The following is a 115343-nucleotide window of genomic DNA, read 5'->3' as shown; positions in this document are numbered from 1 at the left end:
CGTCAGCTGCTCACCAAATAGATAATGACGACCATCACTCAGGCGCGCCTCAAGCATATCTAAGGTGTCAAATACTTGCTGATAAGCTTCTTCATAAGCCCCTTGTGTCGTCGCAAATCCTGCTTTGTATACGCCGTTGTTTAAATTCTCATAGATAACTAAGTTTAGGGCTTCGATATCATCAGCAAGCTCTTTTGGAAACAAGTCAACGTAATTTGGCACGAGTTCTGTAAAAGCGGTATTTAGCATACGTAAGATATCAGCAGACTCATTATTAACGATAGTATTGGTTTTTTTGTCCCAAAGCACAGGTACAGTCGCGCGTCCGGTAAATTGAGGGTCTGCTTTGGTATAAAGTTGATGAGCAAATTGGGCATGATTAATAGGATCACTGTCAGCACCGTCAAAGCCACCAAACTGCCAGCCTTGATTGCCAAGCTGCGGATTGACCACGGTAATATCGATTATATCTTGCAGACCTTTTAACTGACGTGCCATCAAGGTACGTGAGGCCCAAGGGCAAATCAGCGCTACGTATAGATGATAGCGGTCTTTTTCTGCTTTAAAGCCCCCAGTACCCGTTGGTCCTGCTTGTCCATCAGCAGTAATCCAATGACGGAACGATGAGGTTTGACGAATAAAACGCCCTTGTTCGTCTTCTGCTTGTACCGGTTGCCAGTCTTCAGTCCAATTGCCATTGATTAACATAATACTTACTCCTAGTCAGATGATTGCTTTTAAAAAGCATGACCCTACTTTACCATCAACATAAAAAAAGAGTAAGATAGGTGATATTGATTAATTAACAACATATCGTTGATAATGGCTTTATTGTTCAATTTCGATAGTTAAAGAAAAACAGGGCAAAATATGGATAGAATCGATGCGATGCGTGCCTTTGTAGCGGTGGTGACCGAAGGCAGCTTCACTAATGCGGCAAATACTCTGCAACTGTCACCTCAATTGGTGAGCAAATATGTCTCTAAGTTGGAGGAGCAGCTAAATAATCGTCTGCTGAATCGTACCACCCGTAAAGTAAGCCTCACCGAAGCTGGTAGTCATTACTTTGGTCATGCGCAGCAGATTTTATTGAGTATGGATGATATGGAGTCGCAACTAAGTGGTTTGCAGCAAAACCCTAAAGGTGTGTTGCGCATAAGTGCGCCAGTATCTTTTGCTTTAAAACATATGGCTAAATTAGTCACTGACTTTCAGATCCGTTATCCATTGGTCACAGTCGATCTACAATTGACTGATCGTAAAGTCGATATTGTTGAAGAAGGGTTTGATATTGCACTGCGTATAGGTCAACTGAAAAGCTCATCACTTATTGCGAAGGAAGTGGCACCTATTCGTGTGGTTCTGTGTGCGTCGCCTGAATATTTGAAAAAGCATGACACACTCGATAAGCCTGAAGATTTAGAGAATCATCGCTATTTACATTATAGCTATATGAACATGGACGCGAAGGAAGAGGTCTACCAATTATTAAAGGCGAAGATTCTCAAGCAAGGTAGTGAGTTTCTTAGTAATAACGGTGATGTGTTGGTAGAAGGAGCTATTGAAGGTGCAGGATTGGTATTACAGCCGACATTTATTGTCAGTGAAGCAGTTAGCAGTGGCAAGCTGGTGATAGTATTGCCTGAACTTGAACCTAAACGCTTAGGTTTATATGCCGTCTACGCCCATAGAAAGCTACTACCGCACAAAGTCAGGTGTTTTATCGATTTTATGGAAGGCTATTATGGAGCGCCGCCTTATTGGGATGAGTCTATAGCCAAAAGCCAGTCGCTCAGTAATACGTGAGGCACTGGATAACTAGCTTCTCCTAAGATAGATGCGGCTTGCTATTTTTTATGCTCCTACACTTTACAGCGGTTGAGATATTGCTGTTAGTATCCGCTTGTAACTATCCCCTAAACTAACACAGCGATTATTTTATTGGGACGTTATGAATCCACGTATTTTTTAAGTCCAGCGCAAGCACATATCACTTGGATTCTAAAGGGCGTTGATGGTATTGAAAAAGACTATGAGCATTTTTCGCCACCATTTTTGTTAGCCTTGGACGAGGTGTATAACAAAATTCGCAATCTAAATTACCGCTACATGCCTGCTGGTACACTGTTTCCTGAAGAGGTGCAGCAGTACGATCCCTACATCATTCGTGAAGCATTAAGCAATGCCATTGGTCATCAAGACTATCGCCTAGGCGGACGTATCACGGTGGTTGAAAAAGAAGACTCAACACTGATTTTCCAAAACAGTGGTGAGTTTATTCCCAAGACCATCGAGAATGTCTTACTACAAGATGCGCCTGAAGCGAGCTATCGCAATCCGTTTTTGGTTAATGCCATGGTTAGTCTAAATATGATGGACACCATTGGTAGTGGCATCAAAAAAATGTATCAGATTCAGTACAAGCGATTTTTTCCTTTACCAGATTATGACTTAACCCATGAAAGAGTACGCGTAAAATTCACAGGTAAAGTGCTTGATCAAGAGTATGCCAAGCAGCTAGCGACAGTCGATAATCTCGCATTAAACGATATCATAGCGCTTGATAAAGTACAAAAAGGACAAGCGATCACTGAAGACGAAGCAGACGCACTACGCAAAAAGTCACTGATTGAAGGGCGTAAAAATAGCTATATCATAGCCGCTGATGTTGCGAGGCATACAGAGCAACAGGCAGAGTATATGCAGATGCGTGGTTTGGATGACATGCATTATCAAAGCTTGATTATAGAGTACCTCAAAACGTTTGAACGAGGGAGACTAGCTGATTTTGATAAAATGCTGGCTAATAAGTTGCCGCAAGTACTAAATGATAAACAGCGTAAAAACAAGGTACGTAATCTATTACAAAAAATGCGCCGTGATGGCCTTGTGACTTCTAAAGATCAAACTTGGTATCTTGCAGATAGCTAAATGCAGCTAAACCTAGCTAGATGCAGCTAAACCTAGCTAGCTGGGCTATTTTAAAATTAGCCTAAGAGCTGTCTGAGTCTATCGTTTCACCAATCTTCTGCTTACTTATGAATATTAATTATCTATAATCATTCCACTTGGCGAAGCTTAGGCAGTCTCCTAGTAAGTAGCATAAATATAAAAAATTGCTGATCTCTAGAGAGAGGCTTAAGACCTTGTTATATAAGGGATGTAGGGTTTAAATAGTCTTTTTTTAATTAAAAATAATCATAATTTTAATCATTAAATAGCTTCAAAAATTAATCTATATTTCTAAAAGCATCAAAAGAATACATTGATCATGTAATATTGCATGAGCTACATCATACTGCCGAGCATGATCGTAATGAAGGTTTTTAGAAAAGTTTCAAATTATATTATCACAGAGCCTAACAAAAGCACTTTTCTATAAATGTCCAAAAATATACTTGAAATAATACCTTAATCATTTGATACTACTTTCTTATTTAGTGACTATAAGGAAAGTACGATGGGTGACCCATATGCCGGTGAGTATGTAGATGATGAGGATCGTAAAGAGTTGAGTGATGAAGAGCAACAAAAAGAAAATGATGAGATTCAAGAGCTGGGTAAGCAAGGCCTGACACGTGACGACCTCCCATAAGGTAGGCCGCCTATTACATTCAGCTAATCATGATCTAAAAAATAATAAATTTTCAAATAGTTATTTAAAACCTCACTTATAAGTGAGGTTTTTTATGTTTGTAAACTACTAAGCATTGCGAAAGTATAGTTATTTCACCAGTAATCGTTATCCAAATTAGTATTTAAAAATATTAAGATCTACTGCTTTGTATTTATGAGTGTATGCTCATATTAGATATTTATTGCTAGAATGTTACTTATAAGCTATATTTGCGTGCCTAATTTAGATCAACTAATGCTTTGTATTCGAATAATTAAATTTAGTTTTGCTACGGCTGAGTTAACCATATTACCAGAGGTAAATGAAATCATTAGTTTGCTTACTAATCTAAGATGTGACGCTAGAGCGTTGTTGAAGTAAATACGGATAGTTGTTTTGTACGTAAAATAATTGATTATTAAAATAACCATGGATGCTTAAATAATGCTGACCATCATTACGCTTGTGAGTTACCTTGCTGTATTTGTCATAATTCCAATAATGTTTTTGTATTCTCTATTTAGACCTCAAAAGCTATACATACGTACTAAAAAAAATGCAAATGGTAAATACTCACGTATGAAGTTCTATCTAGGAATGGTTTTTGCTTGGATACTTCTCTTATTTATAGGGACATGGGCTGGTAATGTAAATTATTCTCCTAAGAACTACGATACCAGTTTAGATGATGAAATTGATCCTATAACGGCTATCGAAGTCGATGATGAAGAATTAACATCATCATTACCTGATAATGAGCAAGAACAGATTGAAGAGCCTGTATATGAACTGAGTGATTATGTAGACATTAATGAAGTTGAGGCTCTCGATTTTATGAATGGTATTTGGACTGTACAGGTTGCTGATAGCTTGTCTGATGAAGAAAAGGTAGCGCGTATGGCTCATACTTACTTTGGAGAACAAGAATATGAAGAGGATGGCTTCAAACAACGGGATTTAGCTAATTCTTTACTATCTCAAATCAACATTGAGATTGATAAGTACAAGAAAAGATATCAGAATGGTTATCGGGTGAAAGTTCCTATCAGATATATTGATTTCTCAGAAATTGCTTTTAATGATGATTACAATGAGTCAAGAGATATATTTATACAAGCAGGTACTTTTGGGCTTCGCCAATATGACTTTGAAAAAGGTTTTTTCCCTCTTGTGGTATGTTTAAAGTCTGGGGAAAGTCAGGGCTTTTTTATGAATTGGGAAGAAGAGCAGAAGCTAGCACGGAGTGGTGGTTATCCATCGTGGTCTGATATGGCTCCAAAAGAAGTTACTCAGCAGGTTTATGATCCTGGCTATGGAGAAGGTAGTAAGGTTTATATGAATGTAGAGTGTGGCTTATCTGTAGATGATGAAGCTCAAGCAAGGAAAATAGAAGAAGCTATAGTGGGCGAAAGGTTAGCATCTAAAGGATTCGTGTACTATAATTTACCTATAAAAATGGGTGAGAGTGATGTTTTATTTGAACCAGTACTTGCAGATATTACCTATTTTGACAAGGATACTAACGAGATTCTTGCTACTAAACAGTTTACTTGGTAGAAAAGATTATTAGCAATGAAAAAAGCCACTTTGAGTGGCTTTTTTCATTTCGACCTAGTGAGCTCTAGCAGCTATCTTATCATTCAACCATTCTGCAATTTCACCCTCAACCCATGCTACACGACCTTTTGACAGCTTTACTTGAATAGGGAAAGTAGGATCGTAGCGTTTAGATTTCTTGTCTAGCATATCGTAAATGGTAGTACTGCTAAGTCCTGTATGGTACGTTACTTCTTTTAATGGCAACATTCGTGGTAAGCATAATGCACTGAGATTAGCGGTGTTGTTTTGGTCATTAATATTCAAGTTTTCCATGATTGCTCCTTATGAGTGAACGAGAGCGTTTTCTCTCATACAGTTACAGAGTCCTATATTTTTTTACGGCATCCCATTCCGTCCAACGGTTTGGCTTCATTGAAGCAATAAAAGAAGGAGCTGATTAATCAGCTCCTTCTTATGCCGTATACCTCACTTGATTGCTTTAGCTTACTACCGTTACACTTTGCCGCAGCCCTTGCTCGATGCTAGTCACGTTATGAGTGGCTAACCCGTTCTGATAACTCCCCTGTTGGCTATTGCTTACGTCATCTGTCTGCATGGGATAAAATTCTTCAGCCAAATCAAGTAAGCCATCGTTATCAATTTCAAAGGATGAATTGACGTAACCCTGTTTTGCAGCCTGTTCTAGCGCTGCTTGATCAAATCCGTGTTCGCTAAGCTCCGTATCTATTGCCTGTGCATCTTGCACCGCTTGTTTTATTGTCACATCATCACGTAGCGTTAAATCAACAAAGTAAATCGGTGTCCGATAGCTTTGCGTGGTGCTTTTACCCCTTAAGGTGAGTTGCAACGGCAAGCACGACAGCTTATTGCCTGACACAGCAGCAAAGTAGCTCAGTCGTGCGGCTAATGTACGAATACTATTAAAGCCTGTGGTGCGAAAGATAAACGTACCTAACTCGTCGTCTTCACTGAGATTAACGTACAAGCGACCATATGGTTTACAAGCACCGCCTTGCGCTAATGGGCAACGATCAGGTGATGGGCAAGGCAATGTTTCTACGCCATTGTTTGTACGGCGTTGGCACTGCTCGCCGTCACCCACGCATAGCGGGCGTCCAGTTTGACGATCAAACAAGGTATATTCTGCTCGCAAATTAAGCTCAGGATCGTTAAACAGCATACGCACGGGTATTTGTCTCAGCTTACCGGCATTATTTGCGCGCAGCTTTTCATCGAGTGGATGATTGATCCAACCGTCCTTATTTTGAACTTGGCTGGTAATGGTGAATTGATCGTCTTTGGCAGGTAAACGCTTACCATCCTTTTGGATGACACGTCCGATGCTGATACGACCTAAAACAGGCGGGGTTATGGTTAGACCTTTAATCATGATGATATTCCTTATAGTTTTAATAAAATGTGTTTAGCCATAAAAAAAGCCCACCGATTATGGTGGGCAGTTATGCACTTGTTTGGTTAAGTGTAGTAGGTTTCGGCTTAGTCGTTTAAGATAACGAAGCGGCGACTACCGTGTTTGGTTCTACTAAATTTCGCTAATAGCTCAGGATGCGCTTTGATAACGGCCTTGCTATCAAGACCGATACTATCTTTCGAGCGTTTCCAAGAGATTGCGCCTTTTTCAAACACAGCGACTTCATTATCGGCAATCAGTGTTTGCAGCTGGTGCTTAACCTGATCATGGCGCTGCTCTAACTCCTGCATATAGTCACGATAACTCAGCAGTTGCTCAAATAACTTATTGGCACCATCGTCATCTCGTAGATCAACCTTGCTTGAGGGCTTAGGCGTTGGATAAAGCAGCTTTAATGCTCGAGCTGCGGATTCTGAATGATCAGGCGTTGGCGGCGTGTCTGTCTCTACGTACTGCCAGAATAATCGCTCATGCTCCATGATGGACTCAATCAAGCGCTCATCACGCTCAACCTTATAAATCTTAGCCTCGTGTCCACAAAGTAGCACACAGATATGCGCCGCAGTTTTACCAGTGACCGCCAGCTGGTGTTGCACTTGGCAAGTAACATACAAGGGCACACCATGCTTCCACAGCTTAGCGCCATGTTCTCCTGCGGTTTTACACTCTAATATCTGTACTTCATCACTGCCAGTAATGGCATAGTCTAAGTTTGCTAGCATGAATGGCTGCTCAGGATGTTGCAAGATAGCGTTCACGCGCCTTACCTTATTGCCTGTATGTTCTTGATAGTATTTAGCGACCATCGGCTCTAAGGTATTGCCCCAATAGAGGGGTGAATAACCCTCAATACTTTCATCGATATCTGAGCTCATGCGTCCGGTCTTAATCATCCATAGCTCAAGCATAGATAGATACGGATGAATACCACAGGCAGCCGCAGCATCAGAGCTGCCAATACCTTGCTTGCGAAATTGTAGCCAGTCCTCACGGCTTAAATCCTTAGTATTAATTAAACGCTTGGCAGTCATTGATGTGTTCAGTTGGGTAGGTTTATCAGCGGTAACGCTTTGCTTGGCTTTCACTACTGCTGGTTTGAGTCTAATGGTTGCACGCTTCGCTTGTCTTGGCTGAGTCGTGCTGTTTAGTGCAATCATGTTCATAACGAACTCCTTTGATAAATGGTTTATTGGTATTAATGAAATAAGCGGCATAAAAAACCACGCTCGAAGGCGTGGTTGATTGTATTGTCAGGTTTTAAATGTGGCTAGTTAAGCCAGCATCAGTAGCGATTCTTCTAAACCCTTTTGTTTAAGCTTAGCGCCAGAGCCAAACCAAGCACCGTCTAATCGATGGTCTCTCGACATTGCTCTGCGTTCGTGATCGACGTATTCAGTGATACTACATAGCAAGCCATAAGCGGTATCTTTAGCAGCATCAAGATCGGCTCCACGACCTTGACCGTTAAACATGTTCATCACCTGATTCATCGCCTTGGCATTGGGCACGGCGTCTTTCTCTTTCTTAGCACTATTAAACAGAATGATGTCATTGTCCTGATCATTGAACACACGGCTAAGATAATTGGCGGCTTCTGCTTGGGTAACCCGGCGCTCAGATAATTGCTTCATCTCATAGCTGTGCTCATCCCACTGTTTGACTGACACGCCTAGTTGCTGCTTGACCTTTTCGGCATCAAACGAGGTGCTATGCGGTACTTTCACTATGCCTCCTGAACCATTCGCTAAGCTAATAGCCAGCGTGTTATTACAGACCACACGGATGGATGTGAACTGTGCTGTGGTCGCTAGTGTGCCATCACAAGCGGTTGCAAGCAGTAAGTAGCCATTACTAACATCTTTACCCTTAAGCGTTGCTGACTGCCCTGTACGAGCCAATGCCCATAGCTTACGACCTCCTTTAAGTACGCCAGCCGTTTCTAGCTCAAAGTCAGATTGCTCGGTAAGATCACGATAGAATTCTAGAATCTCACGCGGCTGTACTTCTTGATAGCGTTGGCTGACCACCGATAGCGGCTCGAAGTTATCGGAGCGGTATAAAACTTTTTGCTCAGCAAAGGGCAAAATCAGATTGTGACCTTTGTCATTGTTTGCCATATAACTGACGTCTGAGGATTCTATACGCCAGTCCATACCCGCTTGCTTTGCCCAGATCTCGATAGGCTGCTTGGGAGCAAGCTCATTACCCAAGCCATGCCAAGGGGTTTCGCCAACGTATGCCATTGATTCGATTAAATGTGCCATGGTAATTGTCCTTTTAGATTTGAATTATGGGTTATATAGACAGGTTAAATGCTGAAAGTTCTTGAGCAGGTATTGCAGGTATAACTAGGCTTTGCTGCCAAAACGAGTAAGGGTGGCTGCTGTAGCTTGTCTTTAGCCAAGCTGATTGCAGAAGCAAGCGCCGTGCCTACCACCACACCAATTGCTGAATTGATTTTGTAATACCTACAGATGCTTACACCAAGACCTGATAGGGCAGATTGTGAGCACAGTTGCTCGAAGATATTAAAGGGGCTGTCAGTATCCGTATTGCTTTTTACGTTCGCTGAATGACAGTGTGGGCAGATCGGTCTCATAAATTGCTCCTTTTTCGATTGCGCATAAAAAAGGCCTGCGATTAAGCAGACCTTTGATTAGGATAGATTGGGGTTAATAGACAGGTAGCTAGGCTTCCTGTCTTATCTCATAGGGATAGTATATATCTAAAAATATTTTGTTATTTGGGCAAGGCTCTGTTTTTTACTTTTCTTTAAATTCACCATGTCCAAACGTTTGCATTTTAGGCAGCCATACTTTGAGTTTTTGATCGTATTTGTCAGACTTTGTCAAATACCCTGCCACAGTAAAAGCGTTCTCAACCTCCTGAGGGTTATCACGGCGTATTCTGCCAATACCTAGCTTTCCATCTATTCCAAATTTACGCTTGGTCTCAGCGTCGTGAGAACTATGATAAGTACCGACGCCATCTGTTACCTCTTGCCACTTCTCACCTATTGTTTTAGCTTTATGCCAGTCAGAATATGTTTGTGAATTATCATAAGTTAAAATCAGGTGGCAATGAAAGCCACCATTTTTATAACCTTGCTCTAATGCCCATGCATAACCAGTTAGGTGCTCAAAACAAGAACTTCTCTTACTAATGAGTTTTCTGAGTTTTTTCATATGATTATAAAAATCGAAAATACTCAAGTTTTGGCGTTGGTCTTTTAAATATTTCAGTTCAATAAAGATAACCAATACTCTCGATCTGTTTTCAATCAGATTTTTAAAGTAAAGACCTAAGCTTTCTTTATTCTGCTTTTCTTGATAAATCCAATCATAACGCTCTCTCCTAATCTGATCTTCATAGCTCAAAAGCTCTGTAATGAGCTTTTGTGTCATCTCATAATCCCAAATAACATCACAAGGATGTACAGCACCAATAAAAATAATAGCACTATCCATAAGCGCATTAATAGACTGAGAGTAATTTACATAACCTTGTGAGTAATACATGGACATGAACGGACGATATAGTTTGTTCAATTGATCTTGAAAACGTTTACCTCTAAGATTTTTGAATAATACATTTTTAACGAGTTTATCGACATCACTGGTAAGTCTAGATTGATCAGTAAAGGGGTATAACATTGTAGTACTCCTATGAAGTTAGTGGTTCATAGGGTTTTAGTAAATTGTATTATTATAATGCCAGTAGCTAAGAGAGTAGCTCTTAGCTAAACAATGACCAGTTAAAAGATACTGATATATATTGATATTGTAATACCAACCTAATACAACTTGCTTAATACTTTGTTATTTAAAGGCTATCTTGAAACCTTATATAATTTGTTAGAGGAAAACCCTTATTTCTCTAAAAATATTATCGAGGATAGTTACCTGAGAAATAGCATCATACATTTAAGCTTCTAATATAGTGAAAATCCTTCAGTTTATAAGGTTCGAATGGCCGTTAACGCTATAAAAATATTATAAAGATAACGGGTAAATATTACTTTTTTATTATATAATTTCTATTAAAATTCTAGAACCATAATACTAAAATATCACTCGTGATATTACCATTTAACAACATAAAGAGCCTTGTATGTCATTACAATTTAATAATGAAAACTCTCAAGTGAGATATAACAATAAAAGTTATTTTGATAAACACATTAGGTCTTTAACAGAAAGACAAGTTAAATGGATACAAACATATCTAGCTTCTAAAGTGAATGTTAGCTTTTTAAGCAATGGATCAAGTGACCGTCATGAAGAATTAGTAAACCAACTATCTAGACATGAAAATTTTAAAGACTACGTGTCTGATGCTTATTCGGAAATGACTTATAAGCTTGTGCCTGAACAGAATTTTGAATGGCTTATCGACAATTTAAGAGGCCAGATTTTCATTTTGAATATCTTATATAAAGAAAAGAGTTATATTTATTTTGACATAAATAATAATAATTTAATAGAGGATGTTTACAGGTTTTTTGATAGAAAAGATAATACTAATAATTTGGAGTCTAAAATATTTTTACTAAGTGATATACAGAAAAGATGGTATTTTATTATTAAGAGTGAAAGCTATTCTAAATGGCTAGCTGAAACCGATATATTACATATAGAATGGACTAAAGAGTATTTAAAAAAGGCTAGTATTTATAATAACTCAGTAAGAAATGATAAATGTCCAAAGGAAACGAGGAGCCATATTTTGGCTTCTTTGGATCTTATAGATCATCCAGTATCTGAGATTATGAATGATAATTATATTAATTACAGATCAAGCGATCGTAAAGAAATAATTATTGATAAAATGAAACGAGCTTGGAGCCAGCAAAAATACCGAAGCGCTGGTAAAACAAAAAAAGCGTATCACTTACCACTGACAAAAAAAACCAAAGCTAAATTAGAGAAAATGGCGCAAGTACAAGGGCTGTCAGAGACAGCCATGCTTGATATATTAATTAATCGCTTTTATGACCTAGATTACGTCGATGTTGATGGCAAGGAGTTATACTAACGCTTATTAATATATCCTTGTAGCTCATCTGCTGTGATTCCTTGATCTAACAATGCTTTAATCAGATCCTGCTTATCAGCGTTTTGTAATAAGTTAGGCTGCTTACTTTTCAGGGACTGTTCAATTTGCAGCCGCGCTGTCTGAAAGTCTACGACCTCGCCTGTACCTCTGAGCAGGTCTAAAAAGTCTGCCCAAACTTGCATAATCTTACGACGCTCTTCTAAGTGCTGCGCGTGGTTATAAACTGCGCGAATACTGCTTTTTTTATCATGCGCCATCTGCTTTTCGATTGCATCACCCATGTAACCAAGCTCGTTTAAGTTAGTTGAGGCGATGTGGCGGAAGCCATGCCCAGTTTGTTTACCCGCATATCCAATTATGTCTAGCGCATTATTAATGAACTCTGCGCTATAAGGCTGGTGCATGCCTGTATTGTAGAACACGTATTCATATTGACCCGTAATTGTTTTCATCTCCTCTAGTACTGCTAGCATTTGATCAGATAAGGGAACGACGTGCTTACGCGCGATTTTTAGGTTATCAATATCGACCCGCCATAGGCGGTTGGGAAAGTCGATGTGTTCCCACTTCATCATACGCAGCTCGATAGTGCGACAGAAAGAGTAGGCTAGAAACTTCATGGCTAGGCGTGTCTGATCGTGACCATGATAGCTCTCAATATCTTGCAGGAGTTTGGGTAGCTCTTTAAGGTCAACGTGCTTCATGTGCTGGCTTTTGGCTTTAGGATAAAGCTCTTTGAGGCCCTCCGTATGAATCGTATCGATTAAGCGCTCTCTCTTAGCTCTCCTAAGAATATTAGTAATAAGGTCAATCGTACGTCTAGTTACTTCTCTTGGGGGTGAGCCTTCATCGGTTGTCCTATTCTCTATCTGATCTGCCATGAATTTACAGTCTTCAAAGGTCACATCCCTCAAAGCTATACCATTAAAGCTAGGTATGACGTCTTTGTGCATACGGTTGTAGTCTTGCTGGTAGGTGCGAGGCTTTACGTTGCGCTCACGCTCCTCTAGCCATTCAAGCGCATAATCATTGAACATTTTAGCTTGCTCATTTGCAAGCTTATCTTGACGTTTTTTATTCTTGGGATTGATCCCACTAGTTACTAAAGCTTTGATATCAGAGTTCGCTATTCTTGCTTCTGCTAAGCTTATCTGTGGGTATGCACCTAAAGTAGTTTTCTGCTGCTTACCATCAAAACGATATGCGCTTATCCAAGTCTTCGTTCCTGAGCTACGTACTAATAGCTGTAGCCCTTGCTGATCGCTATATTTATCTGGACGGGCAGGGGTACAATTATCAGTTGGTTTGAGCTTACGAATTTTGGCATCACTTAACATGTTGGTCTATTCCTATACCTACGAGCTATATGCTTAAAGCGTTAAGAGGGTTATGTTGGTCTACAGCATATAAATCTAGATCGAATGTTGGTCTAATTACGGCGTATATGAATAATAGACCAACGAATAGACCAACTCAAGCGACGGGATAGGTGTGTCACGTTGGGTTGAATTGGGAAAATAGCAGGCATAAAAAAAACGCTAGACGCGTTATTTATAAAGGGTTTGATTGGTATATGGGTCGAATTAGGGAAAGGTGGGAAAACTAATATTTTATAAGATTGGCGGTGAAGGAGGGATTCGAACCCTCGATACGCTATTAACGCATACACACTTTCCAGGCGTGCGGTTTCAGCCACTCACCCACTTCACCGTTTTGACATAGCGGACAGTTTTGATTGATTAAAATAAAAAATAATCAGTTGTCCGTATATTTGAGACCGCCTAGTATAGCGGATAGCATTTAAAATGTCACGGCTTACGCCTTATCTTTCTTTATTCACAGACGCCTGCTACGATAGCGTATACGTAATGATAAGCATAGATGGTTGAAAGTTGAATGATAAGTGTCGGCAGGATCAAATACAGTGTCAAAAACAGCATCATAATGACTGTGATGATGGTAGTAAGCATAACCTCGGCGCATGCTGATGACTTTACCCAGTGTAGCCAGTCCTTTTATGGCAGTATCTATCCTGAATTTACCAATCCTAAGCTCAGTAACAAGACACAAGCGCTATGTATGGATGGTTTTGCCGTGATGTATTCGGGAGTATCACGTACGCCGCTGTGGTCGGCAGAGTATTTAGATCGCAAGCGTTTACAGCAAGCCAAAGAGATTGATCGTGAAGACAGTTTTCATGAAGAAAGCCGACTACCCACATCCGCACGTGCCTCATTGTCTGACTATTCAGGCTCAGGCTATGATCGCGGGCACTTAGCGCCCAATGCTGATATGGCGAATCGCAGTCAACAGTATGATAGTTTTAGCTTGGCTAATATTGCTCCGCAATCGCCACGTAATAATCGCTATATTTGGCGTAACATCGAGTCAGCCACTCGTTACTTAACCCAGCAATATGGAGAGGTTTATACCATTACAGGGGTCGCATTTACCGGCAAAAAAACCAAGCAACTGGCTGACCGAGTGCTTGTTCCCAGTCATTTCTTTAAAGCAGTTTATATTCCTGCGATTAATCAAGCAGGGGTCTATTACGCACCAAATGATGAATCAGAGCGTATAGAAATTATCAGTGTCGATGAATTGGCGACCGAAATTGGCATCGATGTATTACCCGTACTGGATGCCAAGACTAAAGCGCAAGCGTTCGAGCTACCATTAAAGGCTGGCGAGAGTTCAGATTTGCCTGATGCGACTGTTGAAGAACCTACTTGGATGCTTTTTGTCTGGGCGATTCTTGACTGGCTAATCACCCAATTGCAGGCGTAATGCTTCTACTATTAGCCTATTTAGTCGCTTTTATGCGGATTGAGGACACATTCTAGTGTCTGTATGTGACAGAAAGTACGAACTATTGAAAAATCACGTAAGATGCTGTTAATAGAAAGGAGACTCAAATGATTGACCCATTTGCCAATAATCATCAAAGTATGCAAATTGGTGAGCTCGTAATCGAAAACCAGCAAGATAAAATTATTATATATGGCGACATTGATTTGACCTTTGATGCCACTGGGCATCAGCAAGCACAACAGTTACATGACTTAACAAGTAAAATTTTACAAGCTTTTGAAAACAACACTGAATACAATAATAATGATGACAAGTCAAAAGAAAAAGATGACCAGCTGGATAAAAATATCGACAATCCCTTCTTGTAACTGTTTGATATAGTTCTGATTTTATAGAAATAATAAACTATAAAAAAATTACTAGGCAAAAGCTTAAAATTGCTTATAATGGGTCAAGACATCGCTTATGTCGTTTAGGATTTTAACGAACAGCTTATTTATTGTTGCGCTAACCCACTACTAACTAGTAGGAAATCGCACAGCTGGGAATGAAGTTTTAGCGAAGGATAAGCCTAGGAGAGTAGAAACATAACGTTTCGAATAATCATTGTATGAAGGGAGTCAGTCTATGAAATTATTTACAAAAACCACTTTAGCAGTTGCAGGTATCAGTTTAGCAAGCATGGCATTTGCCGCTGATCCTTTAGCCAATACCACTTGGCAGACCTATGATGAAGGTAAGCCAAAAGGCACAGTAAAAATCACTGAATCAAATGGTGTTTTGACAGGTACGCTGATTTCTACTAATTCAGCCAAAGGTAAGAAACACGTTGGCACGACTATCATCAAAGATCTTAAAGCTGATGGTGGTGGTAAATATAGTGGTGGTACGATTACTGATCCTGAGAAAGGTAAAGATTATCGTATGACTGCACAACTAAGTGGTAGTACATTGAAGCTAAAAGGTTATATCGGTCCATTCTCACGCAGTCAAGAGTGGAAAAAGAAATAAGCTAGGGTGAATCAAACTAGGTTATTACTTGCTTTATAAAAAGTTAACTTATAAATAGAAAACCCATTTATAAAGCACAAAAAAATCCCGCATTACCGAAAGGTAGTGCGGGATTTCTTTGTACTGCAGTATTTTTCTAGATGCTCACCGATTATCTTACGAATTCTGGGTAAGCTTCCATACCGCATTCGGCGATATCACCACCTTCATATTCATCTTCTTCAGAGATACGTAGACCCATCACCACTTTAATGATTGACCAAACGATTAGACTGGCAACAAATACCCATATAAAGATGGTCGCTGCGCCTGCAATTTGACCTACGAACGATGCTGCTGGATTGGTAATAGGAACAATTAGTAGACCGAAGAGACCAATTACACCATGTACCGAGATAGCACCTACTGGGTCATCGATTTTTATTTTATCTAAAGCGAGAATGGATAAAACAACGATAACACCTGCTATCAGACCAAACAGTGTGGCCTGCAGTGCAGAAGGAGTAGAAGGTTCTGCGGTAATCGCAACCAAACCTGCTAGCGCACCATTTAGGAGCATGGTTAAATCAGCCTTACCAAAGATAAGACGCGCTACTAACAATGCACCAATAGCACCGCCTGCTGCTGCGGCATTGGTATTCAAAAATACCATCGCGACAGAGTTGGCACTGGCGATATCACCGAGCTTGAGGACAGAACCACCGTTAAAGCCGAACCAACCCATCCACAATATGAGAGTACCAAGTGCTGCTAATGGCAGATTGGCACCAGGAATGGCACGTATTTCACCATTAGGACCATATTTACCTTTACGAGCTCCTAACAATAATACCCCTGCTAATGCAGCCGCAGCACCTGCCATATGGACGATACCGGAACCAGCAAAATCAGAAAAGCCTAAGTCACCTAAGTTAAATAAGCCAAAGACGTCTTTGCCACCCCAAGTCCAGCTGCCTTCAACAGGATAGATAACACCAGTCATGACTACCGCGAAGAGGAGAAAAGCCCACAGCTTCATACGCTCAGCGACAGCGCCTGAGACGATTGACATACAGGTTGCGACGAATACCACTTGGAAGAAAAAGTCAGAAGCTGCAGAATAAACAGAATCACCACCAAAGCCATTTTCAGCTGAGGCTGCTAAAGCATCTGCTACCAAAGCCTCACCGCCTGCAATACCGCTTAAGAATAGATTGCCATCATACATAATGGCATAGCCGCAGATCATGTACATGGTACAAGCGGTGGCAAATAGTGCGATATTTTTTGTTAGGATTTCGACGGTGTTTTTTGAGCGTACCAGCCCTGCTTCTAACATGGTGAAGCCCGCTGCCATCCACATGACCAGCGCCCCACACATTAAAAAGTAAAACGTATCAAGTGCGTACTGGAGCTCAAAGATTTGATTTTGCATGTTAATTCCCCCTTGAATATATGCAATATAGATATCGGTATGTCCTATAAATCTGTGTTTATAGGTAAGTCTACGCGTTAGATAGCGTCAGGACCTGTCTCGCCCGTACGAATACGAATGACTTGCTCAAGAGCCGTCACAAATATTTTACCGTCACCGATTTTTCCAGTGCTAGCGATGCGAGTGATGGCTTCGATAGCAGGTTCAACCATCTCATCGATAACGGCCACTTCAACTTTTACTTTAGGTAAAAAGTCCACCACGTATTCTGCGCCGCGATAGAGCTCCGTGTGACCTTTTTGGCGACCGAAACCTTTGACTTCAGTGACGGTAACACCTTTGACACCGATGTCAGAAAGCGCTTCACGTACATCATCGAGCTTAAACGGTTTTAAGATCGCAGTGATTAGCTTCATAAAAAATTCCTTATATGTGTGATGTCGCAGGTTGATATAGACATTGTGCTTCATCGTATGACTGCCATTCTTAACGTAAGTCATTCAAGAACTGTGCCAAACCTAATCAAGGGGGTAGCTAGGATTGAGCCAATTGGTTCAAAAATGCTTATGGTATTGACAAAAAATACGGCTTATAGGGGCACGATAATCGTCATTGTTGTCCATACAAGCAGAGTAGATCAACCTTTAACGTTGGAGTATCGAAAACTTTATTATAACCAACTTTTAAAGCGCTTGGGGAGGCTATCACTTTATTTCATGTGATGATTTGATAAAAGTGTATAGCAAATGAGTACTGAGTAAAAGTAGACAGGAGGGGCAGAGCACAATACTCTGCCCGCAAATTAAACGTTGGCGTTATACTTTAGGGAAGAGTAGGTATGGGGTTTTGGTACTGCCTAGTAGTTTTTTGGTGTCGCTGCCTTTGAGAAATTCATGCAAACGAGACTGACCAAAAGCGCCTGTTATCAGCAGACCAATATTGTGCTCATTTTGATAGTAGGTTAAGGCTGCTGTCACATCGCGGCAGTCTAGCAATGCCTTTTTGGATTTTATGCCAGCTTGCTTGAGACGGGCATAAGCTTCACGTAGTGCGTCGCAGTTTTCCGAGTTGTCTTTACCGACCATAACAATATGAATGGTTAGGGCGCGAACAAGCGGCGTTTTGCATAGCCAATTAAGCAGTTTATGAGAAGTTGCACAGTTGTCAAAAGCAAATAAAGCAGTTGTAGGGGTCAAAAATGGTGCATGAGTCACCAAAATGGGGCAGTGGCTTAGGCGAATAAGCTGACTCAACGTCGCTTTGCAGGTCACATGATGACCAATAACAATCAATTGTGCCTTATTGTCGACATAATCGATACTTTGATTAAGATGTTCATGACGATGCAGCGTATACGTCTTTAATTTTTGGCGCTGCTGCTCGCAATAAGTTGTGGCTTGATGGAGTAACAGTTTGCCTTGCGCTTTTAGTTCACAATTACTCAAATGTTCTTTGGTAGTAAATTGATCTAATAAAGCACTTTCGTCATCGATATTGAGGCAACCAGAATAATTGACCACTGCTTTTTGTTGCAAGCTTGGTACTGAATGCAACAGACCGATAGGGGCTTGTAAACGAGGTGCTGCCCACATGCTCGCCTCTAGCACGGCTTGTACGTGATCAGGGCAGTCTAAGCAGGCAATTACGCTATCTGGCTTTAAATTACTCATAAGGCCACCACATCATCTAATGATTAAAAACACCGTCAAGCGGGCCAACTCATCTGCGATGACCCTAAAGCTTGAACTGGTATACCAATATAATGGTTTGTCTACAAACCAACCAACCATGAATTAACGTCTGTTCGATAACGCAGGCATAGTGCTTGGTCATCTAACCATTTAATCCAACAAGCCAATGTCTCGGCGATCATGGATAGAGAAACGGTCAATCAACGTACGGCTTGCACTGTTGAGTCCTACCACTTTGACATCAATCCCTTCACGTTGCAAGCGCATGACAAGCTTGTCCAAGGTATCTACGGCACTGACGTCCCAAAAATGCGCTTGGCTGACATCGATATGAATGCTATCCAAGGCTTCTTTGGTATCAAAACTATGCAAGAACTGCGTCGTTGAGGCAAAGAACACTTGGCCCTGGACGTAGTAGTAACGAGTGTTACTACTGTCGTCATACTCGCTAAATATCGTTAAGAATTGCCCGATTTTATTAGCAAACGCTAGCGCAGATAGCAGCACACCAACACCTACGCCATATGCTAGATTATGCGTAAAGATAGTGGTCAAAACGGTCGCTAGCATGACAATGTTAAATGACATCGGATGGGTCTTGAACTCGCGAATAGATTGCCAATTAAAAGTACCAATAGAGACCATAATCATCACAGCCACTAGTGCTGCCATCGGTATTAGACTGACCCATTCACTCAAAAACACCACCATAATGAGCAGTACCACACCTGCCATCAAGGTAGACAGACGCGTACGTCCGCCTGATTTGACGTTGATCATTGACTGACCAATCATCGCACAACCTGCCATACCACCAAAGAATCCTGATACCACGTTGGCAATACCTTGACCACGACACTCGCGGTTTTTATCGCTCGGCGTATCAGTTAATTCATCCACAATCGTCGCTGTCATCATAGATTCTAACAAACCAACGATGGCCAGCGCGATAGAATAAGGCGCAATAATTAAGAGCGTCGTTAAATTTAATGGAATATCTGGCAGCAAAAATACGGGTAGAGAATCAGGCAAGTCACCCATGCTACCGACGTTACGAATATCGAGATTCATATACATCGCTACCGCGGTCAAGCCAACGATACAAATCAGCGGTGAAGGAATCACTCGACCAATTTTAGGAATAAGCGGAAACAGATAAATAATCGCCAAGCCCGCGGCAGTCATGATATAAACGGTCATCCCGACCTTCTCAGTCATAGGATTAAGCTCAGGTAATTGAGCCATAAATATTAAAATCGCTAGCGCATTGACAAAGCCAATGACCACCGAGCGCGAGACAAAACGCATCAGATTGCCAAGCTTAAGAATACCCATGACGACCTGAATCGCCCCGCACAGTAAGGTAGCAGCCAGCAAGTACTGCAAGCCATGATCAGCCACCAAGTCTACCATCACTAGCGCCATTGCCCCCGTCGCTGCCGAAATCATACCCGGTCGACCACCGACGAAACTAATCACGACGGCGATGCAAAATGATGCATACAAACCAACTTTTGGATCGACGCCCGCGATAATAGAAAAAGCAATGGCTTCTGGAATCAAGGCCAGTGCAACCACCACCCCTGATAAAACGTCACCGCGAACATTGGAAAACCAGTCGTCACGTAAGCTATCAAAAAAAGATGTCATAAGTAAACTGCATAGAGTTAAAGGCAAAAAAAGTAATCATTACTCAGTGTTAAAATGATCGCGTTATTACAGGTCGTTATAATCAGTGCTACTAAACGTACTTTTATTATGCTGTTGCTTCATTACCAATCGATAATTAGCTAGCAGCACGCCCATCAATTTATTGATTGGTATCGCTAATACGCTCACCAATAGTCAATATGATGACAGTGCCTAAAATATAAGGCCTAAAATATAGTGTTTAAAATACAGTGTCTAAAATAAAGTATAAGAACCGCCATGACGTACCGCGGTAGAAGGAGATAAATAATCTATCAGACAAAAGCGCATAAGTAGATCGAAGCCAGTGTCTGCCATCTCATTACCTCAATAGGAATCGTTGCGGAAGCAGCGTGACAATAGCGCGGTAAATGTGACAACATGCTAAACTAAAATGCTTAGGTGAAATATCTAGCCCAAATATCTGTTTAGGCCGATATTATAGCATTAGCTACTCAATATAAAAACAGCCGCATAATAGCACAAAGTCATAAAAAACCAGTACCGAAATCTGAACGATACCGTTATCATGCTCTTCATCTTAACAGTATCATTCAGACGGTCTAAACCACGTATATGCTTGATGCCATTTTGTTCGTCCAATAGAAGGAAGAGATATGACCACCCTCACCGCAACAGAAACCTTACTTCATAAGGGCAGTGGTCTACAAGTCGTGGTCGGTTTGGGACAGTCAGGGCTTTCAGTAGCGAACTATCTTACCAAGCAAGGCTACCATGTGGCTGTCACTGACAGTCAGCCGACGCCTGCCTTAGCAGATCAACTACCAGCAGCCGTTGATATTCGCCAATTTGGAGCGATAGATGCAGAATTATTGCAACAAGCGGCACGGATCATTATCAGCCCAGGTATTTCTCTAGATACCGACGCGGTTGCCGCCGCCCGTCGCGCCAACATTCCTGTGGTCAGTGATATTCAGCTGTTCTGCGAAGCCTGCACCGTACCGATCGTTGCTATTACTGGCTCCAATGCCAAAAGCACGGTGACGACTTTGGTCGGACAGATGGCGGCGGATGCCGGTGTCAATGTGGGCGTCGGTGGTAATATCGGCGTGCCAGCACTTAATCTACTTGCCAATCCCGATATGCAATTGGCGGTGCTTGAGCTGTCAAGCTTCCAGTTAGAGACCGTGACCAATTTAGGTGCGCAAGTGGCAACTGTTCTTAATATGTCACCCGATCATTTAGATCGCCATGGTGATATGCTGGGCTATCATCAAGCCAAGCATCGTATCTTTCAAGGTGCCAAATCGGTGGTGATCAATCGTGAAGATGCGCTGACTCGACCGTTGGTAGCGGATAATTTGCCACGTCTGAGCACGGGTATCCATGCTCCTGATAAAGGCCACTATGGTCTCATCACTGATCCAGAAGGACAGATTTATCTTGCACGTGGGACCGATCGGTTGCTATCAGCGGACAAACTACAAATTAAAGGGCGTCACAATTTGCTCAATGCGCAAGCGGCTTTGGCACTAGGTGAGCTTGCTGGCTTACCACTAGATAGCATGCTGAACACCCTGCAACAGTTCACAGGTCTCGAGCATCGCTGCCAATACGTCGCCACTGCGGCAGGCCTTGATTATTTCAACGATTCAAAAGGCACCAATATTGGCTCGACCATGGCGGCTATCGAAGGATTAGGCGCGGTCTATGCACCAAAAGACGGTAAGCTGTTGTTAATCTTAGGCGGACAGGGTAAAGGTCAACAGTTCGGTGAATTGACGCCTTTTATCAATAAATATGTCAGCCAAGTACTATTTATTGGTGAAGACGCTAAGCAGATTGAGCAGCATCTACGTGCAACGAAATTAAGTGATGAAGTGGCGCTGCATCAATGCCAAACGTTAGAAAGTGCATTTGCCACCATTCAACAAGTCACTATAAGCAGCTTGTCACAAGTGCAAGCCGTGTTATTATCGCCAGCCTGTGCCAGCTTTGATCAATTTAGTGGTTATGCGGCTCGTGGTGAGCATTTTAGCCAGCTGGTCAGTCAGCTTGCGACAGATATTTAAATAGCATTAGCTAAATATTGGGCAACTGCACAGCAATACAAACACAGCAGTGTGTAGCCAATCGCATTTTGTTGATAAATGATTGTTTTGCTTATAGATTACTGCTACTGTCAATAATCAATCAGGCAGTTTGCTGACTTTATTATTATAACAGTGATAATGGATACAATAATCCTAGGATAGCTGCCAAATCAGGCGTTATTCTTCTAGTATTGACGGGCTATTATGGTCCGTGTGGTACGATCTACTTTATATTTTTTATACGGTGGCGTTGCATAAACGCCGTGTTTTTTCGTTTGTTAGTGTATATAAAATTATGGCGCTCTCTTCTCTTTTTCGTTCGTCTCCCCAATCGCAGCAAGCCTCTGGCTCAGATGGCATTCTCTCTATGCCGTCAGCGCGTGCAATTTTATTAGCGAGTGTCGGCTGTATGCTGGTGCTCAGTCTACTGATGGTCGCTTCTGCTTCTATTCCCTTCGCGCTCAGTCGCGGCATGACGGAGCTGTATTTTTTTAGAAACCAGCTACTCTATATGGGAATTGGACTAATCGCTGCCGCTTTTCCTTATTACTTAGTATCCTTACGAACCTTATATAAGACAGAGACTCAGTTTCTCCTGTTAGCCATTACGGGGGGCTTGTTGGTTTTAACTTTGTTTGGCACGCCAATTAATGGCTCTAAGCGCTGGTTAAATCTAGGGTTTTTGAACTTTCAGGTCGCAGAATTGGCCAAACTGGTCATGATTGTATTCGTGTCTGATTTTGTCGTGCGTCGATCTTTTGAGGTTCGTAATGGCTGGGATGGCTTTTTACGGATATTTTTAGTGGTCGGCATGATCACGCTATTATTATTATTACAGCCAGATTTTGGCTCTTTGGTGGTCATTGTTGGCACCGTCTTCGCGATATTTTATATCGCTGGCGCACCTTACAAGCAGTTCTTGGCATTGGGCGGCTTGGTGGCTGGATTGGCAGTACTGGCAGTGACCTTGGTGCAATATCGCTTGGTACGTGTGATGTCGTTTTTGGATCCTTTTGACGATGTGCAAGACACCGATTATCAGCTGGCACGCAGTTTGATTGCCTTTGGTCGTGGTCAGTTCACCGGCGTCGGTTATGGTGAAAGCGTACAAAAACTGTCACATTTACCTGAAGCGCATACGGATTTTTTATTAGCCATTACGGGTGAAGAGCTGGGTTTTGTGGGGGTCGCAGTGGTATTACTGCTCGAGGCGCTCATCATTGGCAGTGCCATGCGTATCAGTTATAACGCGCTCAAGCGTCGCCAGATGCGTATGAGCTATACCGCTTTTGGTATCGGTGTGGTCTTTATCGCGCAAACGATTATCAATGCGGCGATGAATATGGGTGCCATTCCGACCAAAGGTTTGACCATGCCATTCTTTAGTTACGGTGGCTCATCCATGCTCATCAGCTTAGTGATGGTTGCCTTGCTGTTAAAGATTTATAAAGAAAGCCCTGAGATTGAAAAAAGCCAGTGCCGTTATTATTAGCAGGTTTGGTGGCTAATAGCTTTGATACTTAGGAAGTTTGAATATTATCAGCTTTGGTACTTAAACTTTTTGATAATTAGAGTTCTTAATAATTAGTAAGCCTAAAAATCTTTGATATATAGGTGTTAATCTGTAGAAAAGCGTCGCCAGCAGCGGCGCTTTTTGTTTTTTAATAATTGGGCAGATTTAGTGCGCTTTTGCCTTGTAGCGGAGTGTTATCCCATTGTGCAATTGATTGCGCTAACATACGGGTTGGCGTATCTCTATCGACCGCTGGTTGCTGTAATAGCTGCAAAGCGTCAGCGATAAGCTTACTTGGATCGCGAGTATCAATAGGTTGGGCAAGGTTCTGCTTGGAGAGCTTTTGCCCGTCAGAATTGCATATCAAGGGCAGATGATACCAGTGATCGATAGCTGGTAGGTTAGCTGCCTGCATGATACTAATCTGAGCAGTGGTCATGGGTAAAATGTCCAAACCACGCATAATATGAGTGACTTGTTGTAGCCCATCATCGAGGCTGGCGGCTAAGATATAATTGATCATGCCGTCTTGGCGTCGAACCACCATATCCCCTAAGGTTTGTTGTGGATTATCCCATTGCAATCCTTGAATACCATCGCTAAACCCGATTCTATGGTCTGGCAGTTGTATGCGCAGCTTGTGTTGTTGACGATCGAGATTGGCATTGAGGCAGCAGCGCGGATAGCGTTGTCTATTGGGCAGCAGTTGCTTAATATCTGTAGCATTCAAACCTGCTGGTAGAGGCTCTAAATCTTGAGTCGTCGAGGATGCTTGTGCTTGCTGAGACCAATAGCGCTCTAAGTCCTTACGTGAGCACTGACAGCCATAAGTCAGTGGCAGCAGGGCTGACGACAAGTAGTCGTTGTAGATATCAATGCGCTCAGACTGATAAATGACATCGCCGTCCCACTGTAGCCCGAGCACTTCTAAATCTATAAGAATCTGCTCAGTGAATTGTCTGTCACAGCGTTCCGTGTCGGTATCTTCGATACGCAGCAGCCATTTGCCACCGAGCGACTTGATATGGCAAAAGCTGGCAAGCGCAGTGGTCAAGGAGCCAAGATGCAGCTCACCTGTGGGTGAAGGCGCAAAGCGACCGATAGGAGGTGATGATGGCTGCTGATGGAGAATAGGAGTATGGGCAGTTTGCAAAATAGGGGTTATCAAAGTAATGACTATCAATGTAGGAGGATATAGCTAGAATAAAGAAGAACGGAGCAAAAAGATATTTATTAAATATGCTTGTTTTGTTAGTAAATTAAGAAAGCTATTTGTAGAACGAGATCTATAAAACGTAAAGAGCGACCAATAAATGGTCGCTCTTTATTGTAAAGCCTGTCAGCACGCATTTACATGCACTGGCATAAGGGTGCGTTTAGGTATGACCTTGGTTTTGACGCTCTTTGATCTCAGATAACGTCTTGCAGTCGATACATTGAGTGGCTGTTGGACGTGCTTCAAGACGACGCAAGCCAATCTCTACCCCGCAAGTTTCACAAAATCCATAATCATCATTGTCAATTTCTGCCATAGATTTATCGATTTTGCGAATGAGCTTACGCTCACGGTCACGCGTACGCAACGTCAGGGCAAACTCTTCTTCTTGAGTGGCGCGGTCATTAATATCCGGCATGGCGCTAGACTCATCTTGGATATAAGTCTTGGTGCGATCTGCTTCGCCAATCAGTTGCTGCTTCCAATCCAACAAAATAGCCTTAAAATGCTCTAACTGCGCATCAGACATATACTCTTCGTCTTTGGCAGGCACATAAGGAGTAAACTTAACATCACTCGGATTCGTGGTCACGGTGCTCATATGGGTATCCTACTTTTTCAAATTAATTCAATAAAACGACATATCAAAAGACAAGACGTTATAAGTTTAACAAACGCGATAAGTTGTCCCTTTATAAAACGTTTTACCACTTGGTAACACAAGTAACACAGCTGAACTCATCGTACGGTTATATTGATATGTTTATATCAATGGTCAGGTATATTGTTATGCATATTTTTATTTAAATGGCTGGGCCTAAATAATGCGACAAATGACTGACTGTGAAAACTTAGCTTGTGGTCAATGTAGCCATCCTAGCTATTATAATTTTGCTTGCGATTAGACGCGTTACCATCCTAACGCGGTTTGGTTTTATCAGTATCGTTATTCACTTATCATAAAGCAAAGTTTGATTTTGCCAACCATATGGACGAAATTTTTTGTATTAAATCAAACATATGGACAAAGACAATCACAGTGTTATTGACGCCGATAAAACTGGGCATCAAGTATCCAACCTTTTAACCCAGCTTGCAACCTCTCCATTGTTGGCTAATTGCAACCAGCGATAACCGGGGCGCGCATTTTCATCGTAAGCAAAGTCATCCCTATAAGGCTTAAACTGATAGCAAGTCGAGGGCGTGCTATAAACGCTGACCCCTTGACGGTGGCGCACTTGTGCTTGATGGGTATGACCGCTAATGATTACTTTTAATTGCTCAAACGGGGCCATATGCTGCCAGAAAGCCTCGGTATTCTTTGCCATATGAGTATCGATCCAGTCAGACTCTATCGGTATAACGTGGTGATGCAAGGCAATGAGCGCAGGTTTACTGCATTCTTGCAACTGCACACATAACCAGTCAATATCGGTTGTTGTCACTTCTCCTGCCACCTGCCCAGAAATAGAGGAATCCAGTAATAGCAGCTGCCAATATTCCGTTTCAATAACGTGTCGACTTAGCAAACGCGTATCCATCGGCTGGGCGACGAGCTCCCGCTCAAAAAAAGGTAAATCGCTACCAATCTCATCAGTGACATCATGATTGCCAGCAATACAGGCAAAAGGAATATCAGTCGCTTGTAACACCTCAAAAATATGGTCGTAGATAGCTGGCTTTACTTTATTTACCAAGTCGCCCGTCACCACGATCAGGTCACAGCGGATGTCTTCATTTAATGCTTGTTCGATGACTTTTTCAAAGCTATGCTGACAGACAGATATATCGGAATTATTGTCAATGTCGTCATTAGCTGGGGCAGAGGTGGGCGTTGATAAGTGCAAATCAGTGATCTGCAACACGTTTAGCTGTTCATCTGGCGTGCTGATGTTATTGGCAGGATAGCTTAGCATTGGGTCAGTCCCTTATCGAATCAAAACAAGTATTGCTATTAAAACGAATATGGATAAATCGATCACTTTTAGTTACGGGGTCTTATGGCGCATTTCTCCCATCCTTGATGGAAGATGTTGCCGCTTATAGCCCTACACTTACAAAACGAGCGATATGCAGCATTCTACTAACTATTACATTGATAGCATTAGGGAAAGTTTATATCATAAAGTGAATGAAAGCTCTAGCAATATTGATGAAATAAAGTTGGATAAAAGCCTAATGATCAGCTAAGGCATATAAAAAGCCTCTACGTAACAATAAAGATGGCATAACTAACGGCGCATCGTCCAAAATTTTGCCGTTAGCACCTTTGATAAAATCAGCGCTGCAAAAAATAAAATAGCCAATACCAGTACGATAGATAGTCCAGTCTGAATATCCAGCCAAATACTGCCCCAAACACCTAAGGTGACCCCAAGCTGAGCGATAAGCAGCGCAATAATCACCATTTGTTTTGGCGAGGCTGACCATAGACGTGCTGTTAAAGCCGGTAGCACCAGCAAGCCACTGATTAATAAGCTACCCACTGCTTGTAGAGCAATGGCACAAAACCCTGCCAATAATCCCATAAAAAACAGCCGTTGCCGTGTTGGGTTGACGCCTTGAATCCGTGCTAACGCTTCGTGAGTGGCAAGCTTAATTTGTGCGGGCCAAATATACGTGAGCAATACCAGTCCTACCAGCACACTACCGCCTATCAATGGCAAGTCTGCCCAATCAAGCTCGAGCAAATTACCAAACAAAAACCCCAGCACGTTGGCTTGCTGATCGGTCAGCTGGGTCAGCGCTAACAGCCCTAAACATAGCAGCGACACTGCAACCACCGCCAGTACGGAATCGACGGGCAAACGCTCATCATCTATGAGCACGAGTCCTAGTACCACTATCACGCTAACCAATGCAATGCCAATCCCCATCGGTAATTGCCACCACACTGCCAATGCGACGCCCAGCAATGTGCCATGTGCCAATGCATCGGCAAAAAATGCCATGCGTCGCCACAATACCAAACACCCTAGGGGCGCTGATAGCAATGCTAAAATACTGCCAGCAATCCAAGCAGGCGCAATAATGGCTAACCAAGCACTCATATCATGTATCCAATAAACGGTTTATAAAATAAAGGTCGTAAAGCAGCTTTTTGCTTTAGTCGTTTGGTTATGATGATTACAACTCGCTTGGCGCGTGATGTTCACAGGCATGCGGCTGATGCACATAAGGCTGCTCATAATGATGACCAAACAGCTTTTGAAACTCACTACTAATGGCAAGCTCGCTTGGTTGTCCCTCGCAGCAAATATGCTTATTCAGACAAATGACCCGTCGGCTGCCTTTCATCACCCAATGCAAATCGTGTGACACTACCAGCATGGCACAGCGTAAGAAGTCTGGTAGTTCATCAATAAACTGATAAAGCCAAACCTCGGTATCAGGATCAAGTCCTTGCATCGGCTCATCTAGAATCAATAAATTAGGCTTATCTAACAAGGCACGAGCCAATAAAACTCGCTGCGTTTCACCACCGGACAAGTGCAGCATTTGCCGTGATAGCAGGTGCGTCAACGATAAATTATCAAAGATAAACTGGCGTTGCTCAGCCGTTAAGCGTTTCTTATCTGCTTGCGCCAATAAGTCGCAGACTCGTAATGGCAATATTGGCGGTACCGCAAAGCGCTGCGGCACATAGCCAAGCTGTAACTTATGATGGGGCGTCATTTGCCCTTTAGTTGGCTCAATCAACCCTAAAATAAGCTTAACCAACGTCGATTTACCAGCGCCATTTGGCCCAATGAGACTGACTGTCTCGTTAACGGCAATATCGATATTAATATGTGATAACAAGCGTTGCGAACCAATGTCATAGCTGATATCGCTTAAGCTCAGCAGCTGGCTAGCTTGGTTGGTCTTATTATCCAGACTGATAGACGCAGACGATTGCTCTGATGGTGAAATGGGCAGGCTCATAGGCTAGTGACTAATATATTGGTAAATGATAAATGGCTGAGTACTTAATGCTAAATACTGAATAATAAGTACCTAGATCAGTACTTAATAAAGAAAAAATACAGCAAGCTTTATTGGCATGCTTGGCAACGTCCACTGAGCTCAATGACACTACGAGCGACGATAAAACCCACATCTTGCTCCGCAAAGCTCATCATTTCTTGTACCGGTAAGCTGCTACATTCTTGCACCCGCTGGCATTGATCGCAAATTAAAAATGCGGCGGTATGCTGGGCGCGTGGGTGACAGCAGGGTACATAAGCATTGATAGAGGTTAGTTGATGTATCAAGCCTTCGCCCAACAAAAACTCCAAACTGCGATAAACCGTTGGTGGCGCGACATTCTTTGGCGTCTGCTGATTGGTCGGCGCAGAATCCTGTGCATCCGGTTCTGACAAGCGCATTTGCTGCAATTGTGTGATCAAGTCGTAGGCACCAACGGGCTTATTAGCGGCCAATACTAACTGATATATCTGCTGCCGCAATGGCGTGAAGCGTACACCACTTATGCGGCATTGTTCTTTTGCCGCCGTCAAGCGCTCGGTTACATCATGCGCGGTAAAATGTTGCACATCGTGCAAATGTTCGCATGTCGATGAAGTAGTGAACATAGGACAAACTCCTAAAAAATATGACGCCTTTTTATGATGGCGTTTTTTATTGTTATAGTATAACATAATGAAATGAAAAACAGGTATGCTGCCTCAACTTAATATTAAAGAGCCTATTATGAATTCATTTTTCAGCCATTCTTTACGCTCGATCATTGTACTACAGCGACTGCTCATTACTGGGATAGTCGCGTTAAGCTGTCTGACGTTGAGCGCCCAAGCCGCCACCGTTAGCGTGAGTAATTATCCATTGTTCTTGTTGAGTCAAGCCGTGACGGAAGGTGCGCCGCCTGCCAAGCAATTATTGCAAGCAGGGGAGGTGGGGCATCACGGCAGTATTAGTCCGGGCGATATAAAAGCCATTCAAGACAGCAAGTTTGTGGTATGGTTTGGCGAGCCATTAGAAAACAATTTGGCCGCCAGTCTCAATAGCGCGCCCAATGCCATTGCCTTATTTAAGTTTGATGCCTTTAACCGTCATCCACTGCGCGATGTCAAAGGCGAAGCTATCGCTGGCACGCTAGATCCGCATATTTGGCTCGATCCTGAAAATGCCAAAGCTATCACCCGTGCGCTTGCCGTGATTCATAGCCATGCAAATCCACAATATAAAGCTCTCTATCAAGCCAATGCACAAAAATTTGCCAAGCGACTGGATAAAGGAGTGCTGGCTATAAAGCAGAGTACAGCGACAAAAGCATTGCCTTATTGGGCGTATCACGATGCCTATCAGTATATGGAGGACAGCTTAAAGCTACAGCTCGTTGGCAGTCTAAGCACCGATCACCATTTAGCGCCAAAAGCCAGTCAGTTGCGCTGGCTAAATGAGAAGCGTCCTGCCAAGCAAATGTGTTTGGTTAGTCCAAGTGCGCCAGCTAAAGGGTTGCTCGCTAAGCTACAACCTGTGAAGAGTACCGTGCAAGCTGAAGACATGAGCACCAGTAAAGACTTCGTTAGTGGCTGGCAGAGTATGGCGCAGCAAATCCGCCAATGTATCGCATAGCCATTTTTAGTTACTCACTCACTTTTGTTAAGAGTAAAGGCATGCCCTAGCATAAAACGTTATTTAAAAGGGTCTTAGCGCTCGATAGCATTATCAAATTGTCGAGCGTAAAGAGCTTTGTTTTATAAGATATTAGCTAGGCTTTACTAAGTTTTTAGAGGGAGCGTTAGCGCTAAACAATCAAATGCTTGATAAGACGCATATTTTACTTGCTAATCGCGCGCGCGCTCCCTATAATAAGTGGCGTTTTATTTTGGTTAAAAGGCAACGTCTGTATAGTGACTTTTCATGGATAAAATGGTCATGAATAAACTGGTCACGGATAAAATCGTGGCAAATATGCGACATTATCCCAATACTATAGGATAGCTGCTGATGACCAAGCCTGCCAAACGCACGCAAAAAGATGAGATTGGCATCTACCTGAAACGCCAAGCATGGATTTTATTTATCCTGATTATTATTGGCTGGGTAGTAGATGTGACTTGGCTAGACAGTGGGCTGATAGTAGCAAAAAGTACCTCGATCGGTGCGCTACTTAGTTTCGCCACACAAGCCGTCTTTGCAAATTTTATCTTTTGGCATACTGGATATCGCGCGCGCCGACACATTGTCAGCCAGCTATATCGAGGTCAGATGGTCAAATGGCTACTGACAGTGTTTGGTTTCGCACTAATTTTTATTACCGTACAACCCCTATCAGCGCCTGCGTTGTTCATCGGTTTTATGGTAATGCAAATTAGTCACAGTTGGATGTTGTGGCACATACGCTAGCACTCTTTACGATCAGTATTGAAGTGAGTAAGTATCTATTAGCGTTAGATAAGTCATCCTGCCGTCCAACTTCTCTATGGCTAGCTTCACAAAGCCAAAAGAATGACAAATAACTGATTTGACGTTAAGGTATGGACTTATAAGTTACTGCTATAAGTCGTTGAAATTAGCGTAAAAAGTAAAAATAGTCTTATAGATAAGATATAGTTTGGTTAATTGCCATCACTTATAATTTTATTTTTACAATTTCACGAATGATGCAAACCCATGCCACTAAAGGTCAATAGCCGCTAACTTGTTCATACAGCGGATAAAAAAGTCATAATAGACTTTACACGAATACAACGCTGCATTAATATAGGCAGCTAACTGCTTTGTTTTTGGACGCTATATTAAGCGTTTGCCTAAAAAGGCAGGTATGAGCAGACACCTATTCGATATAAACATTAAAGGGCTATTAATGAATAATCATAAGCCCTTTTTTGATAGCTAAAATTTATACTAAGCTAGGTATATAGCACTAGTAAATAGAACTATGGGTTGGATGTTGTTGGTTACATGAGCGCCTTGGTTGGTTTTATCTCCTTACGTGAGACACGTGGGAAAAAGACCCACCAATCGCCTCATCAGATGACAACCGTATTTTTGGTAGTTGATTAAATCGTTGATTAATAAGAAGCTTACATTATGGCATCCGAGCAACAAACATCATCAGAATATATCTCTCACCACTTAACGAATTGGACGTACGGCTATTTGCCGGGCGAAGGCTGGAAAGTTGCCTATACTGCTGAAGAAGCAGGGCTTATGGGCTTTAAAGCTATCCATCTTGATTCTATGCTTTGGTCAGTTGGCCTGGGTATCTTATTTTGCACCATCTTTTGGATGGTTGCCAAAAAAGTCACTTCAGGCGTACCAAGCAAAACTCAGGCAGCAGTTGAGTTGATCGTTGAGTTTGTTGATAACAACGTTCGTGATTCGTATAGTGGTACCTCAAAACTGATTGCGCCACTGGCGTTGACTATTTTTGTGTGGATCTTCTTGATGAACTTGATGGATTTATTGCCTATCGACTTTATTCCAAGTCTTGCGGGGCAAGTTGGCGCCATGATGGGTCATGATCCACATCACGTATTCTTCAAGATTGTGCCAACGACTGATCCTAACATCACGCTTGGCATGTCATTTTCTGTCTTTGCGCTGATTATCTTTTATAGCATTAAAGAAAAAGGGTTGGGTGGTTTTGTCGGTGAGTTAACGCTCCATCCGTTTAGTGCCAAAAACCCAATCATGCAAGCCATTTTGATTCCCATTAACTTTATTCTAGAAGCAGTTACCTTGATTGCAAAGCCTGTATCACTTGGCTTGCGTCTATTCGGTAACATGTATGCTGGGGAATTGATTTTCATACTGATTGCCCTGATGCCGTTTTGGATTCAATGGGCGTTATCAGTACCGTGGGCGATCTTCCACATCTTAATTATTACACTTCAAGCGTTCGTATTTATGATGCTAACGATAGTTTACATGTCGCTTGCATCATCAACTGAACATTAATTAGACATTCAATAGGTAAATGAGGATACATCAATGGATCCAGTATTAGGTGGTTACACAGTTATAGCAGTAGCGCTACTTATCGGTCTTGGCGCACTTGGCACAGGTATTGGTTTTGCTATTCTAGGCGGCAAATTCTTAGAAGGTGTTGCGCGTCAGCCAGAACTTGGCTCACAATTGCAAACTCGTATGTTCATCGTAGCAGGTCTTCTTGATGCTATTCCGATGATCGGTGTTGGTATTGCTATGCTATTGTTATTCGCTAACCCTCTAGCAGGTTAATCAGAAAGCTCAGTTGTAAATGTTTGGTAGTCAAAGTTTGTATCTTAACCATAGCCAAAGTTTGGCTATCAAATATGATCAATGAAACTGATTTTTCATTAACAAAGAGGTGATCACGTGAATATCAATTCTACCCTCATCGGTCAAGCCATTGCTTTTGCAATCTTTGTGATGTTCTGCATGAAATTCGTGTGGCCACCACTTATCGGTGCCATCAATGAGCGTCAGCGTAAAATTGCTGAAGGCTTGAATGCCGCAGAAAAAGCAAAAGCAGATCTGGCGACCGCGGAGCAAGATGTCCAGCAGGAGCTTAATCTTGCAAAGACCAAAGCTGCTGCTCTAATCGAGCAAGCGAACAAGAGCGCCAACCAGCTTGTCGAAGATGCCAAAACGCAAGCCCAAGCGGAAGGCGAGCGCATTCGTCAACAAGCGCAAGCATCTATCGACCAAGAAATCAATCAAGCGCGTGAATCATTGCGTGCCCAAGTTGCTGAACTGGCTGTGCTTGGTGCAGAAAAGATTTTGCAAGACAAAGTCGATGTGCAAAAACATGCCAGTATGTTAGACCAACTGGCGGCGAAGCTGTAATTGTGAGGATATAATGGCTGACTTATCAACCTTAGCACGACCGTACGCTAAAGCCGCGTTTGACTATGCCAATGAAAACGGGGTAGTAAATGAGTGGGAAAACTTCTTATTTATTGCCAGTAACATTGTCAATGACAAGTCGTTCAGTACTTGGCTAGACAATCCAGCTGTTTCTGCTGAGCATAAGTCAGCTGCTTTGATCGATCTTTATGATACACAAGTAGCTAGCGCTGATGATTCTGCTTTTAAGCAGTTATTAGGTGAGGCCCAAGGGGCTCGTCCAGACAACAACGCCAGCTATCCAAAAGTATCAGTGGCACTTAGTAACTTCGTTAATCAGTTATCAGAACAAGAGCGTCTGGCGCTGCTTCCTGAAGTTTATGCGCATTATCGCCGTCATAAGGCAACCAGCTTAAAGCAGCTTGATGCCTACGTGACCTCCGCCTATCCATTGACCGATGCACAGCGTGATATGCTCCAAACACGTCTTGCTGCTTCGCTAAATGCTAGTGTGGTGATTCATGAGTCGGTTGATCCTAGTCTTTTGGCTGGCGCTACGATCAAAGTCGGTGACAAAATCATTGATGATTCGATGCGCGGCAAGTTACAACAGTTAAAAACACAGCTAACTGCCTAATGCCATTCATCAACGTAGCCATATAAAAACTGCGTGATAGTAAGAGCATTTAAGTCAGTGGGCGGGTTATCATAAATTAAAGGAAACAAGGCAATGCAACAATTGAATCCAGCGGAAATCAGTAACCTGATTAAGCAGCGTATTCAAGACCTTGATGCGGGTGCAACTGCAAAGAATGAAGGCACGATTGTCAAAGTATCTGACGGTATCGTGCAGATTCATGGTCTTGAAGATGCCATGTACGGCGAAATGATTGAGTTTGAAGGTGAAATCTATGGGATGGCGCTTAACTTAGAGCGTGATTCTGTTGGTGCGGTAGTACTGGGCGACTTCCTAAAACTACAAGAAGGCCAAAAAGCCTATTGTACTGGTCGCATTCTTGAAGTACCCGTAGGTCCTGAGCTGCTAGGCCGTGTTGTTGATGCTTTGGGTAATCCTATTGATGGCAAAGGTCCTATCGATGCCAAAATGACTGACAAAGTCGAAAAAATCGCCCCAGGCGTGATCGACCGTCAGTCAGTAGATCAACCAGTAATGACCGGTTATAAAGCCGTTGATACCATGATTCCAATCGGTCGTGGTCAGCGTGAGCTTATCATTGGTGACCGTCAGACGGGTAAAACCGCGATGGCTATCGATGCGATCATTGCGCAAAAGTCATCTGGTATCAAGTGTGTATACGTGGCAATCGGTCAGAAACGTTCGACCATCGCAAACGTCGTACGTAAGCTTGAGCAAACTGGTGCCCTTGAATACACTACAGTAGTAGTTGCTTCAGCATCAGAGCCAGCAGCACTACAGTATATCGCACCGTATTCAGGTTGTACGATGGGCGAATACTTCCGTGACCGCGGCGAAGATGCCCTGATTGTCTTTGATGACTTATCAAAACAAGCAGTTGCTTATCGTCAGATTTCACTATTGCTACGTCGTCCGCCAGGTCGTGAAGCGTATCCTGGTGATGTATTCTATTTACATTCACGTTTACTTGAGCGTGCATCACGTGTAAACGCTGCGTACGTAGAAAAATTCACCAATGGTGAAGTAGTGGGTAAGACAGGTTCTTTAACCGCATTGCCTATTATTGAAACCCAAGCTGGTGACGTATCTGCATTCGTACCGACTAACGTGATTTCAATCACTGATGGTCAGATTTTCTTAGAGTCTAGCCTATTCAACTCAGGTATCCGTCCAGCAGTCAACGCTGGTATCTCGGTATCTCGTGTTGGTGGTGCTGCTCAGACTAAGATTATTAAGAAGCTGTCTGGTGGTATCCGTACCGCACTAGCCCAGTATCGTGAACTAGCAGCATTTGCTCAGTTTGCCTCAGATCTTGATGACGCGACTCGTGAACAGCTTGATCATGGTGAGCGTGTGACTGAACTGATGAAGCAAAAACAGTATCAGCCAATGTCTATCTCTGAGCAAGCAGCGGTTATCTATGCGTCGAACGAAGGTTTCTTATCAGACGTTCCAGTTGAAAAAATTGGTGCTTTCGAAGAATCTTACTTACGTTACATGCATGATGAGCAAAGTGAATTGATGCGTGAGATTGATGATACTGCGAACTATAATGATGATATCGCAGGTCGTTTAAAGTCAGCTTTAGAGACCTTTAAACAAAATCACAGTTATTAATTTAACGGGTTAAGCCGAACTGGTTATGGCTGTCGTTGACAGTTTATAAAGTGACGCGTTGTCTGATAAGCTTTTTGCTGAGACAGGCGCGTCATTACGTTAACCATCATCGGTATTAGATCGCGTGTTGCCACAAGATTTAAAATATTATTTGATCAGTTCAATGTCTTATATTAAAAAATTGTTGCAGGCGCCAATGCTTTTTAACCCTCTTATATTGGAATCATTATGGCAAGCTTAAAAGAGATACGTGCCAAAGTCACCAGTATTAAAAGCACCCAAAAAATTACTCGCGCTATGCAAATGGTAGCAGCAAGTAAGATGCGCCGTGCCCAAGAGCGCATGGAAGTGGGTCGCCCGTATGCTGATAGTATGCGCCGGGTTATTTCACATTTGGTGCATGCCTCATCAGACTACAAACATCCTTATATGGTATCGCGTCCGGTCAACAAGGTCGGCTATATTGTCGTTACCTCTGATCGTGGTCTCGCAGGTGGTTTGAATATTAACCTATTCAAAGCGCTAACCAAAAGCATTCAAGATTATCAAGATCAGTCTGTTCAAGCTGAGTTTGCAGTCATCGGTGCCAAAGGCGTCAGTTTCTTCAAAAATTTCGGCGGAAAAGTCACCTCAGCCGTGACCGACTATGGCGACAAACCAACGTTTGAGCAATTAAATGCACCCGTTCAGGCCATGCTTGAGGATTATAGTAACGGTAATATAGACCGTATCTATGTGGTATATAACAAATTCGTTAATGCCATGACTCAAAAGCCAACCGTCAATCAATTAGTACCTCTACCAGAGGGCTCATTTGGTGACGAAGAGAGCGGTATACAGACAGAACTTAGCTGGGATTATATCTACGAGCCTGACATCAAGACTTTGATTGATGAATTGCTTGGCCGTTATATTGAGTCGATTGTTTATCAAGCGGTAATGGAAAACATTGCCTCTGAGCAGTCGTCACGTATGGTTGCGATGAAAGCGGCAACAGATAATGCTGGTGACCTAATTAACGATTTACAGTTGGTTTATAACAAGCTGCGTCAAGCGGCGATTACCCGAGAAATCTCGGAAATCGTTGGCGGTGCTGCTGCTGTTTCATAATTGACTACACCTATATATAGAAGTTCAAGGAGAACGCAATGAGTAGCGGTCGTATTGTACAGATTATTGGCGCGGTTCTTGACGTTGAGTTCAACCGTAGTGAAGTTCCTCAGATTTATGATGCTTTGCAAGTAGATGGTACCGAAACCACCCTAGAAGTACAGCAACAATTAGGTGATGGCATCGTACGTACTATTGCCATGGGTTCAACTGAAGGCCTAAAGCGTAACCTACCAGTTACCAACACTGGTGCACCTATTTCTGTGCCTGTCGGTATTGGTACACTAGGTCGCATCATGGATGTTCTTGGTCGTCCTATCGATGAAGAAGGTCCTGTAGAAGCTGACGAAAAATGGTCTATCCACCGTGAAGCGCCAAGCTATGCGGATCAGTCAAATAGTACTGAATTGTTAGAAACAGGCATCAAAGTTATCGATCTACTTTGCCCGTTCGCTAAAGGTGGTAAAGTTGGTCTATTCGGTGGTGCTGGTGTTGGTAAAACCGTCAACATGATGGAATTGATCAACAACATCGCGCTTAAGCATGAAGGCTTGTCAGTATTTGCTGGTGTCGGCGAACGTACTCGTGAAGGTAATGATTTCTATCACGAAATGCAAGAAGCTGGCGTTGTAAACACTGAAGACTTTAGTAAATCTAAAGTAGCCATGGTATATGGTCAGATGAATGAGCCACCGGGTAACCGTTTACGTGTTGCGCTGTCTGGTTTGACTATGGCTGAGTACTTCCGTGATACAAAAGATCCTGCTACTGGCAAAGGTCGTGACGTATTGCTGTTCGTTGATAACATCTATCGTTATACACTAGCTGGTACTGAAGTATCAGCACTGCTTGGCCGTATGCCATCAGCGGTTGGTTATCAGCCAACACTAGCTGAAGAGATGGGTATGCTACAAGAGCGTATTACATCAACTCAGTCAGGTTCAATCACGTCAGTTCAGGCCGTATATGTCCCTGCGGATGATTTGACGGATCCATCACCTGCTACGACGTTTGCTCACTTGGATGCAACTGTTGTACTAAGCCGTGATATTGCATCACAAGGTATCTATCCTGCGGTTGATCCATTAGATTCAACCTCACGTCAGCTAGATCCACAAGTGATCGGTGAAGAACATTACAACGTTGCTCGCGGTGTTCAAGAAATTCTACAGCGCTATAAAGAGCTTAAAGATATCATCGCAATTTTGGGTATGGATGAGTTGTCAGAAGAAGATAAACTAGTCGTTTATCGCGCTCGTAAGATTCAGCGCTTCTTGTCACAGCCATTCCACGTTGCTGAAATCTTTACTGGTGCACCTGGTAAATATGTACCACTACGCGATACCATTGCTAGCTTTAAAGCAATCATCGCTGGTGAATACGATGACTTACCAGAGCAGGCCTTCTATATGGCTGGTGGCATCGATGAAGTGGTTGCCAAAGCAGAAAAAATGAAATCTTCTGCAGCGTAAGTTGCTCAAGCATTGGCTAACGAGTAGATAGGCTATAATACGTTTATCTGCTCATCAGTAACGCATCGCAGTTTTTACTGTTTTTTGATCGCGTTTTGATAGTAAGGAGTTAAGTATGGCAACGTTACAATGTCGCGTCGTAAGTGCCCGTGAAGAGTTGTATTCAGGCGAAATTAGCATGTTAATAGCGACTGGTACCGAAGGCGAGATTGGTGTATTGCCAGGTCACACACCGCTTATTACTTTGTTAAAACCGGGTGCGATGCGAGTGCAAACACCAAACGGTGAAGAAGAAGTGATTTACGTATCAGGTGGTGTACTAGAAGTACAACCAAAAATGGTCACGGTATTGGCTGATACAGCGATGCGCGCCCATAATCTTGACGAAAGCAAAATTGTTGAAGCACGTAAAAAAGCAGAGCAAATGCTGGTCAATCAATCAGATACGGTACAAACCAACGCCGCCTTGGCATCATTGGCAGAGTCCGTAGGACAGCTACAAGCTATCCGTAAGTACAAAAACCGTGCTTAGTCTTATTATTTGTAGTGTTAAACTTTACGTTTAATCCAGTCTTATATCTCAAAAAACAGTCCATCATGGGCTGTTTTTTTTGCTCATTATTTGGTGTGAATTTAGGTCGTGGTACGATGTATCAAGCTATTCGCTATGAAATATTAAACTATTCACTATAATGCGGGATTTCTGTGTTAGGTTTGAACAAATACACGATATAGTCCGCCCTTTTAATTAATAGATAGCCAATATTAATAATTTTATGCAAAAGTCACTAGCGGCAATCCATATATCTCGCTATATTAGCTGTTGGACAACAATTACCAAGAATATCAAAAACGTACTAGAGCTACTTTATCTAAGGGTTTGATGGTTCATACCTATTGGCCTCTTAACTGCTTGATAGAGACTGTGTTAGGTTTTTTGGCAGTACAAATCATATAATCTTGGACGCAAACTAAAGTTTTAATAGTCGTAGTTTATAGGTTTTGTTAACGACTATAAGCTATAGTATAGGAAGCTGTATGTTTAATAGTATACTGTCCTACCAAGTTTGTAACAGCTATACGAACATCAATTGTGCCACTCGGTGGCGCTATTAATTTACCGCTCTTACTTTTACTGCTTTTAAATTAGATGTATTAGAGGATATAACAATGACAACAACTGAAGAAGACAACACCCCCCGAATTTTGATTGTTGAGGATGATGAGCGTCTGGCCATGTTGACCCAAGATTACTTGGTGAAAAACGGTTTAGAAGTGGCAATTGAGACTGATGGCAATCGTGCCATTCGCCGCATTGTCAACGAACAACCAGATTTGGTCGTGCTTGATGTCATGCTTCCTGGTAGCGATGGGCTTACAGTCTGCCGTGAGGTACGTCCGCACTATCAGAACCCTATCTTGATGTTGACTGCGCGTACTGAAGATATGGATCAGGTATTGGGTCTTGAGATGGGTGCCGATGATTATGTCGCCAAACCTGCTCAGCCGCGTGTACTGCTTGCCCGTATTCGTGCTTTATTGCGTCGCTCGGAAAATGCACCATCAGAAGATGTGCCACAACGCTTAGAATTTGGCGAATTGGTCATCGATAATGGTGGTCGTTCAGTGAATTTAGGCGATGAGTTGGTCGATTTTACCAGTGCTGAATATGATCTTTTGTGGTTGCTGGCTTCTAATGCTGGTCGTATTCTCTCTCGTGAAGATATTTTTGAGCGTCTACGCGGTATTGAGTATGATGGCCAAGATCGCTCGATTGACGTACGTATTTCGCGTATTCGTCCAAAAATCGGTGATGATCCAGAAAATCCGAAACGTATCAAAACCGTACGTAGTAAAGGTTATTTATTTGTCAAAGAAGGCAATTAATTCATTAACTGAATTAGCCAGTCTTGCTTATGCAAAGATTGATTGTTAATGTAAGTTAGATAAAAAAACCAGCAATGATGCTGGTTTTTTTGTGGCGAAATCTTAATTTTTGAACTTAAATGTGGTGTTATGTGGTTTAATTAAGCCATTATTATAGATGCTGACTAAATAGATGTGATGCGCATAGGTAATCAGATTACTGGCACATAAAATCAAAACATAGCGGTCAGGGTTTATCTCTATTCAACGATGTTCGATATCATTAATATTGCGTCATTTATATGATAAATGTTATCAGTCGTTATTATTTACTAAGTTGGTCACGGCACGTATGTCATTAGTCTCTTCTTTAAAACATAGTATTTTTGTCCGTATTTATGCTGGACTACTCATTGTCTGTTTGTGTGTGGCATTATTTGCTCAACTATTGATGGATACCATTAATAAAGAGCGCGTACAATCCTACCGTGAAAGCATGGCAACAGGTGCTTTTCATTTGGTCAGCGAAGGAATTGCACACCAAGACAATGAGATGCAGCGTGAGTACTGGTTGTCTGATGCCAGTAGTTTGTTTGGCGCGACTTTTAGTGTTGTGCCGATTGAAAAAGTCGATTTTAATGCCAGCGAATTGCGACGTTTTGAGAACGGCAATACCGTTGTGCGTTATGTGAGTCAGCCCGTCTACGCAGACGTTTATTATCGTCTACCAGATAGTAAAAGCGTGTTGACCGCTAGAGTTACTCAAGTCACTGAGCAGCAAGTACGTGCTATTGCCGTGTTCCTACTGGATGATTTGTCCTATCATATAACGCTGTCGGATAAGCGTGCTCGCTTGGCTGAATTGGAAGAAAAGTTCTCTTTTCCTTTGGCATTTAAAGCCGTCAATACGCTTGAGTTGGACACGGATCAGATGGCGCGTCTGCGCCGCGATGAAGTGGTCATTTTATTGCAAGACACCAATAGCAGTAAAAGTAACTCATCTATCAAAATTATTGTGCCATCTGAAATCAACGATATGGCGATTCTGATTGGGCCGGTTCCTTTGTTCAATTGGTTCCCGCTCAATCTGATTATCAGTATGATTCTAATTAGTATGTTTTTGATCAGTCTGGGTGTCTATGCGCTTATTTTTCCGCTCGAGCGTAAATTACAATTGATCCAAGTCGGTGTTAATGAGGTGAGTCAAGGTAACCTTGATATCCAAGTGCAAGTCATTGGGCAAGACGAAATTGCGCGTCTGTCAGCGACGTTTAATGCCATGACCTCGCATATTAAGCGTTTGATTGAGTCGCAGCGAGAGCTGACGCGCGCGGTATCTCACGAGTTGCGTACGCCAGTGGCTCGTATTCGCTTTGCTGTCGATATGCTAGCAGATACCGATGACGAAGACTCACGTTTTATGCAGCGTGATTATATTGACGAAGATATTGAGTCGCTCAATGGCCTCATTGATGAGATTTTGACCTATGCTAAGCTTGAAGAAGGCTCACCAAAACTCGATCTAGAGCCGGTGAATCTTAAAGAATTGCTCGAACAGATTGAGCGCGAAACCAATGCCTTAGGCAAACCTATAAAAATCGTCGCCAATCTGCCAAATCCTAAAGTAACAGCAGTAGCAGACAGACGATATTTGCACCGTGTCATTCAAAACCTTGCGGGTAATGCTTTACGCTATGCAGAAACGACCATTATTATTAGTGCGGGCATCAAAAAGGGCAATGCTTTTGTCAGCGTAGAGGACGATGGTCAAGGTATTGCAGAGGCTGATCGCGAAAAAGTGTTTATTCCATTTTCACGCTTAGATGACAGCCGTACACGAGCCTCTGGTGGCTATGGTCTAGGACTTTCTATTGTATCGCGTATTGCCTTTTGGTTTAATGGCAGTATGAAGGTAGACGAAAGCCGTGATCTTGGCGGTGCTAGATTTGTGATGACATGGCCTATCAAACCTTTGACGCAAGTGCTGGCTGCTGATCAATTAACCCAAGAAAAAAGCGACCGTGATTTTGAGATTAAATAATGCAAGCAGCTACTTTATGTCTGTAAAATTATGAGTATTTGACCAGCAAAAAATAGACTAAGCGCTCAATATATGGTGAACTAAGCTGAGATGCTTTGGTAGCAAACCTGTAATAACAGGTTTTATAAGTTGTAAAATAGAGGAGGGCAGAGGATGCCGTATTTATTTGGTGGTTTGGTACTACTGAATGCGTTGACACTGGGTTATTATTTATTTCTACAGCAGCCAACCACGACTCAAACGCTCAAAGCCGCGCAGGATGAAATTACTCAGCCCCTAGCGTTCACTAATAGTGCTGAGTATATTCCACCGATTATCGGCGTACGGGAATAATTTTTGTTGCCTAAATATTGAGACAGTTAGGGCGTGTTGAACATTGAAAAATAGGCACTGCTGATCGCTAAAACTGCTCCAGACAAGGCGTAAAACGACGGTAATGCTAGAGCCTTAACTAGGTTTACAACGCAGTATGGAGCAGTTTTAACATCAGCTCTAATACCAACAAAGGGAGACAGGACTATTTTTTGCCACTTCATTATTAAAAACAGACGCTTAGAATGACTAAACTTACTATTTTTAACGTCGAACTGTCTAAAAAATAGTATCTGTCAGTGCCATGGTCGAATGTTCAACACGCCCTAAGTTATCACACCAACTTTTGAAGACGATTATGAAATCGTCTTTTGTCAATTTTTTATAGGTCTTTATTAAAGGTAGTATCTGCCCTCGACGTTTTATCTGTATTAGCCGCTAATGTCTGCTCTCCTGCTACCTTGGATAGCAAAGGGATACGCACACAGACTTGTAGTCCGCCTTCAGGATGATTGATTGCCTCAACCGTACCATGATGTAACCGTGCAATACGGTCAACAATCGCTAGACCTAGTCCACTACCTTGTGTGGTACGTGCTGTCTCACCGCGTTCGAAAGGCTGCATGATGCGCTCTAATTGATCTTCTGCTACGCCATCACCACAGTCCCTTACACATATCATCAGCTGCTCTTGAGCTTCTTTATTGACTTCATTTTCAGAAACCACGTCGCTGTCTTCTACTTCAGTTGTTTCTATGAACGTTGGTACGACCGTCGCTGAAAGATAAATAGGCGGCTTGCCATACCGATTGGCATTGTTGACCAGATTAATGACCAAGCGCTTAATCGAGAGAGGTCGCACTGGTACTACTTTGTCACATTCCGATTGATAAATAAATTTCATTGGCGCAAATTGCACCATGATTTCATTAAATATGGTGTCTAAATTGGTCAGGCGCACTGGTTCATCCGAGCCATCTTTCATAAATGAGATGAACTGTTCTAAAATCGCATCCATATCCTCAATATCGTAAATCAAACCCTCGCGAAAAAAATCATCCGGTAGCATCTCTGCGGTCAAGCGCATACGAGTCAAAGGCGTGCGCAAATCGTGCGAGATACCCGCAAGCATAATCGTGCGCTCTTTTTGTGCTTGATTGAGTGTGGTAAATAGACGATTGAACGCCATATTTACTTGACGAATTTCAGTAGGGCCGTTGCGTGTCGGCAAGGTAGTAGCGTGACCAAGGCGAATATAATTGGTCGCCGCACGCTGTAAATAACGCAGTGGACGATTCAATTGCCGTGCTAATAAAATAATGGTCAGCAGCGATAATATAGGCAATCCAATGAGGAATAGTACTAACAATCCTGGGCTATATTGAGAATAATAAACCACGGGTTCACGAATCCAAAAACTGGTGTCACGGCTGTCTTGTACCCAAAGCTGCGGCGTTGGTTTGAATTTAAAATATACCTCAACCGGTCGACCCAACTGTGCCCCGATTTCGTACTGCAATACATCGGTAAAAACTCCCACAAACGCTTTATCTGCTACTTGTGGGAAGTCACTAGGATTGTCGACCACCACCACGTGCGAATGTTGATATATCCACTGCCGTACCTTAGGGTTATCCTGCCAGTCTCTATTGACGCTATTCATCAAACGTAGCTCGCTGGTCAGATAACGCGCATGGTTTTTTAGCTCTGGCAAATAAAGACTGCGCCAAAAAAACACAATCGATAAGCCGACACTGATAAGGACAATAAAGGCCACCATCAACGTGGTCAACCAACTGTTCGAATAGGAGCGTGGCAGCCAACCTTTGCGAGGTGGTTTGGGGTTTGGGATGATCATATGAGTCCAAGACGTAGATAAATAATAAAGTGATAGAATAAAGTCGTGTTAAAAAGACCCTAATCAATCACGTTGCCGACATTGGGGATTAAGGTCTATTGTAGACTGTTTTTATTAGACCATTATAGATGGCGGTAGGGTAGCACAATCAAGTAACTACGCTGGTGGCTCAAATTTGCATAATTATATTTAGCCACTTTAAGACTGCCAAATGTATCAAGGTGTTAACTGTGACATGCTCTAAGATGACATGTCCTAAATAGAATATGAAAAAGCCACCTAACAGTGTTTTAGCGATTTAATAGAATTAAGCGCACAAGAACGGGGCTGCATAATCGTTGACGATTCATAATTTTAATTTACATATAGGTGCATTTAAGCTATTGTTAATAAATAATTAAATAAGCACAGTTTATGTTTTCAATAAAATAAGACTGTGCTATAATTATGCCCTTTTTGGTATACCTGCGAAAGAGAGAATTCACATGGTTGTTATTCGTTTAGCACGGGGCGGTGCCAAGAAACGCCCATTTTATCAAGTAGTTGTTGCTGATCAACGCCGCGCGCGTGACGGTCGCTATATTGAAAACATCGGCTTTTTTAACCCACTCGCTAAAGAGTCTGAAGAAGCAGTACGCCTAAACATGGAAGCGTACAACGCGTGGATCGCAAAAGGTGCACAACCTTCTGATCGAGTTGCTTCATTAGCAAAAGCTTACAACAAGTCTGCAGCTCAAACTGAAGCAACTGCTTAAGTTTAGGTTATTACTGAGACGTTTATAGTCTGACTATGATCTCACTCAGTAGACTTTAGAATACATAGCGTAACTGGTCTCACCAGGGTGCGCCATTAACTGTTTATCGCTTTTGACACAATTGTTTTTGCAATTGCTGTTTTAATCATTGTTAGGTTAGCTGCTATGTCATCTGTTCCAAACGCTAGTGCCCTTATGAAAATTGGTCAGCTCAAAAAGCCTTACGGCATCAAAGGTTGGCTTTGGGTATTCAGTGAGACGGATGATCGCACAGCGATATTCGATATGAAGCCGTGGTGGATGAAAACTGCCACTGGCATGAAACCTTTGACTGTAAAGGCATGGCGTGAGCAAGGAACAGGAATTGTGGCTCAGTTTGAGCAGGTTCCTGATCGTAATGTTGCTGAGACCATGAACGGTGTTACCGTTTGGGTCGAGCAAAACATTCTGCCTGAAACAGCTGAAGACGAATATTATTGGTCGGATTTGGTCAGTCTGCGCGTGATGAACGAGCAGGGTGAATATTTAGGCAATATCACTGAAATGTTTGAAACTGGCGCCCACGCTATCATGCGTGTAACGGCAAATTCAGACAGTTTAGATAAGGAAGAACGCCTGATTCCATGGCACAAGCAAACTGTTGTAGAGGTCAATATAGCCGAAAAAACAGTGCTGGTTACATGGCAAAGTGATTACTAATATAATATCTGGCTTTTTAGCCAAGTGTTATTGGTAGTCATACCGATTGTTTTAGCCACAATGCAAGTAGACATCAGATGTATTTTGCCGTCATTAGTATTTTTCCTGAGATGTTTGCGACGATTCGTGAGTTTGGTATCACGGGGCGAGCAGTCACTCAAGAGCAAGTGACGATTGAATGCATTAATCCACGTGATTATACCACTGATAACTATCGCCGTATTGATGAGCGCCCTTATGGTGGCGGTCCTGGGATGGTGATGATGGCTGAGCCATTGTCAAAAGCTATCGAGGATGCGCGCCTGCGAGCGAGTCAACATGGCTGCCGTGTCGACAGTGAGCATTGTCCGGTGATTTATATGTCGCCACAAGGACAAACGCTCAGCGAAAGTAGTGTGGTCAGTATGACTGAGTACGATGGCATGATTATATTATGTGGTCGTTACGAAGGTATTGATGAGCGCTTACTGGCGCAATATGTCGATATGGAAGTATCGCTGGGTGATTATGTGTTGACTGGTGGCGAGCTGCCAGCAATGGTGATGATGGATAGTGTGATACGTCGTTTGCCAGATATCATGGGTGACGACAAGTCAGCTGAGCAAGACTCGTTCGTCGATGGCTTGCTTGATTGTCCACATTATACGAAACCGCATGATTTTGCGGGTATGGCTGTTCCTGAAGTATTACTATCAGGTCACCATGCCAACATCGCTAAGTGGCGCTTTAGTCAGCAAGTCAGTCGTACGCAAGCGCGTCGTCCAGACTTATGGCAAGCGTTCACACCAACGGTAGCGCAAGCGAAGTGGTTAAAAGCATTGGCAAAAGCAGATAAAAAATAGATTGTTGAAATCTGATTTTTTTGTCACATTTGATAAACGGTTAAGAAATAGAATTTTGAGCATTAATAAAACGAGTCATCGCATAGTGGCCGTTGGTTATAACCCATTTACGTTGTGTCTCACTATAAAGAGATGCGATTAATTATTACAAACAGGTGATATGCGTTAAGCCTCTATTATCTAATGTGAGGAGATAACTCTCATGAGCAACAAGCATCCATTGGTTCAGGTCATCGAAAACGCTCAATTGCTTGAGCGCCCAAACTTTGCACCCGGCGATACCGTTGTGGTTCAAGTAAAAGTACGTGAAGGTGAGCGTGAGCGTTTACAGGCTTTTGAAGGCGTTGTAATTGCTAAGCGTAACCGCGGTCTAAACTCAGCATTTACCGTTCGTAAAATCTCAAGCGGTATCGGTGTTGAGCGTGCATTCCAGCTGCATTCACCAATCATTGAAAGCATCGAAGTGAAACGCCGTGGTGCGGTTCGTCGTGCGAAACTATACTACTTACGTGAACGCTCTGGTAAATCAGCCCGTATCCGCGAAAAACTTGGTGCTCGTCCAGTTGCTAAGAAAAAAACTAGCGCTGGCGTACCTGATGCAGTTGATACTGCACCTGGTATTTAAGCACAAGTTTGCCATGCCTATTTAGCCGTATGATTATACGGTTGATGATAGGTAAGGCGAGAGTAGATACAAGCCCTTATTCATAGGTTTATTTATAAATAAGCGGGCCATACCAAAAAAGACGGAACCCCAATCTATGCGAAAGCTAGGTTGGGGTTTTTGTATGTGTGGTTTTAAATTTGAATTGAAAATGACATGTTCATTACGCTTTAACCTTCATCATCAAAATTATCTATACGACTACTTTGGTCTTTAGATTTGCTGTACTTACGCAGTCGGATGTAGATAGTTTTGGTGACAGTGGCGATCAGTTTTTGTTGATCATCAAAGATATCGGCCTGATATTCACGAAAGACCGCATCACCATCTTTGGCCAGTTCTTGAATAGTGATGATTTCAGCACTGGGGATTTTCATCCGAGTGATCACTTTACTGTTACCCGGCGCGACAAAGTCGATATGTGAGCTTTTGTCCCATACGACATAGCTGCTACCTAACTGGTGCATGAGCATAATCATATAAAATGGATCAACCATCGAATATAAACTACCACCAAACTGAGTGCCGACGATATTTTTGTTCAAAGCATTAAGTCCCATACTGACGACGCACAGACCTTGATCGAGATTGATATGATCGATTTTGATACCTGCACCGATATAAGGCGCATAGGTATTGATGCGTAGCTTAAGTAAATGTGGTGTCAGTAATGGCATGATGCTTTGTTTAGCCCGACGTTTTAATGTCTCAAAATTGGATGGTAGTAAACGCATGAACTTATCCTGTTATTGCTTCTAAGTTTTTCTATTTATTTTGATACAGCTGATTATTTGAAAGATATTTGTATTGCGCATAATCATTAGGGGGTATTTATCATAAGTAAAAAACACCAAGACCGCTAGCCTTAAAGCGTAACTAACATGGATTTTCTCTGGTTATTTTAAAGTTACCATAAAATATTTAGTATAATTATCTTTAGTATTTATTTATGTGATAACCAATGTTCAGATATAGATAATTGTTAAGAAAAAGGTCATTTATTTTAATTTAAAGCCTATATTAGATGTGTTTTTTCCTCATGGTTTCCTATTAAGTTCAATATCGTGCTAAATAGAAACTTTAATTTATATATTATAATGAGATATACAGTATCTTTAAATGGTTCTAAGTTCGCATTTCAAGTTCTCATGTCATACAATAGCTTGCAATTTTTAATGAACGCTTTAGTCACATAAATTTTCACTATTGAATTATCAGTTAACCAAAGCCTCAGTCGACACAAGGAAATGTGATGAGTAACACTCAGATCCCTTCTCCAGGGTCTAATCAACAGCCGTCAAACCCGTCAGATTACGACACAGATTCATCAGGTAGCTATGTCGATTTGCACAAGCCGAGTTCAAGCTTTGATAGTCGTGATGATTATCTGAATCATGAATTGCAAATCATGCAGCCCAAACGCTGGCGTCCCAACTTACCATTTCGTGATTATCGCTTTGAATATGAAGACACTATTCCTGCAATGGCTGCGACGATTGGCAAAGTGGTTATGGTAGGTGCGATTGCTGCAACATTTGCAGGTCCACTTGGTTTGGGCGATGCGTTTGTTTTAGAAAACGTGCGTTATGAGCTATTAATTGTTTCATTTTTTATTATCTTATTTTCAGGCTTTCTGCTCCCGACAGCCAACCTCGCAGGTACTCACGGCCCCCTCATTCCCCTTATTCCTATCGTTGTAGCTGCTGGTGGCCACCCAATGGCGTTTGGTCTGCTCATCGGTGCTTTCGGCTTACTGCTTGCTATTAGCAAAGGGGGAAGCTTACTGGCCAATTTAACCAGTAAAGGTGTGTGCGGTGGCCTCTTGATTTACTTAGGGTTTATCGGGACGACCTCACAGGTTAAAAACTTGTTTGCATGGTCAGAGAGTATTGGCATGTCGCACATTGCTTTCTTTATTATTCTGGCCACTATCCTGTTATATGCGTTACTTGAACACTGGCAAAAACGCTGGCTCGCTGTACCGCTAAGCTGTGTCTTAGGTGGTGGTCTTGCCTTTGCATTGGGCGCACCCTTTGAATTCAAAACCGCACCAGGTCTGCCGAATATGAACCCGATGTATTGGTGGGGTGAAAATACTGGTTGGATGCTAGGATTACCGACAGTTGAGAGCTTTATTATTGTACTACCATTTGCTATTTTGGCCGTTGCTATGTGGTCACCAGATTTTTTAGGCCATCAGGTCTTTCAAAAAATCAGCTATCCTAAACGTACTGAAAAAGTGCTCATGGACATCGATGACACAATGACCAGCGCTTCGTTTCGTCAGGTCGTCGGCTCTGTATTGGGCGGTGCTAACTTTGCGTCATCGTGGGGCACTTATATTGTCCCAGCAGCGATTGCCAAGCGTCCGATACCTGCTGGTGCCTTATTGACGGCATTGTTCTGTATTATCGCAGGTGTTTGGGGCTATCCAATGGATTTGGCCATCTGGCAGCCAGTGATGTGTGTGGCATTGATCGTTGGGGTGTTCATTCCACTGCTTGAAGCTGGTATGGAGATGACGCGTGAAGGTAAAACTACGCAGTCTGCCGCTATTGTGGTGTTTGCTTCTGCATTGGTAAATCCGGCATTTGGTTGGTCACTCACGCTATTACTGGATAATCTAGGCTTGATTGGCTCTAAAGAACGTAGTGCCAATTTGACTAAGATGAGCCGCTGGATCATACCCGGTATTATGTTTGTGGTATTGACTGGCGTGATGGCTATCGTTGGTATGTTGCCAGGCATCCCAGCATTGATGGCAAACTTCCGTCATTAGTAGTATGTTGCTGAATAAACGATAATAGAACAAACTAAGTCAGCGAAAGCTGGCTTTTTTATGGGTGATCCTATGATAATAATTAGCTTGTAAAACAATGACTCCCGCCCCATAACTAGCAGTATTATAAGACTTTTAAGAGCAATAAATTCTATGGTTAATGTCTCAGAATCGAGCCCTGTCGATGATAAAAAAGCCCGTCTTAAGCATTTAATTCAGCGCCTACCAAATTTGCCAGGCGTGTATAAAATGCTGGGGAAAAACGGTGATATCTTATACGTTGGCAAGGCTAAATCACTGAAAAGCCGCGTAAACAGCTATTTTGCAAAGACGATCGATCATCCTAAGACACGAGCATTAGTGGCGCGAATTCATAATATTGAAACCATCATTACCCGCAGTGAGACGGAAGCGCTGTTACTTGAGCAAAATCTGATTAAAGAATATCGTCCACCTTATAACGTGCTACTGCGTGATGATAAATCTTATCTTTATGTGTTTATCTCAGCAGATAAGCCTTATCCAAGATTGGCGTATGGTCGCGGTAAAGGCAATCATCAAAAAGGTCGATTCTTTGGGCCGTTTCCATCTGCTCATGCAGCAAAAGAGACACTGGTGCTGATGCAAAAAATGTTTCAAATGCGTCAATGTACTAATACCTTTTTTAAGCAGCGTAAACGTCCTTGTCTTGAGTATCAGATTAAGCGTTGCCGTGCGCCTTGCGTGGGTCTGGTATCAGCAGAAGAGTATGCAGAGGACGTCAACAATACGATTCGATTTTTGAAGGGTGATTCTAGCGATATTCACACCACGCTGATTGAAAAGATGGAAGCATCAGCTGAAGAGTTAGACTTTGAAAAAGCGGTTTTTTATCGTGATCAGCTGTCTATGCTGCGTGAAGTGCAAGCCAAGCAAGCTGTCTATACCGTACAAGGTGAGGCCGATGTGATTGCGATTGCCAGTCAGGCAGGCATGACGTGTGTCAACGTACTGACTGTCCGTGGCGGGCGCGTACTGGGTGGTAAAAATTACTTCCCTGATGTCGACAGCAGTGAATCGCTCGCAGATAATTTATCTGCTTTTATTACTTCTTTCTATTTTCAAGTAACCGATGACTTGCCAGCAGAAATTATGCTAACTCATGAGCTGCCTGATCAAGTGGCAGTGAGTGAGGCATTGGCGACGCATTTTGGTAGCAAAGTCGTCATCAAAACTAATGTACGTGAACATCGTGCAGAGTGGCTGGATTTGGCAAAACTGAACACCAATAACGCGCTAAAAACCAAGCTGGGCGATTATTTAGAATTGCATGCACGCTTTGGTGCATTAAAAGATGTATTGGCTGATGTCACTGAGCGAACCATTGATCGGATTGAGTGTTTTGATATCTCACATACGATGGGTGAAGCGACCATTGGTAGTTGTGTGGTCTTCGACCAAGGTGGCTCGCGTCGCCGTGATTATCGTCAGTATGCCATCCATGACATCGTAGGTGGTGATGACTATGCAGCGATGAAACAAGTGCTGACACGGCGTTATAAGAAGCAGCCGTTGCCAGATCTGTTGCTTATTGATGGTGGTAAAGGTCAGCTTGGTATTGCTAAAGAAGTATTGACTGAGTTGGGTATTCTTGGTGATACTTTGCTCATTAGTGTGGCAAAAGGGGAAAGGCGCAAGGCTGGGCTTGAGGTATTGCACTTTATCGATCATGAGCCGCTAGATCTACCAATGGATAGTAAAGCGCTGCATTTATTGATGCATATTCGTGATGAGGCGCATCGTTTTGCGATTACGGCGCACCGTAAAAAACGTGATAAGCGTCGTTCATCATCAGTGCTAGAAGTGATACCGGGACTGGGTGAAAAACGCCGCCGTGACCTGCTCAATCACTTTGGCGGTATGCAGCAATTGCTTGGCGCCTCCCAACAAGAGCTGGCAGGCGTGCAAGGTATTGGTCCGGTGTTGGCAAAGACGGTTTATAAAGTGCTGCATGAGTAGGCGTTTACATTCTACCTATCTATCCGTCTGTCTAAATTTTTAGTGGTGGGGTAAACAGTCTCTAAGGTATTACATAGGTAATGGGTAAGGTGACTTTTGTTGTAATAAACTCATTATCCTTAGTACCAGCTTTGAATATCATTTTTCTAGCATCACGTAGAGCACCTCGGTCTAATGATAGAATGCCTGATGACTTAGTAACAGAAATGGAACTAATTTGACCAGATTTATCAATCAACATGCTCAGGACAACTTCATATTCTTCACCAGCGTTCAAACGTCTAGTTGCTCTGTGTGGAACTGTGAACTGAGGTTGACGCAACACTTCAGCAGGCTTAATAACAGGCTCTCTTATCGCTAGACTCTGACAGCCCGATAGTAATATACCAGCAAAAATAAAGGGTAGCATTTTCATAACCAACTGACCTAGTCTGTTTTTATTACATAAGTCACAAATTTAAAGTCCAACGCACTCTTTTCATCGTGCATCTGCTCAGACTCTTCTGCTGCTTCAAACTCACTTGGCAATTCAGGATAAAAAGCCTCACCATCAGCGATCTCAGTATCTACATGGGTCAGCTCAATACGATCGGTATACATCATCGCCTCTTTAAACACGCGTTCACCGCCAATCACCCAAATCGTATCCAAATGTGCGCCATGCGCCAGACTGGCCGCTTGTGTGAGAGCATCATCTAGGTTATGCGTAACATAAGCATTGGTCTTACCGACAAGGCCTTTTTGTTCAGCATAATCCATCTGAGTGCTGATGATAAAGCTGACTCGATTTGGCAACGGTTTACTGCCCATCGATTCAAAGGTCTTACGACCCATAATGACGATACCTTGTATGCCATCATCATTTTGTTTGGTCGTCATCTTTTTGAAATGCTGCAAGTCCGCTGAGATGTGCCACGGCAGCGCATTGTCTTTACCGATACAGCGGTTACTACTGATAGCAGCGATTTGGGCGACTTCGGTGTGGGCATAACTCATAACGTATCCTTTTTATTATCTTTTACAATGCTAATCTTATTTGAATCAGTCAATCAGAAAGATGCTATACCGCAACTTTTGCTTTGATAGCAGGATGGGATTCATAGCCATCAACGCTAATATCATCATATTTAAAAGCAAAAATATCATTAACCTCAGGGTTAAGCGTCAACGTTGGCAGTGTATATAGCGAACGCGTCAACTGTAACTCAACCTGCTCACGATGGTTTTGATAAATATGGCAATCACCACCTGTCCAGATGAATTCGCCTACTTCTAGACCACATATTTGCGCGACCATATGGGTAAGCAGGGCATAGCTGGCAATGTTAAACGGCACACCTAGGAATAAATCTGCTGAGCGCTGATAGAGCTGGCACGACAGTTTATTGTCCGCGACGAAGAATTGAAACATGGTATGACAAGGCGGCAAGGCGACTTGATCTGCTTCGCCAGGGTTCCAACCAGACACAATCAAACGGCGTGAATTGGGGTTGGTTTTTATTTGCTCGATGACTTGGGTGATTTGATCGACACCATCCGCATGGTAATTGCCGTTTTCATCTTTGGTTGCGCCATAATTGCGCCATTGATGACCATAGACAGGGCCCAAGTCACCAGCAGGACGATTAAAACGAGCCGTCTGCTCTACAGTAGCCCATTCATTCCAAATGCGTACACCATTGGCTTGTAAATAATCGACGTGAGTACTACCACTTAAAAACCAAAATAGCTCATAGGCGATGGATTTAAAATGGACTTTTTTGGTGGTCAATAGCGGAAACCCTGACGCTAAGTCAAAACGTAGCTGAGCGCCAAAGTGGCTGAGCGTACCAGTGCCAGTACGATCACCTTTTTCAGTGCCTTCGTTTAGGACAAGACGGAGCAAATCGAGATAGGCTTGTTCGTTCTTTGTGCTAATCATATTCTTCAACTTCAATAAATATTTAAGAGGTTTTAAAGTTCAGCTAGATTAATTTTTGTGACCAACTAACGACGATTTACAGATTGGAATATCTAGCTGATATGTATCGTTAATAAGTTTGCGGACAGTATCTTCAAACCAAGCTGAAGAATTGGGGTGTAAAATAATCTTCGTTATCATTTCTCTGGTATCTTTAATAGAAAAATGAAGGCCAAGTCTTTTATTCTTCTTCTCTAGTGTCGCATCATTATCTACTAGTACTAATCTTGCTTCATTTTCAAAAGAAAAAGCTTCATGTTTGTGAAATAACTGTAATGGTAAATAATTAAAAATAGAGTGGCGTACAGTATATTTATCTCTAAACCAATCAGGTATCTTTTTTCCATCATATAAATGACAGGCATTATTAGGCTTCTGATACATTACTGGGAAAAATCTAGCATGCATGTCAATCCTAGATTGCCCAAATGCTAATTTGAATTTTCGATGAGTAGTTTGAATTGCTAAAGAATCGTTAGATTGTCCATAACTATTCCACATAGCATGAGATTCAGGCTCATCTAAGTACCAACAGCTTACATAAACCCATTCTTTTGCAGCTATTAATTGATTTTCAGTTTGAAAGTTGTCTTTTTCACCATTGAATAAATGAAGACTTCCTTCCCAGCTATCAGTGAATAAGTTTGCTTTTGGAATGAAAAAGCCCTGTTCCAGCATAGATATTAGTTTCACAAATGGAATATATCTTGTCAAAACAGTTTCTATTTCTATTTGTTTATCCATTTTCGAACGTCCTAATAAGCAGCTTGCTTACCCCAGTCATAGATGCCGCGTTTGTAGGCATAAATTAGCAAGACAAAGCCAATGATTATCATCGGTGCGCTTAGTATTTGCCCTTTGGTCATCCAGCCTAATAGGATGAATCCTTGGTCGATGTCTGGCTGACGAAAGAATTCAATAATGAAACGGCTAAAGCCATAACCCAACATGAAAATACCTGTCGCTGCCATACGAGGGCGTGGTTTTGATGAATACCACCATAAGAATAAGAATAGCAATAGACCTTCAGCAAGCGCTTCATATAATTGTGAAGGATGACGAGGTAACAGATACTGACCATTGACTTCGGTCATTAGCTCTTGCAGCTCAGGATTGGTCTGTAACTGCTGCATATCGAAAGATGCAGCTTGCGGGAAGTACGTCAACCAATTATAGCCGCCGTCAGAGACACGGCCCCACAGCTCACCATTGATATAGTTGCCAATGCGCCCAAACAATAAACCCGTCGGTACGCATGGCACGACAAAATCTAGTACTTGGAATGGTGTCTTTTTATACTTACGAGCAAAATATAGCATACCAAGCATGACGCCGATCAAGCCGCCATGGAATGACATACCGCCTTCCCAGACTTTGAAAAGGTAAGCGGGGTTTTGTAAAAATTCACCGAATTGATAAAACAATACATAGCCGACACGACCGCCCAAAATGACGCCAAGTGCGCCAAAAAATACCAAGTCGGACACCATGTCAGTGTTCCAATTGTCACGTTTGGTGCTGCGATACCAAGCCAGACCAAAGGCGGCGGCAAATGCTAATAAATACATTAGGCCATACCAGTGCACTTCTACTGGACCCAAAGACAGCGCTACAGGATCGTACTGAGGATGTATCATCATAAGGGCATCATAAATTTGGTAATAGAATGCTGCTCATAATAGCAAAATTCGTCCCTTGCGAATACTATGATGAGTGAATGGATGAGTGAATGGATGATTGAATGAATAGCAAAGCGATAAAAAAACCGATAAGATGAAAAAATCGCATTAATTTCTGAGGAATCATCATGCATCTATATTTATCAACGCCACCGCTTTTGAATGACAAAAATCAGAAATAACGGCTGATGAGACCTGATTAGCAAATAAAACCTTAAACGAGGTCTTTTACCTTTGCTAACAAGTACTTGTACAACAGAAAATTATTATAAAAGGAATGCTATGTGTATCGTCGCCATTGCTTGGCAGTTATTTGATGAGTTGCCATTGGTATTATTGTCTAATCGTGATGAGTTTTTGCAGCGTCCGACTGAGCCGCTACATCAATGGTCTGATCAGCCTATTTATGCTGGCCGTGATAAGCAAAGCGGTGGTACATGGCTAGGTATTCATCAGCAAGAAACACATGCACAAAATCCAGAATATCATGAGCAGAATGGACGTTGGGCTGCGGTATTGAACTTTCGTGATGGTGTGCAGGCAAGCAGTGATGAGCGCTCACGTGGTGCGCTCGTGACTGAGTTTTTAACGGGAGATTTAAGCCCGATGGATTTTGCCCGAAGTATTAATCTGCAAGATTATGCTGGGTTCAATCTTATTATTGGTGATACGGCACAAGCCGTCATCGTTAATAATCGCGGTCATGCACCCACACCATTACATGCAGGACTTCATGTCATCTCTAATGGTCAGCCAGAGGACAGTTGGTTTAAAACCGAGCGTCTACGTGGCAGGCTGCGGCAAGAGGTGTTACCTTTGATTGCTGAGGACAGCTCGCCTAAGTACTGGCAAGAAACTGCTTTTACTGTATTGTCAGATAATACGAAAGCACCAGTGGACCAACTACCAGAGACGGGTATGAGCATTGAGATTGAGCAGACCTTGTCTTCCGTTTATATCGAGCCTGTTGCTTTTGGCAATGCTGAAACCAGCAAACCCACTTACGGAACACGGACTCAAAGTATTTTAACCTTACGCCAAAATAGGGCATCAGACAAACAAATCCTTGCTGAACTTATCAGCCATAAACGCAATCATCCTGCAAATTCCAAATAAAAATGCCCACATTAATATCTACGTTTTTTAGATATCAATGTGAGCATGTGTTTTGTATTAAACTATCTATTTACTCCATTAACAAGTGATTGTCTTGCTCAGGAATAATAAGCTCTTGTCTAAGTGGTAGTTCGCGTGCCAGTTCTTGCAAGGCGCGACGATATACTCCGCGTTTAAAGTGAATCACTTGTCCGAGTGGATACCAGTAGCTGACCCATTGCCAATGGTCAAATTCCGGTTTTCCCTCATCAAAGCGGATGTGTTGAGTATTTGGCTCATCTAAGCGCAGCAAAAACCACTTTTGTTTTTGCCCAATACATAAAGGGTGCTGTCCATGACGGACATAGCGTTTTGGCAGGCGATAGCGCAACCAATCTTGCGTGACTGCCAATAAGTCCACATGACGCGGATGTAAACCGACCTCTTCCCAGAGTTCGCGATACATCGCATCCATCGGCGTCTCTCCACGGTCGATGCCGCCCTGCGGAAATTGCCAAGCGTTGTGACCAATGCGTTTTGCCCACAGAACTTGCCCTTGTGTATTTGCCAAGATGATACCGACATTGGCGCGAAAGCCGTCTGCATCTATCATGACTAAACCTTTTAATATGTCTAAAAATAGCTTATTCCCACATAACACCGTGACAGCAATCATAATTATTATAGGGTGACTGTTATCGATATCAGGCAAAAATAAGATTCATTACCGTTATTAAACCAAGAAACAAGCAAAATGTGTAACAGTATTTTGCTATAAAATGTTTCACGAGTTTAATCCTTTAAAATCAGTTAGTTATAAATGGATTTTTGTAAGCTTATTTTAGGCATTATGAAGACAAACCTAGGTCACAGTAAAAAAACTGTGTTCAGTATAAGGCTGAAAGTCAGGCTAGCGAAAGTGCACCCTCGAAAACAGACTCACCGAGCGCTCATGGCGATAATCTGACAAGAATAATCTAGGGCGTGTTCTCACTTTGAATTCATTTAGATCATTATCGATCGAATGGAGGGCGTATCCTAAGACAATGGCTGTATAAAATCTCGCTTTGGCTTATGCTACACTAGCCAAGCGGCATATCTTTCAAACAATAAAAAATAGGCAATACGTCAATTAAAATAAGGAATATCTACAATGTCAGAGTCAAAAGCAAGCGTCACATGGCAAGAGAACAAAGCCTTTATGGGCGTGTCACCATCAGGACATAATGTACAAATAGATGCTGATAAAGAAAAAGGTTCAAGCCCGATGGAGCTGATCTTACTAGGGCTGGGTGGCTGTGCGAGCTACGATGTGGTAGCGATCTTACAAAAGTCACGCCAAGAGGTGACAGACGTGCGTTGTGAACTGACCGCGCAACGTGCCGAAACTGTACCAGCAGTATATACCGATATTCACATGCACTTTGTTGTGACAGGGCAAGATATCAAAGACAAACAGGTTGAGAAGGCCATTCATTTATCAGCAGAAAAATACTGCTCTGCCAGTAGAATGTTGGTACAAGGTGGGGTGAATATTACCCATGATTTTGAAGTGATTGCAGGGTAGGGGCAAATAGAACAATGAATGTATTTTTTGGGTTAATCCCTGATACAGCAGCGTCAGCGATCTGGGCGATGGTGGTAGCAAGCTTATTGCCATGGGCGGTATCAATAGTTGCAAAAGCATCTGGCGGCTTTAAGTTCAGAAATAATGCGCATCCACGTGATTTTTTTCAGCATGCGACAGGGGTTGCAGCACGAGCTAATGCTGCACAGCAAAACAGCTATGAGACTTTGCCTATATTTTTGGCCGCAGTAATAACAGCGATGCTATTCTTTGTACCGCAATCGATTATCAATGTATTGGCTTGGCTATATGTGTTGATTCGTATCGGTTTTTGCGTGGCTTATATTACTAATTTGGCGATGTTTCGTTCTATCCTTTGGGCGTTATCGATGGCTTGTTCTTTGATGCTATTCTATCTAGCTATTCGAGTGAGTGTTTAGCGTTATTTGTTTCGTTAAGGTGCCAGTTTGAGAGAGAGGCAGTTATGATTATCGTACACTCATTCGTAGTGCACTAATGATAACTGCTTTATTTTTTTCTCGTTTGATACTGTCCCATAATATTTTTGCCTCGCTATAACCTTTGGTGAGCATCGCTAACCACTGCTTGTAACGACCAACCAATATCACTTCAGTTTTAGCCTGACCTTCCAAGAATTTTATCTGATGTGCAATCAAATCTTCCCATGCTAAAACAGTCAACGTTTCTGCATCATCGATATTGGCATCAACCTGCGCAATCAAATCGGGACGAGTGACCGCGCCGCGACCCAACATCAAATGCTCTGTACCTGCTTGCGTCATGCAGTTCTGTGCATGCTCTGCATTCCATATTTCGCCATTGGCAATGACGGGAATATCAAGCGCATTAAAGCTTTGAATCTTGTCCCAATAGGCTGGCGGCTTATATCCTTGGGTTTTGGTTCGTGCATGAATGGTCAGCCAATCAGCACCACTGTCGTTAATCGCGCCGCGAATATCATCCATGCGACTAGTATCGGTATAGCCTAAACGTATCTTAGCCGAGACTGGAATGTCGGCAGGTACCGCTTGACGCACCGCACTGATAATCTGATACATGGTTTCGGGTTCATCCAATAATACTGAACCACCACGATGGCTGTTTACCGTTTTAGCAGGACAACCAAAATTGATATCAATGGCAGGTGCACCAAGCTCGGCAGCATATGCTGCGTTATCTGCCATAAGTTGTGCTTCGCTACCCAAAAGTTGCAAATGAATCGGTGTGCCACAGGCAGTCTTGGCATCATGACGCAACTCTGGAACGTATTTATAAAATACATGCGCTGGCAAGACGTGTTGGGTCACGCGAATAAACTCGCTCACTGACCAATCATAGGGACGATCTAAATCTGCTGCAATTTGCGTTAGGATTTGTCGCATTAATGGATCTGTTAGTCCTTCCATTGGCGCAAGTAAGCGGACAGGATTGGCAAATAACTGACGGATGGTGTTTTGACGTGCTTGAAGTTGCTGACTATTATTCATGCTTGTTATTCACTGCTAAAAGGTCGTTATAAATAGAGGTAGACTAGGAATTCAAATTGACAACTACGAAGAGGGATTAAGTATTGCCAAAAATCACTTTTTTGCCTGTCTGTAATCCTGATATCAAGTCTTTGATATTATGGATGTCCAAATTACTCTGCGCACGTGTACAAGCAACGTAGAGTAAACGCAATTCTTCTGGGCTTATCTTGACCGCATTGGTGGTGACATCATAATAAAAATCATCATCTAACTGTACCTTTCCCCATTCAAGCCCTTTCGCCTTATGGGCAGTGGAGATAACATAGTCGGCATTTTCGATACTCGTTAGGCTATTGACTGCTTGACTCAATACGTTGGTGCCATGGTCATCGACCAATTTCACCAGAGTTTTTAGATCGCTGCCTTCATTGGTTTCAGCATATTCTTGTACATCAGACCAGTTATAGAAATATGCCAGCTCTGGCACACCATACGCCGATTTGCCATTTTTTAAGTTTTCGGCAGCCTGACAGAATTTCAGCATACGCTCGGTATCGGCTTGCAATGCCACGCGGTGTCCTAGCTTAAGTCCGGTCAATAATTGCGACATCGCAGCGGCATTGGTGCGGCATAGAATGGCATCTTTTTTACTATGAACCATACCTTTTTCAGTAGAAGACTGCTTGTTAGGATTGCCTTTTAACGGCACCTCTTCTTGCAATGCTTTGAGCAAAGTATTGGCAACTTCTGCAATCGGTTCACCGAAACGAAACGACTGCGTCAATAATGTTTGCGGCAATGGCAGCTTTTTCATCGCATTAACTGCGCCGCGCCACTCGTAAATCTGCTGGTGCGCATCGCCGACATAAATGACTTGCCGTGGTTGCTGCGTCAAAATTCCCATCATCAATGGGTCAGCATCTTGCGCTTCATCAAACAAGATAAAATCTGCTGGAATGCTTGGCTTAGATAGCGCCCAAAGTTTGAGATAAATATCATGCCCGATACCAGCAGGGTGACGTGCATCAATCGACTGTAGCCAGCGTTGCTCTACGGCAGGGTAGAGCATCTCACGTAATTGCTCTGCATCAGAATCATCGAGCCAACTCGGAAACAATATATGCCTTGGTGCCGGATAGCTGGCATGTGTACTACAAAAATTGCTGACTGCGTCACTAACGAATCGAGCTAATCTCGCAGGTGTGAGCGTAATGTATTTATTAATGCCATCCATTTGTCGGCGTACTTGTACCGGTTGCAGGCCCAAATCGTCGCCAAGACGCTTGGGTGAAAAGCGTGGCAAGGATAGTTTTGCCGTGATATCACGGGCGACATGCCGATAAGCAAGCGAATGAAAGGTGCGACATTCCACATGGGATGGAAACTTTGAACGAGCGTCATTGGCAATTGTTTTGTTAAAGGCTAAATATAAGCCGCGTCCACGTAGGCGCTCACCGATTAGTTTTAGCGTCGTGGTTTTACCGGCACCAGCATAAGCGACCACTTTAAACGACTTGTGATCCATCGCCATATTCAGCGCGCTCAGCTGCTCGTCAGTGGGATCGCTCATATAAGCTGGCATAGATGCGGACATAATAAAGCTACCTAAATACAAAAATTGATTAAAAACAAAAGGGGCAAAAAAAGCCACTGGGTAAACAATGGCTTATAGATGATGGTGATGCTAAAACGTGATAGTAAGCAATCAGCTGACTAATGAGGCAAGAATAAAACGGTGTAATGGTAGTTTAACGCATAGCTATATGTAATCAATAACTTTATTTTAGTCTGGATTAGACTGATAAGTGTTTTACTCTTTGTCTGTCGATACGAGAGTAGGACTAGACTTTTCTTTGATTAAGATTTTTGCTAATAACAGGCCCAGCTCAAACAATAACCACATAGGGATGGCTAGTAACAACATCGACACGCCATCGGGTGGTGTGACGACTGCGGACACGGCAAAACAACCAACGATAATATAACGACGTTTATCTTCTAGAGTCTGAATGGAGACAATCCCCACCAATATCAATAGTAAGGTGACGACAGGAATCTCAAAAGTCAGGCCAAACACCATAAATAGCTTAAGCGCAAAGCTTAAATAGCTATCGATATCCGTCATTGGCAAGACGTTCTGCGGGGCAAACATGATAAAGAATTTTAAGACGCCTTTCAGCACGATAAAGTAAGAAAAAGCCACGCCCGCATAAAACAAAAAGATAGAGGACATCAGCACAGGGATAGCGATTTTTTTCTCTTTTTTATATAACCCAGGTGCGACAAAAGACCAAATTTGGTACAAAATATAAGGCATGGCAAAGAAGGCCGCGACAAAGACAGTCAGGCGTATTGGTGCCATAAAGTTAGAGGTAATATCCGTGGCAATCATCGTCGAATTGGCGGGTAGCTGTGCGACCAATGGATCGGATAAGAAATTATAGAGCTCGCGTGAGAATCCAGCCAAGGCTAAGAATATCACTAACACTGCCACGCATATTTTGATCAGATGCGAGCGTAGCTCAATCAGGTGCTCAGTGATGGGCATATCAGCCAATGAACTTAATATATCACCAGATTTCTCGTTACTGGCTGTCTCAGTTGTTTTTTCTAAATCTGCATCTGCAATTTTTTCTTGACGACTTTTTTTGCGCTTAAATAAATTCATCAATCAGTCTCCTGCTTATTGACAGAAGCCTGTGTTTTTAAAGAAGGATCTAAATGGCTGTTTAATAATCTATCCGCTTTGTAATTCGGTAAATAGGGCGGCTGTGGCAAACGACGCGCTTTATCATAAGCGCCCAGACGGAACCACATATTTTCCCACGGTTTAGTAGTGATGATTTGAGCAGTTGGTTGAATATTATCACTAGAGGCAGTTTTTGAGGTTTCGTCGTCAGTACCATGTTTCAATAATTGCTCAGAATCTGCTGATTTTTCGTCCTGCTCGTAGGCGTAGTCAAACGCCTTTGGCGTGACAGATGGCGTGTTTTTTTGATCGCTAGCATCTTGCTGATTATTGCTTGTTTTATTATTGCGATGGTCGGCGTCTAGATCATGCGTGGCTTTCAGAGTCTGGTTTTGTGAAGACTCAAACTCCTGCATACTGCCGCGCATTTCTGCCATTTCACGCCGCATTTCTGCCTCAGTTTCACGGATTTTAGCCAGCTCTTTTTGCATTTGTTGCCGTGTTTCAGCTAGGTCTAGCTCAGCCTCTATTTCAGACTGTAGGGTAGAGACTGTACGGCGAATTTTGGCATACCACTGCCCAGCAGTGCGTGCTGCTTGTGGCAGTTTTTCTGGGCCCAAGACAATTAAGGCAATGACGCCAAAGAGGAGTAATTCAGAAAACCCAATATCAAACATAATGGTTGATTATCACTATCTAGATGCCAGCAGTATCATACCCAGCACTATACTTGGTATTATCAATGGTGCTTATCGTCAACAGGTGCAGTATTGATATCGCTATCCTGCACCTTACTGGTTGCCGCGTGATCTGTTGGGTGTGCATTGCCATCATGGTCGAGAACTGCATGCTTTTTGGCATGCTCTGTATTCTCATCTTTGACCGCTTCTTTAAAGCCTTTGACGGCACCGCCCAAATCCTTGCCCGCATTTCTAAGTTTTGAGGTGCCAAATACGACCACCACTACCACCAATAATATCAGCCAATGTGTAATGGAAAAACTGCCCATAATGATATCCTTAATGTCTTGATTGTAATATCTATATATGAATGCTTTTATTTTATAGAATATTGATCTGTTAAACAAAAAATATAGATAAAAGATGCGAAGCTAAAAGAGCTATATTATAACCTGCCATTGTGACAAAAAGGTGAAAGCAATCATAATCAAAACAAGTAGAGGTTTGTTTTACGATTTCGCCCGTTATCGTTACTGGATTAACTTTACCGTGTCACAAGTTATCGCGAGGCCTTTTCGTCGATGCCTGATAGCCCAAAGCGACGACCCAGCTCGTTTAACACAGCGTCTGACTCTATATCGAACCACGCTAGCCCCACCAACGTATGAAACCAGACATCGGCAACCTCATAAATGAGCTCATGACGAGCCTCGTCATATTGTGCTTTGTTAGTTTTCTCATCGCAATTGGCAAAGTCTTTGGCAGCGATAATGCTTTCTGTGCTTTCTTCGCCCACTTTTTCTAGGATTTTATTCAACCCTTTTGCATATAAGCTTGCCACATAAGAGCTGTCGGCATCCGCTTGTTTGCGCTCTGCCAATACGTTATCAAGCTGCTGTAAAATGGAGGTGTTACCTGTTGCGGTATTATGATCTTCAACTGCGTTATTCGTACTATCCGCATTCATAGCATCATTTGTATCAGTGTTATGGCTGTGAGAAGTAGCGCCAGACGCTTCAGAGGATTGATAAATATCTGCTGGGTCTTTTAGTATTTTATCGACGGTTTGCCACTCAGGGGTTTGCCCAGACAAATCCAAACGCTGATAAAAGCAAGACTCGCGACCAGTATGACAGGCGATACCACCAGCCTGAGTCACACTCAATACAATCACATCAGCATCACAATCTAAGCGAATATCATGGACAGTCTGAGTATGCCCTGATGATTCGCCCTTATGCCACAGCTTGGCACGTGAACGTGAAAAATACACGGCAGTTTTTGTTTGTGCTGTTAATTGAAGTGCTTCAGCATTCATCCAGGCCATCATCAAAATGCGCCCTGACTCGTGATCTTGAGCAATCGCAGGAATCAAACCATCAGCGCTAAACTTTATGGCAGTTAGCCAAGCAGGTAAAGTCATAATCTGTCTATCGTCTTATAATTAGGAAGTGGTCATTAGTCAGTAAGAAAAGTTAAAGCTCGAATAAATGCGGGTATAAAGCTTTCTTAATCGTGTTATCTAGCGTGGTTATTTTATTTAGGCGAAAATCATAATTGACAAAATGCTGCCTTGCCTTTGCCACTATTTCGCCATTATGCATACGCATGGCTTTAAACACAATATTGCCACCATTATCACATAATGGCTCAACGCCGACCTCAAACAAAAGCTCTTCACGCGCCCGTACACAGCTAAAAATGCTCAGCTGTAGCTTATTAATAATCAAGCCTTGATGATCGGCATTGATCTCTTTAATCCCTTTAGAATATAAAAAGCGCTGCATTGCTTCAGTCAGTAGGGCGGTCAATGATTGCAGTGCTAAATGCTGACCCATATCAATTTCGGTATTGCGCACCCGCATCACCGTTTCAAACACAAATATTCCGTCATCAAAGTTTAGTTCTTGGTTTGACAACGTCGTCTCCTAGAGTGATTGTCCATAATCAGTTGTTCTGTTGAGCAATTGGCAAGCTAGCCGAATAGTTAAAAATAAACATGCATCGTATGATCTACGGTCAGTAGATGCAGTAATTGGCGTTGTTTATTGGCACTTAAAATGTAGCGACGCTCAGTCTCTACTTAAGCACAGCTTAAACCGAGATTCAATCTATTTACAAAAAAATTCGTGGTTTATGAGGCTTTATAGAGATTTTAATAATGTATGGTGCTATCGAACATGATTCAATAGTACCTGACATGAGTTTTTATCCAGCGACAAATATGAAATGAGGCAAGGAGCGCTGAAGCCTTGTGTCTGGTTTATGGTAAATAATTAATTGTGGCTGCATGATTATTAGCGCTATTTTATCTTATTTATATCTTATAAATTAATGATAGCTAAAAAAGAAAGGTCTTTATGACGACTAAAACGGCTAGGACATGTACTTTTGTTAAGACGAATGACAAGCATGAATTGTCTATTAGAAGAGGGCTGAAACTTTACTTGGCAAAATAGCACACTATCTGCTAAAATAGCGCCTCCCACCTCGAGGCAAATAGAGGTTTAGTGGTTGTTTTTAAAGCCACTATTCATTCTAACTATTTGACGACCAGGTTCTATTAAAGACAAAGAGGCAAATCATCATGAAAGTTAAGATGAAAACCAGAAGCGGTGCAGCTAAACGCTTCAAAAAAACAGCAAACGGCTTCAAGCGTAAGCAAGCAAACAAAAGCCATATCTTGACCAAGAAATCAGCTAAGCGTATTCGCCAGTTGCGCGGTCTTAAGATGGTGGACAAGTCTGACGAAGCAGCAGTTCGTCGTATGTGCCCATACATCTAATAGCCTATCGTCATATGTATTTAATCAAGCGCTGTTTAATTCATAGCTACTTAGTTAAAAATATTTGACCTTGCAATTTGATAACGATGTCTACTATTTGATGACATCGTGATTCGTTTAATAATGATTAACAATATCTTGGAGTAATTTATGGCCCGTGTAAAACGTGGTGTACAGGCGAATCGTCGTCACAAAAAAATCTTAAAGCGCGCAAAAGGCTACTACGGTGCCCGTTCACGTGTTTACCGCGTAGCGGTACAAGCAGTGACCAAAGCTGGTCAATATGCTTATCGTGACCGTCGCAACAAAAAACGTACCTTCCGTCGTCTTTGGATTGCACGTATCAATGCTGGTGCACGCTTAAACGGCTTAAGCTATAGCCGCTTTATCAATGGTATGAAAAAAGCCAACATCTCAATCGATCGTCGCGTACTTGCTGACATCGCTATGCATGATGCAGCGACTTTCACAGCATTGGTCGAAAAAGCAAAAGCGGAACTAGCATAAATATTAACTATCCTTTAGATATTAAATAGATATAACGCTTATCTGATTAAGCATCTAAACGAATAGGACTAATATTGATTAATAGGTCGATATTAATAAAAGCTACCGCTGGTCGGTGGCTTTTTTTATATTAAATTATTTTATGGCTAGTTTTATTAATGCTTAAGCTCATTGTGCTTTTCGTGATATTGCACATCTAATCGTCTAAATATTCAAGCCATTCACATAACTGGTATTTATTTTTTGTTATTCGAAAGTAGTTAGGTACAATTAGCGAAACACAAGTAGTTAATTAAAAATAACTAATTACGAGCAACTAATTGAAAGTAGCTAAATACGAATAACTAAATACGAATAACTAATTAAAAGTAACTGGGTAAATGGTTTGCAATATTTGGTCAAATCCCTACAATTAATAGTCTGTTTAAATCAGGAATAATGCGTCTTATGACTACCCCTGTTGCCACCAACGATTTGTCGGCGCTACCGACTTTGTCTTCAGAGCTCAATGAGCTAAATGAAGCTCAGCTAACTGAATTTGCCAGTGCTGCTGAATCTTTAATCTTACAAGTAACTGATGCGCGTGTGCTGCAAGAGTTGCGTGTGCAATTGACTGGCAAAAAAAGCCCACTAACCGGCTGGTCGAAGCAGATGGGTAAGCTCAGTGCTGACGATAAAAAAACTTATGGCGGCTGGTTACATCAAGTGCGGATCCGTATTCAAGAATCGTTGACCAATCAGCAGCAGCAGCTGGAAGTCGCGGCATTAAACGCCAAGCTTGCAAGCGAGAGCATTGATATTACATTGCCTGCTCGCGGTGGTCAAAAAGGCCATTTGCATCCAGTGACCATGATTACCCAGCGTATGCAGCAGTATTTTATACAAGCAGGTTTTAACGTCGCCACCGGCCCTGAAGTTGAGAGCGATTACTATAACTTTGAAGCGCTTAATATCCCATCGCACCATCCTGCACGCGCGATGCACGATACATTTTACTTTGATGCGCATTATTTGTTGCGTACGCACACCAGTCCAGTGCAAATTCGCACCATGGAAAAGAATGAGCCACCGATTCGTATTATTTGTCCCGGTCGCGTCTATCGTAATGACTCGGACCAAACTCATTCGCCGATGTTTCATCAGTTAGAAGGGCTTATGGTTACTGAGTCGAGTACCTTTGCTGAGCTAAAAGGCTTGATTAGTGAGTTCTTAGAAGCTTTCTTTGCCAAAGAATTAACCGTTCGTTTCCGTCCGTCATTTTTCCCATTCACTGAGCCTTCTGCTGAAGTTGATATCTTAGATGACAATGGCAAATGGCTTGAGGTCATGGGCTGCGGTATGGTGCATCCACAAGTGCTGACCAACTGCGGTATTGATGCCGAAAAATACACTGGCTTTGCCTTTGGTATGGGTATTGAGCGCTTTGCGATGCTCTATTATGGTATTGATGATTTGCGCCTGTTTTTCCAAAACGACGTACGCTTCTTAAAACAGTTTGGCTAACGTTTCCCTCGTTGATATAACAGATTAATACGTCATCCTTTATTCTAAAGTCTTTATTATAAAATTCTGATCCGAGATATTTATGAAAATTAGTGAGCAGTGGCTACGTCAATGGGTAAACCCCAACAATACCAGTGAGCAGTTGGCCGAACAACTCACCATGGCAGGGCTAGAGATTGATGATCGCTATGCGGTCGCCCGTGCCTTTAGTGGTGTGGTCATCGGTGAAGTCGTCAGCGTCGAGCAACATCCAGACGCTGATAAACTGCGAGTTACGCAGGTAAATATCGGTGAAGCTGAACTGCTACAAATCGTATGCGGTGCGCCTAATGTCTACGTCGGTATGAAAGCACCTGTTGCGACCGTTGGGGCAGTGCTCCCAAGCGATGACAAGAAAGGCTTTAAAATTAAAAATGGTAACCTACGCGGTGTCGATTCTAACGGTATGCTCTGCGGTGCGTCTGAAATTGATTTAACCGATAGCATTGATGGTCTTCTCGAGCTACCAGCTGATGCACCGATTGGTACAGATATCCGTGAATATTTAGGTCTAGATAACCAAATACTGGATATCTCTATCACACCAAACCGTGGTGATTGTTTTAGTGTCCGTGGTATTGCGCGTGAAATATCAGTCATTAACGACTTGCCTGTACAGATGCCAGAAATTTCTAACAATGTAGCGGTTGCTGATACTGATACGCCAGCGGTAACGGTCAGTGCAATTGAGGCGTGCCCACGCTATTTACTACAATCAATCAGCAATATTGATCGTAGTATCGATACGCCAAAGTGGATGCAAGATGCGTTGGTTCAATCAGGACTACGCTCGCACAACTTTTTGGTTGATGTGACCAACTATGTATTGATGGAATTGGGTCAACCGCTACATGCTTTTGACGCCGATACCATTGTTGGTGATATCGTGGTTCGTTTGGCACAGCCTGCTGAGACCATTACCTTGCTGAATGAGCAAACCATTACCTTAACGGGCGATGAGCTGGTAATAGCTGATGATAAAGGCGCTCTTGCTCTTGCTGGTATCATGGGTGGTCAGCGTAGTAGTGTGACTGATAGCACGACCAATATTATTGTAGAAAGCGCTTTCTTTGGTCAGCTTGCTATTGCTGCACGTGCACGCCGTTTTGGTTTGCACACTGATGCTTCACAACGCTTTGAGCGTGGGGTAGATTTTGAATTACCAGCGCTGGCACTGGCGCGTGCTGTTGATTTGATTACTAGCGTTACTGGTGGTCATGCAGGTTTTATAGTCAAAGCAGAAAATACTGAGCACTTGCCAGCCCGTGCACCAATCACTTTGCCAATCGCTAAAGTTCGTGATGTCATCGGTATTGAGATTGAGCCAGCGGTTATGGTGCGTATCTTAACCCAATTAGGGTTTGAGGTAGAGCAGCAAGCGGATAGCCTTATTTGCAAGCCGCCTTCTTATCGTTTTGATATGAGTATCAAAGAAGATCTCATCGAAGAGATTGCCCGCATTTATGGTTATGACAATATTCCAAGCGTCCTGCCGCACTTGCAGGTAAGCATGGATTATGATGATACGGCAGACTTGACGCACGAGATGAAGCTAGCACTGGTCGATAATGGCTATATGGAAGCGATCAGCTTTAGCTTTAGTGATGCAAAAATAGAAGCATTACTTGATGATGAAGCATTAGGAGAAGTATTAGCACTAGCCAATCCTATCTCTAGTGATTTAGCAGTGATGCGTCGTACTTTGCTATCAAGTTTATTGCCTTGTGTACAATACAATCTCAATCGTCAGCAGCCACGCGTACGTTTCTTTGAAACAGGTCTGAGCTTTGTTGGTCAAAGTATTAGCGATTTGGTACAAACGCCAAGTATTGCCTTGGTCGCAGTCGGTGATATTTGGGATGAGCAAGCTTATCAAAACCGTGCGCTAGACTTTTATGACCTTAAGCACGATATCGAGCAACTGCTACCAGCGCAAATCGATAGCATGCGTATCCGCTACGAGCGTAGTGAGCTTGCCTTCTTACATCCGGGTCAAAGCGCCAAACTATATATTGATGATGCGTATGTCGGTTGGCTTGGTCAATTGCATCCTAATACGGCCAAACAGCTAGACTTACCGGCTACTTGGGTCGCCCAATTATCACTTGCACCTTTGCTAACGCTGGCTCGTGAACAGCAGGCGATTACCACGCCAAGTAAATTCCCACAAGTACGCCGCGATATTGCCATTTTAATAGATAGCGAAATCAGTTTACAGGCATTAGAATCGACGATTCGTGCTGCCGCAGGTGAGCTATTGACTGATCTATGGTTATTCGATGTTTACCAAGGTGATAAAGTACCAGCAGGTCAGCGCTCATTGGCATTTGCGTTGATATGGCAGGATAGATCGCAGACCTTGTCTGATGAAGCTGTGAAAACAGCGACTGACAAGGTAGTACAAGCACTAACTGAGCAACATGCTGCAAAACTGCGTGACAGCTAATACATAACATTCATAATAGCCTATGCTCTGTAGCCTTTCTTGTTATGAGGCTATAGAGCATTGCTATTTATAAAGATTGTTATCTTAGATAAAATTTTATAAAAAAAGTTAAGTGGTTATTATCAAAGGATTTTAATTCAGACTTTATTAAAAGAATAACCAAAAACCTTTATACTAACTAAGCTTAACCCTCATACCGCTAAACCATGATATTCGACATCACGACATAGCATAGGAGTCGTACTGTGAGCACCTTAACCAAATCTGACATGATTGAGCATTTGATGAGTCATCTTAACCTGACACGCCAAGAAGGCCGCTGTTTGGTAGAGAATTTTTTTGATGAGTTGTCAGAGAGTTTGATTGATGGCAACGAGGTCAAGCTTTCAGGCTTTGGCAACTTCGAGCTTAAAGATAAAAGCAGCCGTCCAGGACGCAACCCTAAGACAGGAGAGCCCGTGGCTGTATCAGCACGCCGTGTGGTCACCTTTAAAACGGGGCAAAAATTTCGTCAACAGGTTGATGAGCGTCTATTTGATGAATAGCTGTCACTCATCTCTATAAAATTCTGACCAGTGAAAGATCTTATAATGTCGCGATGATTTTTCAGGATCAGTGTGCGTTGTCTATAGCTGTCAATGCAAAGTGTGACAACAAGCATTAAATCTTCAAGCCCGTTATCATATATATTAAATAATAGGCATAAAAAAAGAGAGCATAGGCTCTCTTTTTTTTACTACAGTATATCTATCGTTGGATACGATAAAATTACTGAGCTGGTTCTTCAACAACAACTTCGTCAGATGCTGCAACAGCAGTATCAGTTTCGCTAGCCATATCTACGCTAGTAGTAGTACCGTCTACAGGAACTTCAGCGTCCATTTCGTCAGTAGCAGTTGCAGCTTGTGCATCAGCGATATCAGCTTCAGCGCCGGCAACAGCAGCGTCAGCATCAGCAGTCATTTCGCCTTCAGCAGCAGCTTCGTTTAGCTCTTCTGAAGCGTCTTGCACTTCTTCTTGCGCGTCAGATAAATCTTCAGCAGCGTTTTCTTTGTTGCTGTCACAGGCAGTTAGGCCCATAGTTGCAGTCATGATACCAGCTAGAGCAAGTAATTTAAGTTTCATAAGGTTTTCTCCGGGAAAATGAAATGAGCAGTAGCAGCAGCAAAGGTTGAATGTCCGAGATGTCTCAGAATTCAACTAGTCTTAGTCACAGCTACTCAGCTTCCACGCATTCTATATGTTTTCTTTTCAAATGAAAAGACCCTGTACAATTGAGTAACAATAAAATTGTAAAAAGTATTTTACATAGCTTATCTAATATAATTTTTAATACAACAACCTCAATTAATCGACGTATAATTAATGCAAATCGAGCCATTTTCGTAACCAATTGGCGAACATTATGGTGTGGCGTTGCCTCTTAAATAGATTCTATTAAACAAGTTTTACTTAATAAAGCAGGTAACAGGTTAATTGCTTATTAGAATGGAAGGATAGTCAAAGACTAGAAAAACAGCGGGTAGGTGAGGCATCTATTAGGCATGATTAATAGCAAATCGAGTCAACAACTAAACAATATAAATAACTACCCATGCGCATGGCAGGGTGTATCGTATGTTTCGGGAGTAAGAATATGAAATGGCAAGGCAGACGAGGTAGCTCCAACGTACGCACGAGTAGCGGTGGTGGCAAAATGATTGGCGGTGGTATCGGCGGTATTATTATCGCGGGTATTTTGTGGTTAGTATTTGGGGTCAATCCCATGACCGCTTTACAAACGGGCCAAGTAGTAGCAGGTGGCGGTAGCAATACTTCAACCGAGCCGGCGACCAGTGACGATCGTGATACGCAGTTTGTAAAAGTAGTGCTAGCCGACACAGAAGAAGTGTGGCATCAAATATTCAATGAAGGTGGTAGTACTTATCAAGAGCCGTCATTGATACTCTTTAATGGACAAGTCAGCTCGGCTTGCGGTAGTGCCAGCTCTGCAACGGGTCCATTCTATTGTCCAGGAGACCAGACGGTCTATCTAGATACTTCTTTCTTTGTAGAAATGCGGCAAAACCTTGGTATTACAGGTGATCAACAAGGATCAGGTAATAGCGAAAACCAAGGAAAAGCGGGAGATTTTGCGCAAGCTTATGTGATCTCGCATGAAGTTGGTCATCATGTGCAGACGCTGTTGGGTATTAGTCAGCAGGTCAATGAGGCGAGTCGCCAAGTCACGCGTGCAGAAGCCAATAAGCTCTCCGTGTTACAAGAGCTACAAGCTGATTGCTTCGCGGGTGTATGGGCGCAGCGTAATCAAGAACGTGTTCAGTTTTTAGAAGCGGGCGATATAGATGAAGCCATCAATGCAGCCAGCCAAATTGGTGACGATCGTTTGGCGCGTGTGAGTGGAGGCGCGGTAGTCCCTGATAACTTTACCCATGGTACCAGTCAACAGCGTGTCCAATGGTTCACTCGTGGTTTGGAGAGCGGCAATGTGCAGACCTGTGATACCTTTAGTGGGGCGTTATAGACGCACTGGCTTTTGACCAATAAACCAAATGCTAAACACAAAAAAGCCTGCAATTGATTGCAGGCTTTTTTTGTCTTAAAACATTCTAAGCAGAGTTATGCGTATACAGAATAAAAGCAGTTAACCTAATTAGAGATTATCTGCTGTTATTTAAAATATAAGCACCAGCACCACCTATTGCAGCACCACCAAGTGCGCCACGAGCGATGTCTTTGCTATCGCCGCCACTTTTGATAAGTGCACCAGCAGCAGCGCCAGCAGCAGCACCTTTAGTCGTGTTGCTCAAACCACTGTTGTATCCGTTACAGCCACCCATAATAAGAGCCGAGCTAGTAAGTGCAGTCATTGCAAGAGTTTTAGCAAATTTCATAATGTCACCTGTTGAGTCGTTAAATTTAAAATACAATATACATGATATTTTCGAAGACGTTCTACTATTTCCTATAGTAATCGTTTGGTACCTTTCTAGTCGTGGTAAAAACGCTAATCTTTGCAAATGTACTGTAAAGTATGTTGCCTCACTGTATCGATGGTAGCGCCTTTGCTTAGGATTATTGTATTTGATTCAATAATACGCTAACTGTTTTCGTGTGCCCTAGTTTCTTTAGCTATAAAAAAAGACCGCTTAGAAGCGATCTTTTTTATAATAGCAGTGATAAGACGATTAGTTTTGCGATTTACGTTTCATTTGCTCAAAGAATTCATCATTGGTCTTCGCTTCTTTTAAGCGATCCAATAAGAATTCGGTGGCTTGCACGCCATCCATCGGTTGTAGCAATTTGCGTAGAATCCAAACTTTGCGCAATTTATCTTCATCAAGCAGGCGCTCTTCGCGGCGAGTGCCAGATTTTTTGATATTAATCGCAGGGAAGACGCGTTTTTCAGCCAAATCACGCTCAAGCGTAATCTCTTGGTTACCGGTACCTTTAAATTCTTCAAAGATAACGCTGTCCATCTTACTACCAGTATCGATAAGGGCACTGGCAATAATCGTCAAGCTACCACCTTCTTCAACATTACGCGCGGCACCGAAGAAACGTTTTGGACGTTCCAATGCATTGGCATCCAGACCACCGGTCAGTACTTTACCCGATGAAGGAATAACGGTGTTGTAGGCACGGGCGAGACGAGTAATAGAATCAAGTAAGATGACAACGTCTTGCTTGTGCTCAACCAAGCGCTTGGCTTTCTCGATGACCATTTCGGCAACCTGTACATGGCGCTGAGGTGGCTCATCAAAGGTCGAAGCAACCACTTCACCGCGTACCGTACGTACCATCTCGGTGACTTCTTCTGGACGTTCATCGATTAGTAGCACGATTAGATAGCACTCAGGATTGTTACGAGTGATGGATTGGGCAATGGTCTGTAGCAACATCGTCTTACCGGCTTTTGGCGGTGCGACGATAATAGAGCGCTGACCTTTACCAATCGGAGCAATCAGATCGATAATACGACCAGTCAAATCCTCAGTAGTACCGTTACCTAGCTCGAGCTTTAGTTGCTCAGTTGGGAATAGGGGAGTCAAGTTCTCGAAGATAAGCTTATGACGTGAACGATCTGGCGTATCAAAGTTGATTTCACCAACTTTCAATAGCGCAAAATAACGCTCAGAATCTTTTGGCGGGCGAATGGTGCCAGCGATACTATCGCCAGTCTTTAGGCTAAAGCGACGAATTTGGCTGGGGCTGACATAGATATCATCAGGGCCTGCTAAATAAGAGCCTTCTGAGGAGCGTAAAAAACCAAAACCATCAGGGAGAACCTCAAGTACACCATCACCGTAGATGGCTTCACCGTTACGAGCATGGGTTTTTAGGATAGCAAAGATGATGTCTTGTTTACGGCTACGCGCCATATTATCAAGACCCATTTCTTTGGCGATGGCCAATAGCTCGGCGATTGAGTTTTTCTTTAATTCAGTTAGATTCATAGATAGGTCATTAGCAATTGGTCAGATGAGAGATGCCATTAGCAGCACGAATCACGATATTGATTAAAACAACGATTGTAGGGCGATAGAGGGTGTGGGCACAGAGCTGGATTTATGTAGTAAAAATTTTATGTGTCAGCTTACGTACGCGTTGCGGGTTTTGCTGCAAGGTCATAAGAAATGAAGATAAAGAAGGCCACATAAGAGTCTGCGTCAAAAACTCAGTATCAGTAATTGTGTTTAGTCATTTCGTTCAGTAATGGTGTTTATAATGACGATTGTGTTTTTGTTGATAAACACGAGGAGAATAGCGACAAGATACTTAGGAAAACCGTTAGTTTTCTCTTGTCAGCAGACTATACGGTTTTCATAATGGCATTGTCAATAATTTTTGCTAAAAAAGTCATATAATTGCGGTTTTTGCATAAAAAACAAGCAAAAAAGCCATTACCTATACAAGATAATGGCTTTTTCGATTAATCTGGCTTTCTGTGCATTTGCTAGTATTTAAACTAGTTAAAACTAGCAGTATCACTTATAGATGTTTATCTATTACTTTAGCCAATTCAGCTTTTGGTTGTAAACCCATTACTGAGTCAACTTTTTCGCCATCTTTGAATACAAATAGCGTTGGGATGTTACGAATACCAAAACGGCTGGCTGCTTGCGGGTTGTTGTCCACATCAACTTTGACGATTTTGATTTTGCCTTGATACTCAGATGCTAGGTCTTCTAGAATAGGGGCAATTGCTTTACAAGGACCACACCACGTTGCCCAAAAATCTACCAATACTGGTACATCTGATTGTAGGACGTCTTGGTCAAAATTTGCATCGGTGGTGTTAACAATAAGGTCTGACATAGTTTTTCTCTCTTGTTTTATTATTTCTATCGCTACTCATCGACATGCATATTGGTTTAATAATAGATTGGTCAGCAGCTAAAGAAGCGTTAAGAACTGGTGAAAATGTGCCATTATATTAACATGTTTGCCCAGATTTGACAGATACAGGCCGGTTAAATTGCTCAACAATTACTATTAGCACAATAAATCAACACATAACGACACAAGTACTGTTTTACCTGTCACCTTTGCCATCTATTGTCGTTTTAGCTCTGTGCTCGAACATGGTTCTCATGGTTTGGTTCAGTCTCAACTTTTAGCCAAAAACCTTATGTCGATAAGTCAGTTTAGATGCGATCTTCGGCTTAGCATTTTTAATGCACGACAGTATTTATTCTCAAGCTCAACAATATAAGTAGCTTCTTTTATGCCTTTTACTGATGAAAAAATCCTAACCCTTAACGCCCAAGAAAGTGCCTATCCGCTTGAGTTCTTCAAAGCGTTCGCGAAAGACGTTACCGTTTACGAGGATGACGATATCTGGGTGGTCGATAAGCCAGCCGGACTGCTGAGTGTCGATGGCAAAACGCTAAAGGTGAGTTTGCTGGCGCGACTAGAGCGTGCCAATCCTGCGGTTAAATTGATTCACCGACTGGATATGGATACCTCTGGTTTATTGATTTTTGCAAAAAATGCCGCTGCGCAAACCAATATCAGTAAGCAGTTTATTGAACGTCTGCCGCAAAAAAAGTATCAAGCACGGGTTTTTGGCGCATGGGAGAGCGTGGGTGTAAAAGGCAAAATCTCAGTGCCAGTACGCTATGAGCCAAGCACCAAACCGCGCCACATCGTTGACCACGACTGGTCAAAGCACGCGCTAACCTTGTATGAAGTGCTTGCGCATGAAGACTGCAACGGTCAAACAGTCACGCGAGTGATGTTAAAACCAGTCACTGGGCGCAGTCATCAGTTACGTGTCCATATGGTGCACGTCGGTCACGTCATGATAGGCGATCCCATTTATGCTGAAGGGAATGCATTGACAATTGCGCCACGGCTCAATCTGCATGCGCAGCAACTGCGTCTTAAGCATCCGGTACTAGGCGCATGGATGGACTGGGAGAGTCCCAGCCCTTTTTAAGGCGTCTGCTTTGGTTTATAGGTTGTTTAAACATTATTACTAATATTGTGTTATGGGATAAAAAATAAGTAAGCTAACTATAGGGATAAAATTATGCTTAAGATCACGGCGACCAGACAAGCCATCAAGAAGCGCTTTAAACGCAAAAAATCACCAGCAGCGCCGCCAGTAGATTGTGATGTGCTTATTGTCGGTGCAGGACTTGCCGGTATCGGGATGGCCTGTCAATTACAACAACGCAAGCCAAAAAAGAAAGTGAGTAAGCAGGCAAAAACGCCACCATTTATCGTATTAGAAAAGCGCTCGGATCTAGGTGGTACTTGGGATTTATTTACGTATCCTGGTATTCGCTCTGATTCTGATGCCTTGACCTTTGGCTATAGTTTTAGACCGTGGTTGGATCATCGAATGCTGGCAGCAGGTGAGGATATTAAGAGTTATATCGCTGATACGGCGCGTGAATTTGGCATTACTGAACATATTCGCTATCAGCATGAAGTGCAGCAGCTGTCATGGTCAAGTCGTGATCAACAGTGGTCAGCCACGATCAAAAATCATGTGAGTGGTGAGGTGTCTACGTTGACCGCAAACTTCGTCGTCGGGGCAACCGGCTATTATGACTATGAGCAGGGTTATCAACCGCATTTTGAAAAGGAAGAAGATTTCCAAGGTCAAATCGTCCATCCGCAGCATTGGAACAACGTTGATTATCATGATAAAAAAGTGGTCATTATTGGTAGCGGTGCCACAGCGATGACGTTGTTGCCTGCGATGGTCAATGAAGACGATGGTCAATGCGTGCAACACGTCACGATGTTGCAACGTTCGCCGACTTATGTGGCAAGCGTACCTGGCGATGATTATGCGCTTGAGTGGCTATCTGCTAAATTCTCGCCTTTATCGAAACAGCAAGCTTATACGCTATTGCGGGCGCGTAACGTCTTAAGACAGCAAGGCGTTTATCAGTTTGCTGCCCACGCACCGAAAGTATTAAAAGCGCTATTAACCTATGGCGTGAAAAGAGAGTTGAAAGGTAGTGGTGTCGCTGTTGATCATTTTGTTCCTGCTTACAATCCATGGGATGAGCGACTCTGTGCGGTGCCAGATGGTGACTTATTCAATACCTTACACAGCAAAAGAGCAGGGGTGGTCACTGACCAAATCAGCCACTTTACTAAAACGGGCATCATGCTTGAGTCGGGTAAACATCTTGATGCTGATATTATTGTCACCGCAACGGGATTGAAGCTGCAAATGCTCGGCGGCGCGTCATTGTATATTGATGGTCAGCCAGTCAAAGTGGGTGCACGTATGACCTACAAAGCAGTCCTAGTTGAGGATGTTCCCAATATGGCCGTGATGTTTGGTTATATCAATGCTTCGTGGACTTTAAAGGTAGACTTAGCCTCTCAGTATATCGTACGGCTACTTGATTATATGCAGACCCATCGTTATCAGGTCGCTGTGCCACAAGCTGAGACCAAGCGTGAAAAAGTACAAGTTCAGTCAGATACGGTGATGGGTGCGCTATCGGCGGGTTATATTAAGCGAGCTCAGGACGAGTTACCCAAGCAAGGCGATCGCTACCCTTGGCATGTGACGAATAATTATGTCAGCGACCGCATTATGCTCAAACACCGTAAAATAAAAGACGATTGGTTACGTTTTAGCCGTTAGAATTTTGGTGGCTATCAATAAAGTCAGCAACTTGGTTGCTTAGCATTTGCCATAAGGTTTCTTGCGCACTCTTGCTGCCCCACGCATTGTGCGGACTAAATATGACCCGTGGATGATTAGCAAGGGTCAATAAAGGGTCGTCTTTGACAATCGGCTCTTGCTCAAACACGTCGCTGGCATAGCCGATGATTTGCTCATTATTGATGGCATCGGTCAGTGCTTGGCTATCGACAACGCCGCCGCGAGCCACATTGACGATAAGCGGTTGCTTGGTCATTTTTGCCAAGGTGTCTTTATTAATGAGATGTTGGGTTTGCGCATTTAATGGACAATGTAAGCTCAACACATCAGCGCGGGCAAGCACTTCATCAAACGCGGTATAGTCATCATTACGAGGTGCCCGTCCTTGATGTTCTGCCCACAATACGCTCATACCAAAAGCACGAGCAATCTCGGTGACGCGTTTGCCGATAGTGCCGACCCCAATAATCCCTAGCGTTTTATCTTCTAAATCTATCAACGGAATATCCAGCAGGCAAAAATTACCGTTTGCCTGCCATGTGCCGTCAGCGACTTTTTGATGATAATAAATACCGGCACGCATAGCCGTCAGCATGAGCATAAAGGTATGCTCAGGCACGCTTTTAACCGCGTAACCTGCGACGTTATATAGCGCGACATTATGCTCAACACAAGCCTCTTGGTCGACGTTATTCATACCGGTCGCTGTCAGCTGGATAAGCTTCAGGTTGGGGAGTTTGCTTATTACGTCAGCGTCAATTTGGACTTTATTGGTGATGATAATATCAGCGTCTTTGCAGCGCGCCAAAATGACCTCATTGTCTCTTGGCGTGTCATCATAAGTCACATAGTCACTGATGCCTGTCGGTGCTGGTAAATCGACGCCATCAGAAAACGTACCTTTATCTAAAAAAACCGCTTGCATGGCTATTCCTTATCTCATTGTTATTTTAAATGGGTTTGCATGATTATCGAGGTAATGTAGCACGTTGGTGAATGGTTTTTGATGATGAGTCGTTATCTTATTATTTTATATGACCAACTTATGCTTGGCGTTGAAGTAATCTTGCATCAATCTGCTCTTGAAAAGTCAACTTAACGCACTCATCTAGCCGCTAACGTTATATAATGGTTCGGCCAAAACGTTGGCTTGATTTATGTGGCTGCTTTGCACTGACGTTTTTTGACGGGTAGTGGCGTGAGTAAGCAACCTTTGCCAGCATTACTAGCCACCATTGCTATCTACCTATTTTCTTATCATCTGAGTACAAAAAGACATCGCCTTATGACTATCTCTATCGCTTCATTGCACAGCACCGAATTCGCCGTTGGTCAACGTTATTTATCTGATACGGAGTCCGAGTTGGGCTTAGGTGTGGTCATCGATGTAGACGACCGATGTGTACATATTTTATTTCCGCAAAGTGAAGAGACGCGCGTCTATGCGAAAAACTCCGCGCCATTATCACGCGTGGTGTTCAAAGTTGGCGATAGCATTTATGACCAAGACGGCAAGTGCTATCTAGTCAATGCGGTTGATGAAGTGATGGGCGTGCTCAAATACGGTGTCGATGAACACGAGCGCGGCATCATGGAAACTCGTCTCGCTGCCAATATCACCTTGGCTAAGCCGCTTGAGCGTCTGCTAGCTGGTCGTATTGAGCGCGGTGATTGGTACGAGCTGCGTCAAGATATCTTGCGTATGCAATCGGCGCTTGCTGGTCATCCACTCAAAGGCATGATGGGCGCACGTGTCGATATCATTGAGCATCAGCTCTATATCGCCCATGAAGTTGGCAAACGTATCGCCCCGCGTGTGTTGCTCGCTGACGAAGTGGGTCTGGGCAAAACCATCGAAGCGGGTTTGATTATTCATCAGCAGTTGTTAACGGGCAAAGCTGAGCGTGTGCTTATCCTAGTGCCAGACAGTCTACAATATCAGTGGATGATTGAGCTGCGTCGTCGCTTTAACTTAAATTTTGCGCTGTTTGATTTGGTACGTGCGGCAGCCATTAAAGAACACGATCCTGAACAAAATGTCTTTGCGACTGAGCAATGTATCATTGCTGGTATGGATTTGTTGCTCGACCATCCTGACTTGTATGATCAAGCGATGGATGCAGGGTTTGATTTATTGGTGGTCGATGAGGCGCATCATCTGCATTGGGACGAGGCGCAAGGTGGCAACGATAAATATGACTTGATTGCTGACTTTGCCGAAGAGACACCAGGGGTTATGCTACTGACAGCGACGCCTGAACAGCTTGGGGCACAAAGTCACTTTGCTCGTTTGCGTTTGCTCGATCCAGATCGCTTTGATGATCTAGATGAATTTATCGATGGTCAAGAAGCTTTTGCTGAAACGGCTGCTGTCGCTGGTGTGTTAATCGAAGATAAGCCTTTGAGTGACAGTCAAATTGCCGCCTTAAGCAGTTTGCTAGACATCAGCATGGATGAGTTGGCAACGATTAATGATGATGAAAAACTGCGCACACATGCGCTCAATGAGCTACTAGATCGTCATGGTACAGGCCGTATTTTATTCCGTAATACTCGTGAAAGTGTTAAAGGGTTTTATGGTCGTAGCAGCCAGCCTTATCCGCTGCCATTGCCTGCCGCATGGATAGACAGCTATCAAACCACTGGCAAATTGCGCGAGCAGCTATGGGGCGAAGAAAATCAACCTGATGGTGGCTGGCTAGAAGACGATCCACGTGTGCCATGGTTGATTGAGATTTTGCGCGGTGAGCTTAAGCACAAAAAAGTGCTATTGATTGCCCGTAGTGGCGCGACCGTTGAGAGCTTGGAGGCGGTATTACGTCTGCATGCAGGCATTAAGACGGCTATCTTTACTGAGCAGATGACATTGCTTGAGCGTGACCAAGCAGCCGCGTTCTTCGCCGACAGTGAAGGCGCACAGATACTATTGTGCTCGGAGATTGGCTCGGAAGGTCGTAATTTCCAGTTTGCTAGCCAGCTGATACTATGGGATTTACCTGCCAATCCAGATACCTTGGAGCAGCGTATCGGTCGCTTAGATCGTATCGGACAAACACAACAAATTATGCTGCACGTGCCTTATGTACAGGGCACAGCGCAAGAGCGATTGTATCATTGGTATCATGATGCGCTGAATATGTTTAATCAGATTTCACCGACCGCGCAGAGCGTACAAGAACAGTATATCCAAGAGCTTAAGCCGATGCTTGAAGGGGCAGATACCGACGCTAACCGTACGATTCTGCAAAGTATTATCGAAGAAGCACAACAGACGCGATTGGGGCTAGAGGCGCAGCTACAAGCGGGTCGTGATCGCCTATTAGAATATAACTCGTGCCGTCCCCGTGTCGCTGGTCGTATCGCGGACGCCATGCGTGATTTTGATGGTCATAATCTATTGCCGCAGTTTATCGAGCGCTTTTTTGCCTCAGCCAATATTGATCACAATATCCAGCGCGATGGCTCGTGGGTGATTGCCCCGATTGATAGCACAGAGATTAGTGATTATATCGATGGCTTGCCACTTGGTGATGAAGACGGTATGACCTTGACCTTTGAGCGTGAGCAAGCACTACAGCGTGAAGATATCGAATTCATCACTCATGAGCATCCATTGATGCGCGCTATCTATGAGCTGGCAAGTACCAGCACTTTTGGTAATACCACGGTTGCGATGCTAAAAAGTTCTGCTGTGCCACAAGGTATGGTACTGCTCGAAGTGAATTTCCGTGTCGAAGCGATTGCGCCGAGATTGCTCAATTTGCCAGCGACGTTGACGACACAAAATATCCGTGTGTTTATCAGTGAACAAGGCAGTGATTTATCCGCGCGTATCAGTGCCGATATGATCATGCCGCATATTGAACGTCTGGATAAAAACCGTGCCCGCCAAGTGATTAAAGTACGTGGCGATGTGATTGAGCAGCGTTATTATGAAGCCGAAGACATTGCCCGTCAGCAGCTTGCAGAGATTGGTGAGCAGGCGAGCGCCCGCTTTAGCCAACAGTGGTCACGTGAAATCAAACGCCTAAAGCACCTACAAACCATCAATCCTAACGTCCGTCCTGCAGAGATTGAGCGTCTTGAGCAACTAAAAGCCCAAGGCGAGCAAGCCTTGAGTAATTTATCGCTAGTGCCAGACTCTATCCGCGTGTTAGTGGCAGTAAAACCATAAGTTAAAAGTCTGATATAAAAACGAGGTGTTTAATCGTCTCGTTTTTTTGTTCATTTATCATAATTGATATTAGGGTCTGTTGAACATTCAAATATCAGGACTGATGATCGCTAAAATCGCATCAAACGTTTTATCAAATCAGGCGTAAACCGACGATAATGTCTAGACCTTAGCTAGGTTTACAACAACGTTTGGGGTGATTTTAGCATCAGCCTTTCAGGGCAGGGCTATTTTGTGCCAATACATGGCGAAATTGTCTACCCTAGAACGACTAGGCGTCAAAAATTTCACTGCGTATTGTCTAAAAAATAGCCACTGCCAGTTCCACATTTGAATGTTCAACAGACCCTATGTGCTTTAGTCGCTAAGTTAGTGCATTAGACGGATACTGGTGGATACACCGCCATTATCTAGTCAAAGCTCGAAATTTTGGGTAAGATGTTGGCCTTCTTGCCGAATAATGAATGTTTAATCATTGCGATACTTCATCGGTATTTTTTGTTCTAAAATCTCTCTTGTGTATTTTCAGCAAGTGATTTCATATTATTTTACATTCAACCGCAAAGGATCTTGCTCGATATCATATTGATATCGTTGGATGCATGTTTTTAGATGCTCATTTTTAGATGCTTAGCGTTTTTGATAAAAATAAGGAAACATATCGTCATGTCCGATTATTCGCAACTGATTGATGAGCTGCTAACTACGGTGGCGCTTATCGAGGTTACTCCTGATGTTTTTGAGGGTAAAAGCCACGATTATGTCGGCAGTCGTATTTTTGGTGGACAAGTCCTTGCCCAAGCCATCATGGCAGCGGCGCATACACTAGATAAAGACAAACCCTGTCACTCACTGCATGGGTATTTTTTGCGGGGTGGGGACATCACTCAGCCCGTCATTTATCAAGTGCGCCGCCTACGTGACGGTCGTAGTCTGTCTGCGCGTGAAGTGACCGCGATTCAATATAAAGAAGTGCGTGGTAAGCCACCAGTTGAGCAAGTGATATTTTCGATGATTGCTTCATTTTCACCGATGGAAGAGGGCTTGGAGTATCAAGAAGATATGCCAGTTTATCCGCCGCCTGAAGATTTGCTCGCCGAGCAGGATTTAAAAGAAGAGTATGTCGGTAAAGTGCCAGACGCGCTCAAAGCCCGTTTTATGCGTCGTCGTCATGTTGAGATTAAGCCAGTCAAACCGCGCGATCCGATTCATCCAGAGCCGATGAAACCTAAACAGGCGAACTGGTTGCGCATTCGTGAACTGGGTAAGCAGCCCATTGCTATCCAGCAAGCACTATTGGCGTTCTCTTCTGATTTTTATCTGGTGGGAACTGGCCTGATGTCGCATGGTGTCAGCTTTATGACTAGCGGCTTACAAGCGGCAAGTATCGATCATTCGATGCATTTTCATCGCAATTTTGATTTGAATAATTGGCTATTGTACGACATGTGGAGTGATACCACGTCTAATGCCAAAGGTTTAAACCATGGGCAGTTCTGGCAAGATGGTAAGCTGGTGGCCACTGTGCAGCAGGAAGGATTGATGCGCTTGCGAGTGCCAAAGTCTTAGCTTATTCTGTATTTATGAGCATTAAATAAAAAGCGACTCACTATTTATGATGAGTCGCTTTTTTTATGGCATAAGAGATGGTTGTTTAATCAGTTGGTTTGAGCATAATTGGTGTGGAGGTATGGATTATATGATTATTCTAAAATCTTAACCATCGCGCGTGGCAATCCAAGCGTTGCCTGCGCATCATTAGCATTTAACCAATGAATATTAATCTCTGCTGCTTGTAAGGCTTCGGTTATTTCGGCAGTTTGCTTAGCGTTTAAAGTGACTGATTGCGGTGTTAAATACCAATGAAAATGGGTCAGCGAATGCTTAATAGGGGCGTCGTCTAATAAAGTTTTACTGACTGCTTTTGCAGCCACTTTATTGTTATTCAGCCACTCGTTAATAATTTGTTCAGCAGTGGTAAATTCTATTTCATATACTTTTTCATTGCTAGTAACTTTTAATGGTTTATCAGCGCCGACTTCTGATTTTTTAGCAGTCGCCTTACTACCAGCTTTACCGTCAATTTTTTCAACAAACTGCAAAGGCAAACTCCACAGTCCACCCCAAATGCCATTATCAGGGCGTTGTAACCACAATATATTGCCATCAAAATTTTTAATTAACAGTGCATTGCTAAACTTGCTAGGTTTAGGCTGTTTTTTTGCTTTGACTGGATAATCCGTCTCGCGCCCTTGCGCATGGGCTAGGCAGTCTTCCTTTAATGGACACAAAAGACAAGCAGGTTTGCTACGAGTACATAAGGTTGCGCCCATATCCATCATCGCTTGCGCAAATAGTCCTGAGTTTCCCCTAGGCGTTAAACGTTCTGCCAATGCCCATAGCTCTTTGGTGGTAGCAGATTTAGTGATGTCGCCGTCAATCGCTGCCCAACGTGTGATTACTCGTTTAACGTTGCCATCGCAGATAACGCCATACAGATGCAGCCCCATCGCCATAATCGCCCCTGCCGTTGATGGGCCAACGCCAGATATCGCTTCCCATCCTGCTAGCGTCTGCGGAAAGTCGCTTGTCTCATTAATGACTTCGACCAATTGCTTGGCACCTTTATGCAAATTACGCGCGCGTGCATAGTAGCCTAGCCCTGCCCAATGCTCCGCCACAGTATCCCAGTCCGCTGCTGCTAAATCTTGCACTGTCGGAAAGCTGTCCATAAAACGGGCAAAGTAGGGTAGCACTGTCGTTACTTGCGTCTGTTGTAGCATGACTTCTGATAGCCAAACGATATAAGGGTTGGGCGTGTCAGTTTGATGCTGTTGCCAAGGTAGATCGTGGCGACCATTTTCAGCAAACCAATCTAGTAGGCGTGGGGCGAAGGAGTTTAAGGATGAATCAGGTTGAGAGAATAAAGTAGGCAAGAATAATCCTTGTCAATTAATAAGAAATATCAGACTATAAAAGGTTAGCTTCGTTTATGGGGTGATGCAGGTCGCTATGCAATGGTCTGTTATTTTTATGGAAGAATATAGTTTAACTATTCATTGTTGGTTTAATAATAAATATAAGTAGAACCATTGTTTTCATTAATAGTTTAGGAGAGAGTATATTGTCAGCACAAACTTTTTTTGTATGGGATATCCAGCAAGTCACTTGTACATCAAGTAAAGACAGCTCATGGGAGCAAGCAACCCATGACTTTGAAGCTTTGAGCCAGCAGCCAGTGGATGAGATCAGTCCAAACATTATTGAGTTGGCAGATCGTCTCGTGGACGAGGCCAGAACCTCGGATTATTCAGAAGTCTTTTATGAAGCCTACGTAAATACAAATTTAGAGATGAAAAAGCATCCTAAGACCGCTTGCGTAGCCATACCCACACCTGAAGCACTGCACGGTGAAGCGTTAGATATTATCGCCCCTTTATGTGAAGAATTAGGGCTAGTGTTTTATGACACTCGGGGTATGGTCGCCTATCCAGATGGTACGATCTATCCGCCTAACATCGCAAGAGGTATGGCACTGCTAAAAGAAAAGCGGGCGCTGGCAAAACAGTCTGCTGATATTTATAAGCCAGAGGCAGACGTTCCAAGGGATAGAGAAGATTTTGAAAAAATACTGCACCCATTCATGCATGATTGTTTAGAACGCTATGGTTATCAGAGTAACCAAATATCAAGTGCTAACGATATTGATTATCTTAAAGTTGATGGATGCACTAAAGCAACGCCTTACGGTCACGTGCGACTAACTGGAGGAGCAGAAGGTAAGAACGGCTATTTTAGATTAAAAATTCATGCTTATTTTGTGTCACCAGCTTTTGCAAAGATTTATGATAAAGTATCGGCGCCAACTAAGCTTAGTCAGCAGTCTCCTTATTTAAAGCTAGATTACATTAATGTATGCGATAAAAACTTTGCAGACAAGCAAAAACAGATTCCTGAATTTATTAATACTGAGTTTGCCAGTAAACTGGATGAAGTAGATAAAATAGACAGCTACAATCAGCTTTTTTTGTTACTGCATGATAAGATTGCAAGAGGGCACAGCCATGGTGAAAGAGTGGATAAACAACTTATTCTAGCCAAACGTGCAGGTCGAGAGGACTATGATGATTTGATCATACAGTATCGTGAACTTATTGATAACTCACCAAACGACTATGTTAAGAATAGAATGAATGAGCGCTGGGATAGGCTTTTAGAGATTTTATCTACCGTAGATCCATTGGAGTAGCTGATTATGACTGAATACGCTTTGTTTTATGTTTGGGATGCAAGTTTGGGTGATGGTGATGAGTATCTACCAGACTCATATGATAGCGCTGGTGTATTACTACCGCAGCTTCTAGAGGTAGAAGTCAGCGCTCATAGCGAAAAAACATTAAAATTCGCCACTGAGCTACAGCAATTTTCCCATGAAGGTGATTTATCATTCGAGCTATCGCTAGTATTTGGGGCAATAGTCGCTCATATACAGCTACAGAATACGTTTGCTGTCTCTCTGCCGCTGCCAGATAGTAATATGCAAGAAGCTGCTAGAGTAATTGCACCATTGGCAAAGAAACATGGGTTGGTGTTTTATTATTTGCTAGGGTTGGTTTCTTTGCCTGACGGGAAGATTTTCACTTCTAAATGATTGGTTTTACGTTTATCAACTCTACTTCCGATTCTTCCGCGTTTTCAATCGACGCAAACGCTTCTCTTCTTCTTTAGCAATTCTTTTTTCTTCTGTAGCGAGTCTTTGTTCAGCGACCACGAGTTCTTCAGCCTCGGTCATTGCTGGCGTTTCTAACGTAATGCGCCCAATTTTAGCGCTACGTAATTCATTCACTAGAATCTCAGACATGCGGTAAGTATCGACTTTATTACCCGAACGTACACAGCCGCGATTACGCCCAGCGACTTCAAAAAACTCCCAATCTGTCTTAGGTAACTCTTCAATTTTATAGCGAGTTTTTAGCAGTTCAGGATAGGCATGCATCAAGTACTCAGCGGTGTAACTGGCCACATCAGCGAAGTCAAAAGCCGTATCACGAATACCACCAGTCGCTGCCAAACGATAGCCAGAGTGTTCGTTTTCGACTTTTGGCCATAGCATACCTGGAGTGTCATAGAGCATGATGTCATCGTCAAGCTTAATCAGCTGCTGTGACTTGGTCACGGCTGGCTCGTCACCTGTCTTTGCCACCGCGCGGCCTGCTAGCGTATTAATCAAGGTGGATTTACCAACGTTTGGAATGCCCATAATCATGGCTTTAATCTGACGACCCGTGCCGACTTTATTGGGCACGAGTTGTTTACAGATGGCGATGATACGTTTCACATCGTTGGCTTTCTCGGTATCGCAAGCAATGGCTTTGACACCGCTTTGCTGCTCAAGATATTCCATCCACGCTTGGGTCAATTCTGGATCAGCAAGGTCGGCTTTGTTCAGGATTTTGATGACAGGTTTTTCGCCGCGCAATGCCGCAACCATTGGGTTTTCACTACTATAAGGGATACGCGCATCGATGACCTCGATGACCAAATCCATCTGCGGCATGATTTCTTTGATTTCGTTACGGGCTTTGTTCATATGCCCAGGGAACCACTGAATACTTACTCTCTTATCCATCTGCTTTCATAACCTTTTATAAAAAATGCTAAAAGTAAAACAATCAACGTTTACTTTCTAATGGTGTCCAGTTTACTACAGAACCACATTGCTCACGGCACAATTTCACTTAACCAGATTTGTCATTACGCCTAATTTTGGTTTTCTGTTTCTTCGCGTGCTGGAGGCAAGGGAGCGAGATAGCCAATCAATAGTATCAAGCTGCCTGCACCAAGGAAGGATATTACTCGCCAAATCGCCTCAGTCTGTGACAAATCGACCAAGACCAATTTAAGCACAACGATACCCAGTAGCCCGATACCCATAAACCAAAGCGCGCGCTGCCAGTAGCGACTGGCGACGATGGTGGCGATTAGTGCCAACAGCGTCCATAAAATGGTTAGCCCCGTCTGTACTTGCTCGCTACTCCATGCGTCTGTAGTCCATAGCGGTGTAGCGATAAAGGCGTGTAGCGTCCTGACCAACATGCTAGATATCAACCAAAAACTGATAAGCCCCAACACAGTTAGTAAAGTATCAGTGGTGAATATACGCTTGGATTTGACGTCGGTATTTGATGCAACGCGCCCCTCGTCGCGGCGATGTTGGCTCATGTAATATAGACTACAACCAACGAATAGCGCGAGCCATGAGGTAATGTCGTATAAATTTAGCAGTGGGAAGTAGGGCAGTTCCCAGATCACACCGTCATAAGACCAGTTGGTAATGACGACCCAAAATAATGCGATAGATGCGAAGATAGCAGCGCATTGGAATAGCGCTTGTTGCCAATCAAACCAGTACAGAAAACCTTGATTTAACACCTCAGGCGTTCGCGTATTTTGCTGGCGATAACCGGAATCACGATAGCTGAACCATAACCCAGCCAATATCAAAACGGCTGGAATCAAGATACCCATCACCCCAGCTGAATCTGCGAGTCCATAGTGAGCTGCGGCAGCGATGACTAAAATGCTAGCGCCCAACCAGCTCGCGCCATCGTAGCGTGACAATTCTGAATGCTCGTACCACGTCTTTAACCACAACTGTCCGATGACCAACCCACCAATGATTAGGCCAGTAAACAACAACCAATCTGCTGTCTGCCATGCTAAATGGAATTCGAATTTTTGCGGTAGCTGTAAAACGAGCATTAGATAAAGCACTATTGATAGACCGTGGCTAAACTGTCTGATCTCTGCCCACGAGCGATAACGATTGATGACCCAGTAAGTACCCAAGCTGATGAGTGCTGCGATTGCAATCAAAGTCGTCGTTGCTAACTGCCAACTGCTAAAGCATTGATTAAAATCAAGCAGCAATACTTGTAGTAGCCAAGCCATAGCAGTAAAAGTTAAAAATCGTGTTAATAGAGGACTTCGCCACACGAGGTTGAAGACTTTGCTTTGGCTATTGATTGAGGTCAGCCATTGCTGCGCGGCTTGGGTGCTGATACCCAGTGCATTGGCGTAGGTTACTATCGAATCTGAGGTGGTGGTTTGCTCTTGAGAATGTGTTGAGGGATGATCTAAGCCACCGTTTAAGTCGTCGTTCAAACTATTATTTAGGATAGCCGGCGAGTTGCTAGTGCGTAAAATAAACACAGTGGTTAGATAAGCCATAGCCGAAATGGTTAAGGCCAATGTTGGGTAGTCTTGAACGGCGAAGACCACCTTTATCATCAACATGCCTATACTGATTAGCTGCAATAGTAAACCAAATAGCACTGACCATGCGCGTAGTGAGCGCCGTCCGAACCACACCAGTGCCAATCCTTGTACTGACCAGCCAAAAGCAATCCATTCAGCATCTAATGCCAGCGGAATCACCAGTGCCAAAAAGCCAAAGCCTAATGCCAACATGCCCTCGGTAATTAAAGCATAACGCTGACTGCGCTGGACAAACACCCAGCCAAGTCCCAAATAAATGACTGCTAAAACTGCACTAGTAATGGTTAAAGTGTTAGGGATGTCATCTAATAAGGCAGCAAATAAGCCAAATGCCAGTATAGGTACTGAAAATAGTAAGCCCGTATCAATGGGAAATACATAGCCATTATTTTCTGAATGGATTTTGCCCACGTTATCTGCGTTGTTTGCGTTATCTGTATGAGAGGAATTTTCTTCATTAAGAATGTTATAGGCGATGATTTGCTGTGCGTAGCGAATGACGACAAATAGATAAAGCAGTAGGTGCAAGGTAACCAATACCACCAATGACCAACGCTGCGTTTCAACGACAGCGCTCAAATCCCCACTCATGCCCCAGTAGTAAGCCAGCCCAAATGTCACGACCACACCGAATAGGTTGAGTATTTTCCAAGGGCGGTAATGCGCGATAATCGCAATCGTCACGTTCAAAAGTAAATAATAGCTGAACAATGTTACTAAGCTGCCAGTATCGTTACCGGTCAAAATAGGCGCAAAAAAACCGCCCGATAATGCCAACAACGCTAAAGGAAAAGCGTTTTGGCGTACGGCGAGGGCAATAGTAATGGCAGATAATAACCCAAGCCCGATAAAGCTCGGTAAACTTGGGATAATTTGATAGACACTATAAGCAAAAAAGGTACTCAGATAAGCAATGGCTAAGCCTGCGCCTTGTAAGGTAATCCCATACGAGAAACGTTTTGCCGTTAGCTTTAACCCCAGTGCTGCCAATCCCAGTCCTGCGATGCCGATAGTCATGAGCTTTGCAGTAATCGAAATCTCTATATACTCGCTCAGCAAGCGTAGCAGTAGCACCACACCTACGAGCAATACCAAGACGCCAACGCGCACGACCAAATTGCCACCAAAAAACCAGTTTTTGATTGAATGAATCAATGAAGTAACGATAGGTAATGAGCGTTCATCAGGCTCTATCGGTGCGCTTGGTTTCGCTACCAGTGTGTTGTTTTTTGTGGTTATTGAGGCGTGATTATTTATAGGTTTATTATCAGAGACGTTTGGGGTTGCCTGTGTGATGAGACTTGCAGTAACCATGGGAAGTGGGGGCGGCGATGGAGATGACAGAGGTGACGTACTATCGGTAGACAAATTTTGTGAAGCAAAACTTGTCTCTTTAGATGTGCTGTCTTCATGAGAAGTCTCGTGCGCATAAACGCTTTCATCAGCCGAACGAGTCAGTGAAGATGCCATACTATGGTCTTTTTGCTGCTCAAGCTCCGCTTGCAGCTTTATCACATCACGGCGCAAATGCTCGATTTTTCGAGTTATTCTAGTATATAACGCGACAATCACAATCAATAAAACTGTAAAAGCCAGCCACCCCAATTGGGTCACTAATAGATATAACATCCTCGTCACTCAATCCAGCTTATAGTAAAGTGATAATGACCTGATTTGCTCAGAAGTACAAGACTGGTCTGATTACTCATCTAAGAGACAGTGGATAAAACGAGACTCAAAATAAAAGGGCAGCTTAATAGTTAAGCTGCCCTTTTTAATGATCTTTATACCAAAATATTTCTTATGCTAAATTGGCTTTCATAAACTCAAGCATGTTTTCCCAGCTTTGCTTGGCAGCGGCTTCGTTATAGCCAAGATCTACTTCATTTTTAGCAGCGCGCTCATCGGCATGTGGGTTGGTAAATCCGTGCTTAGCATTGTCATAGACATCGATAGTGTAGTCAACGTCTGCTGCATCTAGCTCTGATTTTAGACCTTCGATTGCCTCCATTGATACCATCGAGTCATCACGACCATGAGCGACTAATACTTTGGCTTTAAAGTTTTTGTCTGCTGGCTGTTTCGCTGATGGGTTGCCATGGAAGGTTGCCACTGCTTTTAGTGGCATACCATCACGCGCCATATCGAGAACGACTTTACCACCGAAGCAGTAACCGATTGCCGCTAAATTATCGCCATCGACTGCCAACTGATCACTGAAATCATTGAGAATCAAGCGGCAGCGCGCCATTAGCATATCTTGATCTTCTAATACTTGTTCCATCCACATGTTGGCTTGGGCTGCATCTGTGGTTAGTTTGCCTTCGCCATAGACATCCATAGCGACTGCTGCATAACCTGCTGCTGCCAAGCGTTCGACCACTGATTTTGGATGTTCGACCACGCCCCACCATTCTGGTGCCACTAAAATACCTGGCACTGCCGTATCGTCTGATGCATTTTCTGGTAGCGCCACATAGCTGATAAGCTCAATATCATTTTCGGTTGTACTGATTAATTCGAAAGTCTTAATTGACATATTATTGTCCTTTTTTATGTTGTGAGTTTTATTTATTTGTCATTGTAATAGTTCGTTTTTCTAACTTGTACTACCTTAACGCCCATAATCAGCAAAAACAGCTATAATAGTGTAACGCTCTTTATCAAAATGTCTCTTTATAAAAAATCGACTACAATGCTATGACTATTAACTTGTTAAATCAATCTGCTGCCAATTTAAACGCTGATGCTGTTCAGCCGCTGAAATCAGACCCAATCGTGAGCCTGTTTTCTGACAGCGAATTAAATGAAGCGTCTGAAACATTGCGCCCACAGTTTTGGGAACGCTTTAAGCTGGATGAGTTGAACCATAGCGAATGGGAAGCGTTGTGTGATGGCTGTGGCAGTTGCTGTTTAATCAAATACATCGACGAAGATGAGAATGGCGATGTGGACGAAGAGCTAGTCGAATATACCGATGTCACTTGTCAGCTGATGGACTGTGCGACGGGATACTGTGGTCACTATGCGACACGGCAAGAGCACGTGCCAGATTGTATTCAATTGACCATGGACAACTTACCGCAGATGATGTGGCTACCATCGCACTGTGCTTATAAGCGCTTGTATAAAGGACAAAACTTGCCAAGCTGGCATTTATTACTGACCCAAAATGCAGTAGAGACTCAGCAGAAAATGCGCGCTGTCAATGTGGGCGTGGCAGGTCGCTGCGTCTCTGAAATTGGTATGTCTGATGAAGAGATGGAGACGCGCGTGGTAACGTGGGTTAAGCCTTAATCTATAATTAGTTAGACGCTTGAGCCGCAGATTGGGCTTGTGCCTCAGCGCTTGCTTGCGAATCAGCCAAGGGCGGAATGGGAATGCCTTGGCGAATTTGCGTAGAAAATTCGCGACTGTTAATACCTGATTCTAGATTAGATTGATTGTCAAACCCACGAACTTTTGGATTAATATGGGTGCGCTCGTACCAAGTGTCCATCGACCAGTTTTGCTTGCCTTGCTGTTGTTCATTTAATTGGGAGTTGGTATCGAGCATGCCGACGTCATAGAGATAGTTCGGCAGCCAGCCTGAGACCCAAATTCGGTAATCCCATGGCAGACGATCACCACTGACCAGCCGCGCCATATAAAAAATAATATTGGTACAGTTACTGGTCAAGGTGTTGTACCACGCAGGCTGAGCATTTAGCTCATCAGCAGCGGTTAGATAAGACTCAAATAATGACTTGACCTCGCGTTGCTGCAAATGGCTAACCGGCAATAGATAAACTTGCTCACCGCGTTTATTCGTCCGTGTATAGATAATATCGCGCTCTTCGGCCGCAATCAGGCTCAGCTCATAACGTCTAAAAAATCCTGCGAGCGCCGAAAAAGACTCGCCTTGTTCTTTGCGAATCTCAAACGAGAAAGCGAGCGGTCTATCATCTTCAAAACGAAAGCTCACCAAAGTATGGGCAATCAGTGGCCCCATCCAATAAGAATTCGCCACATCGACGCCAGACAATTTTGACATATCAATCGTCCGCGTCTCCCAGCGTGCCGTCGCGTCGTCTTCGGTATGCCAATCAAAGTTGCGGACATTGGTGAGCGTAATCAAATCGGGATTGTTTGGATCACGCTCATAAGTGATTTTTTGACTGACTTCTGGCATCCAGTCGCGTTGTTGCTGGGGCTCGATAGACATAAACCAACCAACACCTAGGCACCAAATCGCCGCGTATAGTCCGATTAGCCATTTGACCTTTGTTTTCTGAGTCGTGGTTTTTTTGCCGCTAGCTTGTCTGTCCGCCGTTATATTCTGAGGTGCTTGCTTAGCATCAATTTTCCAATAACGCATAAAAAACAAAGCGCTAAGCACGCCAACAATAACGATAGTTGCCAGCCACGTTATAGCTGAGCGTGCGCCAAACTGATACCAAATCGCCAATAGTAACCAGACTGCTGATAGCAGCAGTGTGACGGCGATAAAAAACCGCATAAGACGATGTCGCCACTTATGTTTTGGCTGCTTACTGTCTGATGATGCATTCTCTAAGTCATGATTTGCAAGACGACTGTTTGCCGCAGAGCTATGCGAACCAATCGAGAGTAAGCGAGAAAAAAAGGAACGTAGCGACATAGGATTTTTTTTGATGAGTAAAGGCTTTGACCATAGCAAAGTTTATAACACACTGACAGTACAATTTGAGTGAATTTGTCGTTGAATGTCTTTGAGCCTTGCGATAAAGTGAAGCTAATTTAAACTGGTCTATGTATTTATTAATCATAAACGACTGGTTTTATTTAGTACTTTAATCCCCATCTACATTTTTACGATATTAATTACCATTAACTAAAGAGGTTAAATCACACCACCATGTCTGACGACACTCCCAGCCCGAGTAGTTGGTCGATGCGCGGCTTAAAACGCTGGCTATCGACCGCCCCCGAAACCCGTGATGAACTGATTCGTTTGGTACAGGATTCGCGCCAGTTCTTAGAGCCTGATACTGTGGACATGCTAGAGGGCGTGCTCGATCTGCCTGCGACACAAGTGCGCGAGATCATGACCCCGCGCCCGCAAGTGATTGGTATCCACGAGAGCACCAGCCTTGCTGAAGTGATGGATATCATCCTTGAAACCACTCATTCGCGCTATCCCGTCTTTGACAGTCAAGATGATGATGCGGTCATTGGTATCTTATTGGCCAAGGATTTGATTCCTATTCTCGTCCATATGGTGCGTGACCAAGAAGATAAAATCGATAGCAAACGTCTAAAAGATTTGGTACGTCAGCCGCTTTATATTAGTGAGACTGCGCGTTCTGATACCTTGTTGCGCTCACTACAGCGTACCCAAGTACATATGGCGATTGTGGTCGATGAATTTGGCAACTTCGGCGGTGTGGTCACCATGGAAGATTTGTTGGAAGAAATCGTCGGTGATATCGTTGATGAGCATGACGACTTCGATGAAGACAGTGATATAAATAATATCATCGCTGATCCCGACAAACCAAATACTTGGCGCGTGCAAGCATCGACAGTCATTGAAGACTGCAATGATGAGCTTGGCAGTCGTTTTGATGATACCGATGTCGATACCATGGGTGGTCTGGTCATGCAGGCGCTGGGTTATGTAGGTGACCTAGAAGGCGAGAGCGTAATGATAGACGATTGGCAAATTACCATTACCGATGTGGAAGGTCGTTTTATTCAAAACCTAGAACTGACCAAAACGAATCCTGAGCAGCACCTATTGATAGGCAGTCACTAATGTATTTTTGACGTTATTGTCATACGTGCCATTCATAAGTTTTATAACGCACTGATAATTTTTATAAAAACACGATTGCGATCGTGTTTTTTGCTGTCTGTCATTCACTTTTAATAGTCACTTTTAGTAGCTACTTTTATCAGCCACTTTTAGCAGTCATTTTTTTTACTACGCAAATTTACCCATTGATTGACGCAGACTGGTATCATGGGCGGGTTTGATTTTTAGACGCTGTATTTATACCAATCTTACATAGTCAGTGAAAAGTAATATCGATGTATGACGCCCTGCTGATATCAATTTTTCTTGCTTGCTGTGCCTACGCAGCCAGAGGCTACAAAAAATTGATATCAGCAGTATCGTCGTGTTTTTGGGGTATTTTGACTATCTTTATAAGACGATGGTGCTTATAAGACGATTATAAGAAAATACTATTGAAAAGATAGAGCGTTTATAACCATTGAGCCAGCTTCAAGTTAAATATCGACTGAATACTAAACATGTAACATTTTAGATAATATGGTTTTGGATAACTGCTATGCGTCTGTCTACTGTTGATTTGCAAAAACGTCTGAACCCCGAAAAACCGAAGGGTTTGCCTATGGGGCTGACCATATTAATTGCTTGGTTGGCAGGGGCAATCTTTATCTTTGCGCTCGCGCCTTATGGTATTTGGCCAGTAGCACTGGTATCGCCCGCTATCTTATACGCGCTATTGATGCCTGAGATGACAGGCCGCCGTGCCTTTATTATTGGTCAAGCGTACGGTACGGGATTGTGGTGCGTGGGTGCATTTTGGCTGTATACCTCTATCCATGTCTATGGTGCGACGCCCGCATGGCTGGCGCTGATTATGATTGCTTTGATGGGTCTTGGTATGGGCTTGTTCCACGGACTTTTGGCGTTGGTTTTTAATCGCATGGTTGGCAAGCAGCCCTTGGCTTTTGCGGCGCTTTGGGTGTTGCAAGAATGGATGAAAACATGGTTATTTACCGGTTTTCCATGGCTGTTCGTAGGCTACGCCTTTACCGAGCAGTATTGGCTATCATCATTAGCACCTGTTGCTGGTGTTTTCGCGGTTTCTTTCGTCGCCATCCTGTTGGCTGCAAGTACCGTTGAGCTCTTGCGTCGCCGTGGTGGTTATATGGTTGTGACTGCCGCATTACTCGTGGTGAGCGTCTCATTGTGGCTGATTAATCCGCAATGGACAAAACCGAAGGGCACGCCTGATTTATCGGTATCGCTGATCCAAGGCAATATTCCGCAAGACCTAAAATGGCTGACCGAATATCAAGTAGAAACCTTAAAAATCTATGCAACCTTGACGCGTACCGAGTGGGGGCGTGACATTGTTTTATGGCCTGAATCCTCGATTCCAATGTTTCAGACCGAAGCCGTTGGCTTTATCAACGAAATGGTAAAAATGGCCAAAGAGACTGATACCACATGGGTCACAGGCATCCCTTATAAGGATGAAGCGGCGTTTGATGCCAGTACAGATAAATATCCACCATTTTATAATAGCGTGGTTGCATTGGGTGCACAGGCAGAAGGATTGTATAAGAAGCAACGCCTCGTGCCATTCGGTGAATATATTCCATTTGAAGGCCTGCTCGATATCCTGCCTAACTTAGCTGGTAGCCAAGACATCATGAGCTATAGCCGTGGTAGTGATCAGCAGTCACCATTACGTGTACGTGGGCATAATTTGGGTGCAGCCATCTGCTATGAAGTTGCCTATCCTGATACCACGCGTAAAAACGCGATTGGGACTGACTTTTTATTAACTATCTCAAACGATGCATGGTTTGGCACGTCGGCAGGTCCACTGCAACATCTACAAATGGTACAAATGCGCGCGCTTGAAAACGGTCGCTGGTTTATGCGGGCGACCAACACTGGCGTGACGGCTATCATTGATCATAAGGGTCGTATCGTCGAGCGTGCACCGCAGTTTGAACGTACCGTATTACGCGGTGATGTTCAGGCACGGGTAGGTAACACACCATTTATGCGCTTTGGCAATTATCCGATTTTGCTCATTATTGCGCTTTTGTTATTATTGAGCTATCTTGGCAAGCGTGAGACTCCTCGAGGCCGTTCGATCAGCTAATTAATTAGAATGATACATGCTAAGTTTCGCAATTTTTCGATAATAAACCCTTTAAATAGTTAAGGGTTTTAACAAATGGGCATAAATTGCGATATAATAGCCAAATATTTCAAATATTCTGTGCAAGGTAGATAAGGTATGTCAGAAGATATCGTCAACAACAATCCAAAAAAAGAGCTGTTGTATGCTTTAGGCGGCGTTGGCTTATTTTTAGCGATTGTATTACTCATTGGTGTCTCAGCATTCTTGCGTCCAGCAGGAGAGCATATTACGGCTGACACGACAGAAAGCTCAGCCGCTGCTAATGAAGCAGAAACTGTGGCTGCTGAAGATGCCGCGCCAGCTGAGGCAGACGCCGTAACCGCAGAAGAAGGGACCGCACCTGCAGCAGCAGATGCAACCGTAACACCAGCGACAGATGCGGATAGTGCGGTCGTCACTGCGGAAGCAGGTACAGCGACCGCCTCTGGCACAGTAAGTCAAGCGGCAGTTGCTGATGCTGATTTGACAGCTGAACAAGCAGATGGTGATCTAGATGCGGGCAATGCCGCTGATGATACGGCAGCAGCACAGTAGTCTGTAACATGGTCATTTGAATCGCTAAATAGTGACACTCTACGCTAAAATGAGTGGCATTATGGCGTCTTTATCGGCAGTGATATCAATAGGATAGTACTGCTGTCAAGACTCAAAAGAAAAACTCGTTCTCATCTGATGAGAACGAGTTTTTTTATGGGTATTTGTGTAATTTATAGCCAACTTTTTCTTTACTTGGCCATAACCAAGTGAAACAATATTCCGCCTATAATGACCGTTCATCTAAGTAATTGGGGGTTTGGTCATTACTAATATGATCTTTAAAGGAATAAAGTTATGGGCATAGAAACACAATCAGGGGCTAGTGCGGCTGAATTGGAAGCGCTAGACAACGGCTTTATGGGGCATCCCAAGCCATTACGCTCGCTATTTTTTACGGAAATGTGGGAACGTTTTTCTTATTATAGTATCCGTCCTTTATTAGTCCTGTTTATGGTAGCAACGGTAGGCAGTGGTGGCTTTGGTTTTGATGAGGTCACTGCATCTGCTATCTATGGTATTTTTGCTGGTTCATTGTATTTAGCGGCAGTACCAGGCGGTTGGCTAGCAGATAACTGGTTGGGGCAAGAGCGCGCTCTTTGGTGGGGCAGTATTATTATTGCGCTTGGTCATTTGTGCATTGCGCTCTCTGCGTTATTTGGCATGACGCTGTTTTTTGTCGGTCTGATGTGCATTGTGTTGGGTTCAGGGTTATTTAAGACCTGTATTTCAGTGATGGTTGGCGCTCTATATACCAAGGGTGATGTACGCCGTGATGGTGGCTTTACCTTGTTCTATATGGGCATCAATATTGGTGCGCTACTAGCGGCGCTTATCGTCGGGATCTTTAAAGAAAAAGGCATGTGGCATGTGGGCTTTGGTGTCGGTGGTCTTGGGATGCTGGTGTCGTTACTTATCTACCGATTTGCGGCGCAAAAAAATCTAACACGCTACGCAAAGGCCAAAGGCATCAGTGCTGAATGGGAAAATGCCAACGGTCGTTATAAAAATATCGGTCGCTGGGTTGCAGGGTTTTTAGCATTGTTGGTTGCGGTTATTGTTTTGGTGTCTACGGGTATTATGCCGTTCAATCCTGAGATGGTCGCGCAGTATATGACTTATATCATTGCAGCCGTGGTGATACTGTACTTTGCTATTATGTTTATCTCACCGCGTTTAGATAAGACGGATAAGTTACGTCTATTGATCTGCTTTATCTTGATTATTGGTTCAACGTTATTCTGGTCAAGTTTTGAGCAGCAGCCAACGTCTTTTAACTTATTTGCTGATCGCTATACTGACCTTAATGTCTTAGGATTTGAGGTGCCAAGTATTTGGTTTCAGTCATTGAACCCTTTATTTATTCTTATCTTAGCGCCAATCGTCAGTATTATCTGGGTTAAGCTGGCTAACCGAGGTCTTGAGCCGAGCAGTATGGCTAAGTTTGCGCTTGGTATGTTACTTGCGGCAGCAGGTTTTGCATTGATGATTTTTGCCTCTAAGAGCATTTTAGCGCCTGGTGCTGGCTTAGCGTCGCCACTATGGCTGGTGGGTAGTTTATTACTATTAACATTGGGTGAATTAGCACTTAGCCCAGTGGGTTTGTCTGCCATGACTAAATTAGCGCCAGAGGGTATGCAAGGCCAAATGATGGGACTTTTCTTTGCCTCTATCGCCATGGGTAACTTGGTTGCCGCTTTCTTTGGTGGTCATGTATCTGCTGACAAAATTGAAGGGTTACCGGGTTTGTTTACCACCATGACGATCTTTTTGGTGGCTACCGCTGTATTGTTATTGGTATTAGCAAAACCTATCAATAAAATGCTCAAAGATAGCGAGCGTGAAAAACAACTGGCCAAATCATAAAATAAGCTGATGTACATTTGTGAATAACAACAGCACAAGTGACGTATGACAAGACGTGTTACCATTATCGGCAGCACGTTTTTATTATTCTATTAAACCAGTTGTTTCTATATGTAACTGATACATGAAACCATTCTAATCACCCAAATAAGACGGCTATCCATAGTCGCCTCACAGTAGTGTTTTTTTTAAATCTAATTTCTCCAAAATCAATTGTTCTACCTCTAATAAGGACACATCAAATGAATAAACAAACCATTCATGACCGTATTGACAGCTTACGTAAAAGCCTAGCGACGCAGGATCTCACTGCGATTATCGTCCCCTCTGCTGACCCGCATTTATCTGAGTACTTGCCTGAATATTGGCAAGCACGCTTGTGGCTGTCAGGATTCACAGGTTCGGTCGGTACGCTCGTCGTGACTGCTGACTTTGCTGGTCTGTGGACGGATAGTCGCTATTGGGTACACGCCGCCGATCAGTTAGAAGGCACGGGTATTACTTTAGAGAAGCTGGCTCCAGGTCAGCCGAATCATATCGATTGGCTAGCAGATCATTTACAAGAAGGTGATAGTGTGGCAGTCGATGGCAATGTGTTGTCTATCGCTGAGCAGGATCGACTGCTAAATGCATTTGATGTCAATGACATTACTTTGATCACTGAGCGCGATGTATTGACAGAGATTTGGACAGATCGTCCAGCGCTGCCAGCCGCCAAGTTATATGCTCACGATGAACAGTTTCTTGCTCAGTCTGCCACCTCAAAACTTGCCGCTGTGCGTGCAGGTATGACAGAGGCAGGAGCGACGCATCATTTACTTTCAAGTTTAGATGACATCGCATGGTTGACCAACTTACGTGGTGCGGATGTTGACTATAATCCTGTGTTTTTATCACACATGCTCATCAGTGAAAACGACGCGACATTGTTTGTCGATAACAATAAAGTCAGTTCTGATATCGCAACCGCCCTAAAAGATAGCGGCATTACGATTGCTGATTATGAGGCGGTACAACAAGCATTGAGTACGCTTACGCCAGAAGATTTATTGTTATTAGATCCAAGTAAGGTTGCAGTCGGTACGCTATCGAAGATGGCAGACGATGTTGGCTTTATTGAGCAGATGGCACCAAGTACGTTACTTAAATCTGTTAAAGCTGATGCTGATATCGATCATGTGCGTGAAGCCATGCGTCAGGATGGTGCTGCCTTAGCTGAGTTTTTTGCGACATTTGAGCAGCGCCTAGCAAACGGCGAGCGTTTAAGTGAGCTAGATGTTGATAGCATGCTAATCGACGTACGTAGTCAGCAGCCCCACTATGTATCACCAAGCTTTCCAACGATTGCAGGTTTTAATGAAAACGGCGCGTTGCCACATTATCGTGCAACACCAGAAAAATTCAGCTACCTTGATGTGGCCGAGGGCGAGGGCGGGCTACTACTGATTGATTCAGGCGCGCAATATCAAAACGGCACGACTGATATCACTCGTGTGGTCGGTATCGGACAAGTAAGCTCTGAGCATAAAAGTGACTTTACCACCGTGCTCAAAGCCCATATTGCATTGGCAAAAGCGCATTTCCCTGATGGTATCGCTTCACCATTGATTGATGCCATTTGCCGTGCGCCTTTATGGCAAGCACAGATGGACTATGGTCATGGTACCGGTCATGGGGTTGGTTACTTCTTAAACGTCCATGAAGGCCCACAAGTCATTGCTTATAGTGCCAGTACGCCAAAAGAGCGTGCGATGAAAGAAGGTATGATTTCAAGTAATGAGCCAGGTCTGTACCGTGAAGGGAAATGGGGTATTCGCATAGAAAACCTAATGGTTAATACACGTGTGCCAAGCCCTACCGAGACAGAGTTTGGTAAATTCTTAAACTTTGAAACCGTTACTTACTGCCCGATAGATACGCGTTTGATTGAGTCGTCATTGTTGAATCAAGTAGAGATTGATTGGCTGAACGACTATCACAGCCAAGTTTATGCGGAGCTAAAAGACCGTGTCGATGGCGCAGCACTTGAGTGGCTGACCGAGCGTACTCAGGCTATCTAAAGTAAGAGCCTATATCTGCGCATTTGAAATAAAAAAATCCCCGTAAATTTTACGGGGATTTTTTTTCTAAACAGTAGCATTTAGTTTTCTTATGACTTTTTACTAATCTCTAATTTATCCTGCTCACTTAAATGCTGAGTGACCTCTGCACGTAGCCAAGATTTTAGGTTTTCAGACATGAGCATCATCTGATCGCTTAGGTAGTCATCAATCTGCATTTCCAACTCGCGGATTAACTCTTGATGCGTTGCGCTCAATTTTGCATCTTTTAATGCCAACTTGATGGCAGTACTGGCTGTATCATTAATGGCTTTAATAGCGTTATCATTTTTAACGCTGCTATTATTATTGACTGTATTATCTTCAGCAGCGTTTGCATGTTCGCTGATGGTTTTATGGTTCGCCGTAGGGTTTTCAGTAGCCACACTTTGGGTATTATTTTTTTCAGAGTTATCAGTGGCACTACTATTAACGTTTGCTTTGTCCGCAATATTTGTCTCGATCGCTGTTACTGACTTGTCATCATTGCGCTTATCAACGGCTAGTATTGCATTCTTTTCTTGTTCTTTTTGCGCGGCTTCTGCTTCTTCGCGCAGTTTGGCCTCTTCTTTTAATTTAGCTTCTTCTTGGAGTTTGGCATCCGCTGCTGCTTTTATTTTTTGTTCTTCTTCGAGACGTTCTTTTTCAGCAGTGGCGCGTGCTTGTTCTTGTTTTTCCGTGATCGCTTTGGCAATCGCTTGCTCGGCTTCGTGGTTTTCATAGAGCTCATCGATATGAGCATCTAAATCATGGGTTTGAAATTCAAAGCTCTCAAAGGGTGTATCGCTTTGCAGTAAAGTGGTGATATCTTTTAGTTCTTGGGTGATTGCTGCGCGTATAGGCTCAGGCGCACACGTCCAGCGCTGATAAAACTGATGGGAAAATGAGTAGCTTGACATGGTATCTTCCATAAATGTTCCAAAAATTACCCCTTATCATACGCAAGTACGATAAGGGGCTGCAAGTGGACAAACGTAGCAAATCTGACACCAAGGTTACAACAACGCGTGTTGTATGCTTTTATGCTCTACTCATTGCTAGGCCAACGTGCAAAGACTAATGAGCCATTGGTGCCACCAAAGCCAAAGCTATTCGAGACAGCGTACTGTAGATTTTCGACTTTACGTGATTGATTAGCGACATAATCGAGGTTACAGTTGTCTTCCACATTATCCAAGTTAATGGTTGGTGGTACGTGTTGATGCTGTAAGGAAAGCACTGTAAATATGGCTTCGACACCACCAGCGGCACCCAGCAAGTGACCAGTCATTGACTTGGTTGAGCTGACTAGAATACTGTCTTTTACTGGGGCGAATACGGTTTCAATGGCGATTGATTCAGCGACATCACCAGCAGGCGTGCTGGTACCATGAGCATTAACATAACCAACACTCGATGGCTCAATACCAGCATCGTGCAAGGCATTTCTCATTGCGCGTGCGGCACCATTGCCATCTTCTGGTGGTGCAGTAATGTGACCTGCATCATCACTCATACCGAAACCCACCAATTCAGCCAGTATGGTCGCGCCGCGTGCCTTGGCATGAGCCAAACTTTCGAGCACGACCATACCAGAGCCATCACCGAGTACAAAACCATCGCGGGCTTTATCAAATGGACGCGAGGCTTTGGTTGGTTCATCATTACGGGTTGAGAGTGCATGCATAGCACCAAACCCTGATATGCCAAGCGGGCTTGAGCCTTTTTCACTACCACCGGCCAGCATCACATCGGCATCACCATAAGCAATCAGGCGTGCTGCAAGTCCGATCGCGTGAGTGGCTGTTGTACAGGCAGTCGATGTTGCGAGGTTGGGGCCTTTTAAGGTGTGCTTAATCGCCACCAATCCAGCCGCCATATTTATAATAGAGCCTGGAATAATAAACGGTGAGACTTTCAGCGCGCCTTTTTCACGCAGGGTATCACGGCTGTTTTCAATGGTTTGAATACCACCAATCCCTGAGCCTAAAATAATACCAAAACGTTCTTGGTCAACACCTTGTACAGGTGCATCAGCCGCGCTTATTTGGTCGATAAAGCCCGCGTTCTGTAGTGCCATGCTAGAGGCAGCGATACCATAATGAATAAATTCATCATAGCGACGTGCGTCTTTGGCATTCATGTATTGCTTGGCATCAAAGTCTTTGACCACACCCGCGATTTTTGCACGATATTCGGCAGCATCAAAATGGGTAATCGGTGCGATACCACTCTCGCCATTGAGCAGTTTCTTCCACGAGCTATCAACGTCTAGGCCCAGTGGTGTAATGGCACCCATGCCAGTGATCACCACGCGCAACTCATCAGAGCGCTCGTAGTGAGGTGGTTTATGGCGCGGTTTGTGCGCCGAGGTTGCGCTAACCTGATCGGCTTGTGAGGTGGTTGAATTGCTGTGTTGGCTCATGCGATATATCCTGTACTTACGGTCCTAAGAGGATGTTATTTCGGAAGTCATTATAAAACACATAGGTGCACGTATGTAAACTAAAATTAATGGACTAGGCAAAGCACACTTGACCCAGCACCACGTTTTTACTTGCACCTGTCACTGCTGGCAAATTACCTGTTTCACCCATCAATGTCTGTCTCGCTAGCCATGCAAAAGCAACAGCTTCTACCCATGTTGGATCTAATCCTAAGCTCGCAGTGGTTTCTACCGTGCAATGAGGGAGATATGCCTGCAAACGCGTCATCAAGTAGTCATTTAAGGCACCACCACCGCAGACGTATACCGAAGTATTTTCGTTAGCATCGATAAACTTATTAATTTGCGCACTCGCACTGATGGCTGTCAGTTCAGTGAGCGTGGCCTGTACATCTGCTGATGAATAACGAATGACCGCAGATGCCTGTTCGAATTTTTGCAGCTCGTCTTGTAGCCATGCTAAGTTAAAGTCTTCGCGGCCCGTACTTTTGGGATAAGGTTTTGCAAAAAATGGATGTTCCAACAGTTGGTTGAGTAACGGCTTAATGACTTGACCAGACTGCGCCCATGCACCACCAGCATCATAATCTTTATCCGTATGTAACGCTGTCCATGCATCCAATAGTAAATTGGCAGGGCCAGTGTCATAACCTACAACGCCATAGCCAACGACATTACCTACAACATTACCTAGGACATCATCTGGTTGATTTGATGAGTTATTAGCAGTCGCTGGCAAGACAGTAATATTAGCAATACCGCCTAAGTTCAATAACACGCGAGTACTGTCAGGCGTGGCAAACAGCGCTTGGTGAAAGGCTGGAACCAATGGCGCACCTTGACCACCAACGGCCATATCACGCCGCCTGAAATCGCTAACCACACTGATACCTGTACGTTCAGCGATGATATTGGCATCGAGCAACTGCAAGCTAAACCCCATCTGCGGACGATGGCGCACAGTCTGTCCATGACAGCCAACGGCTAAAACCAACTCTACATCAGTATCGGCTTGTGTTAATAAAGTATTGACCACCTCGCTTGCAAACTCACCATACTCGCGGCTTGCCCAGCCGAACCAGTCCAGCTCGCTGTTTGGTTCATCAGCCGTGGGTGTCAATGTCTGAACGCCATTGGGCTGACATAATGCCAATAATATTTCACGCAGTCGCGGTGGGAAGTCTTGGCTATAAGAAGCTAACAAGCGCATGGGCTGCTGAGCCTCGTCTTCATTACCAGTATCTGTACCGAATTGACAAAGAACGGCATCCATACCGTCCAAACTGGTGCCCGACATCATGCCGATATATAAGCCATCATCGAAGTTTTCAAACACAGTTTGCTCAAGTGCCTCAGTAAGTGTGGCATAATTTAAATCGTCAATATTTTCCAAGCTATTATCCAAATCACTGTCCATCTCTAAATCTGGACGAGTATCAGCAGTCGATGCGGGGTTGGTCATGGCAATTTACCTTAAAAAACGCTAGTATATCCGTCAAATTCTAACATCTTTTGACAGCGACGAGATTCTAAATCGCTCAAACGTTTAACCCTTAATAAAGACAATAAAGAGATCATCATGACCACGCAAACTTACACCCTAGAAGAACAACTTGCTCTTATCCAACGCGGAACACAAGAAATCCTATCTGAAGAGGATTTAGTGGCGAAGCTTAAGCTAAACCGTCCATTGCGTATCAAGGCGGGCTTTGATCCCACCGCACCTGACCTGCATTTAGGTCATACCGTGCTAATCAATAAGCTCAAGCATTTTCAAGATTTGGGTCATGAGATTTATTTCTTAATCGGTGACTATACGGCCAAAATTGGTGATCCTTCTGGCAAAAACAGCACGCGTCCGCCATTGACTGATGAGCAAATCAAAGCCAATGCCACGACCTATGCTGAGCAAGTATTTAAAATTTTGGACAAAGAAAAAACCCGTGTGGTCTTTAACTCTGAATGGTTCAATGATATGAGCGCCGCTGATATGATTCAGCTTGCCAGTCAGCAAACCGTTTCGCGTATGCTTGAGCGTGATGATTTCTCTAAGCGCTATGCTTCGCAAACGCCAATCTCTATCCATGAGTTTTTATATCCGCTCGTGCAAGGCTATGACTCTATCGCGCTAAAAGCCGATGTTGAGCTTGGCGGTACCGATCAGACCTTTAACCTATTGATGGGGCGCACGTTGCAAGGCCGTTATGGTCAAGAGCAACAAGTATGTATCACCGTACCAATTTTGGAAGGGTTAGATGGCGTTAATAAAATGTCTAAGTCTTTAAACAACTACGTGGCCATTTATGATGCGCCGGGCACAATGTACCAAAAAATCTTATCTATGCCAGATACGTTAATCCGCCGCTATTTTGAATTTTTAAGCTTTAAACCGATGGATGAAGTCGAAGGTTTATTGGCAGAAATGGAAAACGGTCGCAATCCACAAGAAATCAAACGTATTCTAGCCGAAGAGTTAATCGAGCGTTTCCATGATGCTGATGCCGCTGCCAATGCGCACAAATCAGCAGGCAATGTGTTGGCTGATGGTGAATTACCAATCGATTTGCCAGAAGTAACGGTAGATCTAGAAGGTCAGGATGCACTGTTTATCACTCAAGTACTAAACCAATCTGGGCTTGCGAAAAACAGTTCATCTGCTAAAGACATGGTAAAACGCGGTGCAGTAAAAGTAGATGGCGATGTGGTTGATGGTAGTTTTAGTTTAACGTCTGGTCAGACTGCTGTTATTCAGGCGGGTAAAAAGGCTTATGCGAAAGTGACAGTTGCCTAAGTAGCTGTTGCTTAAGTGACTACTGCCTAAACTCATAGTGGCTTAAGGAAAAATAAATGCTAGATTTACCGACGTTATCAAGTAAGGGTATTACCCTTAAGCCACTGACGCTCAGTCATGTAACTGACTTAATGGAGGCTTGCCAAGATGGTGAGCTATGGAACATAAACGAGACGTCGGTACCTGAGCCAGACAAGGTCATCGACTATATCAATACCGCAGATTCCATGCCTGATAGACAAGCATTTGTCGTTATTGATGAATCAAATGGTAAAGCGATTGGTACAACGAGTTTTCATGATATTTTACCAACCAGCAAACGCTTAGAGATTGGCTATACTTGGTATGCTAAATCGTATTGGCGAACGCATGTTAATACGACTTGTAAGCTCATGCTGCTAACCTATATATTTGAAACCTTGAAGTATCAAACCGTAGGCTGGCGTACAGATATTGACAATCATCGCTCACAACAAGCCATTGAGCGCTTGGGTGCTAAAAAAGATGGCGTGATTCGAGGCAATCGTGTATGCCGTGATGGCATCATTTCAGATACAGTCATGTATAGTATGGTCATTTCTGAATGGTCACAGATAAAGCCCAAGCTAGCAGGGAAATTACAAAGCGTTTATTAATCCTTTAATTATTAATATGAATGAGCTGTTTATGTCCCAACAAAATCAAGCCACTGTCCCCCAAGGTATCTACCGCCATTATAAAGGCAGCCTTTACCAAGTGTTGCATACCGCTCAGCATTCTGAAACCGAAGAATCGCTAGTGGTTTATCGCTGCTTGTATGGTGAATATGGCGTATGGGTAAGACCTTTAGCGATGTTTACAGAGACCGTTGAAGTTGACGGTAAAGTAATACCACGCTTTGAGCTTATTAAATCATTAGCAGATTAATGAATCAACTTCGTTAAAATCCACTGCCCAAATAAAAGGCGACCCGTTAAGGTCGCCTTTTTTATGTCTGTTAAATAATAATTAGCTATTCAAAAACGCAATCAATGTGTCATTAAATTCTTTAGCATGGGTCACATTAATACCGTGTGGACCACCTTCGACAACATGCAACTGACTGTCGGTAATCATATCATGAGAGCGTTGACCGCTAGCCTCGAATGGGACGATCTGATCGGCATCACCATGAATGACTAAGGTTGGCACATCGAATTTTTTTAGGTCATCACGGAAATCGGTGTAGCTAAAGGATTTGACACAATCATAAGTCGCTTTCGCTGAAGCAAACGAGGCGATATCGCGGTTATACAAACGCATTGGTTTGCTGACTAATAGCTTACCATCTGCTGGCGTAAAGAAATTCTTGGTAAAGTCGTTTAAGAAGGCGATACGATCTCCGCTTACGCCGTCTAGGAATTCTTGGATATCTGCTTCTGCTAACGCACCATCAGGATTGTCATCAGCTTTAAACAGATAAGGCGGAACGGCAGAGGCAAGTACCGCTTTGCTAATGCGCTCTGAACCAAAGTTGCCCAGATAGCGAGCGACTTCACCGCCACCCATAGAGAAGCCAACGATAGTAGCATCTGTCAAATACAGCTCATCCATCAAGGCTTTTAGATCTTGCGCTAAGGTATCATAATCATAGCCATTCCATGGTTTAGAGGATTGACCAAAGCCACGTCTATCATAGGTAATCACTTGATAGCCTGCTTCGACCAGTGCAGGAAGTTGTGCCTCCCAAGCGCGTCCACTCAGCGGCCAGCCATGGATTAATACCACAGGCTTGCCAGTACCTTGGACTTCGTAATATAGGTCGACAGATTGTTCATCTTGCTGTGCAACGTTAACGTAAGGCATAAGTTTTTCCTTTTAGAATTATTATCAAAAAGTATTTTATTTTAACGTTAATGCGCTTACGCAGCTAACGTCAGGTTTTTAGTATAAAAGGTGGATAGAACGATTACTATGACGGGTTGTACAGTAACAGTGTCGATTATAGAGTGGTTCTGTGACATCACAGTAAGTTGCACTGAGCTAGCGACCTTGCAAAAACTCTTTTAATACTCTATAAAATCCAATCGGCTCATCCAAAGGAATGGCATGACCTGCACGTGGCAAAATAACTTCAGTGGCGTTAGGCAGCATGTGGGTCACTTTCTGCTGCCATTTGGCGTCATAAAGTTTAGAGCGACCACCGATGAGATTAACCACAGGAATGGTCACTTTATCTATGGCACCCCGAAAATCGTAAGGTAAGACCAAATAGGCTTGCAAGCAGCGCATTTTTTGATGCCAAATGTCATGGTCGTAAAGCGCGAGTGTGTGGTCGTTTTTATGAGTCATCGCTTGTATAAAAGCTTTTGAACGCGTGCGATTGACGGATAACAAAGAAAACAGCCTTTCGACATCGGTTGCACGGCGCTTGAGCGCAAAAGGCAGATGGGCAAAGCTATTAGCATTCGCATAAGGTAAGGTCAGATCGATTACTTCTTGAAAGATATCGAACACTTCTTGCTGCCGCGTGCCAAATAGACCCCCTTGCCAGTCGTCTTGATTATGAATCGCTGGATTTTGATCAATATTAAGATAGCGACTAACCCTTGATGCGCCAAAACGCTCAAAATAAGACCACATGACTTGCGCGCCCATCGAAATAGCCGCCACTGGCAAAGCATCTACTTGACGCCATTCACAAATTTTCTCAATCACAGCGTTGGCATCATCCGCATATTGACGGACAAAATCAAACTGTTCCATCGTGAGAGCTTTTGCAGCGCCAAAACCACGCAGATGCGGCAAATAAAATGTATATTTACCCGTCAATGCCAAAATAAAAGGCAAGAACTCGCGTGCATCCATCCCATAGGCATGCAGCATTAGCACTGGCGGACCTTGACCAATGACTGAAACTGGCAGCGACGTACCGTCAGCAGCAGTAACCGTCAGCGTTTGCAACTGATAACGCGACTGGTAGCGACTGGGCAACGTCATTAAATTGGTCATCATAGCGTCGTATTTCCGTCATATATATTGTAATTAATTAGGGCATGTTGAACATAAAACATAAAACATAAAACATAAAACATAAAATATTTTTATCTTATCGATGAGAGCTTGTTATAGTAAAATTTGTGCTAATAAAACTTGTACTAATCAAACTTGTACTAATCAAACACAGCTAAGCTGACCATAGCATAAAATGTATAGACAGTAAGTGACGCTTGTGATTAACAGCCATTATCCTAAACTTGAAATAAAAGAATAAGGGGGGCGATGCTTATGAGCACACCGACACTAGCGTTACTGGATCGCAGCCTTTATCCACAAGTTTGGGAGCAGCAGACATTTAATGATGCGCACAGCTTATTGATAGCGATGTTAACGGGTAACATTAAGACAGATGCCAAGGCTTTCTCCGATGCTTTCACTAGGCAATTACTGGCCAATGATACTTATCAACAGTGGATTAACTTTACGGTATTTGGCGGTTATTTGCAGCGTCAATTTATGGCTTTTTATCGGCAGACAGAAGACAGCTTTAATACAGATATGCCAGCGTTGTTTCGCCGAGAGCTCATACGTCATGCTCAATATTTACCGCTTACGCAAACGTTGTTTTTGGCAGGAGATATGCCCAAAATCGCTCGTTTCGATAAGCTATTAACCACGACTGTGAATCCTGCCACAGCAGTCTTTAACGCACAGCAAGCCCATAAAAAATCTGCTATGAATCGTTCAGTAGCAGTTGTTAATCAGATAACCGTCGTCGGCAGGCAAGTGATGGGATTTCCCATACGTCATAATAGGCGTACTAGTGAGCGCACGCGCAATGAAGTATTGGTTTTAGATTTTCAGGATTTGCGCTTGGTCAATGAAGAGAATGTCATCAGCAAAAAAAGAAGCAACATAGATGAGACTATGTTGCTTCGATATTATGAATTACGTTAATGAGCCAAACGCTCGGCTCAACGTTTAAGAATCTTTCTTAGCAATCGTCAGCCCGTTATAAGTTTGCGCAACTGGCATCACTTCCAAGCGATTGACATTAATATGAGCCGGTGATTCGATTAGCCATAATAAAATATCGCCAATGTCATCGCCGGTCATGGTTTTAAAGCCATCATAAACCTTGGCGGCTTTATCATCATCGCCATGATAGCGGACGTTTGAAAACTCAGTGCCTGCGACATTACCCGGTTCGAGATTGGTCACGCGCACTTGGGTACCGATTAAATCCGCGCGCAGATTTAGACTGAATTGCTTGACGAATGCTTTGGTCGCGCCATAGACGTTCCCACCAAAGTACGGCCAACTGCCAGCAATCGAGCCAACATTGATAATATAACCGCTATCGCGCGCGACCATCGCTGGCAAGACCGCGTGAGTCAGCGCCATGAGACCTTTTATATTGGTATCAGTCATACGCATCCAGTCATCAAGGCTACTACTTTGTGCAGGCTCAGTACCGAGTGCCAATCCCGCATTATTAACGAGCACATCGATTTGCTTAAAACCATCCGGCAATTCAGCAATGATTTGTGGAATAGAAGCCGTATCGCTCACATCCATCACCACAGGTAAGAATGATTCGCCCAATGTCTCTGCTAGAGCGTTCAGCTTATCAAGGCGTCTAGCACAACCAATCACACGATGACCATTAGCGATCAGACGCTCTGCCAGCGCTTTACCAAAACCGGCGCTTGCTCCTGTAATCAATACGTTCATTATCTATCCTTATCATTGATGCAGTGTTTGTATCCTGATTTTTAAGACGATTGTTTGTCTTAGCGTATATGTTTTGATTTGCTTACATTAATCACAATTGTTGCAATTACGGTTAGATAATTACTTACTTGTTAGGTAATTACTATTTAGGCAGTTACTATTTAGATAGTTACTTGTTAGCTAACTGTTTACCAAATATCTTATCACCCGCATCGCCAAGACCTGGAATAATATAACCGTGCTCATCCAAATGACTGTCTAATGCAGCGGTATAGATAGTTACGTCAGGATGTGCTTCATTGACCACACGCACGCCTTCAGGTGCGGCAACCAATACCAAAGCTTTGATATTGGTGCAGCCATTTTTCTTTAGCATCTCGATGGTCGCAACCATTGAGCCACCAGTGGCTAGCATTGGATCAATGATCAGGGCAGGGCGTTTGTCCATGTGGCTGACGAATTTTTCAAAGAACGGCACAGGCTGTAAGGTTTCTTCATCACGCTGTAAACCGACGACAGAAATCTTAGCAGTAGGAATCAAATCGAGCACCCCATCAAGCATACCAATACCCGCGCGTAAAATCGGTACAATCGTTGCTGTTTTACCGATAATTTGCTCACCAGTGATTTCACCACACCAGCCTTCCATTGGGAACGTTTCAATTTCAAAATCGCGGCTCGCTTCATACGCCATCAAGCGTGCAAGCTCTTTGGTCAACGTACGAAACTTATAAGTACTACAGTCTTTTTCGCGCATTAAACTGAGTTTATGACGGACTAGTGGATGATCGATTACCGTAATTTCTAAACCGCTATTTAAGTCGCTCATAAATACTCTCTTGGTTTTGGTCTGATGCTTGCGCAGTCACTGCGTTTGCTATTAGTATAAAAGATACAAACACTTACTACACTTCAACCCTATAGGTAACACAGTAATCATAAGCTTAACGTTTCCATAATCGCAATCAAAGCAAAGATGGTTTAAGCCAATTAAATTACCATTTCCCTATCTAAGCCGACTATATGCCATGGTTAAATACGAAGTAGTGTTTAGGCCTGCTATGATACCAAAAAAACTGCTTTTCTGATGAAGAATCTTATGAACAATCAACCAGCGAACACTGAAGATGTAATGAATAATGCCAATAGTGCTAGCGCCTTATCCAAAACGAAGGCTGTAGAAGTAGAAACCCATCCGTTCGCTCCTGTGTTACCGCCAGATGCCACCGTGATGATGATGGGCACCTTTCCTCCGACTGCCGATAAATGGGCAATGAGTTTTCACTATCCGAACTTTTATAATGATATGTGGCGTATCTATGGCAGCGTATTTTTTGACGATATTGATTATTTTAGAGTAGGGGATGAGAAGCGCTTTGATCCTGAGCGTATCCGCGACTTTATGTTTGAGCGTGGCATAGCTTCTTGCCCCACAGTAAAACAAGCGATTCGTGAAACCGGTAATGCCTCAGATAAAAACTTAACGGTTGTCACCACTGTCGACCTAGATAATATCTTGCCGCAAGTGCCAAAGGTTCATACGTTATTTACCACAGGCGGTAAGGCGACTGAGGTATTGCTCAACTTATTGGCCGAACCACCAGCTAAGTCCAAATATCCTAAGACCAATCAAAATATGGATTATCCCTATCAATGGCAAAACGATGAGGCAGTGTTAAGAGCTAATAGAGTAAATGAACTAACGCTATATCGATTGCCTTCTACTTCGCGTGCTTATCCTTTAGCACTAGATAAAAAGATAACGGCTTATAAAGACTTCTTTAAAAAGGTAGGGAAGCTGTAGAGTCAGGGTTTGAAAATATGATAAATCAAAACTGAATTAGAGAACTATCAACTGTATAGAGTAAGTTGACTGACCATCTATATATAAAATAGGTTCAGTTCGTAATTTCTACTGTCTTTTAAATATGAAATCAAATTGTTACCTACAGGTAGAATATCTTCGGAAAACTCAGCTGATAAATCATGATTAGCAAGTGCAAATTTACTTGTATCGGCTTTGTAGATTACATAGTCGAGGTTGCTTTTAGTAAAGTGTGAAAGATTATCTATCATTAACTCTCTGTCAGTAACTAACCATGAGTCATCAAGTATCTTGTCATCGATAAACATAAAACCACCTTCTAAGTACTTATCTAAAACCTGACATTGTGGCTTGACATCAAAGTAATATAGAAATTTCAAAATATAGGATAGATGGAATTGTGGTAGAGTAAACTGATATTTGTTTTTATTCATAATATAACGAAACATCCATCCCGGACTTCCAAGATGATATGGATAGTAGTAATCGAAAACATCTATACCGCTTAGATCTAAAAATCTAAAATTATGATCATTCATTAGTAAAAGTTCCTTCAATACATTTAATGAATCACTATGACTGACTCTACACTCTTAGAATATAAGTTCAAACTAAATAAAAATAAACCTACATTTCC

106 protein-coding genes and 1 tRNA gene (1 of these 107 running past the window's edge) are annotated in these 115343 nt (G+C 43.1%); 55 read left to right on the top strand and 52 right to left on the bottom strand.

The window, feature by feature from the left end:
• Window positions 1–708, bottom strand: the 5' portion of a protein-coding gene (locus ACTQ9T_RS14005) for a glutathione S-transferase family protein (RefSeq protein WP_045452401.1). 240 nt of this gene lie to the left of the window's left edge; 708 of the gene's 948 nt are visible here — the first part of the coding sequence; the start codon lies at window positions 706–708; the stop codon falls past the left edge of the window.
• Between the two features lie 162 nt (window positions 709–870).
• On the opposite strand from ACTQ9T_RS14005, the gene ACTQ9T_RS14000 reads away from it, so the two are divergent.
• From ACTQ9T_RS14000 to ACTQ9T_RS13985, 4 genes are all read left to right on the top strand, one after another.
• Window positions 871–1806, top strand: a complete 936-nt coding sequence (locus ACTQ9T_RS14000) for a LysR family transcriptional regulator (RefSeq protein WP_045452403.1) — start codon at window positions 871–873, stop codon at window positions 1804–1806.
• Window positions 1807–1941: 135 nt separating this feature from the next.
• Complete coding sequence (locus tag ACTQ9T_RS13995; protein WP_440465430.1) at window positions 1942–2931, top strand: ATP-binding protein; 990 nt, start codon at window positions 1942–1944, stop codon at window positions 2929–2931.
• A 529-nt stretch (window positions 2932–3460) separates the two neighbouring features.
• Window positions 3461–3595 carry a hypothetical protein gene (locus ACTQ9T_RS13990; RefSeq protein WP_440465429.1) on the top strand — a complete coding sequence of 45 codons (135 nt, stop codon included), beginning with the start codon at window positions 3461–3463 and terminating at the stop codon, window positions 3593–3595.
• Between the two features lie 465 nt (window positions 3596–4060).
• Window positions 4061–5173, top strand: a complete 1113-nt coding sequence (locus ACTQ9T_RS13985; protein WP_440465428.1) for a hypothetical protein — start codon at window positions 4061–4063, stop codon at window positions 5171–5173.
• 54 nt (window positions 5174–5227) lie between these two features.
• On the opposite strand, the gene ACTQ9T_RS13980 is transcribed toward ACTQ9T_RS13985, so the two are convergent.
• From ACTQ9T_RS13980 to ACTQ9T_RS13955, 6 genes are all read right to left on the bottom strand, one after another.
• Window positions 5228–5488, bottom strand: coding sequence for a helix-turn-helix transcriptional regulator (locus ACTQ9T_RS13980; RefSeq protein WP_440465427.1), 261 nt, complete (start codon window positions 5486–5488; stop codon window positions 5228–5230).
• Between the two features lie 166 nt (window positions 5489–5654).
• Window positions 5655–6566, bottom strand: coding sequence for a recombination directionality factor (locus ACTQ9T_RS13975; RefSeq protein WP_440465426.1), 912 nt, complete (start codon window positions 6564–6566; stop codon window positions 5655–5657).
• Window positions 6567–6673: 107 nt separating this feature from the next.
• Window positions 6674–7771, bottom strand: coding sequence for a YqaJ viral recombinase family protein (locus ACTQ9T_RS13970; protein WP_440465425.1), 1098 nt, complete (start codon window positions 7769–7771; stop codon window positions 6674–6676).
• A gap of 108 nt (window positions 7772–7879) precedes the next feature.
• A complete protein-coding gene (locus ACTQ9T_RS13965; RefSeq protein WP_440465424.1) occupies window positions 7880–8872 on the bottom strand; it encodes a DUF932 domain-containing protein in 993 nt (330 codons plus the stop codon).
• A gap of 44 nt (window positions 8873–8916) precedes the next feature.
• Window positions 8917–9207, bottom strand: coding sequence for a hypothetical protein (locus tag ACTQ9T_RS13960; RefSeq protein WP_025651461.1), 291 nt, complete (start codon window positions 9205–9207; stop codon window positions 8917–8919).
• Window positions 9208–9370: 163 nt separating this feature from the next.
• Window positions 9371–10261, bottom strand: a complete 891-nt coding sequence (locus ACTQ9T_RS13955) for a YagK/YfjJ domain-containing protein (RefSeq protein WP_440465423.1) — start codon at window positions 10259–10261, stop codon at window positions 9371–9373.
• A 457-nt stretch (window positions 10262–10718) separates the two neighbouring features.
• Between ACTQ9T_RS13955 and ACTQ9T_RS13950 the strand changes: the two genes are divergently transcribed.
• Window positions 10719–11642: a hypothetical protein gene (locus ACTQ9T_RS13950; RefSeq protein ID WP_440465422.1), complete on the top strand. Its 924-nt coding sequence runs from the start codon at window positions 10719–10721 to the stop codon at window positions 11640–11642.
• On the opposite strand, the gene ACTQ9T_RS13945 is transcribed toward ACTQ9T_RS13950, so the two are convergent.
• Complete coding sequence (locus ACTQ9T_RS13945; RefSeq protein ID WP_201605865.1) at window positions 11639–13000, bottom strand: tyrosine-type recombinase/integrase; 1362 nt, start codon at window positions 12998–13000, stop codon at window positions 11639–11641. The two genes, ACTQ9T_RS13950 and ACTQ9T_RS13945, sit on opposite strands and share 4 nt — an antisense overlap.
• Before the next feature lie 282 nt (window positions 13001–13282).
• A tRNA-Ser gene (locus ACTQ9T_RS13940) sits at window positions 13283–13373 on the bottom strand.
• Between the two features lie 246 nt (window positions 13374–13619).
• Between ACTQ9T_RS13940 and ACTQ9T_RS13935 the strand changes: the two genes are divergently transcribed.
• The 3 genes from ACTQ9T_RS13935 (at window position 13620) to ACTQ9T_RS13925 (ending at window position 15485) form a co-directional block, all read left to right on the top strand.
• Window positions 13620–14450, top strand: coding sequence for a DNA/RNA non-specific endonuclease (locus ACTQ9T_RS13935; RefSeq protein ID WP_440465421.1), 831 nt, complete (start codon window positions 13620–13622; stop codon window positions 14448–14450).
• A gap of 128 nt (window positions 14451–14578) precedes the next feature.
• Window positions 14579–14842 (top strand): hypothetical protein, encoded by a 264-nt coding sequence (locus ACTQ9T_RS13930; protein ID WP_189585972.1) that lies wholly within the window; start codon window positions 14579–14581, stop codon window positions 14840–14842.
• Window positions 14843–15101: 259 nt separating this feature from the next.
• On the top strand, window positions 15102–15485 hold the full coding sequence (locus ACTQ9T_RS13925) for a DUF2147 domain-containing protein (protein WP_010197983.1): 384 nt from the start codon (window positions 15102–15104) through the stop codon (window positions 15483–15485).
• A 151-nt stretch (window positions 15486–15636) separates the two neighbouring features.
• Here the strand turns inward: ACTQ9T_RS13925 and ACTQ9T_RS13920 are convergent, their stop codons facing one another.
• From ACTQ9T_RS13920 to ACTQ9T_RS13905, 4 genes are all read right to left on the bottom strand, one after another.
• Entirely contained in the window at window positions 15637–16899 is a 1263-nt protein-coding gene (locus ACTQ9T_RS13920) for an ammonium transporter (RefSeq protein WP_010197982.1), read from the bottom strand.
• 77 nt (window positions 16900–16976) lie between these two features.
• Window positions 16977–17315: a P-II family nitrogen regulator gene (locus ACTQ9T_RS13915; protein ID WP_010197981.1), complete on the bottom strand. Its 339-nt coding sequence runs from the start codon at window positions 17313–17315 to the stop codon at window positions 16977–16979.
• A gap of 399 nt (window positions 17316–17714) precedes the next feature.
• Window positions 17715–18569 (bottom strand): universal stress protein, encoded by an 855-nt coding sequence (locus ACTQ9T_RS13910; protein WP_440465420.1) that lies wholly within the window; start codon window positions 18567–18569, stop codon window positions 17715–17717.
• Window positions 18570–18740: 171 nt separating this feature from the next.
• Complete coding sequence (locus ACTQ9T_RS13905; protein ID WP_189585982.1) at window positions 18741–20240, bottom strand: SulP family inorganic anion transporter; 1500 nt, start codon at window positions 20238–20240, stop codon at window positions 18741–18743.
• A gap of 656 nt (window positions 20241–20896) precedes the next feature.
• Here ACTQ9T_RS13905 and murD point away from each other — a divergent pair.
• Both murD and ftsW read left to right on the top strand, forming a co-directional pair.
• The gene (murD, locus tag ACTQ9T_RS13900) at window positions 20897–22312 is read left to right on the top strand and encodes a UDP-N-acetylmuramoyl-L-alanine--D-glutamate ligase (RefSeq protein ID WP_440465419.1); all 1416 of its coding nucleotides are present in this window, start codon (window positions 20897–20899) and stop codon (window positions 22310–22312) included.
• Between the two features lie 316 nt (window positions 22313–22628).
• Complete coding sequence (gene ftsW / locus ACTQ9T_RS13895) at window positions 22629–23825, top strand: putative lipid II flippase FtsW (RefSeq protein ID WP_189585987.1); 1197 nt, start codon at window positions 22629–22631, stop codon at window positions 23823–23825.
• Window positions 23826–23994: 169 nt separating this feature from the next.
• Here the strand turns inward: ftsW and gluQRS are convergent, their stop codons facing one another.
• From gluQRS to ACTQ9T_RS13865, 6 genes are all read right to left on the bottom strand, one after another.
• On the bottom strand, window positions 23995–25011 hold the full coding sequence (gene gluQRS / locus ACTQ9T_RS13890) for a tRNA glutamyl-Q(34) synthetase GluQRS (RefSeq protein WP_440465436.1): 1017 nt from the start codon (window positions 25009–25011) through the stop codon (window positions 23995–23997).
• Window positions 25012–25222: 211 nt separating this feature from the next.
• Window positions 25223–25663, bottom strand: a complete 441-nt coding sequence (gene dksA / locus ACTQ9T_RS13885) for an RNA polymerase-binding protein DksA (RefSeq protein ID WP_010197974.1) — start codon at window positions 25661–25663, stop codon at window positions 25223–25225.
• 466 nt (window positions 25664–26129) lie between these two features.
• Window positions 26130–26978: a metallophosphoesterase gene (locus tag ACTQ9T_RS13880; protein WP_201589994.1), complete on the bottom strand. Its 849-nt coding sequence runs from the start codon at window positions 26976–26978 to the stop codon at window positions 26130–26132.
• 315 nt (window positions 26979–27293) lie between these two features.
• Entirely contained in the window at window positions 27294–28112 is an 819-nt protein-coding gene (locus ACTQ9T_RS13875) for a metal ABC transporter permease (RefSeq protein ID WP_440465418.1), read from the bottom strand.
• A 76-nt stretch (window positions 28113–28188) separates the two neighbouring features.
• Window positions 28189–28986: a metal ABC transporter ATP-binding protein gene (locus ACTQ9T_RS13870; RefSeq protein ID WP_227676210.1), complete on the bottom strand. Its 798-nt coding sequence runs from the start codon at window positions 28984–28986 to the stop codon at window positions 28189–28191.
• 110 nt (window positions 28987–29096) lie between these two features.
• Window positions 29097–29636 carry a Fur family transcriptional regulator gene (locus ACTQ9T_RS13865; protein ID WP_440465417.1) on the bottom strand — a complete coding sequence of 180 codons (540 nt, stop codon included), beginning with the start codon at window positions 29634–29636 and terminating at the stop codon, window positions 29097–29099.
• Window positions 29637–29754: 118 nt separating this feature from the next.
• Between ACTQ9T_RS13865 and ACTQ9T_RS13860 the strand changes: the two genes are divergently transcribed.
• The 13 genes from ACTQ9T_RS13860 to ACTQ9T_RS13800 all read left to right on the top strand — a co-directional run bounded on the left by ACTQ9T_RS13860 (window position 29755) and on the right by ACTQ9T_RS13800 (window position 42937).
• Complete coding sequence (locus ACTQ9T_RS13860) at window positions 29755–30639, top strand: metal ABC transporter solute-binding protein, Zn/Mn family (RefSeq protein ID WP_440465416.1); 885 nt, start codon at window positions 29755–29757, stop codon at window positions 30637–30639.
• 375 nt (window positions 30640–31014) lie between these two features.
• Window positions 31015–31413, top strand: coding sequence for an ATP synthase subunit I (locus tag ACTQ9T_RS13855; RefSeq protein WP_189586002.1), 399 nt, complete (start codon window positions 31015–31017; stop codon window positions 31411–31413).
• Window positions 31414–32100: 687 nt separating this feature from the next.
• On the top strand, window positions 32101–32970 hold the full coding sequence (atpB, locus tag ACTQ9T_RS13850) for a F0F1 ATP synthase subunit A (protein WP_010197962.1): 870 nt from the start codon (window positions 32101–32103) through the stop codon (window positions 32968–32970).
• Window positions 32971–33003: 33 nt separating this feature from the next.
• Entirely contained in the window at window positions 33004–33252 is a 249-nt protein-coding gene (gene atpE / locus ACTQ9T_RS13845) for a F0F1 ATP synthase subunit C (RefSeq protein ID WP_010197960.1), read from the top strand.
• 117 nt (window positions 33253–33369) lie between these two features.
• Window positions 33370–33840: a F0F1 ATP synthase subunit B gene (locus ACTQ9T_RS13840; protein ID WP_010197957.1), complete on the top strand. Its 471-nt coding sequence runs from the start codon at window positions 33370–33372 to the stop codon at window positions 33838–33840.
• A 13-nt stretch (window positions 33841–33853) separates the two neighbouring features.
• On the top strand, window positions 33854–34477 hold the full coding sequence (locus ACTQ9T_RS13835; RefSeq protein WP_189586005.1) for a F0F1 ATP synthase subunit delta: 624 nt from the start codon (window positions 33854–33856) through the stop codon (window positions 34475–34477).
• Window positions 34478–34570: 93 nt separating this feature from the next.
• On the top strand, window positions 34571–36115 hold the full coding sequence (gene atpA / locus ACTQ9T_RS13830) for a F0F1 ATP synthase subunit alpha (RefSeq protein ID WP_010197953.1): 1545 nt from the start codon (window positions 34571–34573) through the stop codon (window positions 36113–36115).
• 228 nt (window positions 36116–36343) lie between these two features.
• Window positions 36344–37225 carry a F0F1 ATP synthase subunit gamma gene (gene atpG, locus ACTQ9T_RS13825; RefSeq protein WP_010197952.1) on the top strand — a complete coding sequence of 294 codons (882 nt, stop codon included), beginning with the start codon at window positions 36344–36346 and terminating at the stop codon, window positions 37223–37225.
• A gap of 38 nt (window positions 37226–37263) precedes the next feature.
• A complete protein-coding gene (atpD, locus tag ACTQ9T_RS13820; protein ID WP_010197951.1) occupies window positions 37264–38697 on the top strand; it encodes a F0F1 ATP synthase subunit beta in 1434 nt (477 codons plus the stop codon).
• 115 nt (window positions 38698–38812) lie between these two features.
• Window positions 38813–39229 carry a F0F1 ATP synthase subunit epsilon gene (locus ACTQ9T_RS13815; RefSeq protein WP_010197949.1) on the top strand — a complete coding sequence of 139 codons (417 nt, stop codon included), beginning with the start codon at window positions 38813–38815 and terminating at the stop codon, window positions 39227–39229.
• Between the two features lie 638 nt (window positions 39230–39867).
• Window positions 39868–40584: a response regulator gene (locus ACTQ9T_RS13810; RefSeq protein WP_010197939.1), complete on the top strand. Its 717-nt coding sequence runs from the start codon at window positions 39868–39870 to the stop codon at window positions 40582–40584.
• A 331-nt stretch (window positions 40585–40915) separates the two neighbouring features.
• Window positions 40916–42604, top strand: a complete 1689-nt coding sequence (locus tag ACTQ9T_RS13805; RefSeq protein WP_201590015.1) for an ATP-binding protein — start codon at window positions 40916–40918, stop codon at window positions 42602–42604.
• 153 nt (window positions 42605–42757) lie between these two features.
• Entirely contained in the window at window positions 42758–42937 is a 180-nt protein-coding gene (locus ACTQ9T_RS13800; RefSeq protein WP_026037138.1) for a hypothetical protein, read from the top strand.
• Between the two features lie 361 nt (window positions 42938–43298).
• Here the strand turns inward: ACTQ9T_RS13800 and ACTQ9T_RS13795 are convergent, their stop codons facing one another.
• Complete coding sequence (locus tag ACTQ9T_RS13795) at window positions 43299–44774, bottom strand: ATP-binding protein (RefSeq protein ID WP_010197932.1); 1476 nt, start codon at window positions 44772–44774, stop codon at window positions 43299–43301.
• A 485-nt stretch (window positions 44775–45259) separates the two neighbouring features.
• Here ACTQ9T_RS13795 and rpsP point away from each other — a divergent pair, with 485 nt between their 5' ends.
• From rpsP to rplS, 4 genes are all read left to right on the top strand, one after another.
• On the top strand, window positions 45260–45529 hold the full coding sequence (rpsP, locus tag ACTQ9T_RS13790; protein WP_021812802.1) for a 30S ribosomal protein S16: 270 nt from the start codon (window positions 45260–45262) through the stop codon (window positions 45527–45529).
• Window positions 45530–45694: 165 nt separating this feature from the next.
• Window positions 45695–46228 carry a ribosome maturation factor RimM gene (gene rimM / locus ACTQ9T_RS13785; protein WP_010197930.1) on the top strand — a complete coding sequence of 178 codons (534 nt, stop codon included), beginning with the start codon at window positions 45695–45697 and terminating at the stop codon, window positions 46226–46228.
• A 77-nt stretch (window positions 46229–46305) separates the two neighbouring features.
• Window positions 46306–47070 (top strand): tRNA (guanosine(37)-N1)-methyltransferase TrmD, encoded by a 765-nt coding sequence (gene trmD / locus ACTQ9T_RS13780; RefSeq protein ID WP_010197929.1) that lies wholly within the window; start codon window positions 46306–46308, stop codon window positions 47068–47070.
• A 202-nt stretch (window positions 47071–47272) separates the two neighbouring features.
• The gene (rplS, locus tag ACTQ9T_RS13775) at window positions 47273–47695 is read left to right on the top strand and encodes a 50S ribosomal protein L19 (RefSeq protein ID WP_010197927.1); all 423 of its coding nucleotides are present in this window, start codon (window positions 47273–47275) and stop codon (window positions 47693–47695) included.
• Window positions 47696–47904: 209 nt separating this feature from the next.
• Here the strand turns inward: rplS and ACTQ9T_RS13770 are convergent, their stop codons facing one another.
• Window positions 47905–48468, bottom strand: a complete 564-nt coding sequence (locus tag ACTQ9T_RS13770; protein WP_189586018.1) for a DUF4442 domain-containing protein — start codon at window positions 48466–48468, stop codon at window positions 47905–47907.
• 518 nt (window positions 48469–48986) lie between these two features.
• On the opposite strand from ACTQ9T_RS13770, the gene ACTQ9T_RS13765 reads away from it, so the two are divergent.
• On the top strand, window positions 48987–50513 hold the full coding sequence (locus tag ACTQ9T_RS13765) for a DUF3360 family protein (protein ID WP_440465415.1): 1527 nt from the start codon (window positions 48987–48989) through the stop codon (window positions 50511–50513).
• Window positions 50514–50666: 153 nt separating this feature from the next.
• Window positions 50667–52511 carry an excinuclease ABC subunit UvrC gene (gene uvrC / locus ACTQ9T_RS13760; RefSeq protein ID WP_440465414.1) on the top strand — a complete coding sequence of 615 codons (1845 nt, stop codon included), beginning with the start codon at window positions 50667–50669 and terminating at the stop codon, window positions 52509–52511.
• Between the two features lie 61 nt (window positions 52512–52572).
• Here the strand turns inward: uvrC and ACTQ9T_RS13755 are convergent, their stop codons facing one another.
• The 5 genes from ACTQ9T_RS13755 to lgt all read right to left on the bottom strand — a co-directional run bounded on the left by ACTQ9T_RS13755 (window position 52573) and on the right by lgt (window position 56111).
• Window positions 52573–52926: an energy transducer TonB gene (locus tag ACTQ9T_RS13755; protein WP_440465413.1), complete on the bottom strand. Its 354-nt coding sequence runs from the start codon at window positions 52924–52926 to the stop codon at window positions 52573–52575.
• An 11-nt stretch (window positions 52927–52937) separates the two neighbouring features.
• On the bottom strand, window positions 52938–53507 hold the full coding sequence (locus tag ACTQ9T_RS13750) for a dihydrofolate reductase (RefSeq protein WP_440465412.1): 570 nt from the start codon (window positions 53505–53507) through the stop codon (window positions 52938–52940).
• Window positions 53508–53571: 64 nt separating this feature from the next.
• Window positions 53572–54432 carry a thymidylate synthase gene (locus ACTQ9T_RS13745; protein WP_440465411.1) on the bottom strand — a complete coding sequence of 287 codons (861 nt, stop codon included), beginning with the start codon at window positions 54430–54432 and terminating at the stop codon, window positions 53572–53574.
• 48 nt (window positions 54433–54480) lie between these two features.
• Window positions 54481–55215 (bottom strand): DUF2971 domain-containing protein, encoded by a 735-nt coding sequence (locus tag ACTQ9T_RS13740; RefSeq protein ID WP_440465410.1) that lies wholly within the window; start codon window positions 55213–55215, stop codon window positions 54481–54483.
• An 11-nt stretch (window positions 55216–55226) separates the two neighbouring features.
• Window positions 55227–56111 carry a prolipoprotein diacylglyceryl transferase gene (lgt, locus tag ACTQ9T_RS13735; RefSeq protein WP_440465409.1) on the bottom strand — a complete coding sequence of 295 codons (885 nt, stop codon included), beginning with the start codon at window positions 56109–56111 and terminating at the stop codon, window positions 55227–55229.
• A gap of 321 nt (window positions 56112–56432) precedes the next feature.
• On the opposite strand from lgt, the gene ACTQ9T_RS13730 reads away from it, so the two are divergent.
• A complete protein-coding gene (locus ACTQ9T_RS13730; RefSeq protein WP_440465408.1) occupies window positions 56433–57266 on the top strand; it encodes an NRDE family protein in 834 nt (277 codons plus the stop codon).
• A gap of 70 nt (window positions 57267–57336) precedes the next feature.
• Here the strand turns inward: ACTQ9T_RS13730 and ACTQ9T_RS13725 are convergent, their stop codons facing one another.
• A complete protein-coding gene (locus tag ACTQ9T_RS13725) occupies window positions 57337–57858 on the bottom strand; it encodes an RNA pyrophosphohydrolase (protein WP_194620922.1) in 522 nt (173 codons plus the stop codon).
• Between the two features lie 540 nt (window positions 57859–58398).
• Here ACTQ9T_RS13725 and ACTQ9T_RS13720 point away from each other — a divergent pair.
• Entirely contained in the window at window positions 58399–58812 is a 414-nt protein-coding gene (locus ACTQ9T_RS13720; RefSeq protein WP_010197896.1) for an OsmC family protein, read from the top strand.
• Between the two features lie 14 nt (window positions 58813–58826).
• Window positions 58827–59252, top strand: coding sequence for an MAPEG family protein (locus ACTQ9T_RS13715; protein WP_010197893.1), 426 nt, complete (start codon window positions 58827–58829; stop codon window positions 59250–59252).
• 48 nt (window positions 59253–59300) lie between these two features.
• Here ACTQ9T_RS13715 and ACTQ9T_RS13710 read toward each other — a convergent pair whose 3' ends face one another.
• The 7 genes from ACTQ9T_RS13710 to ACTQ9T_RS13680 all read right to left on the bottom strand — a co-directional run bounded on the left by ACTQ9T_RS13710 (window position 59301) and on the right by ACTQ9T_RS13680 (window position 65590).
• The gene (locus ACTQ9T_RS13710; RefSeq protein ID WP_440465407.1) at window positions 59301–60320 is read right to left on the bottom strand and encodes a tRNA dihydrouridine synthase; all 1020 of its coding nucleotides are present in this window, start codon (window positions 60318–60320) and stop codon (window positions 59301–59303) included.
• Between the two features lie 76 nt (window positions 60321–60396).
• Window positions 60397–61896: a UvrD-helicase domain-containing protein gene (locus ACTQ9T_RS13705; RefSeq protein ID WP_194620920.1), complete on the bottom strand. Its 1500-nt coding sequence runs from the start codon at window positions 61894–61896 to the stop codon at window positions 60397–60399.
• A gap of 216 nt (window positions 61897–62112) precedes the next feature.
• Complete coding sequence (tatC, locus tag ACTQ9T_RS13700) at window positions 62113–62970, bottom strand: twin-arginine translocase subunit TatC (RefSeq protein WP_440465406.1); 858 nt, start codon at window positions 62968–62970, stop codon at window positions 62113–62115.
• Window positions 62970–63668, bottom strand: coding sequence for a Sec-independent protein translocase protein TatB (gene tatB / locus ACTQ9T_RS13695; protein WP_440465405.1), 699 nt, complete (start codon window positions 63666–63668; stop codon window positions 62970–62972). Before tatB ends, tatC begins: the two co-directional genes overlap by 1 nt.
• A 62-nt stretch (window positions 63669–63730) precedes the next feature.
• A complete protein-coding gene (gene tatA, locus ACTQ9T_RS13690) occupies window positions 63731–64000 on the bottom strand; it encodes a Sec-independent protein translocase subunit TatA (protein WP_189586058.1) in 270 nt (89 codons plus the stop codon).
• Between the two features lie 230 nt (window positions 64001–64230).
• Window positions 64231–65094, bottom strand: a complete 864-nt coding sequence (hisIE, locus tag ACTQ9T_RS13685) for a bifunctional phosphoribosyl-AMP cyclohydrolase/phosphoribosyl-ATP diphosphatase HisIE (RefSeq protein ID WP_440465404.1) — start codon at window positions 65092–65094, stop codon at window positions 64231–64233.
• A 52-nt stretch (window positions 65095–65146) separates the two neighbouring features.
• A complete protein-coding gene (locus tag ACTQ9T_RS13680) occupies window positions 65147–65590 on the bottom strand; it encodes a thioesterase family protein (protein ID WP_194620917.1) in 444 nt (147 codons plus the stop codon).
• A 668-nt stretch (window positions 65591–66258) separates the two neighbouring features.
• On the opposite strand from ACTQ9T_RS13680, the gene rpmI reads away from it, so the two are divergent.
• From rpmI to ACTQ9T_RS13655, 5 genes are all read left to right on the top strand, one after another.
• Window positions 66259–66456, top strand: a complete 198-nt coding sequence (gene rpmI / locus ACTQ9T_RS13675; RefSeq protein ID WP_010197866.1) for a 50S ribosomal protein L35 — start codon at window positions 66259–66261, stop codon at window positions 66454–66456.
• 150 nt (window positions 66457–66606) lie between these two features.
• A complete protein-coding gene (gene rplT / locus ACTQ9T_RS13670) occupies window positions 66607–66963 on the top strand; it encodes a 50S ribosomal protein L20 (protein ID WP_010197865.1) in 357 nt (118 codons plus the stop codon).
• A 447-nt stretch (window positions 66964–67410) separates the two neighbouring features.
• Window positions 67411–68466, top strand: coding sequence for a phenylalanine--tRNA ligase subunit alpha (gene pheS / locus ACTQ9T_RS13665; RefSeq protein ID WP_440465403.1), 1056 nt, complete (start codon window positions 67411–67413; stop codon window positions 68464–68466).
• Window positions 68467–68548: 82 nt separating this feature from the next.
• The gene (gene pheT / locus ACTQ9T_RS13660; protein ID WP_440465402.1) at window positions 68549–70951 is read left to right on the top strand and encodes a phenylalanine--tRNA ligase subunit beta; all 2403 of its coding nucleotides are present in this window, start codon (window positions 68549–68551) and stop codon (window positions 70949–70951) included.
• A 245-nt stretch (window positions 70952–71196) separates the two neighbouring features.
• Window positions 71197–71496 carry an integration host factor subunit alpha gene (locus ACTQ9T_RS13655; protein WP_010197859.1) on the top strand — a complete coding sequence of 100 codons (300 nt, stop codon included), beginning with the start codon at window positions 71197–71199 and terminating at the stop codon, window positions 71494–71496.
• Window positions 71497–71719: 223 nt separating this feature from the next.
• Here the strand turns inward: ACTQ9T_RS13655 and ACTQ9T_RS13650 are convergent, their stop codons facing one another.
• Window positions 71720–72076 (bottom strand): hypothetical protein, encoded by a 357-nt coding sequence (locus tag ACTQ9T_RS13650; RefSeq protein ID WP_189586073.1) that lies wholly within the window; start codon window positions 72074–72076, stop codon window positions 71720–71722.
• A gap of 511 nt (window positions 72077–72587) precedes the next feature.
• On the opposite strand from ACTQ9T_RS13650, the gene ypfJ reads away from it, so the two are divergent.
• Window positions 72588–73475, top strand: coding sequence for a KPN_02809 family neutral zinc metallopeptidase (gene ypfJ, locus ACTQ9T_RS13645; protein ID WP_440465401.1), 888 nt, complete (start codon window positions 72588–72590; stop codon window positions 73473–73475).
• 136 nt (window positions 73476–73611) lie between these two features.
• On the opposite strand, the gene ACTQ9T_RS13640 is transcribed toward ypfJ, so the two are convergent.
• The 3 genes from ACTQ9T_RS13640 to trxA form a co-directional block, all read right to left on the bottom strand.
• Window positions 73612–73845: a hypothetical protein gene (locus ACTQ9T_RS13640; RefSeq protein WP_194620912.1), complete on the bottom strand. Its 234-nt coding sequence runs from the start codon at window positions 73843–73845 to the stop codon at window positions 73612–73614.
• A 294-nt stretch (window positions 73846–74139) separates the two neighbouring features.
• Window positions 74140–75408, bottom strand: a complete 1269-nt coding sequence (rho, locus tag ACTQ9T_RS13635; RefSeq protein ID WP_010197854.1) for a transcription termination factor Rho — start codon at window positions 75406–75408, stop codon at window positions 74140–74142.
• Window positions 75409–75943: 535 nt separating this feature from the next.
• The gene (trxA, locus tag ACTQ9T_RS13630; RefSeq protein WP_010197853.1) at window positions 75944–76270 is read right to left on the bottom strand and encodes a thioredoxin; all 327 of its coding nucleotides are present in this window, start codon (window positions 76268–76270) and stop codon (window positions 75944–75946) included.
• 409 nt (window positions 76271–76679) lie between these two features.
• Here trxA and ACTQ9T_RS13625 point away from each other — a divergent pair, with 409 nt between their 5' ends.
• Window positions 76680–77393 (top strand): RluA family pseudouridine synthase, encoded by a 714-nt coding sequence (locus ACTQ9T_RS13625; RefSeq protein ID WP_413191243.1) that lies wholly within the window; start codon window positions 76680–76682, stop codon window positions 77391–77393.
• A 93-nt stretch (window positions 77394–77486) separates the two neighbouring features.
• Window positions 77487–79070, top strand: coding sequence for a flavin-containing monooxygenase (locus ACTQ9T_RS13620; RefSeq protein WP_440465400.1), 1584 nt, complete (start codon window positions 77487–77489; stop codon window positions 79068–79070).
• Here the strand turns inward: ACTQ9T_RS13620 and ACTQ9T_RS13615 are convergent.
• Window positions 79060–80016 (bottom strand): D-2-hydroxyacid dehydrogenase, encoded by a 957-nt coding sequence (locus ACTQ9T_RS13615; RefSeq protein ID WP_440465399.1) that lies wholly within the window; start codon window positions 80014–80016, stop codon window positions 79060–79062. The genes ACTQ9T_RS13620 and ACTQ9T_RS13615 overlap by 11 nt on opposite strands.
• A 360-nt stretch (window positions 80017–80376) precedes the next feature.
• Between ACTQ9T_RS13615 and rapA the strand changes: the two genes are divergently transcribed.
• Both rapA and ACTQ9T_RS13605 read left to right on the top strand, forming a co-directional pair.
• Window positions 80377–83265, top strand: coding sequence for an RNA polymerase-associated protein RapA (gene rapA / locus ACTQ9T_RS13610; protein WP_240216758.1), 2889 nt, complete (start codon window positions 80377–80379; stop codon window positions 83263–83265).
• Window positions 83266–83931: 666 nt separating this feature from the next.
• Entirely contained in the window at window positions 83932–84834 is a 903-nt protein-coding gene (locus tag ACTQ9T_RS13605) for an acyl-CoA thioesterase (RefSeq protein WP_010197837.1), read from the top strand.
• 134 nt (window positions 84835–84968) lie between these two features.
• On the opposite strand, the gene mutY is transcribed toward ACTQ9T_RS13605, so the two are convergent.
• Complete coding sequence (gene mutY / locus ACTQ9T_RS13600) at window positions 84969–86201, bottom strand: A/G-specific adenine glycosylase (protein WP_440465398.1); 1233 nt, start codon at window positions 86199–86201, stop codon at window positions 84969–84971.
• 188 nt (window positions 86202–86389) lie between these two features.
• Between mutY and ACTQ9T_RS13595 the strand changes: the two genes are divergently transcribed.
• Together ACTQ9T_RS13595 and ACTQ9T_RS13590 are read left to right on the top strand one after the other, a co-directional pair.
• Window positions 86390–87514: a hypothetical protein gene (locus tag ACTQ9T_RS13595; protein WP_440465397.1), complete on the top strand. Its 1125-nt coding sequence runs from the start codon at window positions 86390–86392 to the stop codon at window positions 87512–87514.
• 6 nt (window positions 87515–87520) lie between these two features.
• Complete coding sequence (locus ACTQ9T_RS13590; protein ID WP_440465396.1) at window positions 87521–87916, top strand: hypothetical protein; 396 nt, start codon at window positions 87521–87523, stop codon at window positions 87914–87916.
• 21 nt (window positions 87917–87937) lie between these two features.
• Here the strand turns inward: ACTQ9T_RS13590 and ylqF are convergent, their stop codons facing one another.
• From ylqF to ACTQ9T_RS13575, 3 genes are all read right to left on the bottom strand, one after another.
• A complete protein-coding gene (gene ylqF, locus ACTQ9T_RS13585; RefSeq protein ID WP_210541213.1) occupies window positions 87938–88894 on the bottom strand; it encodes a ribosome biogenesis GTPase YlqF in 957 nt (318 codons plus the stop codon).
• Between the two features lie 131 nt (window positions 88895–89025).
• The gene (locus tag ACTQ9T_RS13580) at window positions 89026–92172 is read right to left on the bottom strand and encodes a DUF2339 domain-containing protein (RefSeq protein WP_440465395.1); all 3147 of its coding nucleotides are present in this window, start codon (window positions 92170–92172) and stop codon (window positions 89026–89028) included.
• A gap of 172 nt (window positions 92173–92344) precedes the next feature.
• Window positions 92345–93082, bottom strand: a complete 738-nt coding sequence (locus ACTQ9T_RS13575) for a dienelactone hydrolase family protein (protein WP_440465394.1) — start codon at window positions 93080–93082, stop codon at window positions 92345–92347.
• A 161-nt stretch (window positions 93083–93243) separates the two neighbouring features.
• Between ACTQ9T_RS13575 and ACTQ9T_RS13570 the strand changes: the two genes are divergently transcribed.
• Window positions 93244–93840 carry a YcgN family cysteine cluster protein gene (locus ACTQ9T_RS13570; RefSeq protein ID WP_440465393.1) on the top strand — a complete coding sequence of 199 codons (597 nt, stop codon included), beginning with the start codon at window positions 93244–93246 and terminating at the stop codon, window positions 93838–93840.
• Between the two features lie 7 nt (window positions 93841–93847).
• On the opposite strand, the gene ACTQ9T_RS13565 is transcribed toward ACTQ9T_RS13570, so the two are convergent.
• A complete protein-coding gene (locus ACTQ9T_RS13565) occupies window positions 93848–95182 on the bottom strand; it encodes an Lnb N-terminal periplasmic domain-containing protein (RefSeq protein WP_440465392.1) in 1335 nt (444 codons plus the stop codon).
• A 237-nt stretch (window positions 95183–95419) separates the two neighbouring features.
• On the opposite strand from ACTQ9T_RS13565, the gene ACTQ9T_RS13560 reads away from it, so the two are divergent.
• The 5 genes from ACTQ9T_RS13560 (at window position 95420) to ACTQ9T_RS13540 (ending at window position 102934) form a co-directional block, all read left to right on the top strand.
• Window positions 95420–96319, top strand: coding sequence for a CBS domain-containing protein (locus tag ACTQ9T_RS13560; RefSeq protein WP_189586115.1), 900 nt, complete (start codon window positions 95420–95422; stop codon window positions 96317–96319).
• A 538-nt stretch (window positions 96320–96857) separates the two neighbouring features.
• Entirely contained in the window at window positions 96858–98432 is a 1575-nt protein-coding gene (gene lnt, locus ACTQ9T_RS13555; protein WP_440465391.1) for an apolipoprotein N-acyltransferase, read from the top strand.
• A gap of 138 nt (window positions 98433–98570) precedes the next feature.
• Window positions 98571–99008, top strand: a complete 438-nt coding sequence (locus tag ACTQ9T_RS13550) for a hypothetical protein (protein ID WP_440465390.1) — start codon at window positions 98571–98573, stop codon at window positions 99006–99008.
• A 297-nt stretch (window positions 99009–99305) separates the two neighbouring features.
• Entirely contained in the window at window positions 99306–100874 is a 1569-nt protein-coding gene (locus tag ACTQ9T_RS13545; protein WP_440465389.1) for a peptide MFS transporter, read from the top strand.
• 242 nt (window positions 100875–101116) lie between these two features.
• Window positions 101117–102934, top strand: a complete 1818-nt coding sequence (locus tag ACTQ9T_RS13540; protein ID WP_440465388.1) for an aminopeptidase P family protein — start codon at window positions 101117–101119, stop codon at window positions 102932–102934.
• An 89-nt stretch (window positions 102935–103023) separates the two neighbouring features.
• Here the strand turns inward: ACTQ9T_RS13540 and ACTQ9T_RS13535 are convergent, their stop codons facing one another.
• The 3 genes from ACTQ9T_RS13535 to ACTQ9T_RS13525 all read right to left on the bottom strand — a co-directional run bounded on the left by ACTQ9T_RS13535 (window position 103024) and on the right by ACTQ9T_RS13525 (window position 106860).
• Window positions 103024–103884, bottom strand: coding sequence for a hypothetical protein (locus ACTQ9T_RS13535; protein ID WP_352310691.1), 861 nt, complete (start codon window positions 103882–103884; stop codon window positions 103024–103026).
• 116 nt (window positions 103885–104000) lie between these two features.
• On the bottom strand, window positions 104001–105377 hold the full coding sequence (gene fabF / locus ACTQ9T_RS13530) for a beta-ketoacyl-ACP synthase II (protein ID WP_440465387.1): 1377 nt from the start codon (window positions 105375–105377) through the stop codon (window positions 104001–104003).
• Window positions 105378–105471: 94 nt separating this feature from the next.
• Window positions 105472–106860 (bottom strand): anhydro-N-acetylmuramic acid kinase, encoded by a 1389-nt coding sequence (locus ACTQ9T_RS13525; protein WP_440465386.1) that lies wholly within the window; start codon window positions 106858–106860, stop codon window positions 105472–105474.
• A 117-nt stretch (window positions 106861–106977) separates the two neighbouring features.
• On the opposite strand from ACTQ9T_RS13525, the gene tyrS reads away from it, so the two are divergent.
• From tyrS to ACTQ9T_RS13510, 3 genes are read left to right on the top strand one after another with little or no spacing between them, the layout of a single operon-like run.
• Window positions 106978–108189, top strand: a complete 1212-nt coding sequence (gene tyrS / locus ACTQ9T_RS13520) for a tyrosine--tRNA ligase (RefSeq protein ID WP_440465385.1) — start codon at window positions 106978–106980, stop codon at window positions 108187–108189.
• Between the two features lie 56 nt (window positions 108190–108245).
• A complete protein-coding gene (locus ACTQ9T_RS13515; protein ID WP_440465384.1) occupies window positions 108246–108824 on the top strand; it encodes a GNAT family N-acetyltransferase in 579 nt (192 codons plus the stop codon).
• Window positions 108825–108855: 31 nt separating this feature from the next.
• Window positions 108856–109095: a DUF1653 domain-containing protein gene (locus tag ACTQ9T_RS13510; RefSeq protein ID WP_440465383.1), complete on the top strand. Its 240-nt coding sequence runs from the start codon at window positions 108856–108858 to the stop codon at window positions 109093–109095.
• An 81-nt stretch (window positions 109096–109176) separates the two neighbouring features.
• Here the strand turns inward: ACTQ9T_RS13510 and ACTQ9T_RS13505 are convergent, their stop codons facing one another.
• Together ACTQ9T_RS13505 and ACTQ9T_RS13500 are read right to left on the bottom strand one after the other, a co-directional pair.
• Window positions 109177–110013, bottom strand: a complete 837-nt coding sequence (locus ACTQ9T_RS13505) for an alpha/beta fold hydrolase (protein ID WP_440465382.1) — start codon at window positions 110011–110013, stop codon at window positions 109177–109179.
• A gap of 177 nt (window positions 110014–110190) precedes the next feature.
• Window positions 110191–111162, bottom strand: a complete 972-nt coding sequence (locus tag ACTQ9T_RS13500; protein WP_440465381.1) for an alpha/beta fold hydrolase — start codon at window positions 111160–111162, stop codon at window positions 110191–110193.
• A 273-nt stretch (window positions 111163–111435) separates the two neighbouring features.
• Here ACTQ9T_RS13500 and ACTQ9T_RS13495 point away from each other — a divergent pair, with 273 nt between their 5' ends.
• Window positions 111436–112104, top strand: coding sequence for a hypothetical protein (locus ACTQ9T_RS13495; RefSeq protein ID WP_440465380.1), 669 nt, complete (start codon window positions 111436–111438; stop codon window positions 112102–112104).
• Between the two features lie 24 nt (window positions 112105–112128).
• Here ACTQ9T_RS13495 and ACTQ9T_RS13490 read toward each other — a convergent pair whose 3' ends face one another.
• Both ACTQ9T_RS13490 and upp read right to left on the bottom strand, forming a co-directional pair.
• On the bottom strand, window positions 112129–112881 hold the full coding sequence (locus tag ACTQ9T_RS13490; RefSeq protein ID WP_440465379.1) for an SDR family NAD(P)-dependent oxidoreductase: 753 nt from the start codon (window positions 112879–112881) through the stop codon (window positions 112129–112131).
• A 169-nt stretch (window positions 112882–113050) separates the two neighbouring features.
• A complete protein-coding gene (gene upp / locus ACTQ9T_RS13485) occupies window positions 113051–113710 on the bottom strand; it encodes a uracil phosphoribosyltransferase (RefSeq protein WP_189586156.1) in 660 nt (219 codons plus the stop codon).
• A 270-nt stretch (window positions 113711–113980) separates the two neighbouring features.
• On the opposite strand from upp, the gene ACTQ9T_RS13480 reads away from it, so the two are divergent.
• Entirely contained in the window at window positions 113981–114685 is a 705-nt protein-coding gene (locus ACTQ9T_RS13480) for a DNA glycosylase (RefSeq protein ID WP_440465378.1), read from the top strand.
• A gap of 77 nt (window positions 114686–114762) precedes the next feature.
• Here the strand turns inward: ACTQ9T_RS13480 and ACTQ9T_RS13475 are convergent, their stop codons facing one another.
• The gene (locus ACTQ9T_RS13475; RefSeq protein WP_413191222.1) at window positions 114763–115245 is read right to left on the bottom strand and encodes a hypothetical protein; all 483 of its coding nucleotides are present in this window, start codon (window positions 115243–115245) and stop codon (window positions 114763–114765) included.
• Window positions 115246–115343 lie beyond the last annotated feature (98 nt).

The sequence above is a fragment of the Psychrobacter sp. ASPA161_6 genome (assembly GCF_051970285.1).
Classification (GTDB): Bacteria; Pseudomonadota; Gammaproteobacteria; order Pseudomonadales; family Moraxellaceae; genus Psychrobacter; species Psychrobacter glaciei.
The sequence above is the reverse complement of the archived record's forward strand: the minus strand, read 5'-3'. Positions and strand labels throughout refer to the sequence as shown.

Bases quoted from the DNA above. Each gene is read 5' to 3' on its own strand.
- ACTQ9T_RS13640 (WP_194620912.1), bottom strand. From the start codon at position 73,845: ATGAAATTTGCTAAAACTCTTGCAATGACTGCACTTACTAGCTCGGCT.
- atpB (WP_010197962.1), top strand. From the start codon at position 32,101: ATGGCATCCGAGCAACAAACATCATCAGAATATATCTCTCACCACTTA.
- ACTQ9T_RS13755 (WP_440465413.1), bottom strand. From the start codon at position 52,926: ATGAAAATGCTACCCTTTATTTTTGCTGGTATATTACTATCGGGCTGT.
- ACTQ9T_RS13650 (WP_189586073.1), bottom strand. From the start codon at position 72,076: ATGAAACTTAAATTACTTGCTCTAGCTGGTATCATGACTGCAACTATG.
- ACTQ9T_RS13500 (WP_440465381.1), bottom strand. From the start codon at position 111,162: ATGATGACCAATTTAATGACGTTGCCCAGTCGCTACCAGTCGCGTTAT.
- atpD (WP_010197951.1), top strand. From the start codon at position 37,264: ATGAGTAGCGGTCGTATTGTACAGATTATTGGCGCGGTTCTTGACGTT.
- atpE (WP_010197960.1), top strand. From the start codon at position 33,004: ATGGATCCAGTATTAGGTGGTTACACAGTTATAGCAGTAGCGCTACTT.
- ACTQ9T_RS13720 (WP_010197896.1), top strand. From the start codon at position 58,399: ATGTCAGAGTCAAAAGCAAGCGTCACATGGCAAGAGAACAAAGCCTTT.
- ACTQ9T_RS13570 (WP_440465393.1), top strand. From the start codon at position 93,244: ATGACTATTAACTTGTTAAATCAATCTGCTGCCAATTTAAACGCTGAT.
- ACTQ9T_RS13960 (WP_025651461.1), bottom strand. From the start codon at position 9,207: ATGAGACCGATCTGCCCACACTGTCATTCAGCGAACGTAAAAAGCAAT.
- atpG (WP_010197952.1), top strand. From the start codon at position 36,344: ATGGCAAGCTTAAAAGAGATACGTGCCAAAGTCACCAGTATTAAAAGC.
- ACTQ9T_RS13950 (WP_440465422.1), top strand. From the start codon at position 10,719: ATGTCATTACAATTTAATAATGAAAACTCTCAAGTGAGATATAACAAT.
- ACTQ9T_RS13605 (WP_010197837.1), top strand. From the start codon at position 83,932: ATGTCCGATTATTCGCAACTGATTGATGAGCTGCTAACTACGGTGGCG.
- ACTQ9T_RS13880 (WP_201589994.1), bottom strand. From the start codon at position 26,978: ATGCTAAGCTATCCTGCCAATAACATCAGCACGCCAGATGAACAGCTA.
- rpmI (WP_010197866.1), top strand. From the start codon at position 66,259: ATGAAAGTTAAGATGAAAACCAGAAGCGGTGCAGCTAAACGCTTCAAA.
- ylqF (WP_210541213.1), bottom strand. From the start codon at position 88,894: ATGGATAAGAGAGTAAGTATTCAGTGGTTCCCTGGGCATATGAACAAA.
- pheT (WP_440465402.1), top strand. From the start codon at position 68,549: ATGAAAATTAGTGAGCAGTGGCTACGTCAATGGGTAAACCCCAACAAT.
- ACTQ9T_RS13710 (WP_440465407.1), bottom strand. From the start codon at position 60,320: ATGAATAATAGTCAGCAACTTCAAGCACGTCAAAACACCATCCGTCAG.
- ACTQ9T_RS13550 (WP_440465390.1), top strand. From the start codon at position 98,571: ATGTCAGAAGATATCGTCAACAACAATCCAAAAAAAGAGCTGTTGTAT.
- ACTQ9T_RS13915 (WP_010197981.1), bottom strand. From the start codon at position 17,315: ATGAAGCTAATCACTGCGATCTTAAAACCGTTTAAGCTCGATGATGTA.
- rplT (WP_010197865.1), top strand. From the start codon at position 66,607: ATGGCCCGTGTAAAACGTGGTGTACAGGCGAATCGTCGTCACAAAAAA.
- rapA (WP_240216758.1), top strand. From the start codon at position 80,377: ATGACTATCTCTATCGCTTCATTGCACAGCACCGAATTCGCCGTTGGT.
- ACTQ9T_RS13910 (WP_440465420.1), bottom strand. From the start codon at position 18,569: ATGAGTAATTTAAAGCCAGATAGCGTAATTGCCTGCTTAGACTGCCCT.
- murD (WP_440465419.1), top strand. From the start codon at position 20,897: ATGACCACCCTCACCGCAACAGAAACCTTACTTCATAAGGGCAGTGGT.
- uvrC (WP_440465414.1), top strand. From the start codon at position 50,667: ATGGTTAATGTCTCAGAATCGAGCCCTGTCGATGATAAAAAAGCCCGT.
- ACTQ9T_RS13980 (WP_440465427.1), bottom strand. From the start codon at position 5,488: ATGGAAAACTTGAATATTAATGACCAAAACAACACCGCTAATCTCAGT.
- ACTQ9T_RS13975 (WP_440465426.1), bottom strand. From the start codon at position 6,566: ATGATTAAAGGTCTAACCATAACCCCGCCTGTTTTAGGTCGTATCAGC.
- fabF (WP_440465387.1), bottom strand. From the start codon at position 105,377: ATGAGCCAACACAGCAATTCAACCACCTCACAAGCCGATCAGGTTAGC.
- ACTQ9T_RS13985 (WP_440465428.1), top strand. From the start codon at position 4,061: ATGCTGACCATCATTACGCTTGTGAGTTACCTTGCTGTATTTGTCATA.
- rpsP (WP_021812802.1), top strand. From the start codon at position 45,260: ATGGTTGTTATTCGTTTAGCACGGGGCGGTGCCAAGAAACGCCCATTT.
- atpA (WP_010197953.1), top strand. From the start codon at position 34,571: ATGCAACAATTGAATCCAGCGGAAATCAGTAACCTGATTAAGCAGCGT.
- tatB (WP_440465405.1), bottom strand. From the start codon at position 63,668: ATGTTTGATATTGGGTTTTCTGAATTACTCCTCTTTGGCGTCATTGCC.
- ACTQ9T_RS13560 (WP_189586115.1), top strand. From the start codon at position 95,420: ATGTCTGACGACACTCCCAGCCCGAGTAGTTGGTCGATGCGCGGCTTA.
- ACTQ9T_RS14000 (WP_045452403.1), top strand. From the start codon at position 871: ATGGATAGAATCGATGCGATGCGTGCCTTTGTAGCGGTGGTGACCGAA.
- ACTQ9T_RS13810 (WP_010197939.1), top strand. From the start codon at position 39,868: ATGACAACAACTGAAGAAGACAACACCCCCCGAATTTTGATTGTTGAG.
- lgt (WP_440465409.1), bottom strand. From the start codon at position 56,111: ATGATGATACATCCTCAGTACGATCCTGTAGCGCTGTCTTTGGGTCCA.
- ACTQ9T_RS13860 (WP_440465416.1), top strand. From the start codon at position 29,755: ATGAATTCATTTTTCAGCCATTCTTTACGCTCGATCATTGTACTACAG.
- tatC (WP_440465406.1), bottom strand. From the start codon at position 62,970: ATGAATTTATTTAAGCGCAAAAAAAGTCGTCAAGAAAAAATTGCAGAT.
- ACTQ9T_RS13945 (WP_201605865.1), bottom strand. From the start codon at position 13,000: ATGTTAAGTGATGCCAAAATTCGTAAGCTCAAACCAACTGATAATTGT.
- ACTQ9T_RS13865 (WP_440465417.1), bottom strand. From the start codon at position 29,636: ATGTTCACTACTTCATCGACATGCGAACATTTGCACGATGTGCAACAT.
- ACTQ9T_RS13770 (WP_189586018.1), bottom strand. From the start codon at position 48,468: ATGCGTTTACTACCATCCAATTTTGAGACATTAAAACGTCGGGCTAAA.
- trxA (WP_010197853.1), bottom strand. From the start codon at position 76,270: ATGTCAGACCTTATTGTTAACACCACCGATGCAAATTTTGACCAAGAC.
- rho (WP_010197854.1), bottom strand. From the start codon at position 75,408: ATGAATCTAACTGAATTAAAGAAAAACTCAATCGCCGAGCTATTGGCC.
- ACTQ9T_RS13525 (WP_440465386.1), bottom strand. From the start codon at position 106,860: ATGACCAACCCCGCATCGACTGCTGATACTCGTCCAGATTTAGAGATG.
- ACTQ9T_RS13620 (WP_440465400.1), top strand. From the start codon at position 77,487: ATGCTTAAGATCACGGCGACCAGACAAGCCATCAAGAAGCGCTTTAAA.
- ACTQ9T_RS13870 (WP_227676210.1), bottom strand. From the start codon at position 28,986: ATGAGCCTGCCCATTTCACCATCAGAGCAATCGTCTGCGTCTATCAGT.
- upp (WP_189586156.1), bottom strand. From the start codon at position 113,710: ATGAGCGACTTAAATAGCGGTTTAGAAATTACGGTAATCGATCATCCA.
- ACTQ9T_RS13955 (WP_440465423.1), bottom strand. From the start codon at position 10,261: ATGTTATACCCCTTTACTGATCAATCTAGACTTACCAGTGATGTCGAT.
- ACTQ9T_RS13505 (WP_440465382.1), bottom strand. From the start codon at position 110,013: ATGCCTTACGTTAACGTTGCACAGCAAGATGAACAATCTGTCGACCTA.
- ACTQ9T_RS13725 (WP_194620922.1), bottom strand. From the start codon at position 57,858: ATGATAGATGCAGACGGCTTTCGCGCCAATGTCGGTATCATCTTGGCA.
- ACTQ9T_RS13805 (WP_201590015.1), top strand. From the start codon at position 40,916: ATGTCATTAGTCTCTTCTTTAAAACATAGTATTTTTGTCCGTATTTAT.
- ACTQ9T_RS13800 (WP_026037138.1), top strand. From the start codon at position 42,758: ATGCCGTATTTATTTGGTGGTTTGGTACTACTGAATGCGTTGACACTG.
- ACTQ9T_RS13745 (WP_440465411.1), bottom strand. From the start codon at position 54,432: ATGATTAGCACAAAGAACGAACAAGCCTATCTCGATTTGCTCCGTCTT.
- ACTQ9T_RS13480 (WP_440465378.1), top strand. From the start codon at position 113,981: ATGAACAATCAACCAGCGAACACTGAAGATGTAATGAATAATGCCAAT.
- ACTQ9T_RS13970 (WP_440465425.1), bottom strand. From the start codon at position 7,771: ATGAACATGATTGCACTAAACAGCACGACTCAGCCAAGACAAGCGAAG.
- tatA (WP_189586058.1), bottom strand. From the start codon at position 64,000: ATGGGCAGTTTTTCCATTACACATTGGCTGATATTATTGGTGGTAGTG.
- rimM (WP_010197930.1), top strand. From the start codon at position 45,695: ATGTCATCTGTTCCAAACGCTAGTGCCCTTATGAAAATTGGTCAGCTC.
- ACTQ9T_RS13615 (WP_440465399.1), bottom strand. From the start codon at position 80,016: ATGCAAGCGGTTTTTTTAGATAAAGGTACGTTTTCTGATGGCGTCGAT.
- ACTQ9T_RS13495 (WP_440465380.1), top strand. From the start codon at position 111,436: ATGAGCACACCGACACTAGCGTTACTGGATCGCAGCCTTTATCCACAA.
- ACTQ9T_RS13535 (WP_352310691.1), bottom strand. From the start codon at position 103,884: ATGGAAGATACCATGTCAAGCTACTCATTTTCCCATCAGTTTTATCAG.
- ACTQ9T_RS13715 (WP_010197893.1), top strand. From the start codon at position 58,827: ATGAATGTATTTTTTGGGTTAATCCCTGATACAGCAGCGTCAGCGATC.
- ACTQ9T_RS13875 (WP_440465418.1), bottom strand. From the start codon at position 28,112: ATGAGTGCTTGGTTAGCCATTATTGCGCCTGCTTGGATTGCTGGCAGT.
- pheS (WP_440465403.1), top strand. From the start codon at position 67,411: ATGACTACCCCTGTTGCCACCAACGATTTGTCGGCGCTACCGACTTTG.
- ACTQ9T_RS13795 (WP_010197932.1), bottom strand. From the start codon at position 44,774: ATGATCATCCCAAACCCCAAACCACCTCGCAAAGGTTGGCTGCCACGC.
- ACTQ9T_RS13905 (WP_189585982.1), bottom strand. From the start codon at position 20,240: ATGACATCTTTTTTTGATAGCTTACGTGACGACTGGTTTTCCAATGTT.
- ACTQ9T_RS13935 (WP_440465421.1), top strand. From the start codon at position 13,620: ATGGTAGTAAGCATAACCTCGGCGCATGCTGATGACTTTACCCAGTGT.
- ACTQ9T_RS13750 (WP_440465412.1), bottom strand. From the start codon at position 53,507: ATGAGTTATGCCCACACCGAAGTCGCCCAAATCGCTGCTATCAGTAGT.
- lnt (WP_440465391.1), top strand. From the start codon at position 96,858: ATGCGTCTGTCTACTGTTGATTTGCAAAAACGTCTGAACCCCGAAAAA.
- dksA (WP_010197974.1), bottom strand. From the start codon at position 25,663: ATGAGCACCGTGACCACGAATCCGAGTGATGTTAAGTTTACTCCTTAT.
- ACTQ9T_RS13965 (WP_440465424.1), bottom strand. From the start codon at position 8,872: ATGGCACATTTAATCGAATCAATGGCATACGTTGGCGAAACCCCTTGG.
- ACTQ9T_RS13730 (WP_440465408.1), top strand. From the start codon at position 56,433: ATGTGTATCGTCGCCATTGCTTGGCAGTTATTTGATGAGTTGCCATTG.
- tyrS (WP_440465385.1), top strand. From the start codon at position 106,978: ATGACCACGCAAACTTACACCCTAGAAGAACAACTTGCTCTTATCCAA.
- ACTQ9T_RS13540 (WP_440465388.1), top strand. From the start codon at position 101,117: ATGAATAAACAAACCATTCATGACCGTATTGACAGCTTACGTAAAAGC.
- ACTQ9T_RS13925 (WP_010197983.1), top strand. From the start codon at position 15,102: ATGAAATTATTTACAAAAACCACTTTAGCAGTTGCAGGTATCAGTTTA.
- ACTQ9T_RS13815 (WP_010197949.1), top strand. From the start codon at position 38,813: ATGGCAACGTTACAATGTCGCGTCGTAAGTGCCCGTGAAGAGTTGTAT.
- hisIE (WP_440465404.1), bottom strand. From the start codon at position 65,094: ATGACTTTACCTGCTTGGCTAACTGCCATAAAGTTTAGCGCTGATGGT.
- ACTQ9T_RS13705 (WP_194620920.1), bottom strand. From the start codon at position 61,896: ATGTCCGCATCTATGCCAGCTTATATGAGCGATCCCACTGACGAGCAG.
- trmD (WP_010197929.1), top strand. From the start codon at position 46,306: ATGTATTTTGCCGTCATTAGTATTTTTCCTGAGATGTTTGCGACGATT.
- ACTQ9T_RS13855 (WP_189586002.1), top strand. From the start codon at position 31,015: ATGACCAAGCCTGCCAAACGCACGCAAAAAGATGAGATTGGCATCTAC.
- ftsW (WP_189585987.1), top strand. From the start codon at position 22,629: ATGGCGCTCTCTTCTCTTTTTCGTTCGTCTCCCCAATCGCAGCAAGCC.
- ACTQ9T_RS13575 (WP_440465394.1), bottom strand. From the start codon at position 93,082: ATGTCAATTAAGACTTTCGAATTAATCAGTACAACCGAAAATGATATT.
- ACTQ9T_RS13580 (WP_440465395.1), bottom strand. From the start codon at position 92,172: ATGTTATATCTATTAGTGACCCAATTGGGGTGGCTGGCTTTTACAGTT.
- ACTQ9T_RS13590 (WP_440465396.1), top strand. From the start codon at position 87,521: ATGACTGAATACGCTTTGTTTTATGTTTGGGATGCAAGTTTGGGTGAT.
- ACTQ9T_RS13625 (WP_413191243.1), top strand. From the start codon at position 76,680: ATGCCTTTTACTGATGAAAAAATCCTAACCCTTAACGCCCAAGAAAGT.
- ACTQ9T_RS13990 (WP_440465429.1), top strand. From the start codon at position 3,461: ATGGGTGACCCATATGCCGGTGAGTATGTAGATGATGAGGATCGTAAA.
- ACTQ9T_RS13545 (WP_440465389.1), top strand. From the start codon at position 99,306: ATGGGCATAGAAACACAATCAGGGGCTAGTGCGGCTGAATTGGAAGCG.
- ACTQ9T_RS13835 (WP_189586005.1), top strand. From the start codon at position 33,854: ATGGCTGACTTATCAACCTTAGCACGACCGTACGCTAAAGCCGCGTTT.
- ACTQ9T_RS13515 (WP_440465384.1), top strand. From the start codon at position 108,246: ATGCTAGATTTACCGACGTTATCAAGTAAGGGTATTACCCTTAAGCCA.
- ACTQ9T_RS13920 (WP_010197982.1), bottom strand. From the start codon at position 16,899: ATGCAAAATCAAATCTTTGAGCTCCAGTACGCACTTGATACGTTTTAC.
- ypfJ (WP_440465401.1), top strand. From the start codon at position 72,588: ATGAAATGGCAAGGCAGACGAGGTAGCTCCAACGTACGCACGAGTAGC.
- ACTQ9T_RS13740 (WP_440465410.1), bottom strand. From the start codon at position 55,215: ATGGATAAACAAATAGAAATAGAAACTGTTTTGACAAGATATATTCCA.
- rplS (WP_010197927.1), top strand. From the start codon at position 47,273: ATGAGCAACAAGCATCCATTGGTTCAGGTCATCGAAAACGCTCAATTG.
- ACTQ9T_RS13490 (WP_440465379.1), bottom strand. From the start codon at position 112,881: ATGAACGTATTGATTACAGGAGCAAGCGCCGGTTTTGGTAAAGCGCTG.
- ACTQ9T_RS13510 (WP_440465383.1), top strand. From the start codon at position 108,856: ATGTCCCAACAAAATCAAGCCACTGTCCCCCAAGGTATCTACCGCCAT.
- ACTQ9T_RS13765 (WP_440465415.1), top strand. From the start codon at position 48,987: ATGAGTAACACTCAGATCCCTTCTCCAGGGTCTAATCAACAGCCGTCA.
- ACTQ9T_RS13475 (WP_413191222.1), bottom strand. From the start codon at position 115,245: ATGAATGATCATAATTTTAGATTTTTAGATCTAAGCGGTATAGATGTT.
- ACTQ9T_RS13930 (WP_189585972.1), top strand. From the start codon at position 14,579: ATGATTGACCCATTTGCCAATAATCATCAAAGTATGCAAATTGGTGAG.
- ACTQ9T_RS13565 (WP_440465392.1), bottom strand. From the start codon at position 95,182: ATGTCGCTACGTTCCTTTTTTTCTCGCTTACTCTCGATTGGTTCGCAT.